The organism is Glutamicibacter sp. St.4D3 (genome assembly GCF_059728615.1).
In genome coordinates, this window is the sequence record NZ_AP039380.1 from 1,084,166 (window position 1) to 1,198,936 (window position 114,771).

Here is a 114,771-nt window from a genome sequence, read left to right on the forward strand (position 1 = left end):
CGCGGAGCTGACCCGGGCCCGCACCAAGGCCGCCAAGCTGCTGTCCAAGCGGGTCAGCCAGGAACTGACCGCGTTGGCAATGCCCGACGCGAAACTGGTCGTGCAGCTGGAGGCGCTGGAGGAGCCCGGGGCGTACGGGCAGGACTCCATCGCGATGCTGCTGGCCCCGCACGCCGGGGCCGCACCCCGCCCGCTGGGCAAGGGCGCCTCCGGCGGTGAGCTCTCCCGGGTGATGCTGGCGATCGAGGTGGTGCTCGCGGCCGTGGACCCGGTGCCGACCTTCGTGTTCGACGAGGTCGACCAGGGCGTGGGCGGCAAGGCCGCGGTGGCCATCGGCGAACGCCTGGCCATGCTGGCCCGCCACGTACAGGTCATCGTCGTCACCCACCTGCCCCAGGTGGCCGCCTATGCCGATCGCCACATCCGTGTGATCAAGAACTCCGATGCGACGGCGAACACCGGCAAGGGCTTCACCGCCTCGGACGTCGTGGCCCTGGATGAGGCCCAAAGGGTGCGGGAACTGGCGCGAATGCTGGCCGGGCAGGAGGAGTCGGACACCGCCCAGGCGCACGCGGAGGAGCTGTTGGGTGAGGCCCGGCAGCTGGTAGATTCGCTGTCGAAGGCGGCGGCCAAAGCCTAACCGCCGCCGCTGCGCCCCCGCCATCCGGGTGTGGCGATGGTGACAAGTGGATGGTCAGGTGCAGGATTGGTGATAGGATGAAATCCCGTGGTGCAGCGTAATACAACTCGTGATTCTCGGTCGTCTGAAACGACAAAGCATATCTTCGTCACCGGCGGTGTGGCCTCGTCCCTGGGTAAGGGACTGACGGCATCCAGCCTTGGACATCTCCTTCGGGCTCGTGGTCTTTCCGTGACCATGCAGAAGCTCGATCCGTACCTGAACGTCGATCCAGGTACCATGAACCCCTTCCAGCACGGCGAGGTCTTCGTGACCGACGACGGCGCCGAAACCGACCTGGACATCGGCCACTACGAGCGCTTCCTGGATGAGAACCTGCCCGGCAGCGCCAACGTGACCACCGGCCAGGTGTACTCCACCGTCCTGGAGCGTGAACGCCGCGGCGAATACCTGGGCGACACCGTACAGGTCATCCCGCACATCACCGATGAGATCAAGCGCCGCATGCGCCTTCCGGCCACCGAGCCGGGCGAGGGCAAGAGCGCGCCGGATGTGATCATCACCGAAATCGGCGGCACCGTGGGGGACATCGAATCCCAGCCGTTCCTGGAATCGGCCCGCCAGGTGCGCCAGGACATCGGACGCAAGAACGCGTTCTTCGTGCACGTTTCCCTGGTTCCGTACATCGGCCCCAGCCAGGAACTGAAGACCAAGCCGACCCAGCATTCGGTGGCGGCCCTGCGCTCCATCGGCATCCAGCCCGAGGCGCTGGTGATCCGCTCGGATCGCCAGATCCCGCAGGAGATGCGCGCCAAGCTGGGACGCACCTGCGACGTGGACACCGAGGCGGTCATCAACTGCCCTGACGCCCCGAGCATCTACGACATCCCCAAGGTCATCCACGCCCAGGGGCTGGACGCCTACATCGTGCAGACCCTGGACCTGAAGTTCCGTGACGTGGACTGGGATGACTGGGACCGCCTGCTGGATGTGGTGCACAACCCGGCCCACCACCTGGAGGTGGCGCTGGTGGGCAAGTACGTGGACCTGCCCGACGCCTACCTGTCGGTCACCGAGGCCCTGAAGGCCGGCGGCTTCGACAACAACGCCAAGGTCAACCTGCGTTGGGTCCCGGCCGATGACTGCGCCACCGAGGAAGGCGCCGCCAAGGCGCTGTCCGACGTCGACGCGATCTGCGTGCCCGGCGGCTTCGGCATCCGCGGCCTGGAAGGCAAGCTGGGCGCGTTGAAGTTCGCCCGCGAGAACCGCATCCCCACCCTGGGGCTGTGCCTGGGCCTGCAGTCGATGGTGATCGAGTACGCCCGCAACGTGGCCGGACTGGAGGACGCCTCCTCCACCGAGTTCGACCCGCAGACCACCATGCCGGTGATCGCCACCATGGCCGAGCAGAAGGACATCGTCGATGGCCGCGGCGACCTGGGCGGCACCATGCGCCTGGGCCTGTACCCGGCCAAGCTGGCCGAGGGCTCGGTGGTGGCCGCCACCTACGGCAAGAACGAGGTCTCCGAACGCCACCGCCACCGCTACGAGGTCAACAACGCCTACCGTGAGCAGCTGGAGGAAGCCGGCCTGGTCTTCTCCGGCACCTCCCCGGACGGCAAGCTGGTCGAGTATGTCGAGCTGCCGGCCGAGGTGCACCCGTACTACGTCTCCACTCAGGCGCACCCGGAGCTCTCCAGCCGCCCGACCCGCCCGCACGCACTGTTCAGCGGGCTGATCGCCGCCGCGCTGGCCCAGCGCGGGAACTAGCACCAACCCCGGCACCCCCGGGCAGAGCCAACCAAGGGCCGGTACCGCTGCATGAACTTGCCGCGGTACCGGCCCTTGGGCTTACACTGCGAACAACACCGCGGCCGCCGGCATCAGCAGCCCTGCCGGCCGGCATTGTCATCCAGATGGAAGGACCCTCTTCGTGCCCCACAACCAGCACCCCAGCGACGAATTCTCCCCGCGCACCGTGGTCTCCTCGCAGACCGTCTATGACGGGCTGATCTGGGATGTGCTGCACGATGAGGTGGATCTGGCCCCCGGCGGGCCGCGCATCACCCGCGACTACGTCTCCCACCCCGGGGCGGTGGCCGTGGTGGTCCTCGATGAGCAGGACCGGGTGCTGCTGATCAACCAGTACCGCCACCCGGTGGGCATGACCCTGTGGGAGCTTCCGGCCGGACTGCTGGACGTGGAGGGCGAAGCCCCGCTGCGCGCCGCCCAGCGTGAGCTGTGGGAGGAGGCCGATCGCACCGCCGCGCAATGGGCGGTGCTCACCGACGTGTTCCTCTCCCCGGGCTCCTCCTCCGAGGCGATGCGCATCTTCCTGGCCCGCCAGGCCAGCGAGGTGGCCACCGCGGAGCGTTTCGAGCGCACCGATGAGGAAGCGGAGATGCGTTCGGACTGGGTGCCGCTGGATGAGGCGCTGCAGGCGGTGCTGGGCGGGCGGATTCACAACCCCTCCGCGGTGGTCGGGATCCTGGCCGCCCACGCGGCCCGCGCCCAGGGCTACCGCCACCTTCGCCCGGCCGACGCCCCCTTTACGGCGCACCCGGGCCTGCGGGACAGCTAGCCGATGTCCCGCCCCCCGCTCAGCCCGGCCCCGGACGGTGCCGCTCCCGTAACCGGGCAGGACGTCCCCGCCCCACTGCAGCGCGCCCTGACCCGCTATCTGCAGCACCTGTCCCTGGAGCGCGGCCTGGCCGAGAACACGCTGGCGGCCTACCGCCGCGACCTGACCCGCTACGCCCAGGCGCTGAGCCGCCAGCGGATCGGCGATCCGGCGGGCATCACCCCGGAAGCGGTCAGCGGCTACCTGCAGCAGCTGGCCCAGGGCACCGGGGGCACGCCGGGGCTCAGCGCCCGCACGGTCGCCCGGCACACGGTGGCGATCCGCCAGCTGCACAAGTTCTGGGAACTGGAGGGGCTGTGCGTGCCCAACCCGGCCCGCGACATCCAGCCGCCCAGCTTCGGTTCCTCCCTGCCCAAGGCCATCTCCATTGCCGAGGTCAGCACGATCCTGGAATCGGTGGCGACCGACACCCCGGCGGGGCTGCGCGACCGGGCACTGCTGGAGTTCCTGTACTCCACCGGCGCGCGCATCTCCGAAGTGGTCGCATTGGACGTGGACGACGTGCACTTCGCCGCCGGCCTGCAGCCCGATGCCGACCTGCAACCCTCCACTGAGCTGCAGGCAGCCCCGAATCCCGGCAGCGCACCGGACTCCGCCGGGCAGAGCGTGGTGCGCCTGTTCGGCAAGGGCTCCAAGGAACGGGTGGTGCCGATCGGATCCTACGCGCGCAAGGCGCTCAGCGACTACCTGGTGCGTGCCCGCCCGGGGCTGGCGGCCAAGGGCAGGGGTAATCCGGCACTGTTCCTGAACCAGCGTGGTGGGCGGCTCTCCCGGCAGTCCGCGTGGATGATCCTGTCCAAGGCGGCCGAGCGGGCCGGGGTGCCCACCGAGGTTTCCCCGCATACGTTGCGCCACTCCTTCGCCACCCATCTGCTGGAGGGCGGGGCCGACGTGCGCGTGGTGCAGGAGCTGCTCGGCCACGCCTCGGTAACCACCACCCAGATCTACACCAAGGTCACCGTCGATGCGCTGCGCGAGGCGTACCTCTTCGCCCACCCCCGGGCGCGCTGAAGCCGTCCCGCCACCGCCCATCCAGAAACCCAGCCGTCCTCCAGGAGCCAGCCCATGACCAGCAGCGCCGACGCCAGCGTCAACCGGACCCAGCCGCAACCGGTGGTGCTGGTCCTGCTGCTGCGTGAGGGCCCCACCGGCCGCGAAGTGCTGCTGGGACGCAAGCTCACCGGGTTCGGGGCCGGCAACGTCGTCGCCCCGGGCGGGAAGATCGAGCCGGGGGAGAGCCCGGTGCAGGCGGCGGTGCGGGAACTGGCCGAGGAGACCGGCATGCGCGTGGCGGCGGGCGACCTGGCCCACCGGGCGAACATCGCCTTCCGCTTTCCCGCCAGTCCGCGCTCGGACATGGACTGCAGGGTGTTCGTGGCCACCGTGTTCGGCGGGCAGCCCGCGGCCAGCGGGGAGCTGGACGCCCGCTGGTACCCGGCCCAGGCGTTGCCGGTCCGGGACATGTGGCAGGACGCCGAGCGCTGGCTCCCGCTGCTGCTGGACGGGCAGCGGTTCACCGCCACCGTGCAGATGGCCCCGGACAACCTGGGCGTGGCCAACCTGCGGGTGCAGCAGTGGAACGGCGACGCCCCGGCCTGAACCGCGGCCGGACCCCGAAAGCCAGCGCCCAGAAGTCAGCGTCCGAAAGACCAGCGCGCCCACGGCCGGTTCGCGTGGCCGGTCCGCGCTGCGCTCCTGATCGGGTGTGGCCTACCGCCCGGGCGTGTTCCCTGCGCGCGCCGGCGCAAGGGACCGATCCGCGTCGCCCGGAGCATCCGGCTCCCACACCAGCAGGTCCCCGGGCTGGCAGTCCAGCTCCCGGCACAACGCCTCCAGCGTGCTAAAGCGCACCGCCTTGGCCCGTTCGTTCTTCAGCACGGCCAGGTTGGCCGGGGTGATGCCGATGCGTTCGGCCAGCTCACCGACCGCCATCTTGCGCCGGGCCAGCATCACGTCGATCTGCACGCGGATCGCCAATCAGATCACCCCGCCCAGCTCGGTGCGCAGCCGTTGCGCCTCCAGGTCGGTGCTGGTCGCCTGCGCGAGCAGCTGGCGCAGCACCAGCACGATCAGCGCGATCCCGGCCACCAGCACACCCAGCCCGCCGGTCAGCAGCACCAGTCCCGGGGCAACCGCCTCCCCGGGGGCCATCACCGCAGCCAGCGCGAAGGTGCCCAGCGCACCCACGCCGATGGTAGCGATGATCACGTCCACGTATTTGAAGGCCGCCGGGTTGAACACGGTACCGCGCCGCACCCGGGTCGCCAGCTTCCACACGCACACGATGCACAGCTCCACGACCAGCCCGACCAGCACCAGGTAGCCCAGGAACGCCGGGCGCAGATAGCCGAATTCACCGCTCGGCCCGCCCTCATCCCAGGCCGCCACCGGGACGATGAACCCCTGCAGGAACAGGGCCAGGCCCATCGCGCCGACCAGCACTATCCGCAGCGCGGCGATACTCATTCTGCCCATCGCGGGCTCCTTTCACCATCATTCACCGAGGTGCCGAACTCTGTCCGAAGCGGCGGCCCGGGAAGCGCGGTCCGCGCGACCGCCTCAGGCAACCATCCAGGCATCTATTGAGGTTCGGCTACTTCCTATCGAAAAACAATAGATCGTGGGCGGGCTTCGCGCAACCCGGTTCCGCCCGCACCCCTAAGAACCGGCGCAAAAAAGCCCGTGGGGTTGCACCTGGGTATCAGGTGCAACCCCACGGGCTGTGCTCGCGGCATTCCGGCGTTCCGGCATTTCGGCCGCCGCAGGCCGGAGGGCCAACTAGGGCACGGTGCTAGAGTTCGCGCTGTTCCGGCCCGTTGTAGGCCGACAGCGGGCGGATCAGCGAGTTCGCGGCGCGCTGCTCCATGATGTGGCTGGTCCAGCCCACAATGCGTGAGGCGATGAACAGCGGGGTGAACATCTCGGTGTCGAAGCCCATCAGGTGGTAGGTGGGTCCGGCCGGGTAGTCCAGGTTCGGCTTGATGCCCTTGGCCTCGTCCATCGCCGCTTCCAGCCCGTCGTACAGCCCGAGCATCTCCGCCCGGCCGTAGTGCTCGATCATCCGGTCCAGGGCCGCCTTCATGGTCGGCACCCGGCTGTCCCCGTTCTTGTAGACCCGGTGGCCGAAGCCCATGACCTTCTTCTTCTCGGCCAGCGCCTGCTCCATCCAGGCCTTGGCGCGCGCGGCGGCGGCCTCGCGCGACTCGTCCTTGTCGATGCCGATCTCGTCGAAGGTGTGCATGACCGCCTCATTGGCCCCGCCGTGAAGCGGGCCCTTCAGCGCGCCGATCGCCCCGGTGACCGCCGAGTGCAGGTCCGAGAGCGTGGAGGTGATCACCCGGGCGGTGAAGGTCGAGGCGTTGAAGGAGTGCTCGGCGTAGAGCACCATGGAGACCCGGAACGCGTCAACGACCTCGGGGGCCGCCTCCTCGCCGAAGGTCATCCACAAGAAGTTCTGCGAGTAGTCCAGGTCTTCGCGCGGCTCGATGGGCTCCAGCCCGCGGCGGCGGCGCTGGTCGTAGGCGACCACGGCGGGGAAGGCGGCGAACAGCTCCTTGGCCTTGCGCAGCTCCGCCTCGGGGGAGGAGTCCTCGGCCAGCGGGTTGTTCGCCCCCAGCACGGAAACCGCGGTGCGCCCCACGTCCATCGGGTGGCAGTCGGTGGGCAGCAGGTCGATCGCCGCCTTCACCCGCGGATCCAGCGAGCGGTTGGCCCGCTCGTAGGCGCAGAACTCGGTCAGCTCACTCTCGCTGGGCAGTTCCCCGCTCCACAGCAGCAGGGCGACCTCCTCGAAGGACTTGGTGGCCGCCAGATCCTGGACCGGGTAGCCGCGGTAGAGCAGCGAGTTGGTGTCCGGGTTGACCTTGGAAATCGCGGTGTAGTCCACCACGACCCCGGCCAGGCCCTTCTTAATTTCCTCGGTAGTGGTCATATTCAAACTCCTGTCGTTTTCGGTGCAGGTGCGCGGCGGCGGTGCTACAGGTCCGCGTTGTTCGATTCGATGTCCAGCCCCGGGACCTGGAAGTTGAAGATCCCGGTGTCGAATCGGTTGTACGCCTCGTAGTCGACCAGCTCGTACAGACGTGACCTGGTTAACATCCTATCCACTTCGCGCTGCTGGGTGCCCTCCTCGGCGATTGCGTTAAGCACCCGCTCGGCCGCACCCATCGCGCTGCGCAGCAAGGTGACCGGGTAGATCACCATGGCCACCCCGGCGTCGGCCAGCTGCTGGCGGGTGAACAGCTCGGACTTGCCGAACTCGGTCATGTTCGCCAGCACCGGCACCTGCACCGCGTTGCACACCGCCTCGAATTCGCCCAGGTCCTTCATCGCCTCGGGGAAGATGGCATCCGCCCCCGCGTCGACCATCGCCTTGGCCCGGTCGATCGCCGCATCCAGGCCCTCCACGGCGCGGATGTCGGTGCGCGCCATGATCAAGAAGTTCTCATCGATGCGCGCGTCGGCGGCCGCGGCGATGCGCTTGAGCATGGTGCCGGTGTCCACCACGTTCTTCCCGTCCAGGTGCCCGCAGCGCTTGGGGTTGAACTGGTCCTCGATGTGGCACCCGGCCAGCCCCGCGTACTCCAGCTCCTGGATGGTGCGGGCCACGTTCATCGGCTCCCCGAACCCGGTGTCCGCATCCACTATCGCCGGCAGGTCGCTCATTCGCGCGATCTGCCCGGCCCGGGTGGCCACCTCGCTCAGGCTGGTCAGCCCGATGTCCGGCAGGCCCAGCTCGTTGGCCAGCACCGCCCCGGAGATGTAGATCCCGTCGAACCCCTTCTCCGCGATCAGCCGCGCCGAGAGCGGGTTGAACGCGCCGGGGAACTGGCGGGCGGCCCCGGCGGTGAGCATTTCACGCAGCGCGATCCGCTTCTGGGCGGGGGTGCGGGTGGAGTACAGCATTAGAACAGGCCCTTCGGTGCGTTGGCGGCGTCGATGACCCCGGGGGCGGCCAGGATGTTCAGCTGGTCCAGCTCCCCGGTGCCCAGTTCGTCCAGGCGCTGCACGGCGGCCAGGAAGCGTTCGATCTCCGCCTCCTGGACCAGCCCCTGGGCCAGGGTGCGGAACTTGTGGATGTACTGTTCGCGGGCGAACGGGCGGGCGCCCAGCGGGTGGGCGTCGGCCACGGCGATCTCATCGGTGATCACGGTGCCGTCGGCCAGGGTGATCTCAACGGACCCGCCGAACGCCTTCTCGGCGATGTCCAGCGAGTGGTAGCGCCGGGTCCATTCGGGGTCCTCCTCGGTGGTGACCTTCTGCCACAGCTCCACCGTGTCCGGGCGCGCCGCGCGCTGCGGGGCGTAGGAGTCCACGTGGTGCCAGGCCCCGTCCTGCAGGGCAACGGCGAAGATGTACGGGATCGAGTGGTCCAGGGTTTCGCGCGAGGCGCTCGGGTCGTACTTCTGCGGGTCGTTCGCGCCCGAGCCGATCACGTAGTGGGTGTGGTGGCTGGTCTTGATCAGGATCGATGCCACGTTCTTCGGGTCGGTGGCCTCCGGGTGCTCGCGGTGCAGCTTGCGGGCCAGGTCGATCCACGCCTGGGCCTGGTACTCGGCCGAGTGCTCCTTGGTGTAGGTGTCCAGGATCGCGCGCTTGGCTTCGCCGGGCTGCGGCAGCGGCACCTCATAGGCGGCGTCGGGCCCGTCCAGCAGCCAGGCGATGACCCCGTCCTCGCCCTCGTAGATCGGCACCGGGGAGGTCTGTCCGCGCATGGCGCGGTCCGCGGCCTCCACCGCCATCTTCCCGGCGAAGGCCGGGGCGTGCGCCTTCCAGGTGGAGATTTCGCCCTTGCGGGACTGGCGGGTGGCGGTGGTGGTGTGCAGGCCCTGGCCCACGGCCTGGAAGATCGTCTCCACATTCAGGCCCAGCAGGGTGCCGATGCCGGCGGCGGCCGACGGGCCCAGGTGGGCGACGTGGTCGATCTTGTGCTTGTGCAGGCAGATCGCCTTGACCAGGTCCACCTGGATTTCATAGCCGGTGGCGATCGCGCGGATCAGGTCGTGCCCGGAGGCGCCGGTGTGCTGGGCTACGGCCAGGATCGGGGGGATGTTGTCACCCGGGTGCGAGTAGTCAGCGGCCAGGAAGGTGTCGTGGTAGTCCAGTTCACGCACCGCCACCCCGTTGGCCCAGGCGGCCCATTCGGGGGAGACCTTCTGCTCGATGCCGAACACGGTCGCCCCGGCCCCGCCGTTGGAGGGGGCGTGGGTCAGCGCCTGGGCGCGGGCGGCGATGATCGGGCCGCGGTTCAGCGAGGCGACGGCGACCGAGGCGTTGTCGATGATCCGGTTGATGATCATCTCCTTGACCTCGTCGGTGACCTCCACCGGGTCGGCGGCAACCACCGCGATCTTGTGGGCCAGCTGGTCCTCGCGGGCCAGGTTTTCCTCGGAACGGTACACACGCACGGGATGATTAATCATGGTTGCCTTTCAGCTCGGTTGCATGCTTGATGATGTGGTCAAAACTTTGGTGCAGATGCACGGTGGTGGCCGCCGCGGCCAGCTCCGCATTGCGGGCCGCGATCGCCCGGGCGATCTGGGCGTGCTCCGCGGCCGAGGCGCGCAGCCGGGCCGGGTGGTCCTTGGCCAGGCGCCGCACCCGCTGCAGGTGCACCCGCAGGTTGCGCAGCGCCGCGCCCAGGTAGCCGTTGTCCGCGGCCTCATCGCCCAGCTCATCCAGGCGCGCCACCAGCCGGTAGTACTCATCGGCGCCGATCCGCTCACCGTCGGGTGGTGGTCCGGAGGGGTCAAACCCGGCGGCGGCCCGCTCAAACTGGTCGGCCAGTTCGGCAAAGGCCGGGGCCAGCTCGCTGCGGCAGGCCAGGCGCGCGGCCTCGCACTCCAGCACCCGGCGCAGCGTGAACAGGTCATCGAGGTGCTCGACGGAGACCTCGGAAACCACGGTGCCGCGCCCGCGCTGCTGCACGGCCAGCCCGTCGGCGACCAGCCGGGCCAGGGCTTCGCGCACCGGGGTGCGCGAGACGCCCAGCCGGGCGGACTGCTCGACTTCGGCCAGCACAGTGCCCGGACTCATGCGCCATTCAACAATGTCCCGGCGCAGGATCTCGTAGGCTTTTTCGCTGGCTCGCATGCCCCCAGTGTATACACAGATCGGGAACAAGCGGCGAAAGTTCCGGCAATCTTCCGTAAATTTCGGACTTTATGTATACACGACCCTTGAATGTGGGTGAGCTGGATCATAGGCTGTAGCCCAAGCGGGGCAGGCGGATGCGGGATCGTCCACCGGGCCCTGCGCTTCAGCGCGGCGGGGAGGTCATCGCCCGGCCGCGCTGAACCAAAACCACTGGAAGCACGGGAACCACGGGAACCACCGGGCCCACCGGGCCCACCGGAACCGCCGGGCCCACCGGGCCCATTGGAAGGCAGCCCCCGGCACCGCCCCGCCCCGGCGGGAACCGGCGCCGGGAACACAACACACAAGGAGCACGCATGGCACAGGCATACCGGCAGGCATACGCCGCAGCGGTCCAGGACCCCGGGGCGTTCTGGCTCCAGCAGGCCGCGGCCATCGACTGGCGGCACGCCCCGCGCACGGCACTGGATGACTCCCGCGCCCCGCTGTACTCCTGGTTCCCGGACGGGATGCTGAACCTGACCGTCTCCGCGCTGGACCGGCACGTGGCGGCCGGGCGCGGGGAGGCCGCGGCACTGATCTACGACTCGGCGATGCTGGGCACCACCCGGACCTACAGCTACGCGCGGCTGCTGGAGGAGGTCGCCGGCTTCGCCGGGGTGCTCGCCGCCCGCGGGATCGGCGTGGGGGACCGGGTGCTGATCTACCTGCCGATGATCCCGCAGGCGGTGATCGCGATGCTGGCCTGCGCCCGGATCGGGGCGATCCACTCGGTGGTCTTTGGCGGGTTCGCGCCGCGGGAGCTGGCCTCGCGGATCCAGGACGCCACCCCGGTCGCGGTGATCACCGCCAGCGGAGGGATCGAACCCAGCCGCAAGGTGGAGTACCTGCCGGCGGTGGCCGAGGCGCTGGACCTGGCCCCGGGCAGCGTGCGCGATGTCATCGTCGCCCAGCGTGAGGGCTTCACCCACCAGCTGGCCGAGTACACCTGGCGCGGGGAAAACTGGCTGGACTGGGACACCCTGGCCGCCGACGCGTCGCCGGCCGAGGCGGTGCCGGTGCCCAGCACCCACCCGCTGTACGTGCTGTACACCTCGGGCACCACCGGGGCGCCGAAGGGCGTGGTGCGGGACACCGGCGGGTACGCGACCGCGCTGGCGTATTCGATGGGTGCGATCTTCGACGTGAAGCCCGGGGACGTGATGTTCACCGCCTCCGACGTGGGCTGGGTGGTGGGGCACTCCTACATCGTCTACGCCCCGCTGCTGGCCGGGGCGACCACGGTGCTCTACGAGGGCAAGCCGGTGGGCACCCCCGACGCGGGGGTGTTTGGCCGGATCATCGCCCAGCACCGGGTCACCACCATGTTCACCGCCCCCACCGCGCTGCGCGCGATCCGCCGGGCGGATCCGGAGGGCGGGCTGCTGACCAGGCACGACCTGTCCAGCCTGCGCGCCCTGTTCGTCGCCGGGGAGCGGCTGGACCCGGACACCTACCACTATGCGCAGCGGCTGCTGGGCATCCCGGTGGTGGACAACTGGTGGCAGACCGAATCGGGCTGGCCGATCGCCGCGAACCCGCTGGGGCTGGCGGCCATGGAACGCAAGCCCGGTTCGCCCTCCACCCCGGTGCCCGGGTTCAACGTGCAGATCCGCGACGGGCTGGGCGCGGCGCTGCAGGCCGGGCAGGAGGGCAACATCCTGATCAAGCTGCCGCTGCCGCCCGGGGCGCTGAGCACCCTGTGGGGCAACGACCAGCGCTTCATCGACACCTACCTGGCCCAGCAGCCCGGCTACTACCTGACCGGGGACTCGGGGTACATCGATCAGGACGGGTACCTGTTCGTGATGGGGCGCACCGATGACGTGATCAACGTGTCCGGGCACCGGCTGTCCACCGGGGCGATGGAGCAGGTGCTGGCCAGCCACCCGGCCGTGGCCGAATGCGCGGTCATCGGAGTCAACGACCCGCTCAAGGGCCAGCGCCCGGTCGGGTACGTGGTGCTCAAGTCCGGGGCGGGGATCGGCGCCGAGCAGCTGCGCGGGGAAGTGGTGGACATGGTGCGCCGGCAGATCGGGCCGGTCGCGGACTTCCGGGAGGTCAAGATCGTCGCGGCGCTGCCCAAGACCCGCTCGGGCAAGATCCTGCGCAAGACCATGCGCCAGATCGCCGACGGGCAGGACTACCAGGTGCCCTCCACGATCGAGGACCCGCAGGTCATCCAGGAGCTGATCCCGCTGCTGCGCCCCCAGGGCCCCGCCTGAGCGGCTAGGCCGAACGGTACTCGTATTCGGGCCGGCCGCGGCTGCCGTGGCGCGGCTGCTTGAGCAGCTGGCCGGTGTCGGCCAGGTGCTCCAGGTAGCGCCGGGCGGTCACCCGGGAAATGCCCAGCGCCGCGGCCAGCTCGGTGGCCGAATAGGCCCGGCCCCGCTGCCCGGCGAGGAACCCGCTGATCTGCTCCAGGGTCTGGCGGATCAGCCCCTTGGGCAGCTGCTGGGCGCGCTCGCTGGTGCGCAGCGCGGAGAACGCGTGGTCGATGTTCGCCTGGGTCGCCTCCGCCCCGGAGGAGTGCATGCTGGCCACGAACTGGCGGTGGTTGGCCAGCTTCTCCGCGAACGCCGCGAAGGAAAACGGCTTGATCAGGTACTGGGTGATCCCGCTGGCCACCGCCGAACGCACCACCTGCAGGTCGCGCACCGCGGTGATCGCGATGATCCCCACGGTCAGCCCCTGCCCGCGGATCCGGCGGGCGACGTCGATCCCGTGCAGATCCGGCAGCGTCATGTCCAGCAGCACCAGGTCGTAGGGTTCTGCCGCGTCCCGGGCCTGGGCCAGCAGCGCCAGGGCCTGCTGCCCGTTGCCGGCCACCGCCCCGGTCCAGTACCCGTCCACCCGGGCGATGAAGTCGCGGTGGGCTGCGGCGGTTTCCGGTTCATCGTCCACCACCAGGACCTTCAGGCCCCGTTCGGCCTGCGGTGCGCCAGGCGCGCGGTTCATTGCTCGTCCTTAGTACTCGGTTCGGTGCTCGTTTCGGTGCCCGCGGTGCCCGTGGCGCCGTGGGCGGCGGGCAGCGGCAGGGTGACGGTGAAGATCGCCCCGGCATCATTATCCACCGTGATGCTCCCGCCCAGGCGCAGCACCGCCTGCTGCACCAGCGCCAGCCCCAGACCGCGCGGCACCTGCCCGCCCTTGGTGCTGACCCCGAAGCGCATCAGGTCCTTGAGGAATTCCGGTTCGATGCCCGGCCCGGAGTCCGCGACCGAGATCAGCAGCTCATCGGGCAGCCCGACCACCTCCACCCAGACCGTGGCGGCGTCGCTGCCCACCGAGACATCCAGCGCGTTATCCAGCAGGTTGCCCACGATCGTGATCAGGTCGGTCGCCTTGAAGCAGTCCGGCGGCACGGTGCCGGAGGCGGAGATCTCCAAACGCACCCCGCGCTCGTGCGCCTGCGCGGCCTTGGCCACCAGCAGGCTGGAGAGGTAGGCGTCGTCGATGCTGCCCACCACCAGGTCGGTCAACGCCTGGGAGCCCTGCCGGTCGGCCAGCGCGAAGTCCAGCGCCCGCTGCTCCCGGCCGTTCTCGATCAGGGTGGCGATCGTGTGCAGCCGGTTGGCGTGTTCGTGGGTCTGGGCGCGCAGCGCGGTGGCGAAGGTCTTCAGCGACTGGATCTCCCCGGTCATCTCCTGCACCTCGGTCAGGTCCCGCAGCGTGACCACCACGCCGGTGAACGGGGTCGTGGCCAGCCAGCGCAGCGGCAGCATCCGGCGCCGGCGCAACAGCTCCGGCTGGGTGGCCCGGGCCGAAACCTTGGAGACCGCGACTACGCTGCTGGCGGTCACGTGGATCTCATCGCGCGCCGAGCGGGCGCTGGAGAGCAGCTCGCGCAGGCTTTCGGGCACCCCCAGCTGCTCGATCCCAAACCCGTCGGGCGGGGGAGTGGCGGGCAGGCCCAGCAGCCGGGCCGCCTCATCGTTGTACAGCACCACCCGTTGGGTGCGGTCCATCAGCAGCAGCCCCTCGCGCACCGAATGCAGCGCGGAGAAGTAGAACGCGTAGAGCCGGCGCATCCCGTGCGGGCCAAAGCCCAGGGTGGCGCGCTGGATGTACTTGGAGAACCACCAGGAGCTGGCCGCCCCCAGCGCCAGCACCACCGCGCTGGGCCCCAGCAGCTTGGGCAGCTGGCTGCGGTAGGTGTTCTCCAGGTTCGCCACCGTCACCCCGACCGCCACCCAGCCCAGGGTGCGGCCCTGCTCATCGTTCACCGGGGCGATCGCGCGCACCGAGGGGCCCAGCGTCCCGGTGAACTGTTCGACGTGGGAGCGCGCCTCGGTGGGGATGGTGCCCAGGTAGGTGCCGCCCAGCTGCCGGGGATCGGGGTGCGTCAGGCGCACCCCCTCGGGGGTCATGATCGTGATGAAGTCGATGGTGCTGGTCTCCTCCAGCACGCTGGTGGTGAACGGCTGCAGCCGCGTTGCCGGATCCTTTCCGGCCAGCTCGCTGCGCACGAACGGGTCCCCGGCCAGGGAGAGGGAGACCGTGGTGACCAGGTCACGGCGGTCCTGCAGGATCACCGTGCGCTGGTGGGCGATGCCGAACCAGGCCAGGGCCAGCACCGCGATGAGCACCAGCAGCATCTGCACCGCGAAGATGCGGGCGGCGAACGTCCACGCGTCGCGGTTGAGCCGGCGCAGGTCGCCGGCGGCGCGCGGCAGGCCAGGGACAGCGGGCATGGGCACCTCTTCGTGGGAAAACCGGTCTGTGAACAGATTGCGCCGTCCGACGGGGCGGATGCAAGACGCCGTGCGCACCGCCACCGCCTCAAGGCCCGCACCCGGGACCCGGTCCCCCGGGGCCGCAGGGTGGGCGGAAAACGCCGTGCCGCGCGCGCCGCGCGGACCCTGGCCGCCAGCGCCGCGCGGGTTCGCCGGCAAACGTGATGTGAACAATATGAACACAAGGGAGACGGACGTCACTGTACCGCGCACCATGGATGTGACGAACTTCCCTCCGCCGGCCACAGTGCCGTGGCGGTGGAGCAAACCCTTGCAGATCCTGGAGTGAACATGGCTGTCATCGACGAAACCCCGCAGGCGCACTCCGCGCCCCCGAAGAAGAAGGACCGCACCCACTGGCTGTACATCATGGTGATCGCCGCCGTGGTGCTGGGTGCCGCCGTCGGGCTCATCGCCCCGGAGCTGGGCAAGGCGCTCAAGCCGCTGGGCACCGGATTCGTGGCGCTGATCAAGATGATCATCGCCCCGGTGATCTTCTGCACCATCGTGCTGGGCATCGGTTCGATCGCCAAGGCCGCGACCGTGGGCAAGGTCGGCGGGCTGGCGATGATCTACTTCCTGGTGATGTCCACGTTCGCGCTGGCGATCGGGCTGGTGGTGGGCAACATCATCCACCCCGGTGAGGGCCTGGAGCTCAAGCCCTACGACCCGAGCACCGCGGCCGGGGAGAACCCGACCGTCGCCTTCCTGCTGGGCATGATCCCCGGGGACATCCCGGTGCTGCCCACCCTGGTGCTGGCCATCTTCGTGGGCTTCGCACTGCAGTCCATGGGCAAGAGCGGTGAGCCGGTGCTCACCGCGATCAAGAACATCCAGCTGGTGGTCTTCCGCATCATGATGATGATCATGTGGGCTGCCCCGATCGGCGCCTTTGGTGCGATCGCCGCGGTGGTCGGTGCCACCGGGTGGGCCGCGATCGGTTCGATGGCCATCCTGATGGGCGCGTTCTACCTGACCTGCGCGCTGTTCATCGTGGTGATCCTGGGCAGCATGCTGCGCCTGGTGACCGGGCTGAACATCTTCGCGCTGCTGAAGTACCTGGCCCGCGAGTACCTGCTGATCTTCTCCACCTCCTCCTCCGAATCGGCCCTGCCGCGGCTGATCGCCAAGATGGAGCATGCCGGGGTGTCCAAGCCGGTGGTGGGCATCACCGTGCCGACCGGATACTCCTTCAACCTGGACGGCACCGCCATCTACCTGACCATGTCGGCGTTGTTCATCTCCACCGCGATGGATATGCCGATGAGCCTGGGCCAGCAGATCGGCCTGCTGGTGTTCATGATCATCGCCTCCAAGGGCGCCGCCGGGGTCACCGGTGCCGGGCTGGCCACGCTGGCCGCCGGGCTGCAGGCGCACAAGCCCGAACTGCTGGGCGGCATGGGCGTGATCGTGGGCATCGACAAGTTCATGTCCGAGGCCCGCGCGCTGACCAACTTCACCGGCAACGCCGTGGCCACCTTGCTGATCGGCAAGTGGACCGGCGAGTTGGACGCGCAGCAGGCCCGCGCAGTGCTCTCGGGCCAGCGTCCGTTCGATGAGCTGAGCCTGAACCCCGACGCCCACTAGGGGCAGCGCTGGATGAAGCCTCCGGCGCCATGGGGACCGGCGCCATGCCGGTGCTCGACGTCACCCGGACAACGCCCCGCCACCCGGCGGGGCGTTGTTCCGTTTAACCGGTCCGGCCACCTGGGCCGGGGCGTTGTTCCGTTTAACCGGTCCGGCCACCTGGGCCGGGTCGTGCAGGGACCGGGGAGGCCGGGCGCGGGTTTGCGGCCGGACTCCCGCCGCGGCGCCGGGCAGCGCCGCTCTTTGGGATCTTCAGCGTATATACAGCATTTGAGTTAAGGTTCAAGGTCAAGGCTCGCCGTGCAAGAGGGGAAATTCCCCTAAATGCACCACGTCGGGCGATAACCTGTAGACAAGCAAATGACCGATCCGAATGGGAAGTGTGGTTCGCCAATCGTGAGCGAGGAACAGGGCAAGATCCGCGGGGCAGGAATGCTCAAGGAACCAAAGCCGGTGGGACCCACCGGCAAGCCGCTGACCGATTTTCCCGAACCCGAGCCGCTGCCGTCGCACGGTCCGGCCCGGGTCATCGCGATGGTCAACCAGAAGGGCGGGGTGGGCAAGACCACCTCGACCATTAACCTGGCCGCGGCGCTGGCCGAATACGGCCGCAAGGTGCTGCTGGTGGACTTCGACCCCCAGGGTGCGCTGTCGGCCGGCTTCGGGATGAACCCGCACGAGCTGGACGTGACCGTCTACAACGTGCTGATGGAGCGCAACACCGGGATCCGCGACGCGATCCGCACCACCGAGGTGGCGAACATCGACCTGCTGCCGGCGAACATCGACCTGTCCGCCGCCGAGGTGCAGCTGGTTAACGAGGTCGCCCGCGAGCAGGCCCTGGAACGGGCGCTGCGCGAGGTGATCGACGACTACGACGTGGTGCTCATCGACTGCCAGCCCTCCCTGGGGCTGCTGACCATCAACGCGCTGACCGCCGCGCACGGGGTGATCATCCCGCTGACCGCCGAGTTCTTTGCGCTGCGTGCGGTGGCGCTGCTGATGGAGACCATCGACAAGGTCAAGGACCGGCTGAACCAGATGCTGGAGGTCGACGGGGTGCTGGCCACCATGTACGACGCCCGCACGCTGCACAGCCGCGAGGTCATCGGCCGGCTGGACGAGGCGTTCGGGGAGAAGCTGTTTGAAACCGTGATCAAGCGCACCATCAAGTTCGCCGATGCGAACGTGGCCGCCGAACCGATCACCTCCTACGCCTCGAACCACCCCGGCGCCGAGTCCTACCGCAACCTGGCCAAGGAACTGATCTACCGCGGCGGCGCCCCGTAATGACCGCCACGCTCACGCATGCGCCAGCCGGCGACGAGCGGAGTCAGGAGCCCGCCGCCGGCGGCAGCGGGTTCCACCTGGAGCTGGCCAACTTCAACGGGCCGTTCGACGTGCTGCTGCACCTGATCACCAAGCGCGAGCTGGACATCACCGAGGTGGCGCTCGCCGAGGTCACCGACGAATTCATCGCCTACCTGCGCGCCCTGCAGGCCCAGCCCGGCGACGGGCTGAAGATGCTGGATGAGACCACCGAATTTCTGGTGGTCGCCTCCACGCTGCTGGACCTGAAGGCCGCCCGGCTGCTGCCGCGCGGGGAAATGGCCGACGACGAGGACTTCGAACTGCTTGAGGCCCGGGACCTGCTCTTCGCCCGGCTGCTGCAGTACAAGGCGTTCAAGGAGGCGGCCGCGGTGCTGGGCGACCACTACGACGCCGAATCCGCGCACATTCCGCGCGAGGTGCCCCTGGAGCCGCAATTCGCGGCGCTGCTGCCCGAGCTGATCTTCAACATCACCCCGCAGCAGTTCGCCCAGATCGCCCGCCAGGGCCTGGCCCCGAAACCCGAGCCGGAGACCGAAGTGGGGATCTCCCACCTGCACGGGGCGAATGTCACGATCGGCCAGGAAGCCGAGACCATGCACCGGATGCTCACCGAGCGCGGCTGCCTGGACTTCACCCAGCTGGTGGCCGACGCCGAAAGCCAGCTGGTGGTCGTGGTGCGCTTTCTGGCGCTGCTGGAAATGTTCCGGCAGAAGGCGATCAGCTTCCGGCAGCCGGCTCCGCTGGCGCCCCTGGTGGTGCAGCTGACCCAGGACGGTGAGCTGGACGCGGCGGCCATGGAGGATGACTACACCGGCACCGCAGCCGGGGACAACGCCAAACCCGGTGCCGCCAAGCCCGGAATCACCAAGCCGGCCCAGGGCGCGATGCCCGATGACGCCGCGTCCGCCGGTGGTGCCGGGCGCGCGCCGCAGGAGTCGCTGGAGCCGGTCCATGGATGAGCCGGCCGCGATCGACCAGCTGCCCGGGGGGCTGCCCGCGGGCCTGGAGGCGGTGCTGATGGTCGCCGATCAGCCCGTGTCAGAACAGCGTTTGGCGCAGATCTTCGAGGTTTCGGAGATCCGTATCACTCAGGCCCTTCGGGCGCTGGCAAGCGAGTATGATAGTAGGGATCGTCCGCGCGGATTCGAACTTCGACGCGTCGCCTCCGGGTGGCGCATCTATTCGCGTCGCGATTATGCCGATTTCGTCTCCAGCTATGTTCTCGATGGGCAAACAGCGCGCCTGAGTCAGGCGGCCCTGGAAACCCTGGCTGTCATCGCCTACCGACAGCCGGTCTCACGTGGACGGATATCGGCGATTCGAGGGGTCAACGTCGACTCGGTGGTGCGCACACTGCTGAACCGGGGGTTGATCGCGCACTATCCGGAAGTGGGCGACGGCGGAGCAGCGCTCTACCAGACCACGGAGTACTTCCTGGAGCGGCTGGGCCTGTCCAGCCTGGATGAGCTGCCGCCCCTGTCCCCGCACCTGCCCGGTGTCGCGGACCTCGAATCGCTGGATTCGGCAACCTTCGACGACTAGGTCAACGCCCCGGTGCCGTTGCCCCTGGTCGCGATGCGCCGCCACCTGGGCGGGGCAGCAGCACGTGCAACGCAAGAGCAAAGGGAAGATTCGACATGAACAAGGGTTCATCCACCCCCCGCAACCCGCGTGGGGGCCGGAACCGGTCCCAGTCCGGCGGCAAGCCGACCGGCGGCAACCAGTTTGGCGCCCGTTCCGGGGGCAAGTTCTCCGGCAAGCCCGGCGCCTCCGGCAAGCCCGGCGGCAAGCCGGCAGCCCGGCAGGGGGCCGGACGCAGCAAGAACGAGTCGGCCGCCCCGCGCAAGAACGCCGAACGCGCCTACGGCAAGGACCCGTACAACCGCACCATCAAGGGCGACTACGCCCGTCCCACCCAGCGTGCCCGGGCCGCCGCCCGCGCCGAGGCGCAGAACCGCCGCGCCGCCCAGGGTGAATCCACCGAGGGCGTGCGCCTGCAGAAGGTGATGGCCAACGCCGGGGTCGCCTCCCGCCGCGCCTGCGAGGAAATGATCACCGAGGGCCGCGTTGAGGTCAACGGGGAACTGGTGGTCGAACTCGGTGCCCGGGTGAACCCGGAACGCGACGTGATCCACGTCGACGGGATGCGCGTGCAGGTGAACACCGCCCACAAGTACTACGTCTTCAACAAGCCCAAGCACGTGGTCTCCACCATGGAGGACCCGGAGGGCCGCCGCACCATCAGCGACTACTTCAAGAACGAGCACACCAACCAGCGGCTCTACCATGTGGGCCGGCTGGACTACAAGACCGAGGGCCTGCTGATCCTGACCAACGACGGGGAGCTGGCCAACCGGCTGCAGCACCCGAAGTACGAGGTCCCCAAGACCTACCTGGTGCAGGTCGACGGCCCGCTGGCCAAGGGCGTGAGCAACAAGCTGCGCGAGGGCGTGAAGCTGGAGGACGGCTGGGCCTCGGTGGACGAGTTCCGCATCATCGACATGACCCCCACCCGGGTCATGGTCGAGGTCACCCTGCACTCCGGGCGCAACCGGATCGTGCGCCGGATGTTCGACGCGGTCGGCCACCCGGTGCAGCGCCTGGTGCGCGTGTCCATCGGCCCGATCCAGCTCGGGGACCAGAAGCAGGGCACCATCCGGCCGCTGGGCAAGCAGGAAGTTGGCCACCTGATGGCCATGGTCGGGCTCTAGGACGATTCGAGGCGTCCCACCGGCCGGCAGCGCCCGCCCGGCGGGATGCACAGGCAGGATTGGACAAGCGGAACTAGGAACATGAACACTTCGCATCTCGCCGGCCCGGTGCTGGTGATCGGAACCGGGCTGCTGGGCACCAGCGTCGGGTTGGGGCTGCGCGCCAAGGGCGTGGGCGTCTACCTGCGCGACATTTCCCCCTCGGCCGCCGGGGTCGCCCAGGACATCGGCGCGGGCACCATCCTGCAGGCCGGGCAGCGCATCGCCCCGGAACTGGTGGTTATCGGCGCGCCGCCGGATGTCACGGCGGACCTGGTGGCCCAGGCGCTGCTGGAGTTCCCGACGGCGGTCGTGGTGGACATCGCCAGCGTGAAGGGTTCGATCCTGCGCGCGCTGCAGGCCGATGCGCGCCTGGATGCGGCCGCCCGCTCCCGCTATGTGGGCACCCACCCGATGGCCGGGCGGGAAAAGTCCGGTCCGGCCGCCGCCCGCGGCGCGCTGTTCACCTCCATGCCGTGGGTGATCTGCGCGCACCCGGGCAGCTCGGCGCGCGCGGTGAAGACCGCCGAATCGCTGGCCATCGACCTGGGCGCGGTGATGCACCGCATGGGCACCACCGAGCACGACGAGTCGGTCGCGCTGATCAGCCACTTCCCGCAGGCCGCCAGCTCGATGATCGCCTCCCGGCTGCTCAACGCCCCGGCCCACCAGCTGGGGCTGGCCGGCAACGGGCTGCGCGACACCACCCGCATCGCCGCCAGCGACGAGAAGCTGTGGATCCAGATCTTCTCGCACAACGCCCAGGCGCTGATCCCGATCCTGGGGGCCATGAAGGATGACCTGGACCGGCTGATCACCACCCTGGAAAACCCGCAGGGCCCCGGCGCGCTGCTGGACCTGTCCCAGCTGATGACCGAGGGCAACGCCGGGCATGCGCGCATCCCCGGCAAGCACGGCGCCCCGCCGCAGGCCTTCGCGCTGGTCACCGTCGTGGTCGATGACCGGCCCGGGCAGATCGCCCAGCTGCTGAACGAGATCGGGGCGGCCGGGATCAACCTGGAGGACCTGCGCATGGAGCACTCCGCCGGACACCAGGTGGGCCTGGTGGACGTTTCGGTGCTGCCGGGACGGCGCGATGAACTGATCAACGTATTGACGCACAACGGATGGAAGGTAGTGCAGTGAGCAGCAACGAACACCTGGTGATCGCGATCGACGGGCCCAGCGGATCGGGCAAGTCCTCGGTCTCCAAGGCCGTGGCCCGCACCCTGAAGGCCGCCTACCTGGACACCGGGGCCATGTACCGGGCGGTGACCTACGCGGTGCTGGCCTCCGGGGCGGACCTTTCCGACGACGCCGCCGTCGCCCAGGCGGTGCGCGAGGCGGACCTGCAGATCTCCACCGACCCGGACGCCGAACTGGTGGTGATCGCCGGGCAGGATGTGACCACCGCGATCCGCGAACCGCGCATCACCGAAAACGTTTCGGCCGTGGCAACCAACCTGGACGCGCGCGCCGAACTGGTCCGCCGCCAGCGCGAGATCATCGCCGCCCACCCGCGCATCGTCGCCGAGGGCCGGGACATCACCACCGTGGTCGCCCCGCAGGCCCCGGCCAGGATCCTGCTCACCGCCTCCGAGGAGGCCCGGATGCGCCGGCGTGGGCTGGAGCTGGGCGGCACCCAGAGCCAGGAGCAGCTGGCCACCCAGGTGCTGGCCCGGGACAAGAAGGACTCCACCGTGGTGAACTTCACCCAGGCCGCCGACGGGGTGATCACCGTGGACTCCTCGGACCTGGATTTCGAGCAGACCGTCGCCGCGGTGCTTGACGCGGCCGGCTTCGGACGCGAAGACTAGCCACAACGGCGCCGCCGGCCCCACCGGCCGCACCCCCGCTGCGGGGCCCGGCATCCGGTGGCGGCGGGGCCGCCGCAGCAGACCGGCGCCCCGACACAGACTTAACCGACCTTCCGGCCGCTGTCGTGAGACAACCGGCTGGCCGTTCATTGCCTTGAAAGGGAAGATCATGAGCGAGAAACACCTGTCCGACGAAGACTACATCCCGGTCGGCGACGACGACATCGTCCAGCGGCTGGACGCGCTCAGCGACGAGGAAGCCGAACAGCGGGCCGAAGCGCTGCGCGCCGGGCTGGCCGAATACGACCTGGACGATGAGGACGCGGCCCTGCTGGCCGGGCTGGGCACGGAGGAAGACGAGGACGCCGAGATCGGCATCCCTCCGGTGCTGGCCGTCATCGGGCGCCCGAACGTGGGCAAATCGACCCTGGTCAACCGCATCCTGGGGCGCCGCGAGGCGGTCGTGGAGGACGTGCCGGGGGTGACCCGGGACCGGGTGGCCTACGACGCCGAATGGGAGGGGCGCGCCTTCTCCCTGGTGGACACCGGCGGCTGGGAGCACGACGCGAAGGGGATCCACGCCTCGGTCGCCGAGCAGGCCGAGATCGCCGCGGACGTCGCGGACGTGATCCTGTTCGTGGTCGACACCCATGTGGGGGCGACCGCCACCGACGAGGCCGTGGTCAAGATGCTGCGCCGCAAGGGCAAGCCGGTGTTCCTGGTGGCCAACAAGGTCGATGACTTCAACCAGGAGGCCGAGGCCGCGATGCTGTGGGGCCTGGGCTTCGGCCAGCCCTGGCCGGTCTCCGCCCTGCACGGACGCGGCACCGCGGACCTGCTGGACGCGGTGATGGAGAAGATGCCGCAGTACTCCGCCTTTGGCGGGGTGATCCCGCGCGGCGGACCGCGGCGCATCGCGCTGATCGGCCGGCCGAACGTAGGCAAGAGCTCGCTGCTGAACAAGCTCGCCGGCGCCGAGCGCGTCGTGGTGGACAACTACGCCGGCACCACCCGTGACCCGGTGGACGAACTGGTCGAGCTGGGCGGGGATGTGTGGCGGTTCGTGGACACCGCCGGCATTCGCCGCCGCCAGCACATGGCCGTCGGGTCGGACTACTACGCCTCACTGCGCACCCAGGCCGCCCTGGAAAAGGCGGAGGTCGCGGTGATCCTGCTGGCCGCCGACGAAGTGGTCTCCGAACAGGACGTGCGCATCATCCAGATGGCGATCGAGGCCGGGCGGGCCATGGTGGTGGTGTTCAACAAGTGGGACAACCTCGATGAGGACCGCCGTCACTACCTGGAGCAGGAAATCGAGCGTGACCTTGCGCATATCGACTGGGCACCGCGGGTGAACATTTCCGCGCTGACCGGCTGGCACAAGGACAAGCTGGTCCCGGCGCTGAACACCGCGCTGGAGTCCTGGGACAAGCGCATCCCCACCGGCAAGCTCAACGCCTTCCTGGGCGAGCTGGTGGCCGCCCACCCGCACCCGGTGCGCGGGGGCAAGCAGCCGCGCATCCTGTTCGGCACCCAGGCCTCCTCGCGTCCGCCGCGCTTCGTGCTGTTCACCACCGGTTTCCTGGATCCGGGCTACCGCCGGTTCATCGCCCGCCGGCTGCGGGAAACCTTCGGGTTCGAAGGTTCGCCGATCGAGGTCTCGATGCGCATCCGCGAACGCCGGGGGCGCAGGTCCTAGAGTCCTCGATTCGATCCCGCACCCGAATGTGGTGTAGGGTTATCTAGGAGCTTTTCGCAGGTGGCACCGCCGCTTTTCGAAGTGGGGGAGAACGGCTGCGAAAGCATTTCGGGCTATGGCGCAGCTTGGTAGCGCGCCTGACTGGGGGTCAGGAGGCCGTGGGTTCGAATCCCGCTAGCCCGACCAACGCTCGAGGGCGGAAACCATCTGGTTTCCGCCCTTGACTGGTTTTTGGGCCCCTTCCCGCGCGATTTTTTTCACCCCCCGCCAGGGGTATGGTTTTGTGAACTCCGGACGGTCATCGCATCCTGGCATGGCCCCCGCGGCGAGGCCACCGGCGTGTGGTGCGCCACATTAGGGCTATAGGCAATAAAGTGTGTCTGGCCCGGGCGTGTTCCAAGGCCAGACACCTTCAAGACCAGTGACTAGTAGCTGTTTCGAATCCAGCCTCTTCTGATGAACTGTCCATCTTCGGTACTAGCGCCGGTGCCATAAAGCTCCGGGCCGATTGGCTCGTCATCTGACACTTGCTCAGCTGCCTTCTTTGCTTCTGGAGAGAAGTGCTCCGGCCGTAAAAGCTCTCCCAACGCAGGGCGATTCGCCTCATCGGTGTGCGTCCAGCAGAACCACTCGCATGCTCGTCTTCGATGCTCGACCGGCATCCCGCGATGATGAAAGATCATGGCGCGGATCCCGGAGTTCACCGCGCCTTCAGTCATGTTCGTCGTCGCGTTGATCCCCAGACCTTTTAGGTCCTCGTTCAAGTACGTGAACAAGTGACCGCGCTGCATTGCTTTCCTCATGGACTCGTAGGCGCTTCGTAGCCGTTCATGGGTGTACCATCCCTTCCGGGTGCCATGAACACCTTGCGGTCTGGCACCGGGCCAGTCAGCAGCGTAGGTCTTCTCATTGATCAGGTCCTGGTTCTCTGCATGCCAGGCGGCGAAAGCGGCCATCCATTCTGTCGCGGCTTCCTGCGTTTGGATTTTCGTGAGTTTCAAGCTTAGACGCCGCAGCGATTTACCAGCCTGCAACCGAGGATTCATCGTCAGGTAGGTGCGAACGTTGCGCTGGATATGGACCAAGCAGCGTTGGATCTTCACATTAGGCCAGAGCTTTTTCAACGCTTTCATCAGTCCTGAACCGCCATCCGTCAGCACGACTTTCGGCTCGGGAAAATGCTGCAGCAAAGCGATCCATGCCACGGCTTTTTCACGGTCGCACCACTGCCATCTGATAACGCTTCCGTTAGCGATAGCGATCAGCAGGCACCAGCCTGGACGGATATAGATACCGTCGACTTGGACTTCATTGAAGACTTCACCAGTTCGCGGTAAATAGGGTTCGACGTTCCAGCACCAAGCGGTCTGGTAGCGGAAAGTCCGGCCAGTGCCTCCGCCGAATTCGGCTTGAGAAAGCCTGCTCATGAGCCAACCGACGAAGCCAGTGAGTTGGTTGCGAGCTGTGGTGTCAGCTCGCTGGAAAGTGGTGCTGGAATTGCAGTTCTTGCATCGCCAGCGTTGGGTTCCTTTGGATGTCGTGCCGTTCTTTTTCATGGGTGAATGGCAGATAATACAAGTATGGGATTGTCCAGTAAGCTTCACACTTATGGATTGAATACCCCTGTGAACCTTGATCCTGTCCCGGCTTTCCGGGGGCAGGATCAGGTTTTCAGACACACTTTATTGCCTATAGGCCCCACATTATTCCGGGCCGGGGTTTTCGTCGGCGGGTTGGCCCTGCCGGCGTTGCCCCTCACCGCGGACCGCCAGGGACTTCAGGTCCCGCACCGCGTAGCGCAGGTGTTCGTATTCCTCATCCAGGAGCACCCGCAGTGCCGCCCCAACGCTGAGCATGACGCTGTGCTCTGCGTCCCAGGGGTGGCGGCGTGCTGCCTGCAGCGACTGCGCGTCCTGGACCAGCAGGAAATCGCGCACCTGCTGCTGGCGTTCGGCGCGCACCTGCAGCACCCGCGAGAAGTCCGGATTCGATTCGCTGAACACCGACTCGTCGTAGCCATCCAGCGCGTACTCGTGGTTCGGCACCCCGATCGGATGGTAGGGATGCTCCTCACCGAAGATGCGGCCGCGCAACCAGGTGTTGGTGGCCATCACCAGGTGGCGCAGCGTCTGGGCGAAGGACCATTCCCCGTCCACGCTCAGATCCTGCGTCCCGGCGGGCAGCTCATCCAGGGTACGGCAGGCGGCCGCCCAATGGGCGCTGACCGCATCCCAGGACTGGAGCAGTTCTGCGCCGTGGTGCGAGCCGCGCAGCTCTCGCCCCGGGAACCGGCGGTTCAGTTGCTGCTCCACGAACCCGGTGACCCCACGTCGTTGAGGAACACGCCCTGACTCCCGGCACGGAACCAGGTGCCGTCGATGCGTGCGCCGCCCAGTTCAACGGCGCGCATCCGCACCTCGCCCAGGTCGCAGCGGGTGAACCTGGCCCGACGCAGGTCGGCATCGGTGAAGTGCGCCTGCGGCAGCTGCCCAAAGGGGCCCAAGCTCCTCGCGTCGTCCATTTCGCACCCCCACCGTCTGCTCTGCGCCGGTGGGGACATTCTGCCACCACGGTTTGACCGGCACCAGGAAAAACCGCGGACGGGCCGGTCGGCCAGCTACGTGCGCGCCGGGAATTTCTGCCGATCCGCCACGTGGCGGGGTGATTTGTTCTAGGCTGGGGCCAACGGCACGATGCGCCGCCGGGCAGTGAAGGAGTGATGCGCAATGACCACGTTGTTTCTCACTGGAGGCGGGCTGCCGGGATGGATTTGGGACCAGGTGCGCGCCTATGTGCGCGAAGGCACCGAGGTGGTGCAGTTTCCCGACGGCACCGGGACCCTAAAGGAGCATGCCCAGCTGGTCATCGAGGCCATGCCTCCGGGGGAGGAGCAGGTGACGTTGGTGGCCCACTCGGTGTCGGCGACCGTGGCCGCCCAGGTCGCGTCCATGGTGCCGCGGCGCCTGGACGGGGTGCTGCTGATTTCCTCGCTGCTGCCCCCGCGCGGAAAGTCCCTGGTCGATGTGCTGCCGCTGGTCGGACCCAAGCTCGTTGCGCCACAGCTGGTGAAGAGCGGGCTGAAACTCAGTGAGCGCAGAATTCGGGCGATGCTGCCCGGCGTGGCCGAGGTCGTGATCGACAAGCTGCTGCGTGAGATGGGCGCGTTCTCCGGGCAGGTGCTGGCCGACGCGACCGGCGAACCGCAGTGGCCCGCCCGCCGCGGCTACGTGCTCACCACCCAGGACACCGCGGTGCCGGCGGGAATGCAGTCGCGGGTGGCCAAGCGTTTTGATGCGACCATTTACCAGCTGGAGACCGGCCACCTGCCGATGCTCACCAAGGCCCGCGAGCTGGCGCGCATCATCGAGCGGTTCAACTCCTAGGCGGCGGGGTCGACAGCCGCTAGCGTCCGGCAGCCTCCAGCGGATTCCCCGGTAACGCGGCCCGGCTTTGGCGCGGCGCGTCCCGGCTGCGGCCGCGGGGCGCAAGGGGAGTGCCGGCACCGCCCTCAGTGGCCGTCCCGGTGGCTGCGCCTCCGGTTGCTATAGCGGCCATGACGGTACTGCGTCCCTTGTCTCCCTTCGGCAACCGTCCTTGACGGAGGGTGGCCAGAACCTACGGCGGAACCGGAGGGGGCTCCTGGCTTGGTCGAATGACCTGTTGCTGCGCGACGCATTGACCAACCATGTCTCACCGCGGCCCTGCCCAGTTCGCGCAGGCGCTCGCCGAGCACCGGGATGGTGATTGCCCCGCACCGCGAGGACTGTTCCACCGAATGCCGCGCGAACCTATCCGCAGCCCCGGAGGGCACGTTGGTGGCCTCCGGCGCGGTAGGGCTGGCAAGGCGAGAGTTTCGAAGAGGGTAACGAAACCTGTGGCGCACAGCAAAGCTTAAGGTGTTGTCTGCGCCTCCTGGGCTTGTGTCAGCACTCACAGGCACTTATAGTGGTTGTGCGATATGCGAATATGACGTTCGATAATCGAACAACTCTGATCTTAGGTTTTGCTTTCACAAAGCAGTGAGGAAGAACTGTGCAGTTTCACCACAACGGATACGTATCGACCGATCCGCGCGTCCAGCCGGCCGCCGGGCTGGGCCTGAACCGGCCCGAGGAGCTGCCGGACCAGATGGACGTGCTGATCGTCGGTTCCGGTCCCGCCGGCATGATCACCGCCGCGCAGCTGGCCCAGTTCCCGAACGTCAGCACCCGCATCATCGACCGCCGTCCCGGACGCCTGGCCATTGGGCAGGCCGACGGCATCCAGGCCCGCAGCGTGGAGACCTTCCAGGCCTTCGGCTTCGCGGAGCGGATCACCGCCGAGGCCTACTGGATTACGGAGATGAACTTCTGGTCCCCGGACCCGCAGAACCCGAAGAACATCGTGCGCACCGACCGCACCATGGATGACCCGCACGGCATCAGCGAGTTCAAGCACCTGATCGTGAACCAGGCGCGCGTGCTGGACTACTTCGCCGAGTACGCGAAGAACTCCCCGGGGCGCATCACCCCGGACTACGGCTACGACTTCAAGTCGCTGACCGTCGAGGAGGGCCAGGAGTACCCGGTGCGCGCCGTGCTGGAGTACACCGATGGGCCGAAGCAGGGCACCGAACGCGTGGTGCGCGCCAAGTACGTTGTCGGCTCCGACGGCGCCCGCTCGAAGGTGCGCCGCTCCATCGGCGCCAGCCTCTCCGGGGACCAGGCCTTCCACGCCTGGGGCGTGATGGACACCCTGGCCGTGACGGACTTCCCGGACATCCGCATCAAGTGCGCCATCCAGTCCAAGGCCGGCTCGATCCTGCTGATCCCGCGTGAGGGCGGAAACCTCTTCCGGCTCTACGTGGACCTGGGTGAGGTGCCGCACGATGACAACGGCAAGATCCGCCAGACCAGCCTTGAGGAGATCATCGACCACGCACAGCAGATCCTGCACCCCTACACCCTGGACGTGAAGGACGTGGCCTGGCACAGCGTGTACGAGGTTGGCCACCGGCTCACCGACCGCTTCGACGACGTGCTGGTCGATGAGATCGGCACCCGGGAGCCACGCGTGTTCATTACCGGCGATGCCTGCCACACCCACTCGGCCAAGGCCGGGCAGGGCATGAACGTGTCGATGCAGGACGGCTTCAACCTGGCCTGGAAGCTGGGGCACGTGCTCTCGGGGCTCGCCCCGGAGCAGCTGCTGCGCACCTACTCCGCCGAGCGCCAGGTGATCGCGAAGAACCTCATCGACTTCGACAAGGAATGGTCGACCCTGATGGCCAAGAAGCCCGAGGAGTTCGAGGACCCGAAGTTCCTCTCCGACTTCTACGTGCGCACCGCCGAGTTCCCGGCCGGCTTCATGACCGAATACCAGCCCTCAATCCTTACCGGAGAGGCCGACCACCAGCAGCTGGCCGCCGGCTACCCGATCGGCAAGCGCTTCAAGTCCGCGATGGTCATGCGCTGCGGGGACACCAACCCGGTGCACCTGGGACACCACCATCGGGCCGACGGGCGCTGGCGCATCTACGTGTTCGCCGACGCCGCCGCCCCGGGCGCCGACTCGCCGACCACCTCGCTGGCGCAGTGGCTGCGCGAGTCGCCCGACTCCCCGGTGGTGAAGTACACCCCGGCCGGCGCGGACATCGACTCGCTGTTCGACATCAAGGTCGTCTACCAGCAGTCCTACCGTGACTTCGAAATCACCGACGCCCCGAAGATCTTCCTGCCGAACAACGGCAAGTTCGGTTTGACCGACTACGAGAAGGTCTACGCCGCGAAGGCCGATGACGACATCTTCGAGACCCGGCAGATCAGCCGCGATGGCGCCATCGTGGTAGTCCGCCCGGACCAGTACGTCTCGCACGTGCTGCCGCTGACGGCCACCGATGAACTGGCCGCCTACTTTGAGCCGCTGCTGAAGGCGACCGACGCGGTCGCCACGGCGTAGCGCTCACCCGCGCACGGTCTCGGTGCGCTGCCCACGGGGCCGGAACCTGCCAGTTAGCGGCAAGGTCCGGCCCCGTTGGCCTTCCCCGACCATCCCCGGCTGTTGGGGCCCGGTCCGCGGGAATTCCGGGACGGGCCCGGGGGTTATGCCTAGGACGCAGGCAGTCTTTCGCGCCAGCGGCGCCCGGTGCCCATGGTGGGCGAAGGGACCTGGCGGAAGCTGGCCGGATAGAAGTACGAGGAGATGCGCGTGGAGAAGTTCGAATTCAATCTGCAGCAGGTCAGCCAGGGCGATGAGGTGTGCGTGGACGGGGTCTGTTTCGTGCAGCCGGCCCAACCCGCCGGTCAGGACGGCGACGGGCAAAAGCCGCAGTCCGGGAGCAGCGACTCCTAGTCCAGCTGGGAGGAGAGATAATCGCGCAGCACCAGCGCGTGGTTGGCCTCTTCATTCTTCGCCGCATACAGCAGCGTGACCTTCTCCTGGGCAGCGAAGGTCTCCAAGAACTCGTCAACCCGGGGGTTTTGATCCAATTCCTGCCGGTAGTGCTCGGCGAACTCGGCAAAATGCTGCGGGTCGTGGTTCCAGCCCTTGCGCAGGTCACTGGAGGGGGCCAGGGACTTCGCCCACTGGTCGATGTGCGCGTCGACCTTTGTCATCCCGCGCGGCCAGAGCCGGTCCACCAGCACCCGGTAGCCGTCGGAATCGGCCCGTGCCTCGTAAATCCTCTTAACCTGCAGTTCGCTCATGCCTGTGCTCCTTTCGTGCTGCGTGCCTATGGCCGCCCGTCGGCGGGATCCTCCGGCTCGGCAGTGCGTTCGCGGACACCGGTGGAATCAGAGTCCCCGGGCACCGGGTCCGGATCAATGCTCGTCGCACCGGACGGGTTCGCCGCGAGCTGGCCCTTGAGCTGCTTCAGCCGGCGGCCGCGGCCGCGGTACAGCGTCCAGCCGATCACCCCGGCCACAAAAATCACCGCCGCGGCGATCGCCCCGGTCAGCGACGCTCCGCCAAACCAGGTCGCCCCGGTATCCAGGATCCGGCGGGCCTTGAGCGCCGCGTCGGAGGAATTCAAAAAGATCCCCAGCGTCAGCCAGTTCGGGGCGGCCAGCAGGATCGCGACCACCAGGATCGCCAGGCGCCCCCTCCAATGCAGTTTGCGGATCCGCATCTGCCAGGCGACCACCAGCGGCACCAAGGTGAAGATGAAGCCCAGTGAAAGCCCGGCGATCCATCCGCCACTGGCGGTCCCGTCGTTTTGCGAAACGATGCGCGTCGCCCACCACACCGGCAGGAACAGGGTCGCGAACAGGTAGAGCAGGAACGCCACCGCGACCCCGACAGCAATCAGGATGGCGCGCCGCTTCCAGCCGTTGCCGCCGGCGCTGTCCGGGCCGGGGTGACGTTCAGGATTTGGTGCCGGTTCGGTGAGATCTGACATATTCGAATCATCGCACGGATCGGTGCCTCAGCGTAGGACAAATATCGCCTTGTTTGTTATCGATTGCATGTTGAGTAGGCTAATCTGTAAGGAGTTGGGGGAGTTGCCACCAGCTGACGTTGAACCACCTTGTCTTCGGCGTCCCAGCCGCAGGCGCACAGTATTCGGGAGGACATCTCATGTCTGACAAAGGGCCGACCCACTCGCACTCCGAGTCTGCCTCGGAGACCACGAGCATTGCGCTGCCCACCCAGAGCCGGCCTTCCGAACCCTCGGTGATCTACACGCTCAGCGAAGATGAACGTCGCGCCGTGGCGGCCCTGCCCGAGGGGTCGGCGCTGCTGATCGCCCACACCGGCCCGAACCAGGGGGCCCGCTTCCTGCTGGACAAGGACAAGAACGTGGCCGGGCGGCACCCGAACGCGGACATCTTCCTGGACGACGTCACCGTCTCCCGCCGCCACGCGGCCTTCGAGCGCGAGGGCACCGGCTACCGGCTGAACGACATCGGCTCGCTGAACGGCACCTACATCAACGGGGACCGGGTGGACAGCGTCCTGCTGGCCAATGGTGTGCAGGTGCAGATCGGAAAGTTCCGGCTGAACTTCTACCAGAGCGTTCCGGCGTAAAATCGAAACAGCAGTAAGACTTCACGGATCCGGCCGCGGCCGGAATCCAGCGACGTAACCGAGGTGTGGACCCTTTGCCGATGTTTGATGCAGCACGAAGCCAGCGGATCGAGGCGGTACGCCCCGAGTCACCCCGGGCTGCGGCGTTAAACATCGGCGAGGTGCTCGCCGAGCTGAAGCGGGAATTCCCGCAGGTCACCGCGTCCAAGATCCGCTTCCTGGAGGACAAGGGACTGATCATCCCGCAGCGCACCGCGGCCGGGTACCGCAAGTACACCGCGGCTGACGTGAACCGGCTGCGTTTCATCCTCTCCGTCCAGCGCGACCAGTACCTGCCGCTGAAGGTGATCAAGGACCACCTGGATGCGATGGACCGCGGGGAAACCCCGGACACCCTGCCCGGCGGCGCCCCGAACGCGCCGCAGCTGGTGAGCAACCAGATGGGCGAGCAGGTCGAGAACCGCACGCGCCCGGTGTCGATGGCCGAACTGCAGGGCATGACCGGGGCCAGCGCGGACCTGGTCAAGCAGCTGATCAGTTTTGGGCTGATCGAGGCCGAGGGCGGGCTGTTCGACGCGCACAGCGTGCAGGTCACCCAGTCCGCGGTCAACCTGGCCAGCCATGGGGTCGAGCCGCGCCACCTGCGCCAGTTCCGGCTCGCAGCCGAACGCGAATACTCGCTGATCGACACGATCGTGGGGGCCGACGCCAAGCGCCAGGAAGTCTCCGCCCGGGCCCGCGCCGCCGAGGAGGCGCGCAACATTGCCGAGCAGTGCCTGAAACTGCATGATGCCTTGGTGCAGCGTGCTATTTCCCATTTGGATCGCTAGTCTGGTCACAAGCGTTTCGCACCCAACATGCAAAGGGGGAACGTGAATGTTGGAACTAGAATTCGCCGGGATCCGGATCCAGTTGCCCTCCAACCAGCCCCTGCTGCTGTTGAAGCATCCCGAACGCAACCTCTATCTTCCGCTGTGGATCGGCGCACCCGAGGCCTCGGCCATCGCCATGTCCGAACAGGGGCTCACCCCGCCGCGGCCCATGACCCACGACCTGATGATCAACGTCTTCGAGGCGCTGAAGGTGCAGCTGGACCGGGTGGAAATCGTCTCGGTCGACAACGCCATCTTCACCGCGGATCTGGTGCTCTCCAACGGAGTGCGGGTCGACTCGCGTTCCTCCGATGCGGTGGCGCTGGCGGTGCGCGCCCAATGCCCGATCATGTGCACCGAGGAAGTGCTGCAGACCGCCGGCGTCGTGATCGAAACCTCCACCGAGGAGGAGCCCCCGGAGGAGCAGATGCGCGAGTTCCGGGAGTTCTTGGACAACATCGATCCCGAAGACTTCAGCTAGGGGCCGCCGGTGGGCAAATGTGCAGGGCGACACGCCCTCAAGTAATAGTTGAAGGTCTTTGACCTAACCCCGATATCGCCGTACCGTCAAATCATAGGGATTTGCCATTCGATTCTGGAAACGGGCTATCATCACTCGCGCGTTGCAACCAGCGATACCGTCCCTGCCGAATGTGAATGCGCTAGATGCAAGGAGTAATTGGATGGACTCTCGGGATACCGGCCCACAACAACGGGCTCCTGGTGAAGTGCAACGCTCCACGACCCAGGGATTGCTGTTCACCGACGACCTGCCGCAGCTGGATGAACACGCCGGCTACCGCGGCCCGATCGTCTGCAAGGCTGCGGGGATCACCTACCGCCAGCTCGACTACTGGGCCCGCACGGGCCTGGTTGAACCCGGCGTGCGCGGGGCCAAGGGCTCGGGCTCACAGCGGCTGTACTCCTTCCGCGACATCCTGGTGCTCAAGGTCGTCAAGCGCCTGCTGGACACCGGTGTATCGCTGCAGCAGATCCGCACCGCCGTCTCCCACCTGCGTGAACGCGGGGTGGAGGACCTGGCGCAGATCACCCTGATGAGTGATGGAGCCTCGGTGTACGAATGCACCAGCGCCGATGAGGTCATCGACCTGGTCCAGGCCGGGCAGGGAGTCTTCGGGATTGCCGTGGGCCGGGTGTGGCGCGAGGTCGAGGGATCGCTCGCCCAGCTGCCCAGCGAAAACTCCGCCGAAGCGCACCCGCACGATGAACTCGCCGCGCGGCGCGCAGCCAAGGCCGCCAAGCTCAACGCCGGCTAAACGGCCCAGGCGGCTCGGCCGGTTCCGGGCGTGCCGGGGCCCTGGGAAGCCGTCGCATCGTGCGCTGTGGGACTGGCGCTAAAAACCCCGCTGGATCGGGGCGAACAAAACTTCAGATACTGAAAAAGGACCACCCTTCGGTGGTCCTTTTTCAGTCTGCGCTGCCGGTGGCCTTCGGTGGCATGGCTGCCTGGGGCGTGGCTGCCTGTGGGTTGTTCCCTGGGCGTGCGCGTGGTGAGTCTAGGCGGGCTGGGCTGCCTTGTCGGTGGCCATGATTTCCTTCAGCAGCCCATCGAACTGGGACACGATCGGCCCGGTGGACTTGCTCGGCCACTGGTGCACCGAATAGGCCGCGCCCTGGATCTGCTGCCATTCGGGGTGCTCGGGAATCTCCGGGGTGAGCATTGAGTCGCCGAACATTTGGCGCATCTCGTTCAGCCGGAAGGTGTGCTCGGCCGAATCCTTGCGCACGCGGTTGGCCACGACCTTGATCGGTCCCAGGGTGGGGGCGAATTCCTTGCGGAACAGCTCCAGGGCACGCTGGGTGCGTTCGGTGCCGGCCACGGAGAACAGGCTGGGCTCGGCCACCAGCAGCAGCTGGTCCGAGGCGCTCCAGGCCATGCGGGTCAGTCCGTTGAGCGAGGGCGGGCAGTCGATGAGCACCAACTGGTAGCCCGAAGTGCGGCTGAGCAGCTGGGTCAGGCGGCGCAGGTCGCGGGTGCGCAGGTCTGGACGGTCGTAGATGCCGGTGTAGGCATCGCCCACGGCCACATCGAGTACGGGGATGCGGGTGCGTGACTTCTTTTCGGCGGCCTTGGACTGCCAGGAGCTGGCGGCGACATTGTCCTGCAGGCGGGCGCGGCGCACGTTCTTCAGCATCTGCCCGATGGTCTGCTTGTCCTCGGCCCGAACGCCCAAACCGGTGCTGGCATCAGCATGCGGGTCTAGGTCGATGACGAGGGTGGGGATGCCGGCGGCGAGTGCGGCCGAGGCAAGACCGAGGGTCACCGAGGTCTTTCCTACGCCACCCTTGAGGCTGCTGATGCTCACTACGTGCACGGAACAGACCACGCCTTTCACTGTTCGCCGATTGAAGGTACCGCGGGACTTAATCTCTAATTATCATAGTCGGCTCGAGTCGAAATCCCCGAGTTCGCAACGTCGGTTTTTGCTCTTTATCACGATACCCCGCTTTATAACCACTGATCGGAACATGACGCTGTGGTCAGACCACAGGACGAAATTTTTGGTCAACGTGCCTGCCGTCACTGTAGGGTGTGGAATTAGGTGCTCGACAACGAGCCACTTCCGACGCCCTGCGCCGACGACGATGCCGGGTAGGTCTTGCTGTACCCAGCTGCCTGCTCCCGTACCGTCTGCGACGCGACGAATCGATGTAGGAACACCATGTTTGAAAAAATCTTGGTTGCCAACCGCGGCGAGATCGCCATCCGCGCGTTCCGCGCCGCCAATGAACTCGAGGCAAAAACCGTTGCCGTCTACCCCTACGAGGACCGCAACTCGATCCACCGGCAGAAGGCCGATGAGTCCTACCGGATTGGCGAAGAAGGCCACCCGGTCCGTGCCTACCTGGATGTAGACGAGGTGATCCGCGTCGCCAAGGAAGCCGGTGCGGACGCGATCTACCCGGGTTACGGGTTCATGAGTGAAAATCCCGAGCTCTCCCGGGCTGCGAAGGAAAATGGCATCAAGTTCATCGGCCCCTCCGCCGACGTGCTGGAGCTGGCCGGCAACAAGGTCGCCGCGCTGAAGGCCGCCCGCGAGGCCGGCATCCCGGTGCTGGCCTCCACCGAGCCGAGCGACGACGTGGACTGGCTGACCGGTCAGGCGGAGAAGATCGGCTTCCCGCTGTTCGTCAAGGCCGTGGCCGGCGGCGGCGGACGCGGCATGCGCCGGGTAGACCAGCGCGAGGACCTGAACGACGCACTGAACGCCGCCATGCGCGAGGCCGGCACCGCATTCGGGGACCCGACCGTGTTCCTGGAACAGGCCGTGCTGCGCCCGCGGCACATCGAGGTGCAGATCCTGGCCGATGAGCACGGCAACGTCGTGCACCTGCACGAGCGGGACTGCTCGCTGCAGCGCCGCCACCAGAAGGTCGTGGAGATCGCCCCGGCCCCGAACCTGGACGATTCGATCCGCCAGGCGCTGTACCGCGACGCCGTCAAGTTCGCCACCGCCCTGGGCTACCAGAACGCCGGCACCGTCGAATTCCTGGTCGACACCGTGGGCGAGCGCGCCGGGCAGCACGTGTTCATCGAGATGAACCCGCGCATCCAGGTCGAGCACACGGTCACCGAGGAGGTCACCGACATCGACCTGGTGCAGGCGCAGATGCGCATCGCCGCCGGGGCCACCCTGGAGGAGCTGGGCATCCGTCAGGAGGAGATCAAGGTCCGCGGCTGGGCGCTGCAGTCGCGCATCACCACCGAGGACCCGGCCAACGGTTTCCGTCCGGATGTGGGCACCATCACCGTGTACCGTTCGGCCGGCGGCTCCGGGGTGCGCCTGGATGGCGGCACCGTCTACACCGGCGCGGAAATTTCCCCGCACTTCGACTCGATGCTGGTCAAGTTGACCTGCCGCGGCCGGGACTTCGCCACCGCGGTGGCCCGCGCCCGCCGCGCCCTGGCCGAGTTCCGCATCCGCGGGGTGGCCACCAACATCTCCTTCATCCAGAACGTGCTGGCCGATCCGCAGTTCCTGGCTGGCAACGTGGCCACCGACTTCATTGACAAGCGTCCCGAGCTGCTCACCGCGAACCAGTCGCAGGACCGCGGCACCAAGGCGCTGAACTACCTGGCCGCGGTGACCGTGAACCAGCCCAACGGCCCGCGCATCGAGGGCATCGACCCGCGCAAGAAGCTTCCGGCGTTCCCGGGGGACAAGGCCAGCGAGCCGGAGCGTTCACCCTTTGACGGGCCCTCGCAGACCGTGCAGCCGCCGGCCGGCTGGCGCCAGGTGCTGCTGGAGAAGGGCCCGCAGGGCTTTGCCAAGGCGCTGCGCGAGTCCACCGCGGTGGGGGTCACCGACACCACCTTCCGCGACGCGCACCAGTCGCTGCTGGCCACCCGGGTGCGCACCCGCGACCTGCTGCACGCCGCCCCGGCCTACGCCCACGTGGTCCCGCAGCTGTTCTCCATGGAGGTCTGGGGCGGGGCGACCTACGACGTCTCGCTGCGCTTCCTGGGCGAGGACCCGTGGAAGCGCCTGGAGCTGCTGCGCGCCGAGCTGCCCAACATCCCGCTGCAGATGCTGCTGCGTGGACGCAACACCGTGGGCTACACCCCGTACCCCACCCAGGTGACCGACGCATTCGTCGCCGAGGCCGCCAAGAGCGGGATCGACATCTTCCGCATCTTCGACGCGCTGAACGACATCGACCAGATGGCCCCGGCCATCAAGGCCGTGCGCGCCACCGGGACCGCGGTGGCCGAGGTGGCCCTGTGCTACACCGGCAACCTGCTGGACGCCAACGAGAAGCTCTACACGCTGGAGTACTACCTGGAGCTGGCGCAGAAGATCGTCGACGCCGGGGCCCACATCCTGGCGATCAAGGACATGGCCGGGCTGCTGCGCCCGGCCGCGGCGAAGCTGCTGGTCTCCGCGCTGCGTGAGCGCTTCGACCTGCCGGTGCACCTGCACACCCACGACACCTCCGGCGGGCAGCTGGCGACCTTGATGGCCGCGGTGGACGCCGGGGTGGACGCGGTCGACGTGGCCAGCGCCGCGATGGCCGGCACCACCTCCCAGCCCTCGGCCTCCGCCCTGGTCGCCGCGCTGGAGAACACCGAACGCGACACCGGCCTCTCGCTGGACGCGGTCGCCTCCCTGGAACCGTACTGGGAAGCGGTGCGCGCGATGTACAAGCCGTTCGAGTCCGGGCTGCCGGCGCCGACCGGGCGCGTCTACCAGCACGAGATCCCCGGCGGGCAGCTGTCCAACCTGCGCCAGCAGGCGATCGCCCTGGGCCTGGGGGAGCGCTTCGAGGCGATCGAGTCGATGTACGCCTCGGTCAACGCGATGCTCGGCAACCTGGTGAAGGTCACCCCCTCCTCCAAGGTGGTCGGCGACCTGGCCCTGCAGCTGGTTGGCTCCGGGGTGGCGGCCGACGAGTTCGAGGCCAACCCGCAGAACTACGACATCCCCGACTCGGTGATCCAGTTCCTCTCCGGGGAGCTGGGGGACCCTCCGGGCGGCTGGCCCGAACCGTTCCGCACCAAGGCCCTGCAGGGGCGCACCGTGCGCCCGCGCGTGGAGGACCTGGAACCGCAGGACGCCAAGGCGCTGCAGGGCGACTCGGACACCGTGCGCTCGACCCTGAACCGGCTGCTGTTCGCCGGGCCGACCCGCGACTTCGAGGCCAGCGTCGAGAACTACGGCGACCTGTCGGTGCTGCACACCCGCGACTACCTCTACGGGCTGAGCTCCGACGGGGAGCACGTGGTCTCGCTGGGCAAGGGGGTGCGCCTGCTGGTCAAGCTGGTCTCCGTCTCCGAGCCCGATGAGAAGGGCATGCGCACCGTGGTGGTCACCCTCAACGGCCAGCAGCGCCAGCTGCAGGCCCGCGACGAGTCCGTGGAATCCACGGTCAAGACCGCGCCGAAGGCCGACCCGAACAATCGCGCCCACGTCGCCGCCCCGTTCGCCGGCGCGGTCACCGTCGGGGTGCAGGAGGGCGACTGGGTGGAGGCCGGGCAGGCCGTGGCCACCATCGAGGCGATGAAGATGGAGGCGGGGATTACCGCCAACGTCTCGGGCACCGTCAACGAGATCACACTCAACGGCACGAGCCAGGTGCAGGGCGGGGACCTGCTGCTGGTGATCAAGCCGGAGTAGCACCCGCCGCGGGCCGGGACGTACCCCCTTCCCGCCGCGCACCGGGCCGGTCGGCGTTTCGCGCTGGCCGGCCCGCGCCATGTCACCGGCGCCCACCGCGCACAGCGGCTAGAGTGGATGGGGCCGCAGCGGCCCGCCGCCGTGCCCGGGCATTTTGGTTGCCGGAGCCGCGGTGCGCGTGCAGAGTTATCAGTGTGACGATCAGGAAGGCCCGTACATGCGCTGGATTCCCGGTTCTCGTTCCAACCCCGACCCCGCAGCCGGCACCGCGCCCGTCAAGGGCCCGGCCTCCGGTGCCGCGGCGGCCGAGGGCGTGCGGCCCCTGGCGCAGGTGGGTGCGCAGGTCGCGGCGAAGCACCCGAAGCTGCCGGTGGCGCTGTTCCGGCTTGAGCCCGAGGTTGCGCTGCAGCCGCTGCGGCTGAAGCTGGCCTCCGCCCTGGCCGAGGCCTCGGTGAGCACCAGCTTCACCCTGGGCGGCCCGGGCCGGGTGCAGGCGGTGCTCGATGGCCAGCTGCCGGCCCAGGCCGTGCTGGTCGTGGTGACCACCAGTGATGACGGGGCACAGGACCGGCTGATGGACCTGGTCGAATGGCTGCTGGCCAACGGGCGCCAGCAGCTGGCTGAGCACCTGATCTTCGCCCCGGTGGGCCAGCGCCGCCAGCTGGCCGGATCCTTCGCGTTCGCGCATGTGCCGCTGGGCGCCCAGGTGCTGGAACACGCCAGCGGCGGCACGCCGTTGCGAAGGCGTGCCGCCGCTGCGGGGATCGACCAGCTGCGTGATGCGGTGCTGGATCAGGCCTTGGGCTTGGAGTAGATCGCCTCCACCACGTCCTGGTAGTCGGTGAGCACCTTGGCGCGCTTGATCTTCAGCGACGGGGTCAGGTGCCCGGATTCCTCGGTGAAGTCCTCGGCCACCACGCGGAACTCCTTGATCTGCTCGGCGCGGGAGACCGACTCGTTGGCCTTGTCGATCACCTTCTGCAGGGCGGTGCGCACCTGCGGCTGCTGGACGACTTCGGCCATCGGCAGGTCGCGGGAGAGCTGGTGGCGTTCCAGCCAGCCGGGCAGCGCCTCCGGGTCCAGGGTGACCAGTGCGGCGATGAACGGGCGGTTGTCGCCCACCACCAGGCACTGGGAGACCAGCGCGTCGGCGCGGATCTGGTCCTCCAGCAGCGCCGGGACCACGTTCTTGCCGCTGGCGGTGACGATGATTTCCTTCTTGCGCCCGGTGATCTTCAAGAACCCGTCCTCATCCAGCTCCCCGATGTCCCCGGTGTGGAACCAGCCATCGGTGAAGGCCTCGCGCTGCAGGTCGGGGCGGTTGTAGTAGCGCGGCATCACGCAGATGCCGCGGGCCAAAATTTCCCCGTCCGCGGCGATCTTCACCGCGTTGCCCGGCAGCGGGCGGCCCACGGTGCCGATCTTGATTTGCTTGAGCGTGTTCACGGTGATCGGGGCGGTGGTCTCGGTCAGGCCGTAGCCCTCCAGCACGGTGACCCCCACGCCGTTGAAGAAGTGGCCCAGGCGCTCGCCCAGCGGGCCGCCGCCGGAGACGGCGTGGCGCACGTTCCCGCCCATGGCCTCGCGCAGCTTGGAGTAGACCAGCACGTCGAACAGCTTGTGCTTCAGCTTCAGGCCCAGCGGGATCTTGCCCTCCTGCTGGGCGCGGGAATAGGCCACCGCGGCGCGGGCGGCGGTGTGGAAGATCTTGCCCTTCCCGCCGTCCTCGGCCTTGAGCATCGCCGAGTTGTACACCTTTTCGAACACCCGCGGCACGGCCAGGATGAAGTTGGGCTTGAAGGACTGCAGGTCCTCCAGCAGGTGCTTGACGTCCGGGGTGTGCCCGACGCGGCAGCCGGCGGCGACCGCGACGATGGAGATGAAGCGGGCGAAGACGTGGGCCAGCGGCAGGAACATGATGGTGGCCGCGCCCGGGTAGACCGCCTCGGGTAGCTCGGCGACCGCGTTGTCGGCCAGCTCCACGAAGTTGCCGTGGGTTAGTTCGCAGCCCTTGGGCCGCCCGGTGGTGCCCGAGGTGTAGATCAGTGTGGCGGTGTCGCGCAGCCCCGGTGCGCTGCGGCGGGCCTCCAGCTCCTCGTCGGACACCTGTTGCCCGGCCTGGCGCAGCTCATCGAGCCCGCCCTCGTACTGCCAGACGTGTTCCAGCGCCTCCAGCTGCTCCTGGTGGGCGGCCTGGCGCACCACGTTCTCGTGGTTCGGGGTCTCCACCACGATCGCCACCGACCCGGAGTCGCCCAGGATCCAGGCGACCTGGGAGGGGGAGGAGGTTTCGTACACGGGCACGGTGATGCACCCGGCGAACCAGATGGCGAAGTCCACCAGAGTCCACTCGTACTTGGTGCGCGACATCAGCCCGATGCGGCTGCCCGGTTCGATGCCCTGGGCGATGAAGCCCTTGGCGATCGCGGCCGCGTCGGCGGCGAACTGCGAGGCGGTGATGTCCTGCCAGCTGCCGTCGGGGCGGGGTTTGGAGAACAGCGCCGGATTCGCCGCGGAATTCGCGTGCCGCAACAGCAGATCGGTGATGTTGGACTGTTCGGGGCTCTTGATGCGAATCGGGGTGCTGAACTCGATCATCGGTGTCTCACTCCTGACGTATGTGACCGGGGTAATCGCAGCGAGTAAGCTACGTCACAGGATATTACTTGATAGTAACCTAGCTGCGACCTGTGGCCAAGTTCGCTATACCCTAGCCCCATCATCTCCCGGATCGCGGTCGTTGGGTAGTCGGTAGAGCAGCAGGCCCACCCCGGCCAGGGTGATCAGCCCCAGCGCGATGAACAGGGCCGTGGGCGCGCCGCGGAAGAAGATCACGCCCAGCAGCAGCGCCAGCGGGCCGCCGGCCGCGGCCAGCCAGGCCAGGGTCAGCACCGGGTCGCCGGACCCGATCGCCACCGGGTCCTCCGGCACGAACTCCCCGTCCGGTTCCTCCTGAAGCGCGTAATCGCGCGGGCCGCTGGCCCCGGGGCCGGTGGTGAACAGCCGGCGCAGGCGCTCATCGTGGGATTCGGGCCCCGTGTTGCCCGCCTTGCCGGCAGGGCCCGGGGTGACGGAGTTGCCGGAGGTGCCGGGGGTGCCGGGATCGGGCTGGCCGCCGGACCCGGTGTCGGTGTCTGCGGGGTCGTGCTTCCCGGCCGTGTGTCGGTCCGCTTCCCGGGTGGGATCGTCGTTCGAACGCTTCGTCTCCGCCGCGCCGGGATCTGGGTTCCCGCTCGGCGCCGGGTCCCCGGGTTGATCCCCGGGTTGATCCGCGGGTTGGTCCCCGTCGGACCCGGTCCGGGGTCGACGCGGCAGCGGGCCGGCCGCCTGCAGCCGGGCGACCAGCTCATCCCACTGCGGGTCCGGGGTGCTGGAGGGTCGTTGGTCCTTTGGGTCCACCGCGCCGCTGCCTAGGTCCGGGCCGGGGTGTGGGCGGCGATGAACTGGGCGGAGCGCTCGAAGATCAACGGCGCGTCGTAGTCCAGGGTGGCCACGTGCAGGCTGTGCGGCAGGTCCACCCGTTGGATCTTCGAGTTCGGCGCCAGCCCGTCGAACAGGGCGCGCACCGAGGCATCGGAGACCACGTTGTCGCTGGCCGAGCGGAACAGGATGATCGGGCAAGTGATCAGCGGCAGGCGCCGGCGGGTCTGCTCGAACAACCGGTGCAGCTGGGCGACGGCGGCGACCGGGGTGCGCGGGTAGGCCTGCTCATTGGCCCCGGGCAGGGCGATGTCGTTGCTGATCGGGGAGGTGGATCGCACCACCCAGCGCAGGTACTTCGTGTACGGCGCCAGCGGGGAGTCCACGACCAGCCCCGGGTTGGTCAGCAGCAGCCCGGCCACCTCGCGTCGGGTTGCCAGGTGCAGCGCCAGCGCGCCGCCCATCGACAGCCCGGCGACGAACACCGTGCGGTACCTGGCCGCCAGTTCGTCAAACGCCTGCTCGGTGGCGTGGATCCAGTGCGCGTAGGGCACTTTGACCATGTCCTGCCAACGGGTCTCATGCCCGGGCAGCAGCACCATCTGGGTGTGGTAGCCGGCCTGCTCAAGGGCCTGGGCCCAGGGGCGCATGGCGGTGCGCGCGCCGGTGAACCCGTGGATCAGTAGCACCGCGACCTCGTCCTTGCGCGGAGCGGGTGCCTGCTGGGCGCCGTCGCGCTCATCGGGCCGGTCGGCCTGCGCGCCGCCGGAAGCCTGCGCGCCCGCGATGGCCTGGGCATCCGCGGACAGTTGCGCTTCCGCTGGGACGTGCCCTTCCGGGGTGGTGGCCGCGTCGCTGTTGTTGGGGCCTGGTTGGGGGTGCATCAGCCTGCCTTTCTGCCGCCTCACACCTCGAGACTAGTGCACAATTGGTTACAGGGAGCCACGCGGTCGGCGAACACCGCCCCGGCCCTGCGGTAACCTGCGATTCATCACCGACACCCGAAGGAACCCAAGAAACGTGCTGTATGACTTCCTCAAGCGGTTCGCGGTCCGCCCCCTGCTGAAGATCTTCTTCCGCATCGACCTGACCGGCACCGAGCACGTGCCGCCCACCGGCGCGGCGATCCTGGCCTCCAACCACCTGTCGGTCTCCGACTCGGTGTTCCTGCCCGCCAGCCTGGAACGGCCCGTGGTGTTCCTGGCCAAGGACGAGTACTTCAACGGCACCGGGTTGAAGGGGCGCTTCACCGCCTGGTTCTTCCGTTCGATCAACCAGCTGCCGATGGACCGCTCCGGGGGAGCGAAGTCGGCCCAGTCACTGGCCAGCGCCGCCGGGGCGTTGGCCGAGGGCAAGCTGCTGGGCATCTACCCGGAGGGCACCCGCTCCCCGGACGGCCGGCTGTACCGGGCCAAGCTCGGGGTGGCGAAGCTGGCCCTGGAAAGCGGGGCGCCGGTGATCCCGGTGGCGATGATCGACACCCACAAGGTCCAGCCCATCGGGCGGCGCATCCCGCGCCCGGGGCGGATCGGCATCCGCATCGGCCAGCCCCTGGACTTCTCCGACCGGCGCGGGCAGGCGCAGGATTCGCAGGTCTTGCGCCAGGTGGCCGACGAGATCCGCGAAGCGATCGGGCAGCTCTCCGGGCAGCAGTACGTCGACGTCTACGCCCCGCGCAAACGCTGAGCCGCCAGACCGCGGCCGGGTGCGCGGTCTGTCGGCTGCGTCCAGCGGCGGCGCGGCGGCGTGCGGCGGGCCCGGGGATGGCCAGTGTTACGGGCCGATGTTACATTCGCCGCAGTGCTTTTGGTGCCCGGCCCGTAGACTTGGAAGGGTGACTGAAGTATTCCGAACCCCACTGCCAGGCTCCTCCGTAGCCGGCCCCGCAACCGACCCAGACCTGGACCTTTGGCGCAACCTGCCGATCGCCCAGCAGCCGACCTGGAGCGAGCACGCGGACTATAGCGCCTCGATTGCCGAGCTGGGTTCGCGACCACCATTGGTCTTCGCCGGCGAGGTCGACATCCTGCGTGCCCGCCTGGCCGCCGCCGCCCAGGGCAAGGCGTTCCTGCTCCAGGGCGGGGACTGCGCCGAAACCTTCGACGGGGCCACGGCCGATAAGATCTCGGCCCGGGTGCGCACCATCTTGCAGATGGCCGTCGTGCTCACCTACGGCTCGTCGATGCCGGTCATCAAGATGGGCCGCATGGCCGGGCAGTTCGCCAAGCCGCGCTCCTCGAACGATGAAACCCGCGACGGGGTGACGCTGCCGGCTTTCCGCGGGGAGATCGTCAACGGGTTTGACTTCACCCCCGAATCCCGCGCCCACGACCCCAAGCGCATGGTCACCGCGTACAACACCTCCGCGGCGACGCTGAACCTGATCCGCGCGTTCACCCAGGGCGGGTTCGCGGACCTGCGCAGCGTGCACTCCTGGAACCAGGGGTTCATGGCCAACCCGGCGCACTCCGCCTACGAGCAGCTGGCCGGGGAGATCGATTCGGCGATCCGCTTCATGGACGCCTGCGGTGCGGACTTCGAGGCGCTCAAGCGCACCGAGTTCTTCGCCTCCCACGAGGCCCTGCTGCTGGACTACGAGCGGGCGCTGACCCGCACCGACTCGCGTACTGGCCTGCCGTACGACACCAGCGGGCACTTCCTGTGGATCGGGGAGCGCACCCGCCAGCTGGACCACGCCCACGTGGACTTCCTCTCCCGGGTGCGCAACCCGATCGGCGTGAAGCTGGGGCCGAACACCTCGGTGGAGGACACCCTGGCGCTGATCGAGAAGCTGGACCCGACCCGCGAGCCGGGCCGGTTGACGTTCATCACCCGGATGGGGGCGAAGAACATCCGCGAGAAGCTGCCGAACCTGGTGGAGAAGGTCACCGACTCCGGCGCCCAGGTGCTGTGGGTGACCGACCCGATGCACGGGAACACCGTGACCAGCCAGAACGGGTACAAGACCCGCAACTTCGACGACGTGATGGACGAGGTGCGCGGCTTCTTCGAGGTGCACGACGAACTGGGCACCTTCCCCGGCGGCCTGCACGTGGAGATGACCGGCGACGACGTCGCCGAATGCCTCGGCGGCGCGGACCCGATCCGCGAGGAGGACTTCGACAACCTCTACGAGTCGGTCTGCGACCCGCGGCTGAACCACCGCCAGTCCCTGGAGATGGCGTTCCTGGTCTCCGCGGCGCTGAAGAAGCGCGGACGCCGCCGCTAGGCGATCACCCCGTGTGCCCTCCCGGCCCACCGGGTTAAGCCAGAACATCCCCGAGCACCGCTCGGGGATGTTCTGCGTTAAGCCGGATCCACCGAAACAAGGAGAACGGATCGTCCGGAACCGGTTCGGGCCGGACGGAACCGAACCGGGCCAGGTGGAAGCGATCCGAACCGGACGGGAAGCCGGCCGGTTAGAACACGTACAGCGTGATCGTTGCGCCGCGCTCGGCCTGTTGGTTCAGCGGCGTCTGCAGGCGCACCGTGCTGGAGTGCCCGCCGAGCATGTCACGGGTCTCGACCTGGAACCCGGCCTGCTCCAGGGCGGACACCGCCTGCTCCACCTCCTGGCCGATCACCGAGGGGATCTGCACGTACTCCGGGCCCTGGGAAAGCTGTACGCTGATGCTGCCCCCGGCCGGAACCGTGCCCTCGGCCGGGTCCTGGACGGCCACCTGGCCGCGCGGGACGTCGCTGGAATACACCGGCTCGCCGACCTGCAGGCTCAGGCCCAGTTCCTCAACGGCCCCCCGGGCGGCCTGCTCATCCAGCCCCACCAGGGAGGGCACGTTCACCGGCGCCGGGCCGGCGGAAACCACCAGGGAGGTCGCGGTCTTGCGGGTCAGCTGCTCCCCGGCGGCCGGCTTGCTGGAGATCACCTGCCCCTCGTCCACGCTCTGTGAGTACTCCTGGCCCACGCTCGGGGCCGACAGCTGCATCTGCTGCAGCCGCTGGCGGGCGGCGGAGGTGTCCATCCCGGTCACATCGGGCATCTGGAACAGTTCCGGGCCCCGGGAGATCACCAGCTCCACCCCCTGGAAGCGCATGATGTTCTCACCCTCGGCGGGGTTCGAGTCGATCACCCGCCCGGGGGCGACCTCGTCGTCATAGGCGTTGTTCACCCGCACCGGCACCCCGGCGGATTCCAGGCGCTGCACCGCCTGGGCCTGCACCAGGCCGCTGAGCGAGGGGATGTTCACCACGCTGCCCGGCCCGCGCCCGAAGAACCACGCCCCGGCCGCGACCAGGGCCACCACGGCCAGCAGCAGCACCGAGACCAGCACCTTCTGCGCCGGGCTCCTGGGCTTGCCCAGCCGGTGGGTGGGCACCTGCGCCTGCCTGCGCCACTGGCGCTGCGCCCGCTTCAGCTCCCGCTTTGAGGGCGGCTCGTCGGCGGACTCCTCCGCCATGGCGGTGGCCCCGGAACGTTCCTCGCGGGGCATGGCCATGGTGGCCGGGGCGTGGTGCTGCCCGGAACGCTCGTGGGCGACGGTCGCCGGCTCGCTGGCCTGCCGGTAGGCGGTGGTGTGCGCTTCGCGCGGATCCCCGCCCGCGTCCGCAGCGGCATCCTCGGTACCGGTCCGCTGCTCCCGGTCCCCGGCCGCCTGCGGCTCGCTCCCGTGGGCCTCGGTGGCCGGCGTGTCGGCGCCCAGCGCCTGGGTCGGCTGGCCCGCGGCATCGAGCACCGTGGTCGGATCCTGCGCGGCCTGCGGCTCATCGTGCCCGTCCTGCCCGGCGCCGGCTGCGGCTGCGGCGGCGTTGGGCCGCACCCACCACGGGTCGCGCTGCGCCTCGCGTTCGCGCTGCCAATGATCCAGGCGCTGCTGCACGGTGGTGGGGTGCTGCACCGCCTCCGGGATGAGATCACCGATCCCGCCGTAGGTGTCCGCTCCCAGATCCAGCTGCTCGTCGCTGAGCGTGGTGCCGATCTGGATCACCTCGTCAAGCAGGAACCCGGCGTCCTGTGGCCGGTTCTCCGGGTCCTTCTCGGTGCAGAAGCGCACCAGCTCGTCCAGGTCCTGGGCCAGGCCCGGCACACGGGTGGAGGGCAGCGGGGTTTCGGATTCCAGGTGGTGGCGCATCAGCGCCGGCACGGTCGCATCCGGGTAGGGCAGCTGGCCGGTGAGCATCTGGAAGATCATCACGCCCACCGCATAGATGTCACTGCGCGAATCCGCCGGCTGGCCGGAGACCAGCTCCGGTGAGGCGTACTGCAGGGTTGCCAGCAGCGTGCTGGACTGGGTGTGCGCGGTGGCGACCCGGGCCAGGCCGAAGTCGGTGATCTTCACTTCGCCGTTGTCGGCCATCAGCACGTTGCCCGGCTTCATGTCCCGGTGCACGATGCCTTCGCGGTGCGCGGCGGCCAGCCCGCGGCAGATGCTCTCCAGCACGTTCAGCGTCTGGCGCGGGGTCAACCGCCCGCGCCGGCTGATCAGCTCGTGCAGGTTCTGGCCGCGCACGAACTCCATCACCAGGTAGACCAGGCTGCCCGAGGCGTTGTGGTCGCGGGTGGAGACCACGTTCGGGTGGTTGATGTTCGCCGCGATCACCGCCTCGGAGGCAAAACGCTCCCGCACCTGGGGATCACGCGCGTAGTTGTCGTTCAGGATCTTCACGGCCACCGGACGGTGCAGCCGCCCGTCAACGGCGCGGTAGATCCGCGACATGCCGCCGTACCCGATCAGCTCATCGAGCCGGTAGCGGTCATCGAGCAGCTGGCCGGTCAAATGGTCGTGCAATGGCGCGCTCATGGTCTGCCCGCACGCGCGATCATCGGGCGGGTACCGGTGCTGTGCGTCACGGGCGGCTCCTTTCATACGTTGGCACTAGGTTCAATCTACCTAGCGCAGCTGGGAATTTAGCTAGTTAACCACCCGGTGACGGCATCGATATGGCAACAATTGCCCGCTGCGCGCAACTGCCGGTTAACGAGCCGATCCGCCAGAACCGGTGCGGTTCTGGCGGATCGGGTGAAGGCTTGCGCGGGCGATGACCCAGGCACCGCCCCAGCGGCAGGTGCCTAGGAGGCGCGGCGGGCCCGGGCGGCGCGGCGCTTGAGGGCCCGACGCTCGTCCTCACTCATGCCGCCCCACACGCCGGCATCCTGGCCGGACTCGATGGCCCACTGCAGGCAGGTTTCCACGACTTCGCAACGGCGGCAGACGCTCTTGGCCTCTTCGATCTGCAACAAAGCCGGTCCTGTGTTCCCCACGGGGAAGAACAGCTCCGGGTCCTTGTCCAGACACGCCGCGCGGCTACGCCAATCCATGCTTATTGATGCTCCTTGAAATTGCCGGGAGGTCCATCCGGGTTCCACGTCCGCAGGGATCGGCTGGCAATGCTGCAACGGCCGGGGGAGTGGAACTCGTGTCGCTGTGTGCGAGACGAACCGAAATCTTCATAGTGTCCGGCAAGCACTGACTTCCGGAACCAACTTCATAAGGTTTTCATGTTACAGGTAAGTAAACAAGGGTCGTTTTAGGGAAATCAGCGGTAAACCCTGAGTGCTTAGTCACAAACCGCACTACGAATCATTGCGTACCGCAGCGGCCCGAATTTGACAATGGGTTCCTGAATCACATTTCGGTCCAAGCAGCGCTGTTTGGCCAGATCCCGCGCGGAAACGATAGATTTAAACCCGTGAGCAACAACGAACTTTCCGGTGCCCGTCCCGCCAGCGTGAAGACCGTGGCGGCACTGGTGCTGCTCGAAGCGGTGGCCGTGCTGGCCTATGGCATCAACTACCTGATGCACATCAACGACCCGGGCGTGCTGAACATGTCCGGGCGAATCTTCATGGTGGTCCTCTGCCTGGCCGCCGGCGTCTGGCAGGGTTGGGTGGCTTTCAGCTTCTTCAAGGGCCGGGCCTGGACCCGGGCTGCGATCGTGGCCTGGCAGCTGTTCCAGGTGATCCTGGCGACCACCTATTTCCAGACCGAGCTGATTGGCGCGGCCGTGGCCGCGTTCTTCGTGGCCGCCATCGCCCTGGTGCTGCTCTTCGCCCCGCAGACCACCGCGTTCCTCGGCGACCGCAAGACCCACTAGCCGCCCACCCCGCCACCGTCACCTCAAGATGATTGCGGCCGGTGTGGCGGCGTCGCGCCTCGACGAGTGGGCGTTTCAGGGGTGGGGGATCAGCACCTGCCGCGGCTGGCCGGCAATGCTGCATACCGCCCGCCACGATCCATCGGTTCGCTCCGCTTCCGCGGCCGCCAGCGGGCCCCAGGCCAGCGGCTGCAGGTCCAGGGGATGGCGCGGCTCAATCACCACCACCTCGCGTTCATCGATCTGCAGTCCGGGCAGCCCGAATTCGTAGGCCAGCCGCATCGAGGGGGCGTAGAACACCACCGGCGCGCAGCCCTGCTGTGCCAGCTCGTTGATCAGACCCAGCTGCCCGGGCCCGACCGCAGTTTCCAGCAGGAAGCCGGCCCGGCGGGGGCCCGGGTCTGCGGCGGGTGGCGGCGGGTGCTCCCCGTCCGCTGCGGTTTTCCGGTGCAGCGTCATTGCCCAGCGCGAGCACAGGACTTCGGCGACAGTGCGGCGCAACCCGGGGTCCGCAACCAGCACGAAGCCGATCCGCTGCGGGAAGAAGGTGACCGGCTCACCCAGCAGCCCGCCGACCCCCAGCGGATACCCCCGCGGATATTCCCGCGGATAGTCGCGCGCCGGCGCGGCGTTGACCGCACCAGATGATTGCAGCGTGGTGAAGCGCGGCCGGTTAGGCGGCGGTGCGGCGATCTGCGTCAGCTGGATGGTGCGGGTGCCGCCAGCGGCGTCCACCGCCACCCCGCGCCCCTCCAGCGCGGAGACGACCGGCAGCTTCGGCCACATCATCTGCAGCGACTGCGGGGCGCCCAGCGGGAAATACCACCGGGCGGCGCACAGCTGCGCGCACTTGAGCGCCGAGGTGTCCCGATCGCCGATGAGCACCACGTTCGCCCCGCTGCCCGCGGCCTGGCGAATCACCGTGCCCAACACGTCGTCAAGGCGGGCGAAGAGGGCCGGGGGCAGGGCGGCGGCCAGCGCGCCCATGTTGCGCACCACCACCAGCACGTCATCCAGTGCGCGGCCCGCGGCCAAAAAATCCAGGGCGTCGGCCACGCGATAGGCGTCCTGGCCGGTGAACAGCAGCAGGTGCGGTGCGTGCCCGGGCGGGGACGGGGCGGCCGCGGCCCGGATTTCGGGCAGCGGGGCAGCATCAAAGTACAGGATCCGCCGCGGAATCCGGGCCAGCTGCCCGGCCAGGTAGGCGGTGCCGGATTCGGGCAGCCCGTGCACCAGCAGGGCACCTGCCGCGGCCGTGGCGGGTAGCAGCGGACCCCACGTCCCCGCGGCGAGCTCATCCACCCAGCCGCACGCGCTCTGCCCGGGTTCCAGGGCGGCCGGTGCCATCCCAGGCGGCAGCGCTGGCGCACCGAGCCCGGTCGGCAGCGACGGGGCAAAGGGGCTGGGCACCGGGGCGCTGTCCGCCCAGCGTGTGGCCAGCGCGGTGACGTGGGCATCCAGCAATCCCATCGCCTCCGCCGCCGTGGGCGCCCGCCCGAAGGGCTTGGGGGAGGTGACGCCAAAACCCCGGCGGTGCCGTTCGACGAGCATCCCGTACGGCGCGGTCGGGGCGGCCAGCGCAAAGCGCAGCACCCGGCGCCCGATGGTGGGCGAGGTGAGCACCGCCTGGCCCGGCAGCGTGAAGTGGGCGGCCTGCGGGGTGCCGACCAGGTCGCTGGATTCGGCCGGATCCCTGACCCGCAGGGCGATCACCGTGTTGATGTTTGCCCGGGTCTGCCCGCTGAGGGTGCCGCCGGGTTTTTGCGTGGACAGCAGCAGGTGGATGCCCAGCGCCCGGCCCACCGTGGCGATCCGGTCGATGCGCTGCGCGGCGCCGGGCGCATCGTCCAGGAACACCCGGAACTCGTCGACGATGACCAGCAGCCGCGGCAGCGGCGGATCCTGGTGGCCGCGGTGTTGGCGGTAATGGGCGATGTCGCTGCATCCGTGCGCGTGCAGCAGCCGCTCGCGCCGCCCGATCTCCAGCTCCAGCTGCTGCAGCATCCGCAAGGCACCGGCCGTGTCCAGGTCGCTGGCGAACAGCTGGGTGTGGGCCAGCGCGGCGAAGACGGACAGGCTGGCCCCGCCCTTGAAATCCACCAGCGCCAGCGCCAGGTCCCCCGGAGCGTACCGGGCGCTCAGCTCGGTGATCATCCGGCGCAGCGCCTCGGACTTGCCCGACCCGGTGGTCCCGGCCAGCAGCAGGTGCGGCCCGTCGCGCAGCACGTCCAGCTGCACGGCGGCGCCCTGGTCATCCACGCCCAGCGTGCAGGTCAGGGTCTCCGCCGCGCCAGTGGTCTCCGCCGGGCCAGCGGCGTGCGCCGGGGCCCGATGAGGCCCGGGCAGCAGGGGTTGGGTTGCCCGGTGCTGCAGCAGCAGCGATTCGACCAGCCGGGCGAAATGTTCGGGCGCCAGCCGGTGCAGACTGTCCAAGCGTGCCTGTGGATCATCCAGCTGGCACGCCAGGGTGTGCACGTCGATCCACTGCACGTTCTCGCTCACCGGCCCCGGCCCCAGACCCAGCACCAGGGCGCCGGGCACCGCAGCGGCGGCTCCGGCGAGCACGTAGACCGGCGGATTCCGGCCCACCTCACCGCCTCGGGTAATCCCGGCACCGGTATTGGCCGGGGGCAACGGCCCGGCCAACGGCAGCGCTTGCGCCCCATGGCCCGGCGGCACCCCGAGGCGCACGCCGGGCAACAGCAGCAGCGTGCTGGGCAAATCCGGCAGGTGCGGATCGAGCACCAGCTGCCGGGTCCCGCACACCACCGAGGGCAGCAGCTGGGCGAGCAGCGCCAGCAATACCGGCACCGCCTGCGCGGGGCGGCTCGCCCGCAGCTGCCAGGCCCCGGTGGGACGCAGCGCGAACACCGGGCTGGCGGAGGCCAGGCTGCCGCGCCGGCCGGGCTCAAGGAACCGGTGCTCACCCGTGCTCCCGGCACCCCCACCCGGTGCCCCGCCCGGGGCGCCGGCCCCCGGATCCCACACCCCGTCGCCGAAGAGCAGCGGTGGTGGGCTGGTGGCGCCCAGCCACCGGTATTCGGGGCCGGCCCCGGCCGCAATCACGGCCCCCAGGGGCGGAGCCAGCTGGCGGCGCAGCCGCAGCAGGTCGGAGGTGTGCTGCCGGGCCTGGCCGATCCACCGCCGACGCTGGCGCAGCAGCCCCAGGGCGGGAATCAGTCCGAACCCGGCCGACACCCCGGAGATGAGCAGGAAGATTTTCGAGCCGGTCGCCGCCAGCAGCACCAGCCCGATCGCCAGCGGCACCAGTGCGGCGCCCAGCAGCGTCAGCAGCCGGCCCAGCTCCGGCCGGCCCGGCAGCACCGGCACCGTCCGCGGCCAGTCCAGCCCCGCGGCGGGCAGCTGCGCCAGCGGGTCATCAACCCGCAGCTCGGTGCCGCCCAGGCGCAGCCGCATCCCGCGGCGCAGCTGGATCCGGCGCACGGGGTGAAACGCGCCGTGCTCGAACACCTCCAGCCGCGCCCCGTTCTCAGCGTGCAGCATGATGCGCTGGGCATCGACCTGCACGCTGGCGTGGCGGCGTGAGACGGCCGGGTCATCGAGCCACAGCGGGGCGCAGCGCCCCACCTGATGCCGCCCGGGGCGCAGCACCAGCCGGGCCCCGGCGTTCGGCCCCTGCGGCACGTAGAGCTGCAACCCGCCGCCGGCCCGGCGCCCGGGATCCGCCAACGCATCACCGCCGGGCAGGTCGCTGAGCAGCAGCCGGGCATCGCGCGGCAGCGGTCCGAGCTCCTCCAGCGCCCGCGCCCCGCAGTACCAGCGCGGCACATCGAACTGGGTGTCCAGCACCTCCTGCACCCCCGCCCCGTCCAGGGCGCCCTCCGCCTGCAGCATGAACTGCCGCGGCCGGGCGAACGCCGCGGCGCACAACAACAGCTCCACCGGCCCACCGCCTTCCCCTAGTTCCCCTCGTCTTTCACCGCCGGGCGTGCCGCCGGCACGCCCATCAACCCACGCGCTGAGCTGTGCGCTTGGCGCGGCGCGCGCGAATGTGGACAGCGCGGGGCACCACGGGTTTGTCCACACTCTTTGGCGCACCCCTTGAAAGCCGTGCGCGGCGCCGATAGCATGCGTGATCAATGGATCACAGGTGGGGCTGTGCTGGGGCTGGCCGACACCTTGCTGCGTTGGCTGCAGCCCGGCATCGGTGCCAGGCGGCCGACGGTACCCCGGCCACGGGAGGCGCAAGAGTACCGTTGGGCGAAAGGACCCGGCCGTGGAAGCCCTGTCAGTCGTTGAGGACGAGGTCCGTGAGCTGGTGCGCCGCCAGGGCCTGGACCCGGCCACCGAGCCGCACCGCATCCGCGCCCTGATCGATGAGGTGGTGCGGGATTACGATGAGCGGGCCCTGCTCGGGGCGGTGCCGCAGCTGGGGGAGCTGGAGGCGGCCAAGCGCAGCGTTTTTGACAATGTGGCCGGGTTCGGCCCGCTGCAGCCGCTGCTGGATGACCCCGGCATCGAGGAAATCTGGGTCAACGCCCCGCACCAGGTGTTCTGCGCCCGCGGCGGGCGCAGCGAGCTGACCGGGATCCGGCTGGACGCCGGGCAGATCGCCGCACTGGTCGAACGGATGCTCAAGGCCTCCGGGCGGCGCCTGGACCTGTCGCAGCCGTTCGTCGACTGCCAGCTGCCGGACGGGTCGCGGCTGCACGTGGTGATCCCGGACATCACCCGGGAGCACTGGGCGGTGAACATCCGCAAGTTCATCGCCCGCGCCGCGCGGCTCGATGACCTGGTCGAACTGGGTTCACTGAGTGAAGACGCGGCGTTCTACCTTTCCTGCGCGATCGGGGCGGGCATGAACGTGATCGTCACCGGCCCCACCCAGGCCGGGAAGACCACCATGCTCAACTGCCTCTCCTCGGCGATCGGCCCGCGCGAGCGGGTCATCACCATTGAGGAGATCTTCGAACTGAACTTCGCGCTGCGTGATCAGGTGGCGATGCAGACCCGCCTTGCGAACCTGGAGGGCACCGGGGAGATCACGATGCGCCGACTGGTCAAGGAGGCGCTGCGCATGCGCCCCGAGCGCATCATCGTCGGGGAGGTGCGCGAGGCCGAGGCGCTGGATCTGCTGATCGCGCTGAACTCGGGCATCGCGGGCCTGTGCACCCTGCATGCCAATTCGGCGCGCGACGCGATCATCAAAATGTGCACGCTGCCGCTGCTGGCCGGGCCGAACATCACCAGCGACTTCGTGGTGAAAACCGTGGCGACCTGCGTGGACGTGGTGGTGCACTGCACCCGCGACGGGCAGGGCCAGCGCTTCGTGGAGGAGATCCTGGCGGTGCCCGGGCGGGTGGAGGACGGGCAGATCGAAACCTCCACGCTCTTTGAGCGCACCTCGGGCCAGCTGCGCGCGGCCGCCGGGGCGGACTGGGCGCACCAGAAGTTCCAGATCGCCGGGGTCAACATGGCCGAACTGATGGGGGAGCGGCTATGAGCCTGCTGCTGGGGGCGCTGCTGGGCGTGGGCGCGGCGCTGATTCTCGACTGGCTGCTCTACGAGCCGTGGGTGCGCCGGCGCAAACCGCGTGCCCGCATCCAGGGCGCGCTGCTGCAGGCCGGGATCGCCACCGTGCGCCCCTCCCGCTTCGTGCTCGTGTGCCTGTGCACCGGGTTCTGTGCCGGGCTGCTGATCCTGGCACTGACCGGCTCCTTCCTGTTCGGCGCGCTCTTTGGCGGGTTCGGGCTGCTGGCCCGGTGGGTGTACCTGCGCTACCAGGCGGCCAAACGGCGCGCGGCGCTGCGGGAGCAGTGGCCGGAGGTCGTCGATCACCTGCGCTCGGCGGTGCGGGCCGGGCTTTCGCTGCCCGAGTCGCTCAGCCAGCTGGCCGAGGTCGGCCCCGAGACGCTGCGCCCGGCCTTCCGCGACTTCGCCCTGGACTACCGGGCCACCGCCAGGTTCTCCACCGCGCTGGAGCACCTGGGCGAACGCCTGGCCGACCCGGTGGCCGACAAGATCCTGACCACCCTGAGCATCACCCGGGAGGTCGGCGGCACCGAACTGGGCCAGACCCTGGGCACGCTGGCCGCGTTCCTGCGCGACGATGTCAAGACCCGCGGCGAGCTGGCGGCCCGCCAGTCCTGGATCATCTCCGCGGCCCGGCTGGCGGCCGCCGCCCCGTGGGTGGTGCTGCTGGTGCTGGGCACCCAGCCGGCGGCGATCGCCGCGTACTCCACCCCGGCCGGGGTGGCGGTACTCGGCTGCGGCCTGGCCGTCTCCTTCATCTGCTACCGCATCATGCTGCGTTTGGGCACGCTGCCGGTGGAGGAACGGGTACTGATATGAGTATCTCGGTGGCGAACCTGGCCGTGCCGGGCCCCTGGGGGAGCAGCGGCGCGGTGCTGAGCATCGCGGCGGTGAACTCGCCGCTGCCCTGGGCGATCCTGCTTGGGGCGCTGCTGGGCGCCGGGCTGTGGGTGTTCGTCTGCGCGCTGCCCTACTTCCGCGCCCCCACCCTGGCCGAACGCATCGCACCCCACCTGCGGGTGGGCATGCGCTCCTCGCGCATGCTGCAGGACGCCTGGCGTTCCGAGGGCCAACGCAGCACCCTGGGCCAACTGGCCGCACCGCTGATGAACCAGATCCGCCGCCTGGCGATGCTGCACAGCCCCGGCTCGGACACGGTGCGCCGGCGGCTGGCCGCCGCGGGGCTGACAATGAGCGTTTTGGACTACCGCACCCAGGAGCTGAGCTGCGCCATCCTGGGGCTGCTCACCGGCACCACGCTGGCCGCCCTGCTCGCCTTCGGGCGGGGCACCGGTCCGGCCCTGGCGCTGATCGTGGTGCTGGGCGGCGGACTGCTGGGCTTCATGGCGCGCGGCTGGTGGCTGGGCGAACAGGTGCAGCAACGCTCGCGCAAGATCCTGACCCAATTCCCCACGGTCGCCGACATCCTGGCGCTGACCGTCGGCGCCGGGGAATCGACCACCGGGGCGCTGGAGCGGATCTCGCGGATCTGCCGCGGCGCCATCGGCGAGGAATTCACCACCACCATCCACGACATCCGCTCCGGCACGCCGATGACCCAGGCCATGGAGAACATGTCCGACCGCATCCAGATCGGGGCGATGACCCGGTTCGTCGACGCCATCGTGGTGGCCACCGAACGCGGCACGCCCCTGGCCCAGGTGCTGCGCGACCAGGCCCAGGACGTGCGCGACGCCTCGAAGCGGGAACTGATGGAACTGGCCGGAAAACGGGAGGTGGCCATGCTGGCGCCGATCGTCTTCGGCGTGCTGCCGCTGACCGTGATCTTCGCGGTCTTCCCCGGACTATCGCTATTGGAGATGAGCTATTGAACCGACGCTGCCACCTCCGCCCACGTCATCGGCCCGCCGGGCCCACCCGCCCGCCGCGCTGCCGACGACCCGCCGCACCACCTGCCAACCCACAGACCCGCTCCGACGGTAAGGAACACGAAAATGAAAACCCTCGAACACCACCTGAACACCCTGGTGCTGATGACACTTGACCTGCTGCGCCGGCTGGGCGAACGCCTCGGCCCGAAGCTGCGTGAGGAACGCGGCGACGTGCCCGGTTGGGTGATGATCACCCTCATGTCCGCCTTGCTGGTCGCGGCCCTGCTCGCCGTGGCCGGGCCGCGGCTGCAGGAACTCTTCAACCAGGCCATCGACCGGGTCTCCGGGATGGGGTAGGCGCGGCAGCCTCATGTCCACCCACCACAATCCGGCCCGGGCCCGCCCAGCGAGTTCGGCCACCTCCCAGCGCGGCTCGGCGGTGGCCGAATTCGTCATGGTCGCGACCCTGCTGATCGTGGTGGGACTGAGCATCGTGCAACTGGCCCTGGCGCTGCACGTGCGCAACACCCTGATCGACGCGGCCACCAACGGGGCCCGCTACGGGGCGCTGGCCAACCGCAGCGTCGAGGACGGGCGCCAGCGCACGGCGATGCTCATCAGCCAGAGCCTGAACCCCGGTTTCGCCCAGGACATCAGCGCCTCCACCAGCATGGTCGGGGACCACGAGCTGGTGGAGATCACGGTGCGCACCCGGGTGCCGCTGATCGGGCTGCTGCCCAACGGCTGGCAACTGGAAGTCAGCGGCCAGGCGGTGCGCTATGGCTAGGGCGCTCGCCGAGCCGGCCTGCCGCCGCCCGTATAGCCGCCGTGGCCTGTATAGCCGCCGCGCAGCCCGACCGGTTGCGCGGCGGCGGATAGCGCTTCCAGCCCCGCTGGCCGATGACCGGGGCAGTTCCATCGTCGAATTCATCTTCACCAGCACGCTGGTGCTGATCCCAATGATCTACCTGGTGCTGGCCGCCGGGCAGATTCAGGCGGCCAGCTACGCCGCGGTGGGCTCCGCCGACCACGCGGCCAAGGTCTTCGCCGCCAGTACCGAGGTCTCCGCGGCCGAGGCGTACGCCCACGACGTGGTGGGCCGCACGCTGCGCGACTTCGGGATCCCGGCGCAACAGGCCCAGACGACGATCAGCTGCAGCCCGGCCTGCCTGGAACCTGGCAGCACGGTCAGCGTCAGCGTCACGGTGCGTGTTCCGCTGCCGCTGCTGCCCGAGGGCTTCACCGCCTCGGTGCTGACGGTCGACTCGGCCGCGACCCAGCGAGTTGACCGCTTTGGGTAGCCGCGGCCCCTCCCTATCGGCCACCCCCGCCCGACGGCCCGGGACGGTGCGGGCACTGGCCCGTCGCCTGGGCGCCGAGGATTCGGGCCAAAGCCTGGTGCTGGTCATCGGGCTGGTGGCGATCACGCTGTTGACCATCAGCATCGTGCTCGCGGCCAGCGCCGTGAACCTCAAGGCCCGCCAGCTGCTGGCCGCCGCGGACGGGGCGGTCATTGCCGCGGTCGACGAGTTCGAGCTCGTCGGTGAGGGCCCCAAACCGGAGATCCGGCTCAACGAGCAGCAGGTGTCCCAGGCGGTGCGCCGCTACCTGGCCGATACCCAGGCCCACGGCCGCTTCGACGACCTGGGGGTGGGCGGGGTCGGCATCCTGCCCGACGGGCAGGGGGCCACCGTGCAGCTGACCGCCCGGGTGACCCCGCCGATCGTCGGCTGGCTGGTGCCGGCCGGGATCCCCATCCACGTGGACGCCACCGCCCGCACCGTGCTCAGCCGCTGAAAACCGGTGCGTTGGCGCAGGCGCCGAACGACTCCGGCGCCGGGCGTGATGACGTAGGCTAGTTAAATCATGGCTAAAACAGACTTTTCTGCTGAACTGCGCGCGCTTCGTTCCACTTTCCGGTCCATCGAGGCGGTCAGCGACGTCGAGCAAATCAAGGCGGACATCGCCCAGCTGTCTGAGGAAGCCGGCGCCCCGGACCTGTGGGACGACCCGGCCGTGGCGCAGAAGGTCACCTCCCGGCTCTCGCACCGCCAGTCCGAGCTGGAGCGGCTGCAGAAACTGCACACCCGGATCGATGACCTGGAGGTGCTGGTGGAGTTGGCCGAAATGGAGGACGACGCGGACACCCTGCAGGAGGCGGACCGGGAGCTGGAGGCGATCCGCGCCTCCCTGGCCGAACTGGAAGTGGTCACGCTGCTCAACGGCGAATTCGACTCCCGCGGCGCGGTCATCACCATCCGCGCCGGCGCCGGCGGCGTGGACGCGGCGGATTTCGCCGAGATGCTGCTGCGCATGTACACCCGCTGGGCGGAGAAGCGCGGCTACAGTGCGCGCATCATGGACACCTCCTACGCCGAAGAGGCCGGGCTGAAGTCCGCGACCTTTGAAATCGACGAGCCCTACGCCTTTGGCACCCTCTCGGTCGAGGCCGGCACCCACCGCCTGGTGCGCATTTCCCCGTTCGACAACCAGGGCCGGCGCCAGACCTCCTTCGCCGCGGTGGAAGTGGTGCCGCTGATCGAGTCCACCGACAGCATCGAGATCCCCGAATCCGAGATCAAGGTCGATGTCTTCCGTTCCTCGGGTCCGGGCGGGCAGAGCGTGAACACCACCGACTCCGCGGTGCGCATGACCCACCTGCCCACCGGCATCGTCGTGTCGATGCAGAACGAGAAGTCGCAGATCCAAAACCGTGCCGCCGCATTGCGCGTGCTGCAGTCCCGGCTGCTGCTGCTGAAGAAGGAGCAGGAGGACGCGAAGAAGAAGGAACTGGCGGGCGACGTGAAGGCGTCCTGGGGCGATCAGATGCGCTCCTACGTGCTCAACCCCTACCAGATGGTCAAGGACCTGCGCACCGAGCACGAGGTGGGCAACACCCAGGCCGTGCTCGACGGCGAGATCGACGACTTCATCGACGCCGGAATCCGCTGGCGCGCCGGTCAGCGCCACTCGGCGAACTAGCGGCGGGTACCCGCCGCACCAACCCGGCACGCTCCCGCCGCACGCGGCAGCGGCGGGCCCGACCCCCGCAGGCAGCGCCTGCGGGGGTATATTTATGCGTTCGCCCGTTCGCCGTGGGCGGCGGCACGTTGGGATTCGGGGTCCGATCCACTGCGCCCGAACAACGCCTGGACCCGATCCGCGCCACGGGTGGAAAGACGCGAACCACGGCGGCCCGGGTTGGTGGGATGGCCAGGAATTCGGTGTTGGATGGCGCGCCGGGGGAAGGGCCGGGCCTGGATTTTTTCCCGAAAATTCGGGCGTTTGTCACTCGCTGCACGGCTGCCGCCCCAACCATCGGCCGTGGCTGCGGCAGGCGGCGAACTCCTGCCCACCGGTTCCGGACCCCGCCGGTCACCCCGCCGGTGATCGTGCGGTCAGCGGCCCGTCGACGCACTGGCCGGCACGTGCGCGGGGTAGGCCCAGGAGACGCACACCACGATCCGAAGTCGCATATATTCGCGATCATGCTAAGATCTATCAGCAGAGATGGATGTCACCATCGGATTACGGGGAAGTAACAACGATCGGGAATCAGGATCGTTCCCCATGCCGCAGTGCCCTGGCCACCAGGTCCGCACCCGGCACAGCACTGCACACCGCTGCCGCCTTGCACATCGACAAGGTCTTGCCGCATGGCAAACGGCACCGGAAGACGACCAGGGCCCGGAGCACACCGGGACCGCGAGCCGGCAGAAGCCCGGCGGCGCGAGTCGTATCGCCACCTAAGCGCGACTGAACCAGCCAAGGGGCACCCCTGTCACGGGTACCCCTGGCCTTCCCATACCCGGGATGAACGCAACGAATGAGCACCGAACGAAAACTGGCAGAGGGGAAGTGGTTGATGGGCCCAGGGCTTGTGCGCGTCAGCTAGGACTATTTCCCGCGGCAAACGCCCCGCGGGACCAGACGTGCAGGACCATGTGCCGGCATTGTGAGGTCTTACGGCCGGCACCGTTTCTCATCATCGTCTATTGAGGAGGTGGCGCATGGATCATCCCGAAATGGTGCAGTTCAGCGCCGTTGTTGTTGTATTGCTCCTGCTGTTCTTCTACGGCGGGACGTTCTTGATTTCCACCCGAATCGGGAAAAAAGAAGAAAACGCCGACGGCTACATGACCGCCGGCAACAAGATCGGATTCGGAATTTCCGCGGCCAGCATGACCGCGACCTGGATTTGGGCGTCGTCGATGTATGCCTCGGCGACCTCGGGCTACACCTACGGAATCTCCGGCCCCATCCACTACGGCTTGTGGGGCGCGTTGATGATTCTGTTCATCTACCCCTTCGGCAAGCGGATTCGCAAGGTCGCGCCGCGGGCCCACACCCTGGCCGAGGTCATGTATGCCCGCCACGGCCGCTCCAGCCAGCTGATGCTGGCCGGTTCCAACGTCGTCGGCTCGCTGATCAGCCTGATGTCGAACTTCATCGCTGGCGGCGTGCTGATTTCGATGCTCTCGCCGTTCAACTTCATCCAGGGCGTGCTGTGCGTGGCCGCCGGGGTGCTGCTGTACACGCTGTGGTCCGGTTTCCGGGCCTCGGTGCTCACCGACTTCGTACAGGTCATGGCGATGCTCGGGGCGGTGGCGGTGCTGGTGCCGTTCATCTTCTTCGCCGCGGACTTCCCGGCGGCCTTTGAAACCGGTGCGGCGAACCTGAGCGCCGAGCAGTCCAACTTCTTCTCCTCCGAGGCGTTCCTGAACCAGGGCGCGCCGTACATTGCCGCGGTGCTGGCCTACGCGATCGGCAACCAGACCATCGCCCAGCGACTCTTCGCGGTGCGTGAGGACCTGATCAAGCCCACTTTCATCACCGCCACCATCGGCTATGGTGCGATGGTCATCGGCGTGGGCATGCTCGGTGTGCTGGCCCTGTACCTGGGCTTCGAACCCACCGGCGGGGACATGAACAACCTGATCCCGGAAATGGCAGCGAGTTACCTGCCCGGCGTGCTGCTGGCGGTGTTCTTCATCATGATCATCGGCGCGCTCTCCTCGACCGCCGACTCGGATCTGGCCGCGCTGTCCTCGATCATGATGGCCGACGTGTACGGCCAGAACGTGGCCGGCAAGGCGAAGGCCAACCCGAAGACCATGCTGCTGGTGGGGCGGATCACGATGGTTGCCGCCACCGCGCTGGCGGTCATCTTCGCCAGCCTGCAGCTGAACATCCTGGACCTGCTGGTCTTCGTCGGCGCACTGTGGGGCGCCCTGGTGTTCCCGGTGCTGGCCAGTTTCTACTGGGGCAAGGTCACCAACAAGGCGTTCACCACCGCGGTGCTGGTCGCCCTGGCCGTGTTCATCCCGGTGCGCTTCGAACTCATCCCGATCAACGGGTTCACCGGGCTGCTGGTGGAACTGCTTGCGGTGCTGGGCATCGGGGTGGTGCTGGGGCTGATGTGCTTCGGCTTCTTCGGGATCCGGGCCGCAAAAATCGTCGGCATCGCCTCCGCGGTGGTGGCCGCGCCGTTCTGCTTCGGCTTCCTGCGCGACTACACCACCCTCAGCGCCTCGCTGGTGGCCTACTCGGTGAGCACCATCGTGTGCTACCTGATGTCCTTCCGCTCCAAGATGGACTTCGACTTCTCGCTCATCGCCGAACGCACCGGCGACTTCGATGCGGAGGCGGAGATGGCGGCCGAGGCCAAGAAGGCGCGGCTGGCGCACAGCGCCAAGGGGGCCGCCCCGGCGGCCTCCCCATCCGCCGCGGGTGAGACCGCAACCACGAACACGAAGGAGAACTAGATGGGTACCCTCGCACTATCCCTGTACGTGCTGGTCTGGCCGGTGATCGTGGGCGCGGTGATGTTCTTCATCGCCCGCGGGTTCATCGCCGAATGGCTGGAGGCGCGCCGCAACGGCGAAGACCTGATTTAGCCGTCCGCCGCGGCCCGGCGCAGTACAGCCGCCCCCGGTTTCGCCTCTAGGGCGAGGCCGGGGGTTTCTTTCTGCCCGGGGCAGTCATACGATGAGCCTAAGCAGTCAGCCCAAGTGATCCGGGCCACAGCGTGTCCGGGCCGCCAGCCGAGGAGCTCTGAGACCATGCTCGACAAGAGCCTTGCCAATCCGGAAGTCGCCGTGGCCGATGTGCGCAACGGCGCCTCCATCGCCGTGGGCGGCTTCGGGCTGTCCGGCAACCCCACCGAACTGATCAACGCGGTGCTGGATTCAGGGGTCGAGGACCTGCACGTGGTCTCCAACAACTGCGGCGTGGACGGGCAGGGGCTGGGCGTGCTGCTCGCGGCCCACCGCATCCGCAAGATCACCGCCAGCTATGTGGGGGAGAACAAGGAGTTTGAACGCCAGTTCCTCAGCGGGGAGCTGGAGGTGGAACTCACCCCGCAGGGCACACTGGCCGAGAAGCTGCGGGCCGGAGGCGCGGGCATCCCGGCGTTCTTCACCCGCACCGGGGTCGGGACCCTGGTGGCCGACGGCGGGCTGCCCCAGCGCTACGACGCGCACGGCGCGGTGCTCAAGGCCAGCCAGCCTAAGGAAGTGCGCACCATCGACTTTGCCGGACGCGAGGAGCAGTACGTGCTGGAACCCTCCATCGTCACCGACTTTGCCCTGGTGCACGCCGCGCTGGGGGACACCCACGGCAACCTGATCTTCAACAAGGCCGCCCAGCAGTTCTCCGTGCCGGCGGCGATGGCCGGGCGGATCTGCGTGGCCCAGGTCGAACGGCTCGTGCAGCCCGGTGAACTGGACCCGGCCCAGGTGCACCTGCCCGGCGTGTTCGTCCACCGCATCGTGGAGGTCGGCGAGCAGCACCTGAAGCCCATCGAGCGGCGCACCACCCGCGCCAAGTGAAAGGTCGTGGTGAACATGGCATGGACTCGTGAGCAGATGGCGGCCCGCGCCGCCCGGGAGCTGCCCGACGGGGCGTACGTGAACCTGGGCATCGGGATGCCAACGCTGGTGCCCAACTACCTGCCCGACGACGTGGACGTGGTGCTGCAGTCGGAGAACGGGATCCTGGGGGTGGGGCCGTATCCCACCGAGGAGGAAGTGGACCCGGATCTGATCAACGCCGGCAAGGAGACCGTCACCGTACTGCCCGGGGCCAGCTTCTTCCATTCGGCGATGAGCTTCGCAATGATCCGCGGCGGGAAGATCGACGTGGCGATCCTCGGGGCCATGCAGGTTTCGGGGGCCGGGGACCTGGCGAACTGGATGATTCCGGGCAAGATGGTCAAGGGCATGGGCGGGGCGATGGACCTGGTGCACGGCGCCCAACGCGTCATCGTGCTGATGGAGCACAACGCCCGCGACGGCAGCGCCAAGCTGGTCAACCAGTGCAGCCTGCCGATCACCGGGCTCGGGGTGGTGCAGCGGGTCATCACCGATCTGGGGGTTTTCGACATCACCCCAAACGGTCTTGCGGTGCTCGAACTGGCCGAGGGCGTCAGCCGCGACGAAGTGCGCGAACGCACCGAGGCGCCGCTGGTCGCCTAGCGCCCAGCCCGGGGTTCGGACCCTGGCGACGGCTTAGCCACACCGGGTCGGCCCGGCCCCGCACCGCGCCGGTTCACGGCGCGGGGAACCGCATTAACGCCGCTCATGTCGTAGGCTGTGTAACGGCCAAGAAACCGGCAACACGCGCCCAAATTCGGGGAGAGGGCCGCGTACGCCGATAGGGTTTCAATTAAATGACGCATTCTGTGCCGTCGGTGGGTGGGGACCCGGGGCCTGCGTCGCGCCCGACGTTAGCAAGCGATTGAAGACATGATTAAATTCGAAAATGTCTCGATGATCTATGAACCGAAGCAGCAAAATGCGGCTTTGCGCGATGTGAACATCGAGATTAACCGAGGCGAGTTCGCGTTCCTTGTCGGTGAGTCCGGTTCCGGCAAGTCCACATTTCTGAGCCTGATCCTGCGCGAAAAGCGTTCAACCGAGGGCGCGGTCTACGTCGCCGGACAGAACCTGAACCGGATCCCCAGCTGGCGTGTGCCCAAGCTCCGGCGCGATATCGGATTCGTGTTCCAGGACTTCCGGCTGCTGCGCGAACGCAGTGTTTTTGACAATGTGGCCTTCGCGCTGGAGGTCATTGGCGCGCCGCGCGCCCAGATCCGTGAACGGGTGCCCGAGGCGCTGAAGCTGGTGGGCCTGGAGGACAAGGCCCGTCGCAAGCCCACCGAGCTGTCCGGCGGCGAGCAGCAGCGCGTGGGTATCGCCCGCGCCATCGTGAACAAGCCCTCGATCCTGCTGGCCGACGAACCGACCGGCAACCTGGACCGGAAGAACAGCCTCGATGTGATGAACGTGCTGGACCGGATCAACCAGAACGGCACCACGGTGCTGATGGCCACCCACGCCCACGAGCTGGTCAGCGACTACAAGCGCCGCGTGATCGAGCTGAGCAAGGGCAAGATCATCCGCGATGAAACCAGCGGCAGCTACATGCCGATGACCACCGTGATCAAGCAGGACGGCTCGCGCGAGCTGCACTTTGGCACCTCCGAGGACGTTGCCGCGAAGGAAACGGGCCAGGATGCGCCGGCACAGGATTCGAGCGAAACGAAAGATGGAGAGCAGTGAGGCCAGGATTCATCCTCCGCGAGGCGGGAAAGAGCCTCAAGCAGAACATCGTCATGGTCGTCTCGGTGGTGCTGGTGACCTTCGTGTCGCTGACCTTCGTGGGCGCCTCGGTGCTGCTGCAGCTGCAGATCAACCAGATGAAGGGCTACTGGTATGACCGCATGGAGGTTGCGGTCTTCCTGTGCGACGACAACTCCCAGGAGCTGAACTGCGCCGGTGAGCAGGTCACCGACGAGCAGCGCTCGCATATCGAAGAGCTGCTCAAGAGCGACGAGCTGTCCCCGTACATCAAGGAGTTCGCCTACGAGTCGAAGTCCGAGGCCTACAAGCACTTCCAGGAGCAGTTCGAGAATTCGCCGCTGCTGAACCAGGTCCAGGAAGGCCAGCTGCCCGAGTCCTTCCGCATCGCACTGAATGACCCGGAGAAGTACCCGGTCATCAATGAGACGTTCTCCACCATCCCCGGCGTTGAATCGGTGATCGACCAACGAGAGCTGCTGGAGAAGGTCTTCCAGTTGGTGCGCGTGGCCTCGGCGTCCGCCGCCGTGGTGGCCGGGGTGATGATCGTCTGTGCGGTGCTGCTGACCGGCACCACGATCCAGCTCTCGGCCATGCACCGGCGGCTGGAAACCACGATCATGCGTCTGGTTGGCGCCTCCAAGACCTCGATTCAGCTTCCGTTCATCATCGAGGGGGTGATCGCCGCGGTCATTGGCAGCCTGCTGGCATCGGGCACGCTCTGGCTGCTGGTGAAGTTCCTCGTGGAGGAGAAACTGGCCAATGACAACCTCGGGGTCGCGTTCATCTCGACGAACGAAGTTCTGCTGATTGCGCCCGGACTCTTGCTAATCGGTATCATTTTGGCAACAATTTCTTCAGTGGTAACGTTGAAGCGCTACCTGAAGGTTTAGCCAATTCTTTGCCGATCTTCACCGGAACTAGAAATCTCATTAAGGAGCACTATGCTGTCTCACGCGGTGCGAAGTAAGTTTCTCCGCGCGACTGTCGGTGGCGCTCTGGCGCTGACGATGCTGGTTCCGGCCACATTGGCAGGGGCAGACGAACTGGATGACCGCAAGAAGCAGGTCGAGCAGAACATTGACTCCATTCAGGAGGACATGGAAGTTCTGGATGCCGACATTGTGGAGACCGATCGCAAACTGCGTGAACAGCAGGGTCAGTTGCCCGGCGCCGAGCAGGCCCTGGCCGACGCCCGCAGCCGCGTCGCCAACGCCCAGGCCGCGGTGGCGGACCTGAATGACCGGTTGATTGCCGCACAGCAGACCCGCGATGAACTGGCCGCGGAGATCGAGAAGAATTCGGCCAAGCTGAAGGAAACCGAGTCCACGATCTCGCAGATCGCCTCGGAGGCCTACAAGCGTGGCGGCATGTCCGATGGCCTGGACATGATCCTGAACATCGAGTCCGCGACCGAGATCGCCGACGGCATCACCCTGGCCAGCAAGGCGCTGGAGTCGCAGAACAGCGTCTACAACGACCTGGCGCAGCAGCAGGCCACCGACGAGAACAACAAGGTGCGCCTGGCTGCGGTCGAACAGCAGATCCAGGGCCTGAAGGCTGAGGCCGAAAGTGCCCTGGCCCAGGAGGAATCCGCGCGCGATGAGGCCGAACAGCGCAAGAGCGAACTGGACCAGCTGATCGCCAGCACCGAGGCCCTAAGCAGCAAGCTGGAGGCCGAAAAGCCGCGGATTCAGGCCAAACTGCAGAAGCAGGAGCAGGAATACGCGGCCGTGAACGCGCAGATCAAGGAACGCCAGGAACGTCTGATCCGTGAAGCGGCCGAACGCAAGAAGCGTCAGGAAGAAGCCGAGCGCAAGCGCCAGGCCGAAGCCAAGGCGAAGTGGGAGGCCGAGCAGCGCGCCAAGGAAGAGGCGGCCAAGCGCCAGGCCAAGGCCGAGGGCCGCAAGGCCAGCTACAAGAAGCCCAAGTACGTGGCTCCGGCCCCCAAGACCGTGTCGGAGCCCAGCAGCTGGGGTCTGGTCAAGCCGGTCTCCAGTGGCCGGATCACCTCCAGCTTCGGCTGGCGGCCTACCCCTGCGGGCACCATCGACTACGGCGGACGCGGCGGCTACGTACACGCGGGCGTGGACTGGGGCTTCGGCGGACAGTGCGGAGCACCGGTGCATGCCGCGGCCGATGGCGAAGTGTGGATGGCCGGCTGGGGCGGCAGCTCCGGCAACAAGGTGACCATTTCCCACGGCGTGGTCAAGGGCAAGGCGTTGGCCACGAACTATCACCACATGTCGCAGGTGGTGGCCCGTGCCGGGCAACACGTCAAGCAGGGCCAGCTGATCGGCTACGTGGGGACCACCGGCAACTCCACCGGGTGCCACATGCACTTCGAAACCGTGATCAACGGGCAGGCCGTGAACCCATTGGGACTTCTCTAACGCTAGACTTGGTCCCTGTGTGCGATTCTTCGTACGTGCAAGACAAGGAGTGCCATGGCTAAGAAGAACCAGGAAAGCAAGGTCATCGCCAGCAACCGCAAGGCGCGGCATGACTATGAAATCCTCGATACCTATGAGGCCGGCATGGTGCTGACCGGAACCGAGGTCAAATCCCTGCGGGAAGGCAAGGCCTCGCTGGTTGACGGGTTTGGCCAGTTCTACCGGGGGGAGCTGTTCATCGAGAACATCTACATCCCCGAGTACCTTAACGGGTCGTGGACGAACCATGCGGCCCGTCGCCGGCGCAAGCTGCTGCTGCACCGGCAGGAGCTGAGCAAGATCGAACGCAGGATCGCCGAAACGGGGCTGACCGTGGTCCCGCTGAGCCTGTACTTCAAGGAGGGCCGGGCAAAGCTCGAAATCGGTGTGGCCCGCGGTAAGCGCGAGTACGACAAGCGCCAGACGTTGCGCGAAAAGCAGGATAACCGCGACGCGTTGCGGGCGATGCGTGAGCGCAACCGGCGCTCGGCGTGATTCGGCTCTCAGCCCCTTGGGCTTTGGCCGGGGCTGCGCTACTATGGATTAGCACCGAAAAGGTGGGCATCGGAAGATGTCGTTGGCTTTGAGAGATCAAAGGTTGACAACAAAATACGGGGATGATCGGTTTCGACGGTGTGAGTCGCGACAGATGAAGCGGGCCGAGGACGCAAAGTTATCTCGTTAACGCTCTTTGCAACCAAATAAGTGCCGAATCTAAGCGCACTGACTTCGCTCTCGCTGCCTAAGCAGCCAGACAGTCCGTTAGCCAGGGGATGCTATCGCCCCTGTTACTAACGTCATTTAGATAGCCACTGCGATCAATGAACGTTGCCGGCGTTGATCGCATAATTTAGGCAACTGTGCCCGGACCAGCCACTTGTTTGCGTGATGGCTGGGGCAGAGAAAATCCACAGCAAACTGCGCCCGGAGAAGACCTGGCAACACCACAGCGGACGGGAGTTCAATTCTCCCCATCTCCACATGCAAGCCCCGGATCCACCAGGATCCGGGGCTTTGTCATGCCCTCCAGCCGAAAAGCCGGGGACGGTCTATGATGATTGGGGGTTCATAAGGAGGGGCACATGAAAAAGGCTGGCGGTTCGGTACTGCTGATGCTGCTGTTCTTGGGGATTGCGATCATTGGCGCCGGTGCGCTGGCCATCGGCGGGGTGGAAGTGATCCAGCGTGCGGCCGGTGCCCACAGCACCGAGGCCCCCTCCGATCCGGTGCCGGCCACCGGCCCGGCTGAAGGTGCCCTCGTGGAGAGCACCGCGCCGGCCATGACCAGCGCGCAGCGCGGACGCTGGGCAGAGGAGAAGATCCGGCAGTGGCTGGGCAATTATGGTGTCACCGAAGTCTCCCAGCTCAACGCACCCTACCGTCAGGTGCAAGCCTGGTTCGCCCCCGAGGAAGGCCACCTGGAGTTGCTGGTCAACACCCAGCAGGCCGAGGACCGCGAGCAGCTGAAGAAAATCGCCACCGAGGTTCTGCAAAGCGTCCGTCAGGTCGACGCAAGCCTGCACCAGGTCACGGTTTCCACCAGTGACGGGAGCCAAAGCTACACGGCCGAGCGCTAGCGGAGGCACGGCGTTCCGCCGGCTCCGGCGGGCATGAGGCGAGGCGTCCAAGTCGCGGCACCCGGCGCGAAGGACATAGACTGTTGGACGAGCGAAGAAACGTAATAAGTGCCGAAGTGGAGTGGGATTAAGAGCGATGGGTATTGGCAAGACCTCGCGGGTGTCACCTGGTATTTCAGCGGCGTATGCGACGGTGTCCTTTATCCTCGAAGTCGGATTGCTGGTTGCCGCCGGCTTTACCGCCATGACTTTCCTGCCCTGGCCGCCGGTGCTTGCCATCCTCGTGGTGGTGATTCCGCTGCTGGCCATCTGGGCGCTGGCGCTCTCGCCGAAGGCCAAGGTCCGCTGGCGGCTGCGCACCCGGGTCATACTCATCCACCTGGCCTACCTCATCGGCAGCTACGCCCTGTGGCTGAGCATCGCCCATACCGGCGCCACCCAGTACCTGTTCTGGCCGGCGATCATGCTCGGGTTGAGCGCGGTGAGCATCGTACTGGTGCTGAGCACGCGGGGGCGCGTCGTGCCGCACCCGCGGCCGTTGCCCGGGGGTCCCGCCCCGGTGCAGGCCGAGGAACTGCGCGAGCGGCCGCGCGGGCGACGCGCCGCCCGGTAAACGCCCCGCCCGGTAAACGCCCCGCCCGTGCTGTCGCGCCGGCGCCGCTGACGCTACACCATAAATTTTTTGGCCATCGCCCGTGCCGGGGGTTTGCCGCCGGCAGGTGCGCGACCGCCGGGGGCCGGTGTTTGCCTGACGCGGCGGCTCACGCCTGCTCGGATCGGGGCGCGCGCACCCACACCATGGAGGCTTCGATAAGATCCAGCCGATGCGGCAGGCTGATGCGCGCCCCGGGCACCAGGCCCTGCTGCTGGCAGCGGCGCAGGAAGTGCGGGTCCTCGTCGCTGATGCGCACGATCAGCGCTTCGGTGCCGCTGAAGTGGTCCAGGCGCGTCGCCTGGCTGGGCCGGTGCTCGCCGTGGGCGTCGGGGATCGCGTCCCCGTGGGGATCGCTGCGCGGAAAGCCCAGCCGCTCGTCCAGGGCGTTGATGAAGCGTTCGGAGACCGTGTGCTCCAGACGTTCGGCCTCATCGTGCACCTCATCCCATCCGTAGCCCAGTTCGCGGCTCAGGAAGGTCTCCAGCAGCCGGTGGCGGCGCACCACGTTCAGCGCGGCCGCCCGCCCGGACTGGCTGAGACTGATCGCCCCGCGCGGGACAAAATCCACCAGGTGCTTCGCCGCGAGCTTGCGCACCATGGCGGTCACCGAGGCGGGGGACAGGCCCAGCTGGTCGGCCAGCTCACCGGTGCCGATCGGGTGCGAATCCCATTCGGACAGCGCGTAGAGCGCCTTGAGGTAGTCCTCCTCGCTGGTGGTCAGCCGGCCCGGATTGGAAGAATGGGGCACGTCAGCCGCGCAGGTAGGGCAGGATCTGATCGTGCAGCAGGCCGTTGGTGGCCAGCGCGTTGCCGCCGCCGCAGCCCTCCACCCCGGTGATCGAGGTGAAGCGTCCGCCGGCTTCACGCACCACCGGGACCAGGGCGGCCATGTCGTACAGCTCCAGCTCCGGCTCGAACGCGGCGTCCACCCCGCCCTCGGCCAGCAGCATGTAGCTGTAGAAGTCCCCGTAGGCGCGGGTGCGCCAGGCCGCGTCGAACAGTTCCATCAGCTTTTCGCGGCGGCCCAGTTCACGCCAGCCATCCAGCGAGGCGTAGGACACCGAAGCGTCGGCGAGGCTGGAGACCCGGGAGACGGCCAGGCGGCGCGGCTCGGGCAGGCCCGGCTCGCTCACCCAGGCGCCCAGCCCGTGCGCGGCGTGCCAGCGCCGGCCCAGCGCCGGGGCCGAAACAACCCCGAGCACCGGCTCATCGTCGATCAGCAGGGCGATCAGCGTGGCCCACACCGGGACCTTGCGCACAAAGTTCTTCGTCCCGTCGATCGGGTCGATCACCCAACGCCGGGCCGAGGAGCCGTGCACGCCAAATTCTTCCCCGTGCACCGCATCCCCGGGACGCTGGGCGGCCAGCTCGGCCAGGATCAGCCGTTCGGCGCCGCGGTCGGCGTCGGAGACCGGGGTCATGTCCGGCTTCGTCTCCACCTTCAGGTCATTGGAGTGGTAGCGCGCCAGGGTCAGCGCGTCGACCTTGTCGGCCAGCGCGAGGGCGAAGGACAGGTCCTCATCCAGGGTGTAGTTCATGGCGTGGTGGTGCTACTGGGCACCGAGCTCCTTTTCGTGGGTGGTTTCCCCGGTGGTGACCAGCCGGCGGTAGGATTCGAGCCGGGCGGCGGCCGAGGCCGGGGCATCGGGGGAGTACGCCCAGGCCTGCAGGGCGCAGCCGGGGGTCTGGGCCATGTGGTCGCAGCCGCGCGGGCACCGGGTGGCGATCTGGCTCAGCTCCTCGAAGGCGGCCAGCACGTGCTCCGGGTCGACCAGGCCCAGGCCGAACGAGCGGATGCCGGGGGTGTCGATCAGCCAGCTGCCCGGCGCGTCCGGCAGGCGCAGCGCCAGCGCGTTGGAGGAGGTGTGCCGGCCCCGCCCGGTCACCGCGTTCACGTGCCCGGTGGCGCGCTGGGCGCCGGTCAGCGCGTTGACCAGCGTGGACTTGCCGACCCCGGAGTGCCCCAGCACAACCGAGACCTTCCCGGCGAGCATGGTGCGCAGCGTGGCCAGCGCCTCGGGGTCCAGCCGGGCGCTGGAGCCGTCGGCGGCCTGCGAATCGATCCCGTCGGCCCCGGCGGTGGTCCGGGAAATCACCACCGGCAAATCCAGTCCGTCGTAGTAGGCCAGGAACCCGGCCGGGTCGGCCACATCGGCCTTGGTCACGCACAGGATCGGGGTGATGCCCGCATCATAGGCGGCCACCAGGGCCCGGTCCACGAACCCGGTGCGCGGTTCGGGGTTCGCCGCGGCCACCACGATCACCAGCTGGTCGACGTTGGCGACCACCACCCGCTCGGTGGCGTCGGTGTCATCCGCGCTGCGGCGCAGCAGGGTGCTGCGCTCCTCGATGCGCACCAGCCGGGCCAGGGTGTCCGGCTTGCCGCTGGTGTCCCCGACCAGCGCCACCATGTCCCCGGGCACGATCGCCTGGCGGCGCAGCTCGCGGGCGCGGGCGGCGACCACGACCCGTTCCCCGGCGGTGTCCTCCTCCAGGATGACGGTGTAGCGCCCGCGGTCCACGGTGATGACCCGCCCGATCTTCGCCCGTTCGTGCGCCGGACGGTCCTTGGTCCGTGGCCGGGAGCCGCGCTTGTTCGGGCGCACCCGCACATCGGATTCGTCCCAGTCCTGATAGCGGCTCATGCGCGGCCTCCTGCCGCGGCGTCCGCCGACCCGCCCGCAGCGGTGTGGTTGGACGGTGTCTCAGGGCCCGGTGTGTCAGGGGCTGGCGCGCCAGCGGCCGGTGCGTCAGCGGTACCGGCGGTCGCGGCCATCGCCTCCCACATTCGTGCGAAGTCCGGCATGGTCTTGGCGGTGGTCGCGATGTTCTCCACCCTCGTGCCGGGGGTCACCAGCCCGATCAGGGCGGCGGCGGTCGCCATCCGGTGATCCTCGTAGCTGAGCATGTCGGCGGCGCGGCGCGTGGCGGGCGGGATGATGCGCAACGTGTCCTCGGTGGCCTGCACGGTGGCGCCCACCCGGGTGAGTTCGCGTTCCAGGGCGGCGAGCCGGTCGGTTTCATGCCCCCGCAGGTGCCCGATCCCGGTCAGCCGGCTGGGGGAGTCGGCCAGCGTGCACAGCGCGGCCAGCGTGGGGGTCAGCTCGGCGGCGTCGGCGTAGTCGAGCCCACCGATGGTGCCGGTGCCGCGCACCGTGAGCACCGCATCCGCGCCCAACTCCACCCGGGCGCCCATGGCCGGCAGGATCTGCCGCCAGCGTCCGCCGATCTGGGTGGTGTGCTGCGGCCAGTGCGGGATGCGCACGGTGCCGGCGGTGGCCAGCGCGGCGGCCAGGAACGGGCCGGCGTTGGACAGGTCCGGTTCGACGCTGACGCTGAAGGCCGGCAGCCTGCCTTCGGCCACCTGCCAGCCGCGAGCGTCGGGGTCGGTGCTGACCGTTGTGCCCAGCTCATTCATGCTCTGCACGGTCATCTGGATATGCTCGGGGCTGGCGACGGCCCCGGCGGCGGCCCGCAGCCGCAGCCCGCCGGGCAGCGCCGGGCCGGCCAGCAGCATCGCGGAGATGAACTGGCTGGACCCCGACGCGTCGATGCGCACCTCGGGGCGTTGCCCCAGCTGCTGCGGGTGCACGGTGAACGGCAGGAAGCCGGGCTGCCCGGCGTACTCGATGCGCGCGCCGAGCTCGGCCAGGGCATCGAGCACCGGTCGCATGGGACGCACCCGGGCCCCGGCATCCCCGTCGAAGTGGGCACTGACACCCAGCGCGGCGGCCAGTGCCGGCACGAAGCGCATCACGGTGCCGGCCAGCCCGCAGTCAATGTGCACGATCCCCTGGCGCGGGCCGGCAGCGGCGGCGGGCGGGGTCAGGCGCACCGTGGTGGACCGGTCATCCTGCACCGTGCGCTCAACACCCACCCCCAGGGCGGCCAGCGCGTCCAGCATCAGCTCGCTGTCGCGGCTGATCAGCGTGTTGTGGATCGTGCACGGTCCGTCGGCCAGGGCGGCGAGCACCAGATAGCGGTTGGTCAGGGACTTGGAGGCGGGCACCAGCACGGTCGCGTTGATCGGTTCGGTTACGGACGGGGCATCCCACATCGGGTGGTCGCTGACATGAGCCGGCACGTGTTCTTCGCACTTCCTTCGCTTGGTTTCCAGGCCCGGTCCCCAGGTGACAGGCCCTAGCAGAATCCTACCGTGGGCACCGGGAATTATCCGGTCTGGGCGGGTGTTGGAATGAGTGTGACGAGACTGGAAGGAACCATGGGAACAACTGCAAGTGCCCCCTCGGCCGTCGCGGTCCTGCCCCGACCGGCCGGTGAGCGCGTAGACTGGGCGATGATGACGGAAAATACTTTGGGTTCCGGCGTGCCCGATCCCGCTCAGGAAACCGACGAGCAGCGCCGCGAGCGTTTTGAGCGCGACGCGATGCAATACGTCGACCAGTTGTATTCGGCGGCCCTGCGCATGGCGCGCAACCCGGCGGACGCCGAGGACCTGGTGCAGGAGGCCTACACGAAGGCGTTCTCCGCGTTCCACCAGTACAAACCGGGAACCAACCTCAAGGCCTGGCTCTACCGGATTCTGACCAACACGTACATCAACCTGTACCGCAAGCGCCAGCGCGAACCCCAGCGCACCAGCACGGACACCGTCGAGGACTGGCAGATGGCCCAGGCCGCGGACCACACGCCCACGGGGCTGCGTTCGGCGGAGGTCGAGGCGCTGGACCGGCTGCCGGATTCCGATGTGAAGGCCGCGCTGCAGGCGATCGGCGAGGATTTCCGCCTGGCCGTCTACTTCGTGGACGTGGAGGGCTTCAGCTACAAGGAAGCCGCCGAGATCCTCGGGGTGCCCATCGGCACGGTGATGTCACGATTGCATCGGGGACGGAAGAACTTGCGCGAGTTGTTGGCTGACTACGCCAAGGATCGGGGAGTGCCCGCGGCGGTATCCCACTCCAAGGCCAAGGGAGCGGAGAAGTAGAAATGGATTGCTATTCACTGGGCGACTGTGCCGATTCCCGGCTGGTGCGCATCTACAACTATCTCGATGGCGCGCTGACCCTGGAGGACATCAAAGAGGTCAAGCGGCACCTGGAGCACTGCCCGGAATGCACCGAGCAGTACGACCTGGAGTGCATCATCCGATCGGTGGTGCGCCGCAGCTGCCAGGAGCACGCCCCGAGCCAGCTGAAGGAAAAGATCATGGTGCGCATCTCGCAGATCCGGGTCGAATCCGGGCACTAGCCGCGGCCTTGCGCCCCCACGGGAACACCACAACTGCATACGGTTCGGTACCCACCGGTTTGCCCGGTGCCTACCACCACGACGCACCCAGCCGTCGACACCAGCACTCCGGCCGATCGGCCGGCACACCGGTGTCGGCGGCTGGTGCTATGCGGGGCGGAGATGATGCGCATCGCCCGGGCGGAGTTTGACCTGCCGGGGTTTGCTGCCCCGGTTCAGGGGGAGAACGCCGTCGGGCGAAGAGCGGGCAGGACGGCGGATGCGGGTTAAGTCCCAAAATGTGTGTACAGAAACCCTCAAAACCATCTAACCACTAGGGGCAACACCTCAATCACATGCTTTGAAAGCATGTACCGTGGCAAAAGTTGGAAACCGACCTACCTGTGGTGTATGCAAAAATAAGCTCGTCAAGAACGGGAAAACCAGCTCCGGGCGCACACGCTGGCGGTGTAAGATCTGCGGCGCGTCAAGTACCTTGGCCCGTCCAGACACCACCGCCAAAGCCCAATTCAGGGCCTTCCACCAATGGGCCACCGGTAAGCTCTCCGTGTCCGACACCGGCATTGCCCGTTCCACGTTCTACCGCAACACCTACTGGTGCTGGAAAGTTCACCCGACCTTGATCCCGACTGGGGAACAATACCGGTACCTCATGCTCGACGGCACCTACTTCAACGGCTTCTGCGCCCTTACCGCCTACAACGGCCAACACATCATCGGCTGGCAATACTGCGACCGCGAAAAAGTCGCTTCCTGGACCCTGCTGCTGCAACGTCTGCCAGCCCCGGACCTAGTGATCATTGACGGGCACGGCGCCCTGGAATCTGTCATCAAAGCGCTATGGCCCGAAACCCGCATCCAACGCTGCTACTTCCATATCCGACAAACCATCCACAAACACCTGACCCGCAACCCCCGCACCATCCCAGGTCAGCAACTCCTTTCACTGATCAAGGCGCTGAAAGACATCACCACACTTCAACTGGCCAACAAGTGGGAAGAACAATTCATGGCCTGGCGGGTCATGCACGAAACCACCCTCAAAGCCCGCACCTACGCCAAGGACCACGCCGGCAACAGGCCCTTGCACGTCAAGCCCAACCAGGTCTGGTGGTACACGCATCTGCGCCTACGTCGAGCTGATCGCCTCATTCACGGGTTGCTGAAGAATAAGCAACTGTTCACATGGTTAGAAATGGCCGCAGAAGATGAGACGCTTCCTCGGACCACCAGCCCCTTAGAAGGAGGCATCAACGCTGGCATCAAAGACCACCTGCGGGCCCACCGCGGCCTGAAAGCCAAACATGCCATGTCCTTGGTGAGCTGGCACCTGTACCAGCGGACGCAGAACCCGGTGGATCCATGGAGCTTCGTGACCCCCAAGCATTGGTCGGCCAAACCAGCCCCACGACCCGTAACCGAAGAAGACCCGGGCCCCGAACTATACGGCCGGCACTTCAGCTACGAAGACGGTAACGGCATCCAAAAAGGATGGGGCGGACGCCGATGACGCAAACATGACAACGACTCCATACACACATTTTGGGACTTAACCCGCGGATGCAGGGGCAGGTCGAGGATAAAGAAATCCCCGCAGGGCACCGGAAGAATCTGGTGCGCTGCGGGGATCATCCATATCAGCTTATGCGTTGGGGCGCTTGCCGTGGTTTGCTGAACGCTTACGGCGGTCCTTACGCTTACGTGCGCGCTTCGACATAGTGCCTCCTTAGATAGGGATTGCGATACCGCCGCCAGTAGGCGGTGGTCCGGCCACCATTGTTTCACATGCGGGAGGGCTTTGTCGTTTGTGGCGTGCCACACGCGCGTCGTGGCAGCGGGGCACAGCGCCGTGCTGCGCGGCGCGGGGATGTGGCCAAGCATGGGGTGTGACCAAGCGCGCCAAGAGATGCACGGCCGGATCCCGGGCGGGCGGCTTAGCCTTCGCTTGGCTCGGGAAGCTCCATCCAGTTGTACCAGCCGCGGTGCAGCACCAGCCACGCCATCAGCCCGTAGCCGGCCTGTCCGGGCACCCCGCCGTTGGCGGTGAGGTCCGCGCGCCACTGGGTGTGGGCGCGCAGCGGGGTGAACGTGTCAATGTAGTGGTGGTTGCGCCGCAGGGCCACATCCGAGTAGACCCGGTTCAGTTCGGCGACCCGTTCGTTGCGGGCGTCGTCCAGCCCGGGGGCGGGACCCACCAGCAGCGCCTTGATCGACATCTGGCTGGCGGAGTCCAGGATGTTGGCCAGGTTCAGCCGGCTGCGGGCGGTGGAGACCTCAAGGTCAACGTCCCGGTCGGACAGGGCGATCACCAGCCGGTTCTCGACCCGGTCGCCAAAGCGCCGGGTCGCCTCGCCCAGCCAGCGTTCGGCCAGCGCCTCGGACCCTTCGGCCGGGGCGGCCAGCACAAAGGACTGCAGGCGCAGCGCGGGATCCTGGGTGCGCGCCAGGACCCGGCCAAACCACCCCAGGGCCCGGGGGTCACCATGTCCGGCCAGCAGTTCGTCTCCGATTGCGGTGATGCGGATGGTGCGTAACTCCAACGGGGGACCTTTCGTGTGCCGATACCTAGTTCCCCACCTTAGCAGTGAACGCGGCGTGAACCCGGGCAATTGGGGAGGTGTTTAACGTGATGGTGCCGGCACCTGCCGGGCACCGCGACCCATTGCGGGGGAGCGGTGCCCGAAGGTGCCGGCACTATGCGCCGGTCAGGGCCGGTTTAGCGGGCGAACGCCTGCTGCAGCAGCACGGCCTGCTCGGCCTCGTGCCGCTTGGAGGTGCCGGCGCTGGTGGCGGCCGACGCCGGGCGGGAGACCAGGGTGACCTTCTGCTCCAGGCTCGGGGCCACGTACAGGCCGAAGAACGGCCACGGGCCCTGGTTGGCCGGCTCGTCCTGCACCCAGCTGACCTTCGCGTTCGGGTACTTGGCCAGTTCCGCGGCGATCTGCTCGGTCGGGGCCGGGTAGAGCTGCTCCACGCGGATGATCGCGGTCTTCTCGTCCTTGGCCTTGGTGCGGGTGGCCAGCAGGTCGTAGTACAACCGGCCGGAGACCAGCAGCACCTTGTCCACCGCGTTGTTATCGGAGATCGAGCTGTCCCCGATGACCTCGCGGAAGCCGCCGGTGGTGAAGTCCTCCACCGAGGTGGCCGCCGCCTTCAGGCGCAGCAGCTGCTTCGGGGTGAACACGATCAGCGGCTTGCGCGGACGGGCGTAGGCCTGGCGGCGCAGCAGGTGGAAGTGGTTGGCGCCGGTGGAGGGCTGGGCCACGACCATGTTGTTCTCCGCGCACAGCTGCAGGAAGCGCTCGATGCGGGCGGAGGAGTGGTCCGGGCCCTGGCCTTCGTAGCCGTGCGGCAGCAGCATCACCAGGGAGGAGGACTGCGACCACTTCTGCTCGGCCGAGGAGATGAACTCGTCGATCACCGTCTGGGCGCCGTTGACGAAGTCGCCGAACTGCGCCTCCCACATCACCAGCGCGTCCGGGCGCTCCACCGAGTAGCCGTACTCGAAGCCCAGGGCCGCGTATTCGCTGAGCAGCGAATCGTAGATCCAGATCGGGGCCTGGTCCTCGCTGAGGTGGTTCAGCGGGTACCATTCCTCGTCGTTGATCCGGTCGTGGAACATCGAGTGGCGCTGCACGAAGGTGCCGCGGCGCGAGTCCTGGCCGGCCAGGCGCACCGGCACACCCTCCATGGAGAGCGAGCCCAGGGCCAGCAGCTCGGCGAAGCCCCAGTCGATGCCGCCCTCGCGGCTCATCTTCTCGCGGCGCTCCAGCAGGGAACGCAGCTTGTTGTGCACGTTGAAGCCCTCGGGGATCGCCAGGTGCGCCTTGCCGATGGCGGCCACGGTCTGCGCGGAGATCGCGCTGGGGCGGGCCCCGTCGCGGGTCAGCTCATCCTCGGCCTGGGCGAACGGCTTCTCCAGGTCGTTGATGGTCGAACCCGGGGTGACGATCGGGATCGGGGAGGTCTGCGCGGCGTGGGTCTCGGAGAAGATCCGCTCCAGCGACTCGCGGTACTCGGCCAACGCGTTGTCGGCCTCCTCCTGGGTGATGTCGCCGCGGCCGACCAGCGCCTCGGTGTACAGCTTGCGGGTCGAGCGCTTGGCCTCGATCAGGTTGTACATCATCGGCTGGGTCATCGACGGGTCATCGCCCTCGTTGTGCCCGCGGCGGCGGTAGCACACCAGGTCGATCACGACGTCCTTGTTGAACTTCTGGCGGTACTCGAAGGCCAGCTGGCCCACGCGCACCACGTCCTCCGGGTCATCCCCGTTGACGTGGAAGACCGGGGCCTGCACGGCGCGGGCCACGTCGGTGGAGTACTCCGAGGAGCGCGAGGAGCTCGGGGCGGTGGTGAAGCCGATCTGGTTGTTCACGATCACGTGGATCGTGCCGCCGGTGCGGTAGCCCGGCAGCTGGCTCATGGCCAGGACCTCGGAGACCACACCCTGCCCGGCGAACGCGGCGTCGCCGTGCACCAGGATCGGCAGCACTTCGCTGCGCGAGCCCAGGCGGTCCAGCTTGGCGCGCACGATGCCCTCCAGCACCGGGTCCACGGCCTCCAGGTGCGAGGGGTTCGCCGCCAGGTAGACCTTGGTCTCGTTGCCGGCATCCGAGGTGTAGGAGCCCTCGGTGCCCAGGTGGTACTTCACGTCGCCCGAACCCTGCACGGACCCCGGGGTGGCGGTGCCCTCGAACTCGCGGAAGACCTGTGCGTAGGTCTTGCCGGCGATGTTGGTCAGCACGTTCAGCCGGCCGCGGTGGGCCATGCCGATGCCCACCTCGCTCAGGTGCTCGTCGGCGGCGTCGGAGATGATCGCATCCAGCAGCGGAATCAGCGACTCGCCGCCTTCCAGGCTGAAGCGCTTCTGCCCGACGAACTTGGTCTGCAGGAAGGTCTCAAACGCCTCGGCGGCGTTGAGCTTGGACAGGATCCGCTTCTGCTCCTCGGCGCTGGGCTTGCGGTACGGGCGCTCCAGCTTGGACTGGAACCAGTCGCGCTCCACCGGCTCCTGCAGGTGCATGTACTCGATGCCGGTGGTGCGGCAGTAGGCGTCGCGCAGCACCCCGAGGATGTCGCGCAGCAGCATCCGGTCCTTGCCGCCCAGCCCGCCGGTGACCCATTCGCGGTCCAGGTCCCACAGGGTCAGCCCGTAGGTCTTGATGTCCAGGTCCGGGTGCTTGCGCTGCACGTACTCCAGCGGGTTGATGTCCGCCATCAGGTGCCCGCGCACGCGGTAGGAGTGGATCAGCTGCTGGATCCGGGCGACCTTGTTGACCTGCAGGTCGATGTCGACCTGGTTGTCCACGGCCCAGCGCACCGGCTCGTACGGGATGCGCAGCTGCTCGAAGATCTCGTCGTAGAAGTCCTGCTCACCCAGCAGCAGCGACTCGACCAGCTTCAGGAATTCGCCAGAACCGGCGCCCTGGATGACGCGGTGGTCGTAGGTCGAGGTCAGGGTGATGTGCTTGCCGATGCCCAGGGCGGCGACGGTCTTCTCCGCCGCGCCGCGGTACTCGGCCGGGTACTCCAGGGCGCCGACGCCGATGATCGCGGCCTGGCCCTTGGACAGGCGCGGCACCGAGTGCACGGTGCCGATGCCGCCGGGGTTGGTCAGCGACACGGTGGTGCCGGCGTAGTCGTCCGCGGTGAGCTTGTTGCCCCGCGCGCGCTTGATCAGGTCCTCATAGGTGGCCCAGAACTCGTTGAAGCTCAGGGTCTCGGCGGCCTTGATGTTCGGCACGGCCAGCATGCGGGTGCCGTCGGGCTTGGGCATGTCGATGGCGATGCCGAAGTTCACGTGGGCCGGCTGCACGGCGGTGGGCTTCTTGTCCACCACGTCGTAGGTCACGTTCATCGACGGGAACTGCTTCAGCGCCCGCACCACGGCGAAGCCGATCAGGTGGGTGAAGGAGATCTTCCCGCCGCGGGTGCGCTTGAGGTGGTTGTTGATGACCACGCGGTTGTCGATCATCAGCTTCGCCGGCACGGCGCGCACGGTGGTGGCGGTCGGCACGGTGAGGCTGGCGTCCATGTTGTTGGCGATGGCCTTCATCGGCCCGCGCAGCACGGTGCGCTTCTCCTCGCCATAGGACTGGTTCGAAGTCTGGGGTTTGGGGGCCTGCGCCGGGATCGGGGCGGTTTTCGGCGCGGCGTTCTGCTTGCTCGGCTCCGGCTTGGCGGCCTGCGGCTTCTCCGCCGCCGGCTCGCTGGAGCGGGCGGCAGCGGCCGCGCGCGGGGCACCCTGGGTCTTGGCCGGGGCGCTCTGCGGCTTCGCGGCGGGCTGGGCCGGCTTGGCTTCCGCAGCCGGCTTCTTCGCCGGTTCTTCCTCGTCTGCGGTGAGGGACTCGAAGATGTCCCACCATTTCTTATCGACCGAGTTCTTGTCGACGAGGTACTGCTGGTACAGCTCGTCTACTAGCCACTCGTTTCCACCGAACTCTTCCGTTAGCCGATGGTGTGCTTGCTCTGGCACGTGCAACGCCTCTCCCTGATTTTCTACGCTGTTCTAGCTTGGGCGGGCGGTGGCCCGAGGACGCTATGAGTGGCCACCGTGCACACAAGATTTCTAGACCTCCCAACAGTCTAGTGACATTTTGCGCCAGTTGGCTAAGACGCGGCACGGATCACAGGATCGGATGCTCACATATCTCCCGCTCACCGGGGGATTTGTGCCGTTCATCTTTTTCATCTGCCGGTGATGCGAAGTTAAGCTTCGTTCGTTAGACTGATGCGCACTATGGACAGTCATTCTCCGTGCCGGCCGGTCGCCCAAGGGCGCAGCGCCGGCAGCCCCAGACATGAACAGGTGGGCTCCGCCTCCCGATTGGAGCCTTCTAGTTGCCGCTGGGCGGCAATTGGAATTACTTTCACCACACCGGCCCTAGGGGGAAGCTAGCCCCCAATGGAATGGTTATACATCCTGCTCGGCCTGCTGCTGATCCTGGGAACAGGGTTCTTCGTGGCCGTCGAGTTCGCGCTGGTGGCGCTGGACAAGTCCACCGTCGCCCAGGCCGTTGAGGCCGGCGAACGCGGTGCCAAGCCGCTCTACCAGTGCCTGACCTCGCTTTCCACCCAACTTTCCTCCTGCCAGCTGGGCATCACGCTGACCACGCTGCTGACCGGTTATGTGCTGGAGCCGGCGATGAGCCAGCTGCTCAGCCCGCTGCTGGTCCAGCTGGGGGTCACCGGCGCCAGCGCCACCGCAATCTCCGTGGTGATCTCGATGACCCTGGCCACCCTGCTCTCGATGCTGATCGGCGAGCTGATCCCCAAGAACCTGTCGATCGCCCGGGCCATGACCGTGGGCAAGGCGCTGGCCCGCCCGCAACTGGTGTTCACCGCAATCTTCAAGCCCGCCATCCTGGCGCTGAACGGGTTCTCCAACCAAGTGCTCAAGCGGTTCTTCGGCATCGAGGCCAAGGAGGAGATCTCCGCGGCCCGCAGCGCCCAGGAGCTGGCCTCGCTGGTGCGCCGTTCGGCCGAGCTGGGCACCTTGGACAACCAGACCGCCAAGTTCGTTGAATCCACCATTGAATTCTCCGAACGCACCGCGGCCGACGTGATGACCCCGCGCACCACCATGGCGACGATCGACTCCGAAGCCCCGCTATCGGAGCTGATCAGCCTCAGCGCCGAGACCGGGTTCTCCCGGTTCCCGGTGATCGAGGGCTCCAGCGACCGGATCCAGGGCGTGTGCCACATCAAGCGCGTGGTCTCGGTGCCGCGCGAACGCCGCGGCGCCCTGCAGGTTGGGGAGTTCGCGATGGACGCGCTGTACGTGCCCGAAACCATCCACCTGGACATCCTGCTCGAGCAGCTGCGTGCCGCCGAGTACCAGGTGGCGATCGTGATGGACGAATACGGCGGCACCGCCGGGTTCGTGACCCTGGAGGACCTGATCGAGGAAATCGTCGGGGAAGTCTCCGACGAGCACGACGAGGACGAGGAGGAAGTGATCGCCCAACCGGACGGCGCCTGGCTGTTCCCGGGCATGTTCCGCCCCGACCAGATCAACGACCACTTCGACGCGGACATCATCCCGGATGACGCCTCCTACGAAACCATCGGCGGCTTCATGCTCTCCGAGCTTGGCCGCCTGGCCCAGCTGGCCGACGTGGTCACCACCGAGGCCGGCAGCTTCACCGTGACCGAACTGGACGGCAAGCGCATCGCCCAGGTGCGCTTCGTGCCGGCCGCACCGATCCAGGAGGCCGAGAATGAGTGACTTCATGGGCCTGATCTGGCTGGTGGTGCTGCTGCTGGCCAACGCGTTCTTCGTGGGCGGCGAGTTCGCGGTGATGAGCGCGCGCCGCTCGCAGATCGAACCGCTGGCCGACGACGGGCACAAGCGCGCCAAGGTGGCGCTGTGGGCGATGGAGCACGTCTCGGTGATGCTGGCGGTCTGCCAGCTGGGCATCACCGTGTGCTCGCTGCTGATCCTGAACATCTCCGAACCGGCGATCCACCACCTGCTGGTGGTGCCGCTGCAGGCCATGGGCGTGCCGGTGGCCGTGGCGGACACCAGCGCGTTCCTGATCGCCCTGGTGGCGGTGACCTTCCTGCACGTGACCTTCGGTGAGATGGTGCCCAAGAACATCTCGGTGTCCGTCGCCGACAAGGCGGTGCTGCTGTTGGCCCCGCCGCTGGTGTGGCTCTCCAAGCCGCTGCACCCGGTGATCTCGCTGCTGAACGGTTCGGCGAACCTGGTGCTGAAGATGTTTGGCGTCGAACCGCAAAACGAGGTCAGCAGCGCCTACACGGCCGCGGAGGTGCGCTCGATCATCCAGTCCTCCTCCGAGGAGGGCACCTTGGAGAACGAGGACGCGCTCCGGCTGAGCAAGGCGTTGGAGTTCACCTCGGTGACCGCCAGCCAGTGCATGGTGCCGCTGGAGGACCTGTTCACCCTGGAATGGGGGCAGACCACCGCGCGGGAGTTCGAGTCCAAGGTCGCCAAGACAGGGTTTTCGCGCATGATGATCACCCGCGAGGGGATCCCGGTGGGCTACTGGCACGTGAAGGACGTGATGCTCATCGACGACGAGCATTCGACCCAGCCGCTGCTGAACCTGCCGCTGCACCCGCTGGGCCAGGTGGCGCACACCGATGAGATCGAGGTGGCGCTGGAGGCCATGCGCCAGCAGGGCAACCACCTGTCCACCGTCATCGACGCGGACGGGAAGGTGACCGGGGTGGTGTTCCTGGAGGACATCATCGAGGTGCTGGTCGGTGAGATTAGCGACACCACCCGGAAACGCCACGTTCCGCCGCGTGCGCCGCGCAACGGCCACGCCCCGGGAACGGCAACCACTTAATCCGCCGCGCACGGTGCGAAACCGCGCCGGGCGCAAATAGGAATCAGTCGCAATTAGGATAGAATGGCCGTGGTGCCGCGCAGGACGCGGGGCCACGGCCATTTGCCGTCCGCGCGCCGGCCCCCACCAACCACACGAAAGCCGCAGAATGCCAGCAGAACCGATTGTCTCCTTCCAGCACGCCCGCCTGGCCTTCGGCCCGCGCGTGCTGTGGCAGGACCTGGACCTGGACGTGCGCCCCGGTGAATTCCTGGCGGTGCTCGGCCCCAACGGCTCGGGCAAGACCAGCTTCATCAACACCATGCTGGGCACCACGGTGCTCGAATCCGGCACCGTGCGCATCGAGGGCAAGCCGGTGCGCCGCGGCTCGGAACTGGTCGGGCTGATCCCGCAGCAGCGGCCCATCGCCGATCACGTGCCGCTGCGCGCCCGGGACCTGGTGGCCCTGGGCGTGGACGGGCACCGCCCCGGGGTGCGCCTGGCCCGGCGCAAGGTGGCCGAGCGCGTCGATGAGCTGCTGGAGCTGGTCGGCGCCAGCGACTACGGGCAGCGCCCGGTCGCCGAACTCTCCGGAGGGGAGCAGCAGCGGCTGCGGGCCGCGCAGGCGTTGGCCTCCAACCCGCGGGTGCTGCTGTGCGACGAGCCGCTGCTGAGCCTGGACCTGCACCACCAGCAGGCGATCAGCGAGGTGATCCACCGCCAGGCCGTTCAGGCCGGCAGCGCGGTCATCTTCGTCACCCACGAGATCAACCCGATCCTGCCCTACGTGGACCGGGTGCTGTACCTGGCCGGCGGGCGGTTCCACATCGGGACCGTGGATGAGGTCATGCAAAGCGAGGTGCTCAGCGAGCTGTACGGATCGCGCGTTGAGGTGCTGCGGGTCAACGGGCGGATTGTGGTGGTCACCGGGGACGGGGAACGCCAGGTGCCCGATCCGGTGACACCGGAAGAGGGCGGGCCGGATGGCCAGGCGGCGGCGAAGGGTGAACCGGAAACGGGGGAACCGGAAACCCGTGAACCGGGTACGGCGGGACGATAGGCATGGGGTTGGATAATTTTCTTGAGCGCGTGATCAATTTCGAGGATTACGCCCAGCTGTTGCCGCTGGTGAGCAACTCCCTGATCGCCGGGGCCGTGCTCGGGGTGGTTGGCGGGCTGATCGGCATCTTCATCATGATGCGCGACATGGCCTTCGCGGTGCACGGCATCGCCGAACTGTCCTTCGCGGGGGCCTCCTTCGCGCTGCTGATCGGCGCGGACGTGGTCACCGGCTCGGTGTTCGGCTCGCTGATCGCCGCGCTGGTGCTGGGCGTGCTGGGCACCCGGGCGAAGGACCGCAATTCCATTACCGGGGTGCTGATGCCCTTCGGGCTGGGCCTGGGGATCTTGTTCCTCTCCCTCTACGAGGGGCGCAGCGCGAACAAGTTCGGGCTGCTGACCGGGCAGATCGTCGCCGTGGACGAGGCGCAGCTGGGCGGCACGCTGGTGATCAGCGCCGTGGTGATCCTCGCCCTGATCATCATGTGGCGCCCGTTGACCTATGCCAGCGTCGACCCGGTGCTGGCGCGCGCCCGCGGGGTGCGCACCTCCGGGCTGTCGATCGTGTTCATGGTGGTGCTGGCCCTGGCGGTGGCCATGTCGATCCAGGTGGTCGGCGCGCTGCTGGTGCTGGCGCTGCTGATCACCCCCAGCGCCGCCGCCCTGCGGGTGAGCAGCAACCCGGCAGTCACCGTGCTGCTCTCGGTGCTGTTCGCGCTGACCAGCGTGGTGGGCGGGATTCTGCTGGCGCTGGGCGGGGCGCTGCCGATCAGCCCGTACGTGACCACGATTTCGTTCGTGATCTACCTGGTGTGCCGGCTCATCGAGGCCGTGCGTTCACCCAGCCGCCACCAGGTCTAGCGGAACCGGGCGCTCCGGTCGCCGGATCCGCCGCCCCGGCGCGGCCGGCGTGGCGGGCGTGGGGGTTACTTGGCGTCGATGCGGGGCTGGTCGGCGCGGTTCTGCCGTCGGCATTCGGCGCACAGCCCATAGATCTCCACGGTGTGCTCCGGCTCGCTGAAGCCGTGCTCCTCGGCCACCCGGGCCGCCCAGCGCTCCACCGACGGGGCCAGCACCTCAACGGTCTTGGCGCACACCCGGCACACCAGGTGATGGTGGTGCACCTCGGTCACGCACTGGCGGTAGCGGGCCTCACCGTCGCCCGAATGCAGCACATCGACCAGCCCGTCGTCCGCCATCGACTGCAGCAGCCGGTACACGGTGGCCAGCGAGACCTTGTGGTTCTGCTCCTGCAGCCAGCGGTGCAGCTGCTGGGCGGTGGCGAAATCGTTGACCTGGACTAACGCCTCGTTCAATGCCACACGCTGCTTGGTAACCCGGGTTTCCCCGGCACGCGTGGTTGACGGCTGCGTCATATGCGGACACCACTCCTATTAGTTGCCACGGGCGCGCGAAACGGCGGCGCCGGTACACCCACAATTTTAGCCAACTTCGCCCGGCAATGCGCCCGATGACTGGCCTCGGGTGTGGCTGGACGCCTAGTGTGGGGGTATGCGCATCGTATCCCGTGGTCATTCATGTGTTGAGGTATCCACCATCGACGGGTCGATCCTGGTCGATCCGGGCGGCTTTTCGGACCTGGAGGGGGCGTTCGAGCAGCAGCAGGCCGTGCTGATCACCCACGAGCACCCCGACCATGTGCTGCCCGAGGTCGTCGCCGAGGCAGTCACCGCGAACCCCACCCTGCAGGTGTACGCCCCGCAGACGGTGGTCCAAACCCTGCACGAGCTGCTGCCGGCCGTCGCCCGCTCGCGGGTCGACCCGATCCAGCCCGGCGCCCAGGTCACCGTCGGCGGCATCCAGGTGCGCGCCTTTGGCGGCACCCACGCCACCATCCACCACTCCATCCCGGTGGTCGCGAACATCGGCTACCTGCTGGGGGAGCGGATCTTCCACCCCGGCGACAGCCTGCAGGTGCCCGTGGGGCTGCACCCCGACGTGCTGCTGGTGCCGGCCATGGCGCCCTGGTCGCGGGTGGGGCAGACCATCGACTTCGCCACCGAGGTCGACGCGCCGCTGTGGCTGCCGATCCACGACGGGCTGCTGAACGAAAACGGCCTGGGGCTGTTCGACCGGCTGCTGGGCAACGCCGCCACGGCCCAGGGGCGCAATTACCAGCGCTGGGAGCAGGGCACCAGCTACGACATCAACGACCTGATCTCCCGGGAGCCAAACGCATGAGCGCCTTAATCCGGGCCAGCGACCTGGCCGCGAAACTGCAAGACCCCAACCTGGTGCTGCTCGACGTGCGCTGGAAGCTGGGCGCCACCAACAACCGCGAGCAGTACCAGGCCGGGCACATCCCGGCCGCCCGTTTCGTGGATCTGGAAACCGAGCTGTCCGGCCCGGTCGGGGAGCACACCGGGCGCCACCCGCTGCCCACCGCCGACGCGTTCCAGCAGGCCGCCCGCGGCTGGGGCATCAACGACGAGAGCTGCGTGGTGGTGTACGACGACGCCGGGGCGATGGCCGCCGCCCGCGCCTGGTGGCTGCTGCGCCACGCCGGCTTCACGAAGGTCGCGGTGCTCGACGGGGGACTGCAGGCCTGGCGGGACGCGAAGTGCATCCTCTCCTCCGAGGTGCCCAAGGTGGAGCCGGGCACCGTGAGCCTGTCCTGGAATCAGATGCCGGTGCTGGAAATGCAGGAGCTGGCCGGGTTCGACGGCGTGCTGATCGATTCGCGCGCCACCGCCCGCTACCTGGGGGTGGAAGAACCCCTGGACCCGGTGGCCGGGCACATCCCCGGGGCGCTGAACCGTCCCACCACCGAGAACCTGGACGATGCCGCCCGCTTCCGCCAGCCCGAGCAGCTGCGCGCGGGCTTTGCCAAGCTCGGGCTGGAACCCTCCGGCCGGGCAGCGGCCGCCTACTGCGGTTCCGGGATCACCGCCGCGCACCAGATCCTGGCCCTGCACGAAGCCGGGATCGACGCGGCGCTCTACCCGGGGTCCTGGTCGCAGTACAGCTCCTACCCGCAAAACGACGTGGCCACCAGCGACGAAACCCACCGCCACTAGCGCGGCACGGCGCGCAGCTGACCCCGCCACACCGCACAACCCCGGCCGCTGCCGGTCGAACACTGAAAGGCGCACATGAGCACCCTGTTTACCAAGATCATCGAAGGCGAGATCCCCGGCCGCTTCATCTGGAAGGACGAGCAGTGCGTCGCCTTCCTGACCATTGGGCCGATCACCGACGGCCACACCCTGGTGGTTCCGCGCGAGGAGATCGACGAGTTCACCGACGCCTCCGACGAGCTGATGGCGCACCTGATGAAGGTCGCCGGGAACATCGGCCGGGCCCAGAAACGCGTCTTCAATTCCGCCCGCGCCGGGATCATGATCGCGGGGTTCGAGGTGCCGCACCTGCACGTTCACGTGTGGCCGACGAACTCGTTGGCTGACTTCGACCTGGGCCGGGTGAATGAGAACCCGGATCCGGCCAAGATGGACGCGAATGCGCAGAAGCTGCGCGCGGCACTGAAGGAAGACGGACACACCCACATTCCCGACGCCTGATTATTCGATCGCAGCGACCACGGCGCGCACCTGATTTCCGCGGCCCCGCCCGAGCCGGACGGAACCGGGTGCGCGCCGTTGCGCATTCGGTGCTGCGCCACTCTCTCCAGCACAGCAGGAGGTCGTGAGCGACGGTGAGTGATGCCGGCATCGCGTATTCGCCCTGGTCTTTCCAATCCGGGGGAGGGAAGACCTAGCGCCGAACGAGCTTTGCGGTGATGGCGGCATGCGGACGCACCCCGGGGTCGGTGCGCGTGCTCAGGTCTATTACCGAGAAACCGGCATCGGCCAGCACGTCGATCATGCAGTCCGCGGGCCAGCGGTAGGCCCGGATGACCTGATGGGGGAAGGCCTCAATGCGATCGCCGTCGAAGAACCCCAGCATGAGCGTTCCCTGCGGCCGCAGGACGCGCGCGAATTCCCGCAGTATCGCCGGTACAGTGTCAGGGGCGCAGTGGATCGTGGAATACCACGAGAGCAGCCCTGCCATCGAGCCATCCATGAAACCCAACGAGGCCAGATCCGCGTTCATGAAGCGTTGCTGAGGAAAACGCGATCGGGCGATGTCCAGGAACTCGTCGACGAAATCCACACCGATCACGTCGGCACCCCGATCCGACAGAAACTGCGTCCAATGACCCGGGCCGCAACCAACATCGGCGATCGGCCCCACAATGCTCCGTGCCCAGCCGGCGATGTCTTCCTGATCCTGCGGCGCCATCTGACTCATTGAGCCGAGCACCTCGGAGTATTCGGCTGCCCGTGCCGCATAGGCCCGCCGGACATCATTGATTTGCATGGCTTTCAAAATATCATCGCCGTGCACGGTGAGCGCGTCGTTTTGCAAGCGTTGCCGAATACTCTAGCTGTCGGCTGCTTTAGGTGGGGTGGCCGCTGGCGGGTCCTGCCCAGGGCCCGGCCCGGTCCTCGACCGCCGACGTCGACTGCGGCGTTTGGTGGCATCCGGTGGCGGGCCGTCTGGCTTTGGCGGGTTCGTCTGGCCCGGGGCCGGTTTTTGTTCCGGTGGCTTTTGCCGGGCTGCTTGCTGCCCTGGTTTGGAAGGGTCTTCCCAGCTGGCGAACCAGTACCGGTTACGCCGCGGGGTCTGGGAAGGATCCAGATGCTTGGGCAACACCACATGCGGCAACCCGTTCACATCAACGATCTTGAATTTCCCGGCATGATAGTCATCATGCTCCCTGGGACATAAGAGGCCACCTTCACCCACACTGGTGCCACATCCTCCGGCCCAGCCCCCGTTCTTCCAATGGTGGGCCTCGCACATTTCTGGAGGGTAGGTGCACCCGGGCATGATGCACCCCCGGTCCCTGGCCTGCAACCCGGTACACATCGGCACGTTGAAGTCCCGGCGGGCCCGGCCCACATCCAAGACCTGGCTATCCCCGCCCAGCACGACCGGGATGATCCGTGCCCGGCTCAACGCCTGACGCAGCTGGCCGGCGTCGAGCTCCACCCCGTGGGCGGTGACCCCGCGGCTGGTGATGCCATGACCTTCGGCCAGGTCCATCAGGTCCTGCAACTGCATGTACACCACGACCTGCGGGGTGATGGTCTTCAACGCCCCGGCCCCGGTGACCCGGGCCCGCATCAAATCCAGTAGGGCCTGCAGCCTGCGCCGCGGCACCGCAGCCTCCACCCCCTCAACACGATCCGGGCCAGGACCCTCAGCGCTGTCTTGCTGAGCCGCGCCTGTCCCGGTCGGGTCTGGGTCGGCTTCGTCCTGCTCGGCCAGGGGCTGGGTGAATCCCTGCGGGGCCGGGGTGCTGGCAGGACACGCCGTCCCACGACCAGCACCGGCACCCGGCCGATCGGCTGCGGCCCCTGCTCGCTCCGGCCCTGTCATAGGTGGCTGATCGGCAGCTGTGCCGGGGGCCAACCCACTGTCGTGCGGTGACACAGTCCCGGAACCGGCAGCCCCTGACCCGACGTCTGAATCGACAGCCGGGACGGCTTCAGCAGCATTCCCTGATTCCGTGTCGGCAACCCCTGGTTCCGTGTCGGGGTCGATCGCCCAGGGTGGTGGCGGCTGATCCGTGACCAGCCATGCCGGAACCTGCCCACTCTCTTCACCAGCACAGCCCTGGTCCCCACCACGGCCAGGACCGGTTGTTTCCCCAGAGAGGGTGCTGTCCTGGGGGCTGGCCTGGGTGTTGTCCTGGGGGCTGGCCTGGGTGTTGTCCTGGGGGCCGGGCCTGCCGGACCGGGACAGGCTCCGGGCCGCGGCCCCGGCCTGGGTACGTGGATTATCGGCCTGCGCGATCGCTGAACGCAGCAACTCCGCATCCACCCCCTCCACCCGGATCAAATACTGATCCACCCCCAACACGGTCGCCCGACGGAAAATCCCGACCTCCGGTTTAGCCACCGACTCGTTCGCCTTCCGATACCCGGTACACAACCCCGTCAACCGCTTCGCCGCGGTCACCGGGTCATGCTCCACCAGGATCTCGGTGGCGTGCTCCTCCAACAACCGCCCATCCCCGGCCCTGGCTGCGACTCCTGGCAGCACCCCGGATAGTTCCTGCCCCACCGTGGATGGTTCCAACGCCTCCAACCGGCGGGCCGCATCCCGCACCGGGCGCGGGTCCCGACCCGGATCCTTGAACAAACCAGCCAGCCGCTCAAACCGTGGGCCAGCGCCTTGCCCGGCACTGTTGCGTCGGGCCTGGACCCGGTGGGTGTCCTCCACCCGGGTGCGGGCCTCGAAATAGTTGATCCCGACCCAGGACTCCAGCAACGCGGTGGTGTCCTTGTACACCGGCCGCCCGGTCGCGTACAACACCGGGCCCTGGGTGCCGGCCGGGTCCTGCCGCAACCGGTCATACTCGCCCACTTCCAACCGGTGGGCCCCGGTGGCTTCCAACGCGGCGATCGCGGCCAGTTGAGCGCGGATCACCGCCCGGTAGTGCTCTTCCACCCAGCTGGCCCCACCCAACGCGACAGGTGCCCGGTGGGTGGCCCCCACCAGCCCGGCCAGGTCGGTGAACAGGCCGGTACACAGTTCCTGGATTTCACGCAGCACCGTGCCCTCTAGTGCCGCACCGTTGTGCCGCACCCGGTGGCGTACCACCTCAAGGGCCGTGGCCAGGGAAACCTGATTCATGCCACCTACCATCACCCACCAAACTTGGGCACCCCACCCAGGCCCGGCGGGATGGGGATAACCCACGAACCCCAAAATTCTTTCGGGGACCACCGGCGGGAAACACCCACCGGGAAACACCGGCCGGAAACACCAGTGGGCCAGCCACCACCGGTGGCTGGCCCACCACACCCCACCCCGGGACCCGCCCTGCGGGCCAAACCCGGATCGAGTGCGGGAATGCGGTTAGAGCGCGGCAAGTCCTTCGGCGATGGCCTTGCGGATGCGCTTTTCGCTGACCGAGTAGGCGGTGCCCAGTTCCTGGGCGAACAGCGAAATGCGCATTTCCTCCAGCATCCACTTCACCTGGCGCAGGGTGTGGGGGACCGCAGCACCGGCGGGGACCTTTTCCAGGGCCGCGTCGTACTCGTCCTCCAGTTTCTGGATCACCGTGATCGCCTGGGCGTCGCGCTGCACGGCGCCGGAGGTGAGCTTCTCCAGCCGGCGTTCGATGCCCTGCAGGTAGCGCGGCAGGCGCAGCAGGTTCATCGCCCCGGTCACCGCGATGAAGCCGGGGTAGATCAGCTGCTCCAGCTGGGAGCGGATGTCGCTGACGGCCTGGTAGAGCGCCAGTGAGTTGCTGGATTTGAGCTGCTTGGTGATCCGGGTGTAGCTGGTGAAGACCTTGGCGATGACCGCGGTGATCGAAAAGACGGTGTCGATCTGTTCGGCGCGCACACTGTGGAAGAGCGCTTCGAAGGCAGCGGCGTCCATCGGCAGCTGTTCGGGGACGAGCTTGTCCACGGCGGCCATGGTGCAGTCGGCGATCAGTTCCTCGATGGAGCCGTGCGGGCTTTGGGTGAACACCAGTTTCTCGGTGTTGTTCAGGTGCCCGAGCACGAATTTGGTGGCCGGGGGCAGGCGCAGCATCAGCAGCCGGATGACTCCGCCGCGGTGGGCGGCGTCGCGTTCGGCGGCGGTGCGGAACACGCCCAGGCGCACGGAGCTGCCCTCGTCGGCCAGTCCCGGGTAGGCGGTGATCTGCTGCCCCATCACGGTGGTGCTTACCTGCTGCGGCAGCGCGGTGTGCTCGCCGGGCAGGTTCGGCCAGGTCTTCAGCCCGGCCTGCTCCCAGCCGCCGCCCGCGGCGGACTGCTGGTCGGCCTTGGCCGGGCCCTTGCCCTTCTTCGCGCCGGAGCGCGGGCCGGCGGCCGGGGTGCCGGGCTTGCCCGGGGTCGGGGCCGGGGTGGGGGAGTTGACCTGGGCGGCCAGGGCCTGGCGGTTGGCGGCGGCCAGCCGGTGCTGCAGGGCGGGCAGGTCATCGCCCTGGCCCAGGACCTTGCCGTTGGCGTCCAGCACCTCAAAGCCGAAGCGCAGGTGCTCGGGCAGCGCGGCGAAGTCGAACACGGCCGGATCCACCACGACCCCGCGCAGCCGGCGCAGCACCAGGGCCAGGGAGGTGGCCAGGTCATCGTGTGCCGGATCGAACTCGGCATCCAGCCTTTCCAGCGCCTGGCCGGCGACGTCGGGGGCGGGCACGAAGTTCTTGCGCACGTTCTTGGGCATGGAGCGGATCAGCGCGGTGATCAGCTCGTGGCGCAGCCCCGGGATCAGCCACTGGAAGCGGGCCGGGTCCAGCTGGTTCAGGAACACCACCGGCACCTGCAGGCTCACCCCGTCGCCCTCGCCGGCCCGGGCGGCCGGGTTGTACTCGTACTTCAGCGGCAGCTCGATGGATCCGTGGCGCCAGGTGGTGGGGAAGGCGGCGTCATCCAGCTGCTCGGCGTCGGCCTCGATCAGCGCCTCGGGATCGAAGTCCAGCAGTGTCGGGTCGGTGGTGCGGGCCTTCTTCCACCAGCGGTCGAAGTGGCGCTCGGAGACGACCGAGGCGGGGATGCGCGCGTCGTAGAAGTCGAACAGGTCCTCGTCCGAGACCCGCAGGTCGCGCCGGCGCAGGCGGGTTTCCAGTTCGTCGATCTCCTGGAGCACCTGGCGGTTGCGGGCGAAGAACTTGTGGTGGGTGCGCCAGTCGCCCTCCACCAGGGCGTGGCGGATGAACAGGTCCCGGGCCAGCTCGGCGTCCACCCGCCAGTATTGGATGCGGCGCTGGGCGATGACCGGCAGCCCGAACAGGGTGACCTTCTCATAGCCGAGCACCGCGCCGTTGCGCTTGGACCAGTGCGGTTCGGAGTAGCTGTGCTTGAGCAGGTGCGGGGCGACCTGCTCCACCCATTCGGGGTTGATCGCCGCGTTGACCCGGGCCCAGAGCCGGGAGGTTTCCACCAGCTCGGCGGCCATCACCCAGCTGGGGGACTTCTTGAACAGCCCGGAGCCGGGGAAGATCGCAAAACGGGTGCCGCGCGCCCCGGTGTAGTCGCGCTTGCGTTCGTCGTACATCCCGATGTGGGAGAGCAGCCCGGCCAGCAGGCTCATGTGCACGGTGTTCTCGTTGGCGGCCGGGTTGATCGGTTCGGCGGCCACGCTGATCCCCAGCGGCTTGGCCAGCTGGCGTAGCTGGGTGAACAGGTCCTGCCATTCGCGCACCCGCAGGTAGTTGATGTGCTCGGCCTTGCACAGCCGGCGGAACGCGGAGGAGGAGAGCTCCTTCTGCTTTTCCTGCAGGTAGGCCCACAGGTTCAGCAGGGCGATGAAGTCGGACTTCTCGTCGGTGAAGCGCCGGTGCAGTTCCGCGGCGCGTTCGCGCTGCCCGGTTTCCTGGCTGGGCCGTTCGCGCGGGTCCTGGATGCTCAGCGCCGCGGTGAGCACCATCAGCTCCTTGGCGACCCCGCGCCGGGCCCCCTCCACGATCATCCGCCCCAGGCGCACATCCAGCGGCAGCTGGGCCAGCTGGCGCCCGACGTCGGTGACCTGGGCGGCCTTGTCGCTGGACAGGGCGCCCAGTTCGCGCAGCAGGTTCACCCCGTCGGTGATGGCACGCATTTCCGGGGGCTGGACGAACGGGAAGCTGGCCACCTGGCCGGCGGAGTCCACCACGCCCAGGGAGATCATCTGCAGGATCACGCTGGCCAGGTTGGTGCGCCGGATCTCCGGGTCGGTGAATTCGGGGCGTGCCTCGTAGTCCTGCTGGGAGTAGAGCCGGATGGCGATGCCCTCCGAGACGCGCCCGCAGCGCCCCGAGCGCTGGTTCGCGCTGGCCTGGGAGACCCGTTCGATGGGCAGGCGCTGGACCTTGGTGCGGTGCGAGTAGCGGGAGATGCGCGCGGTGCCGGTGTCGATCACGTACTTGATGCCCGGCACGGTCAGCGAGGTTTCGGCCACGTTCGTGGCCAGGATGAGGCGCGGGGCCGGGCCGGGGTGGAAGACCTTGTGCTGCTCGGCCAGGGACAGGCGGGCGAACAGCGGCAGGATCTCATAGCGCGGCAGGCGCCGGTTGCCGGCCACCAGGGTGCGCAGCGCGTCGGCGGCGTCGCGGATTTCGCGTTCGCCGGAGAAGAAGATCAGGATGTCCCCGGGTTCCTCCCGGGACAGTTCGCGCACCGCCTCGGTGACCGCGTCCAGCGGGTCGCGGTCATCTTCCAGCGAGTCGCCGTTGGCGTCCTCCTCCGCCTCGTCCCCGAGCGGCTCGTCCAGCGGCCGGTAGCGGATCTCCACGGGGTAGGTGCGTCCGGAGACCTCCAGGATCGGGGCCGGTTCGGTCTGCCCGTCGGGCAGGGTGCGCCCAAAGTGGGCGGCGAAGCGTTCGGGGTCGATGGTCGCCGAGGTGATGATGATCTTCAGATCCGGACGCCGGGGCATGATCTGCTTCAGGTACCCGAGCAGGAAGTCGATGTTCAGGCTGCGTTCGTGCGCCTCGTCGATGATGATCGCCGAGTATTTCTTCAGCAGCTTGTCGCGCTGGATCTCGGCCAGCAGGATGCCGTCGGTCATCACCTTCAGCTGGGTGCGCCGGGACACCTCGCCGGTGAAGCGCACGTGGAAGCCGACCTCGTCGCCGATCTTGGTGCCCAGCTCCTCGGCGATGCGTTCGGCCACGGTGCGTGCTGCCAGGCGGCGGGGCTGGGTGTGCCCGATCATCCCGCGTTCGGCCAGGCCCAGCTCCAGCAGCATCTTGGGCAGCTGGGTGGTTTTTCCCGAACCGGTTTCGCCGGCGATGATCACGACCTGGTTGTTGCGCACCGCGTCGAGGATGTCCTCGCGGCGGGCCGAGACGGGCAGTGCGTCGGGATATGAGATCTGTAGCGCCATGGTACTGCCAATTCTAGGGTGGCGGCCCGGTAAACCGCGAAGCCGCCGGTTTTGCGGGCTGCGCCTGCGGGATCGGTGCCGGGACCGGACCTGCGCGGTGTTGCGCCAAATCACAGTGCGGCAAAGTCAAGTATGCATTTCGTCCACGGGTGCCCCGTCCGCGCCCGGGGCGGATGTACGCATCGGCCAGCGGGAGCGGGAATGGACGGAAAAGTTCGACGAAATCCGGTGCATCGAATAAAAAGTGTCTACGACAGGCGTAAAGCCGTGGGCAAAGTGAGTTCTTTCACATGTAAGATCATGGGTAATCGTCATCACGTGGCAAGGACGCCGGCGGTAGCGGTCCCGGACCCCGGCGCCACCCGTGCCAGCTCGTGGTGGGGAGCACTCACTCGCATAGGGGACTTCGAAAGGAAGACGATGAAACGCTTCACGGCCATGAAATTCGCCGCGCTGGCGGCAACCGGTGCGCTCGCGCTGACCGCCTGCGGCAGCAATGGGGGAGGCAGCGGCGACGCGCCCGCCGAGGGCGAAACCGTCAAGATCGGCATCTCGCAGATTACCTCGCACCCGTCCCTGGACGCGGTGGTCAGCGGCTTCAAGAAGGGCATGGCCGACGCCGGCTACGAGGGCGATAAGGTCCAGTACGACGACAACAACGCGCAGGGCGACCAGGCCACCAACACCTCGATCGTGGGCAAGTTCGCCTCGGATTCGGACATGGACCTGGTGCTGGCCGTAGCCACCCCGACCGCGCAGGCCGCCGCCCAGGCGGTCACCAACATCCCGGTGGTCTTCTCCGCGGTCACCGACCCGGTGGATGCCAAGCTGGTGCAGTCCAATGAGGAACCGGGCGCGAACGTGACCGGCACCTCGGACAAGAACCCGGTCGACGAGCAGCTGGCGCTGCTGAAGGAACTGGCCCCGGACGCCAAGACCGTGGGCATCGTCTACTCCTCGGGTGAGGCGAACTCCGTGGTCCAGGTGAAGTGGGCGAAGGAAGCGGCGCAGAAGCTGGGCCTGGAGATCAAGGAGTCGGCGATCTCCGCCTCCAGCGAGGTGCAGCAGTCGGCGAACTCGCTGGACGTTGACGCCTTCTACGTGCCGACCGACAACGCGGTGGTTTCCGCGCTGGAGGGCCTGCTGCAGACCGCGAACAACAAGAAGGTCCCGGTCATCGCCGCAGACGGCGAATCGGTCAAGCGCGGCGCGACCGCCACCTACGGCATCAACTACGAGAAGCTGGGCGAGCAGACCGCGGCCATGGCCGTGAAGCTGCTCAAGGGTGAGGCCGAGGCCAAGACCCTGCCGGTGGAAACCCTGCAGGACGTGGACCTCTACCTGAACGAAGAGGCGGCGAAGAAGATCGACATGCAGTTCCCGCAGGAACTGGTCGACAAGGCCGCTGAAGTCTACTAAACCGGCAACCAACCAGGGCGAAGGCGAGGCGAGGGCAGGTGTTGCCTCGCCTTCGTCATGGGCACCAACTTCTCATAACTCAAGGATCCAAAAATGATCACAGCGGTTGAACTTGGCCTGATATATGCCGTGATGGCACTCGGGGTCTACCTCACCTTCCGCATCCTGGATTTCCCGGACCTGACGGTCGACGGGTCATTCACCACCGGGGCCGCGACGGCCTCGATCGGCATCGTCAACGGGATGAACCCGCTGCTGGCCACCGCGCTGGCGTTCCTGGCCGGGGCCGTGGCCGGGGTCATCACCGGCCTGCTGCACACCAAGGGCAAGATCGACGGGCTGCTGGCCGGTATCCTCACGATGATCGCCCTGTATTCGATCAACCTGCGCATCATGGGCAAGGCGAATGTGCCGCTGCTGGGGCAGGACACCCTGATCAGCCCGCTGCGCCAGGCCGGGATCCTGGGCACCTGGACCTCGGTGGCGCTGATGTTCGCCGGCTGCCTGGTCGCGGTCGCGATCGTGGTGTGGTTCCTGCACACCCAGATGGGCATGGCGATGCGCGCCACGGGTGACAACGAGGAAATGATCCGCTCCTTCGGGGTGAGCACCGACAACCAGAAGATCCTGGGCCTGGCGCTCTCCAACGGCATGGTCGGGCTCTCCGGTGCACTGATCGCCCAGTTCCAGGGCTTCGCCGACATCGGCATGGGCATCGGGTTGATCCTGATCGGCCTGGCCTCGGTGATCGTGGGCCAGGCGATCTTCTCCCAGCGCTGGATCTGGCTGGCGGCGCTGGCCGTCGTCTTCGGCGCGGTGATCTACCGCCTGGTGATCCAGCTGGCGCTCAGCGCCGGCATGGAGGTCAACGACATGAAGCTGATCTCCGCGGTGCTGGTGGTGGCCGCGCTGCTGCTGCCCAAGTGGAAGGGCTTCCAGAAGCTGGTCAAGGCCGTCAAGCGCCCCGAACGCGACCAGATGGTCGAATCCTCCAAGGAAGAAGAGGTCAGCGCCAATGCTTGAGATCACCAACCTGTCGCGCACGTTCTTCCCGGGTACCGTGAATGAACGCAAGGCGCTGCGCAACATCAACCTGAGCCTGGACGCCGGGGAGTTCGTGACCGTGATCGGCTCGAACGGCGCCGGCAAGTCCACGGTGCTGAACATGGTCGCCGGCAAGCTGCAGCCCGATGTGGGCACGGTGAGCATCGACGGGAAGAACGTCACCCGGATGGCCGACTTCGCCCGCGCCCGGTACATCGGGCGGGTCTTCCAGGACCCGATGGCCGGCACCGCCCCGACCATGACGATCGAGGAGAACATGTCCCTGGCCTGGGCGCGCGGGAAGTTCCGCGGGCTGGGCCTGGGGGTGACCCCGAAGAAGCGCGAACTGTTCGCCCGTGAGCTGGCGAGCCTGGAACTGGGGCTGGAGCACCGGCTGAAGGCGAAGGTGGGCCTGCTTTCCGGCGGGCAGCGCCAGGCGCTGAGCCTGCTGATGGCCACGTTCTCCGAACCGAAGATCCTGCTGCTCGATGAGCACACCGCGGCGCTGGATCCGCAGCGCGCGGCGCTGGTCTCCCGGCTGACCAACGACATCGTCCAGCGCCACCGGCTGACCACGCTGATGGTCACCCACAACATGGAGCAGGCGCTGCAGCTGGGCACCCGGCTGATCATGATGCACGACGGGCAGATCATCCTGGATTTGAACCAGCAGGAAAAGTCGGCGATGACCGTCAAGGACCTGCTCGGCGAGTTCGAGAAGATCAAGGGCGCCCAGCTCGATGACCGCACTATGCTGCAGTAGCCGGCGCGTGCTGCCCTAGCCGCACCAACCCCGTAGGCCGCGGTCCCACCCTTTCTTGGGCGGGGCCGCGGCCTGTGGTGGTTAAGCCGTGAGGCTAGGCATCCTCGTGCGGGTGGCGTACCACCCGGGCCGGGACCCCGGCCGCCACCGCGTTTTCCGGCACGTCGGCGGTGAGCACGGCCCCGGCGGCGATGACCGCGTTCTGCCCGATGCTCACCCTGCAGGTCCATGGGGGCAACCCTTCCGGTGCTGGTGCGGTGCCAGCTGGTATCCGGCCGGGGCTGTGCTGCCTTCGAATCTAGGGGCAGCATCGATCCAAAAGGCAGCGTCGATTCTCGGGTTAGCCTGCCGCCATTGGATGCTTCAGCCCGCGGCTGGGTGCGAAACCGGGGGCGGGAAGAAAAAACAAGACCCGCACCAGAACTGGTGCGGGTCTTGCCGTTGGTGCCCTCGAAAGGAATCGAACCTTCGGCCTTCTGTTCCGGAGACAGACGCTCTATCCACTGAGCTACGAGGGCGAATCGCGTTGGCGACAGGGTTGAGCTTATCAGGTTGGGGCACCGGTTGCGCAAATCGACACCCGCGGTGATCAACCGAACAGCCCCGGCACCGGTCTTCCGGTGTCCGGGCATGTCACGAGCGGGCGCCAAGCGTGGCCGAACCGTTATTGTTTAAGGGTGACTCCAGAAGAACTCTCCGCTGCCATATCCGCATGCCTGACCCAGGCCGTCGCCGATGGGGACATTTCGGTCGATATCCCCGACACCGTGCGTGTTGACCGACCCAAGAGCCGCGAGCACGGCGACTGGGCGACGAACATTGCCCTGCAGCTGGGCAAGAAGGCCGGCATGGCCCCGCGTGACTTCGCCACCATCCTGGCCGAGCGGCTGCGCCAGGTTCCCGGGATCGGGGCGGTGGACATCGCGGGCCCCGGCTTCTTGAACATCACCCTGGATGCGGCCGCCGCCGGGGAGCTGGCCCGCTCCATCGTGCAGGCGGGCGAAGCCTACGGGCAGAACCAGGCGCTGACCGGGCACGTGGTCAACATGGAGTTCGTCTCGGCGAACCCCACCGGCCCGCTGCACATCGGGCACACCCGCTGGGCGGCGCTGGGCGATGCGATCGCCCGCGTGCTGCGCGCCTCGGGGGCGCAGGTGACCAGCGAGTACTACATCAACGACGCCGGCAACCAGATGAACGTGTTCGCCACCAGCGTCTACAACCGGATGCACGGCCTGCCGGTGCCCGAGGGCGGCTACCCGGGGCAATACATCAAGGAGCTGGCCGACGTCGTGCTGGCCCAGGCCCCGGAACTGGCCGAGGCCGAACTGGGTGCGGCGCTGCCGCAGATCCGCGAACTGGCCTACGCCGCGCAGATGGCCGACATCAAGTCCACCCTGCAGGACTTCGGGGTCAGCTTCGACGTGTTCTTCTCCGAGGCGAAGCTGCATGAGGCCGGGGCGGTGGCCGACGCGGTGGCCCGGCTGCGCGAACAGGGGCACATCTTCGACCAGGACGGTGCGGTGTGGCTGCGCACCACCGACTTCGGGGACGACAAGGACCGCGTGCTGATCCGCGCGAACGGGGAGCCGACCTACTTCGCGGCCGACGCCGCCTACTACCTGTCCAAGAAGGACCGCGGGTTCATCGAGAAGATCTACCTGCTGGGCGCCGACCACCACGGGTACGTGAACCGCCTGAAGGCCATCGCCGCCTGCGCGGGCGACGACAAGGAGAAGAACATTGAGGTGCTGATCGGGCAGCTGATCAGCGTCAACGGGGCGAAGCTGTCCAAGCGCGCCGGGAACATCATCGAGCTGCGCGACCTGATCAACTGGCTGGGCGCCGACGCGCTGCGCTACTCGCTGGCCCGCTACCCGGCCGATTCGCCGATCGCGCTGGACCCGGAGCAGCTGAAGAAGAACACGAACGACAACCCGGTGTTCTACGTGCAGTACGCCCACGCCCGCTCCCGCGCCGCGGCGCGCACCGCCGCGGAAAAGGGCGTGGAGCGCACCGCGCAGGGCTTTGACGCCTCCCTGCTGACCCACCGAAGCGAAAACGAGCTGCTGGCGCTGCTGGGGCAGTTCCCCTCCGTGGTCGCCTCCGCCGCGCAGCTGCGCGAACCGCACCGCATCGCCCGCTACCTGGAGCAGGTGGCCGGGGCCTACCACTCCTGGTACGGCGCCTGCCGCGTCACCCCGATCGGCGACGGCGCGATCGAGCCGGTGCACACCACCCGCGTGTGGCTGAACGATGCGACCACCACGGTGCTGGCCAACGGCCTGCGCCTGCTGGGCGTGACCGCCCCCGAAAGGATGTAGCAATGAGCCAATCCCCACTGGCCCCCGAATGGCTGGGCTACCCCCAGGACGTCAACCAGCTGCGTGAGCGCGAATGGCCGCACGGGGTGGGCCGCGACTCGGACGGCGAGCTGACCGTGCAGGGGGTGAAGGTCACCGAGCTGGCCCGCGAGTTCGGCACCCCGCTGTTCGTGCTGGACGAGGAGGACTTCCGCGCCCGTGCGGCCGAGTTCAAGCGCGCCTTTGACAACGCGTTTGACCGGCTGTGCGGCGGGGTGGACGTCTACTACGCCGGCAAGGCGTTCCTGTGCACCGAGGTGGCCCGCTGGGTGACCGAGGAGGGCCTGCGCCTGGACACCTGCTCCGGCGGGGAACTGCTGGTCGCCCAGCACGCCGGGGTGCCGGCGCAGAACCTGTCGCTGCACGGGAACAACAAGTCGGTGGGGGAGATCGCCCGGGCCATCGAACTGGGCGTGGGGCGCATCGTGGTGGATTCGCTCGACGAGCTGGAGCGGGTGGCCGCGCTGGCGCTGAACTCGGGCACCAGGGCCAACGTGATGCTGCGCCTGACCCCCGGGGTGCACGCCTCCACCCACGAATACATTGCCACCGCCCACGAGGACCAGAAGTTCGGCCTGTCGATCCAGCCCGGCGCCTCGGGCACCTCCGCGGCGCTGACCGCGATCGGGTACGCGGCCAAGCACGAGTGGATCAACCTGCTGGGCCTGCACGCCCACATCGGGTCGCAGATCTTCGAGGCCGAGGGCTTCGCGGTGGCCGCGCGCACGATGCTGGCGGTGATCGCCGAGGCGAAGGCGCGCTACGACGTGGTGCTGCCGGAACTGGATTTGGGCGGCGGCTACGGGATCGCCTACACCCAGGCCGATGACCCCTCCACCCCGCAGCAGATCGCCGATGAGCTGGCCGTGGTGGTCGGCCAGGCGGCGGAGGAACTGGGGCTCCAGGTGCCGCGGATCTCCATCGAGCCGGGCCGGGCGATCGCCGGGCCCTCGACCTTCACGCTGTACGAGACCGGGGTGCGCAAGGACGTGAGCGTGGACCTGCCCGAGGGCGGCACCGCCACCCGGCGCTACATCTCGGTCAACGGGGGGATGAGCGACAACGCCCGCCCGGTGCTCTACGACGCGGACTACACCGCGGCGCTGGCCAACCGTGTGACGCAAAGCGACGCAATTATTTCTCGCGTAGTTGGGAAACACTGCGAGTCAGGTGACATAGTCGTACGAGACGTCTACCTGCCCGAGGATGTGTCCTACGGTGATCTGCTGGCCGTGCCGGCCACCGGGGCGTACTGCTGGGCGCTGTCGAGCAACTACAACTACCTCACCCGCCCGGCCGTGGTGGCGATCAAGGACGGCACGCCGCGCCTGATCATCCGCAGGGAGACCGAATCCGATTTGTTGGCCCGTGACATGGGAGTGTAATTGAGCGCTAAGGACAGCCCGAGCGACAAGCCCAGCCCGAACGCTGCACACAGCGGCGCCGGCCCCCGGCGCCTGAAGGTCGCCCTGCTGGGGTGCGGCACCGTCGGCGCCCAGGTGGCGCGGATTCTGCTTCAGGACGCGGCCGAGCTGGCCGCACGCAGCGGTGCGCAGCTGGAACTGATCGGCATCGCGGTGCGCAACACCGCGACCCGGCGCGACGTGCAGCTGCCGGCCGAGCTGTTCACCACCGACGCGGCTTCGCTGATCGACCAGGCCGATGTGGTCATCGAGCTGCTGGGCGGGCTGGACCCGGCCGGGACCTACATCCAGCGGGCGCTGCGCCGCGGGGCGTCGGTGATCACCGGGAACAAGGCGCTGATCGCCGCCGAGGGGGCCGGGCTGGGCGCGCTGGCCGCCGAGAACGGCGCGCAGCTGCGCTACGAGGCCGCGGTGGCCGGGGCGATCCCGATCCTGCGCCCGATCGCCGACTCGCTGGCCGGGGACCACATCACCAAGGTGCTGGGCATCGTGAACGGCACCACGAACTTCATCCTGGACGCCATGGATTCCACCGGCGCCGCGTTTGGCGACGTGCTCGCCGAGGCGCAGCAGCTGGGCTACGCGGAGGCGGACCCGACCGCGGACGTGGAGGGGCACGATGCGGCGGCCAAGGCCGCGATCCTGGCCTCCCTGGCCTTCCACACCGAGGTGGCCATGGACCAGGTGCACTGCCAGGGCATCACCCAGATCACCGCGCAGGACGTGGCCGACGCGAAGGCCTCGGGCTACGTGATCAAGTTGCTGGCGATTGCCGAACGCACCGCAGCGGGCATCTCCGCCCGCGTGCATCCGGCCCTGCTGGAGCGCAGCCACCCGCTGGCCAGCGTGCGCGGGGCGTTCAACGCGGTGTTCGTCGAGGCCGAGAACGCCGGGGACCTGATGTTCTACGGCGCCGGGGCCGGGGGAGCGCCCACCGCCAGCGCCGTCATGGGCGACGTGGTCTCCGTGGCCCGGCGCCTGGCCGCCGGCGGGCCGCTGCCGCTGAGCTCGCACACCAGCCCCGCCACGCTGGTGGACTTCGCGCACATCGACACCCGCTACTGGATTGGCCTGTCGGTCAGCGACCAGCCCGGGATGCTGGCCAGGATCGCCACCGTGTTCGCCGAGCACGGGGTCTCGATCGAGGCGATGAACCAGTCCGCCGCCGACGACGGCAGCGCGCACCTGCGCATCCTCACCCACCGGGGCGCCGAGGCGGCGCTGAGCTCCACCGTCCAGGCCCTGGGGGCGCTGGACACCGTGGCATCCGTAACATCCGTTTTGAGAGTTGAAGGAAACTAACGTGGCCCATCAGTGGCGCGGAGTGATCCGCGAATACGCCGACCGCCTGCCGGTGACCGAAGCGACCCGGGTGATCACCCTGGGCGAGGGCGGCACCCCGCTGGTGCACGCCCCGGCCCTGAGCGAGCACACCGGCAACCAGGTGTACCTGAAGGTGGAGGGGATGAACCCCACCGGCTCCTTCAAGGACCGCGGGATGACCATGGCGATCACCGCCGCCGTTGCCGCCGGGGCGAAGGCCGTGGTGTGCGCCTCCACCGGCAACACCTCGGCCTCCGCCGCCGCCTACGCCACCCAGGCCGGGCTGAAGTGCGCGGTGCTGGTGCCCGACGGGAAGATCGCCATGGGCAAGCTCTCCCAGGCCGTCGCCCACGGGGCGCAGATCCTGCAGGTGAACGGCAACTTCGACAACTGCCTGGACGTGGCCCGCAAGCTGAGCGAAAACTACCCGGTGTTCCTGGTCAATTCGGTGAACCCGGCGCGCATCGAGGGGCAGAAGACCGGCGCCTTTGAGGTCGTGGACTTCCTGGGCGACGCCCCGGACTACCACCTGCTGCCGGTGGGCAACGCCGGAAACATCACCGCGTACTGGAAGGGCTACACCGAATACGCGGCCGAGTACACCAACCCGGCCGGTCAGGTGCTGCCGGCGGTGGCCACCAAGCGCCCAATCATGTGGGGCTTCCAGGCCGAGGGCGCGGCACCGATCGTCAAGGGCCACCCGGTGACCGAACCGGACACCATCGCCACCGCGATCCGCATCGGCAACCCCGCCTCCTGGCAGCAGGCCGAGGCGGCCCGCGACGAATCCGGCGGGCTGATCGACTCGGTGAGCGATGAACAGATCCTGGCCGCGCACCGCTGGCTCTCCTCCCGGGAGGGCGTGTTCGTCGAACCGGCCTCCGCCGCCGGGGTGGCCGGGCTGCTCAAGCACCACGCGGCCGGCAACGCCCCGACCGGCAAGAGCATCGTGATCACGGTGACCGGGCACGGGCTGAAGGACCCGGACTGGGCACTGAAGAACCAGGACGGCTCCGGCGTGGCCCCCACCAAGGTCGGCTACGACGTGGTCGAGGTCGCCGCGACCCTGGGCCTGGCCTAGCCCGGCACGCCGCCCGCGGGCACCGCGCCCCGCGCCAACCCCTGCGGGCACCACCCGCACCCACCCATCTGCAGTCCCGCAGGCCGTCGGCCCCCCGGCGGCCTGTGGTGCTCATTGACCTGGCAGGACACATGACAGCACCGATCGCCCTGGGCCAGCACCTGCGCGTGGCCCCACCGGCCACCTCCGCGAACCTCGGCCCCGGCTTCGACTCCTTTGGCCTGGCCCTGGAGTTCCGTGACGAACTGCGGGTGCGCACCGCCAAGCACACCCGGGTCACCCTGGCCGGGGAGGGCGCCGGGCAGCTGCCGCGCGACGAATCCCACCTGATCGTGCGCAAGATCCGCGAATATTGGGAGGCGCGCGGCGCGCAACCGGTGGGAATCGAACTGGAGGCGGTCAACCGGATCCCGCACGCCCGCGGGATGGGGTCCTCCGCCGCGGCGATCGTCGCCGCCTACGCCGCCGCCGACGCCCTGCTGCCGGTCGAGCTGCGCGGGGGCACCGAGGCGGTGTTCCAGGCCGCGGCCGCGTGGGAGGGGCACCCGGACAACGTGGCCCCGGCCGTCTACGGCGGGCTGTCGATCTCGCTGACCAACCCCGAGGGCAGCTTCACCGCGCACCGGGTGCCGGTGCACTGCTCGGTGCGCGCGGTCCTGGCGGTGCCCGACGCCGGGCTGTCCACCGAGGTGGCCCGCGGGGTGCTGCCCCAGGCCGTCCCGCACGCGGTGGCCGCCGCGAACTCGGCGCGCGCCGCCCTGCTGGTGCACGCCCTGGCCACCGACCCGGCCCAGCTGCTGGCCGGCACCGAGGACTTCCTGCACCAGCACTACCGGGCCGAGGCGATGCCCGAAAGCAGCGCGCTGCTGGCCCGGCTGCGCGGGGAGGGGCTCGCCGCGGTGATCTCCGGGGCCGGTCCGACCGTGCTGGTGCTGGTGGCCGACAACACCCAGCTGGGGCAGGCCGCACAGCTGATCGAGGCGTTTAATGCCACATCCACCGGCTCCTGGCGTTGCGAAATTCCCGCCATTGCGTCAACGGGTGTTACAGTAGAGGTGCTGTAGCACTCATAGCAGGCCGGGAGTTTAGACACCTTCACCAAGGGAAGACCCTGTGGCCACCGTGTTGCGGAGGACGCCAGAAGCACGATCTGGCGGTTTTCGCGCAAACATTCCGGTTTCTTTACTGCTGTCTTACGGCAACCGAGTTTGATATCCCCCAGCGCGCCCGCATTTGGTGCCGAGGTGATATCTCTCTTTCCATATCAATCGCGCCCCACCTTAAAAGTTTCATCGCCAAGGTGACGCGACTGACAGGTGCAGCAGATGGCCCCGTCTGGGGCGCTGCACCGGATTTAGGCACAGTGGGTCGGTGAGACCGACCCGCCCTACCAGTCAGAAGGAACATTCGTGACCGAAACCACGAGCCTCACCGAAGGCGTGGACAACCAGACTTCCACCAAGAGCGCCGGACTGGCATCCCTGAAGATGGTTCAGCTGCAGCAGCTGGCCTCCCAGTTGGGCATTACCGGCGGTTCGCGCATGCGCAAGGCCGAACTTGTTGCCGCGATCAGCTCGCACCAGCGCGGCGGCGCGGTCGCCGACCGCGAAGCCAAGGAGTCGGCGAAGTCGGCCCCCGAGACCGGGACCGATGAGGCCGCGCAGCAGCTGGCAAAGGCCACCCGCGCCCGCCGTAGCACCAAGCCCGCCGCCGATGCCGAGGCCGCCGCCGAGAGCGCCGAGGCCCCGGCCGAGAAGAAGCCGGCCACCCGCCGCGGCTCCCGCCGGGTCACCGACTCGGGCAAGGTCTCCGAGACCGCCGACGCCCCGGCACAGGACACCGCGGCCCAGCCCGAGCCGCAGGGCGAGGCCAAGGCCGAGGAAGGCGAGCCGCGCAAGAAGAACACCCGCCGCGCCTCATCCAAGGCCCAGGCTCCGGCCGAGACCTCCGAAACCCCGGCCAAGGCCGAGGGCGGGGAGAAGGGCGAAACCCAGGACGCCGAGAAGGACTCGACCCAGCGCGAGGAGCGCGGCCGCGGACGCAACACCCGTTCGCGCAACCGCCGCGATGCCAGCCAGGACGCCGAGCAGGGCAGCGAGGCCAGCGACGAGGGCCAGGAGCGCGGTGAGCGCCAGGACCGTTCCGAGCGCGCGGACCGCAATGACCGCAACGACCGCAATGGCCGGGGCCGAAACCGCCGCGACCAGCAGGACTCCTCCCAGGACGATAGCTCCGAGGGCGAGGAAGGCCAGGAGCGCGGTGAGCGCCAGGACCGTTCGGAGCGCAATGAGCGCAATGAACGTAATGACCGCAATGGCCGGGGCCGCAACCGCCGCGACCAGCAGGACTCCTCCCAGGACGATAGCTCCGAGGGCGAGGAAGGCCAGGAGCGCGGTGAGCGCCAGGACCGTTCGGAGCGCAATGAACGTAATGATCGCAACGAGCGGGGCCGCAACCGCCGCGACCAGCAGGACTCCTCCCAGGACGATAGCTCCGAGGGCGAGGAAGGCCAGGAGCGCGGTGAGCGCCACGAGCGTTCGGACCGAAACGATCGCAACGACCGCGGGGACCGCAACGACCGCAATGATCGCAACGAGCGGGGCCGCAACCGCCGCGAACGCAACCGCGACCGCAATGAGCGCAACCGGGACCGCAATGAGCGCAACCAGGACCGCAACCGCCGCAACCGCCGCGGGGACAACGACGAGCCGCAGCTGAGCGAGGACGACGTCCTGCTGCCGATCGCCGGCATCCTGGACGTGCTGGAGAACTACGCGTTCGTGCGCACCTCGGGCTACCTGCCCGGCCCGAACGACGTGTACGTCACCCTGGGCCAGGTCAAGAAGTACAACCTGCGCAAGGGCGACGCGATTGTTGGCGCGATCCGCCAGCCGCGCGAGGGCGAGACCCCCAACCCGCGCCAGAAGTTCAACGCCCTGGTGCAGCTGACGTCCGTGAACGGCAAGAAGCCGGAAGACAACAAGGAGCGCGTCGAGTTCAACAAGCTCGTGCCGCTGTACCCGACCGAGCGCCTGCGCCTGGAAACCGGGGCCAAGCAGATCGGTCCGCGCGTGATCGACCTGGTCGCCCCGATCGGCAAGGGCCAGCGTGGCCTGATCGTCTCCCCGCCCAAGGCCGGCAAGACCCTGATCCTGCAGTCCATCGCGCAGGCGATCACCACCAACAACCCGGAAGTGCACCTGATGATGGTGCTCGTGGACGAACGTCCCGAGGAAGTCACCGACATGCAGCGCACGGTGAAGGGCGAGGTCATCGCCTCGACCTTCGATCGCCCGGCCGATGACCACACCACCGTGGCCGAACTGGCCATCGAGCGCGCCAAGCGCCTGGTGGAGATGGGCATGGACGTGGTCGTGCTGCTGGACTCGATGACCCGCCTGGGCCGCGCCTACAACCTGGCCGCCCCGGCCTCGGGCCGCATCCTCTCCGGTGGTGTGGACTCCGCCGCCCTCTACCCGCCCAAGCGCTTCTTCGGCGCCGCGCGCAACATCGAAAACGGCGGCTCGCTGACCATCCTGGCCACTGCCCTGGTGGAAACCGGGTCGAAGATGGATGAAGTGATCTTCGAGGAGTTCAAGGGCACCGGCAACATGGAGCTGCGCCTTTCACGCCAGCTGGCCGAGAAGCGCATCTTCCCGGCGGTGGACGTCAACGCGTCCTCCACCCGCCGCGAGGAGTCGCTGCTCTCCGGCGACGAGGTGCGCATCATGTGGCGCCTGCGCCGCATGCTGGCCGGGCTGGACACCCAGCAGGCGCTGGAGCTGCTGACCAAGAAGATCCGGGACACCGAATCCAACGCGGAGTTCCTGATGCTGGTCAACAAGACCACGCCGCAGCACAACTAGCGCGCTTTTCCCCGGTGGCGTCCAGGGCGCACGGTCAACCCGTCGCCCGGACGCCACCGGTGCTTTGCCCCTACAATCTCTTGTGAAGGCCCGCTGCCCGCCAGCGCGCCACCGATCCACGCATCGAAAGAAGTTCTGCCACCATGTTCGAATCCGTCAAGACCCTGCTGGAGGAGCACGCCGAGATCCAGGCGCAGCTGTCCGATCCCGCCGTGTACGCCGACCAGGCCCGGGCCCGCAAGCTCGGGCGCCGTTCCGCACAGCTCAATGGCATCGTGGAGGCCTACAACCGCTGGAAGCAGGCGAGCGAGGACCTGGAGGCAGCCAAGGAAATGGCCGATGAGGACCCGGACTTCGCCGCCGAGGTCGAGGAGCTGACCGCCGCGCTGCCCGAACTGGAGGAGAAGCTGCGCCGGCTGCTGATCCCGCGCGACGAAAACGACTCGCGCAACGTGATCCTTGAGGTCAAGGGCGGGGAAGGCGGGGACGAGGCGGCCCTGTTCGCCGCCGACCTGCTGCGCATGTACACCCGCTTTGCCGAGCACAAGGGCTGGAAGGTCGAAATGATCTCCTACAACGAGTCCGACCTGGGCGGCTACAAGGACGCCCAGGTGGCGATCAAGGGCAGCTCGAACGACCCGGCCGAGGGCGTGTACGCGCACCTGAAGTTCGAGGGCGGGGTGCACCGCGTGCAGCGCGTGCCGGTCACCGAATCCCAGGGCCGCATCCACACCTCCGCCGCCGGCGTGCTGGTGTTCCCGGAAGTCGATGAGCCCGAGGAAATCGACATCCACCAGAACGACCTGAAGATCGACGTGTACCGTTCCTCCGGCCCCGGCGGGCAGAGCGTGAACACCACCGACTCGGCCGTGCGCATCACCCACCTGCCCACCGGCATCGTGGTGGCCATGCAGAACGAGAAGTCCCAGATCCAGAACCGTGAGGCGGCCATGCGCGTGCTGCGCTCGCGCCTGCTGGCCCACCAGCAGGAGCAGCTGGACGCGGAGAACTCCGCCCAGCGCGCCTCCCAGGTGCGCACCATGGACCGCTCCGAGCGCATCCGCACCTACAACTTCCCGGAAAACCGGATCGCCGACCACCGCACCGGCTACAAGGCCTACAACCTGGACGCGGTCATGGACGGGGACCTGGGGCCGGTGATCGATTCGTGCATCACCATGGACGAGGAAGAGCGCCTGGCCCACCTGGGCGAGCAGTAGCCGGATGCTGTTCAGCGCCGCCCGCAACCAGGCCGAGGCGGACCTGGCGGCCGCCGCGGTGCCCAGCCCCAAGGTGGACGCCGAGCTGCTGCTGGCCCACGTGATCGGGGCCAGCCGCTCGGACGTGCAGCTGGGGGTGCTGCTGGGCCGTGAACTGCAGCCCGCGCAGCACCAGGCCTACCAGGAGCTGGTCGCCCGGCGCGCCCGGCGCATCCCGCTGCAGCACCTGACCGGCACCGCCTACTTCCGCCACCTGCAGCTGAAGGTCGGGCCCGGGGTGTTCATCCCGCGCCCGGAAACCGAGTCCGTGGTGCAGCTGGCCCTGGACTTCATCGGCGAGCAACAAGGCGCCCGCCTTGTGGATCTGTGTTCCGGTTCCGGGGCGATCGCCGCGGCGCTGGCCACCGAACTGTCCGCACCCCGGGTCTGGGCCGTGGAGCTCTCCGACCAGGCGATCGGCTACACCCGGCAGAACTGCGAACCGCTGGGCATCAGCGTGCTGCACGCGGATGCCGGAAACCTGCCGGCCGGGCTGCTCCCGGAAGGTGGCATCGACGCCGTGGTCAGCAACCCGCCCTACATCCCACCCAGCGCCGTGCCGCGCGAGCAGGAAGTGCGCGAACACGACCCGCAGATGGCCCTGTACGGGCTGGGGGAGGACGGGTTGCAGGTGCCGCGGGCGGTCAGCGCCCAGGCGCTGACGCTGCTGCGCCCGGGCGGATTGTTCGTGATGGAACACGCCGAGGTGCAGGCCGCCACCGCCGCCAGCATGCTGCGCGCCACCGGGTTCACCGAGGTCACCGGGCACCGTGACCTGAACGGACGGCCGCGCGCCACCAGTGGCGTGGCACCGGAAAAATAACCAACCATGAAAGAATGGGCACCGTGAGTTCACGATTCGACATCAGCGAGGACACGCAGCGCGAGGAGGGCCTGGCCGCCGCCCGCCAGGCCCTGCAGGCCCAGCGCTGCATCGTACTGCCCACCGACACCGTCTACGGGATCGGCGCGGACGCGTTCAGCGCCCAGGGCGTGGCGATGCTGCTGGCCGCCAAGGGGCGGGCCCGCACCATGCCGCCTCCGGTGCTGATCTCCCAGATCGGAACCATGGACGGGCTGGCCATCGACGTGCCGCCCGCCGCCCGGGCGTTGGCCGAGGCATTCTGGCCCGGCGCCCTCACCCTGATCCTCCAAGCCCAGCCGTCACTGACCTGGGACCTGGGGGAGACCAAGGGCACCGTGGGGCTGCGGGTGCCCGACGACGCGGACGCCCTGGAACTGCTGGGGCACACCGGGCCGCTGGCGGTCTCCTCCGCCAACCGCACCGGACAGCCGGCCGCCACCACCTGTGATGAGGCCGAAGCGCAGCTGGGCGCCAGCGTGGACGTGTACCTCGACGGCGGCCAGCGCGGCCTGCTCGGCGAGGCACAACCCTCCACCATTGTGGATGCCACCGGGGAGCACCTCTTCGTGGTGCGCCAGGGCGCGATTTCCCTGCAGGCGCTGCGCGAGGTGGTCCCGGAGGTCCTCGGCCTGGGTGAGAGCGCACCGAGCCAGGACGCATGAGACAGTACGTCCTGCTGATCGCCTTCAGCTTCGTCACCTCCTACCTGCTCACCCCCGTGGTGCGCAGCTTCGGGGCACGCTTCGTCTCCTCCCAGAAGCTGCGCGACCGCGACCAGCACAGCAACCCGATCGTAAAGTTCGGGGGACTGGCGATGATCGGGGCGCTGCTGGCCGGGCTCTGGGTGGCCAGCCGGCTGGAGTTCTTCGACGCAATCTTCCGCAACGATTCACCGATCATGGGCATCGTCTTCGCCCTGGTGGTGATCGTGGTGCTGGGGATCGCCGATGACCTCTACGACCTGAAGTGGTACGTGAAGTTCATCGGGCAGCTGGGGATCGGGGCGATCATCGCCCAAAGCGGGATCGTGATCAAGGCGCTGCCGGTGGGCACCTGGTCCATTGATTCCCCGGTCATGCAGTACCTGGTGACCATCGGGCTGATCGTGTTGACGATGAACGCCATCAACTTCTCCGACGGGCTGGACGGGCTCGCCGCGGGGCTGACCGCGATCGGCGCGGCGACCTTCTTCCTCTACTCCTACGTGCTGGCCACCCACGTGAGCGCCGCGGACTACGCGAACCTGGCGGCGCTGCTGTGCGCCATCCTGCTCGGGGCGTGCCTGGGCTTTTTGCCGCACAACTTCAACCCGGCGAACATCTTCATGGGGGAGACCGGGGTGCTGGCGCTGGGGCTGATCCTGTCGGTGTCCACCGTGGTGGTCACCGGCGACGTGCAGGGCCTTGAGGCCTACCGCTTCCGCAACGTGCCGGCCTACATGCCCATGGCACTGCCGCTGGTGATCATCTTCTTCCCGGCCCTGGACCTGCTGCTCTCGGTGATCCGGCGCCTGTCCAAGCGGCGCTCTCCCTTCGCCCCGGACTCGATGCACATCCACCACCGGATGCTGGCCCAGGGCCACTCGGTGCGCAAGAGCGTGCTGCTGCTCTACCTGTGGGCGCTGCTGGTGGCCGCCGGTGTGGTGCTGATCGCCTTCATCCCGCTGCAGGTGATGATCCCGCTGTTCGCCCTGCTGCTGATCGGCGCCGGGTTGCTGACCTGGTGGCCGCTGGTCTCCAAGCGTTACGCTTCGCTAACTGAAAGACTTCGTCATCGGTGACGGAGAAGCATTCTATCTCGTGTAGAATTTACTCTGGATCGTTCGCGGTCGGCCTTCGGGTCAGCGGCGAATAGACAGTTTTGCACGGCACGTTCTTCGGCGGAAGCAATCCCGCGGAAGTCCACGCTCAAGACTTTGCAAGCTAAGGACTTTGAATGCCCCAGACTCCAGGCTCCGGCCGCGTCCCGGCATCCAAGGCCCCCGACTCCATCTGGATGCCGGTGTTGGTCAGTTCCCTGGTGTATGCGCTGATCGGCACCGCGGCCTTTTTCCTGATTTCATGGCTCGTGGCCGACTGGTGGTATGCGCTCTCGGGGATGCTGGCTGCCGCGCTGGTGATCGGTTTCTTCGCCACGGGTCTGCTCGTGGCCGAGCTGGCCGGGCGGATCCGCAGGAACTGGGCCATGCCCGCATTCCTGGCGGTCTTCGCGATCAAGGTCTTCGGGTTGGCGTTCGTGCTGTTGAACCTGGGGTTGCCCGGCTGGGCCAACCGACAGGGATTCGTGCTTGCCGCGGCCATCGTTTTGGTGGCCTGGCAGGTCGGGGAAATCCGGGCCTTCTCCAAGGCCCGGATGCCGATTTACAACGAGTCCTAACGCAGTGATCAGTGGCCGCAAATGTCATTGAAAAGCTGTGAGTTTGATAGGCTGTCTTCGGGTCATTTTCGAGGTGGCCGCAGCAACTGCGGTAGCCGACAAAATTTTGCGCTTCCGGGTGACCGGGAGGCATGATCGCGTCAGCGTCGATGCGCGAGTGTTTTCGATGCCGACCTGCGTACCCGATCGATCT

Annotated in this window: 99 protein-coding genes, 2 tRNA genes, 1 other RNA gene and 1 pseudogene (1 of these 103 running past the window's edge); 70 read left to right on the forward strand and 33 right to left on the reverse strand. The window is 68.0% G+C overall.

Features of this window, described 5'->3' with window-relative positions:
• From recN to AC6I21_RS05000, 5 genes and pseudogenes are all read left to right on the forward strand, one after another.
• Positions 1–640 carry the 3' portion of a DNA repair protein RecN gene (gene recN / locus AC6I21_RS04980; protein WP_138925929.1) on the forward strand. It extends 1,121 nt beyond the left edge of the window, so only the last 640 of its 1,761 coding nucleotides appear in the window; the start codon falls outside the window, past its left edge; its stop codon occupies positions 638–640.
• A gap of 87 nt (positions 641–727) precedes the next feature.
• Entirely contained in the window at positions 728–2,410 is a 1,683-nt protein-coding gene (gene pyrG / locus AC6I21_RS04985; protein WP_138925930.1) for a CTP synthase, read from the forward strand.
• A gap of 163 nt (positions 2,411–2,573) precedes the next feature.
• Positions 2,574–3,221 (forward strand): NUDIX domain-containing protein, encoded by a 648-nt coding sequence (locus AC6I21_RS04990; protein ID WP_138925931.1) that lies wholly within the window; start codon positions 2,574–2,576, stop codon positions 3,219–3,221.
• Between the two features lie 3 nt (positions 3,222–3,224).
• Positions 3,225–4,292 carry a site-specific tyrosine recombinase XerD gene (locus tag AC6I21_RS04995; RefSeq protein ID WP_138925932.1) on the forward strand — a complete coding sequence of 356 codons (1,068 nt, stop codon included), beginning with the start codon at positions 3,225–3,227 and terminating at the stop codon, positions 4,290–4,292.
• 54 nt (positions 4,293–4,346) lie between these two features.
• Positions 4,347–4,715 (forward strand): annotated as a pseudogene (locus AC6I21_RS05000) (8-oxo-dGTP diphosphatase); the annotation flags it as partial.
• A gap of 276 nt (positions 4,716–4,991) precedes the next feature.
• Here AC6I21_RS05000 and AC6I21_RS05005 read toward each other — a convergent pair.
• The 6 genes from AC6I21_RS05005 to AC6I21_RS05030 form a co-directional block, all read right to left on the reverse strand.
• The gene (locus tag AC6I21_RS05005; RefSeq protein WP_138178445.1) at positions 4,992–5,258 is read right to left on the reverse strand and encodes a helix-turn-helix domain-containing protein; all 267 of its coding nucleotides are present in this window, start codon (positions 5,256–5,258) and stop codon (positions 4,992–4,994) included.
• Positions 5,259–5,756 carry a DUF2975 domain-containing protein gene (locus AC6I21_RS05010; protein WP_138178446.1) on the reverse strand — a complete coding sequence of 166 codons (498 nt, stop codon included), beginning with the start codon at positions 5,754–5,756 and terminating at the stop codon, positions 5,259–5,261.
• 316 nt (positions 5,757–6,072) lie between these two features.
• Positions 6,073–7,212 carry a bifunctional 2-methylcitrate synthase/citrate synthase gene (locus AC6I21_RS05015; protein WP_138178447.1) on the reverse strand — a complete coding sequence of 380 codons (1,140 nt, stop codon included), beginning with the start codon at positions 7,210–7,212 and terminating at the stop codon, positions 6,073–6,075.
• A 44-nt stretch (positions 7,213–7,256) separates the two neighbouring features.
• The gene (gene prpB, locus AC6I21_RS05020; RefSeq protein WP_054821374.1) at positions 7,257–8,186 is read right to left on the reverse strand and encodes a methylisocitrate lyase; all 930 of its coding nucleotides are present in this window, start codon (positions 8,184–8,186) and stop codon (positions 7,257–7,259) included.
• On the reverse strand, positions 8,186–9,703 hold the full coding sequence (locus AC6I21_RS05025; protein ID WP_138925934.1) for an MmgE/PrpD family protein: 1,518 nt from the start codon (positions 9,701–9,703) through the stop codon (positions 8,186–8,188). Before AC6I21_RS05025 ends, prpB begins: the two co-directional genes overlap by 1 nt.
• Positions 9,696–10,373: a GntR family transcriptional regulator gene (locus AC6I21_RS05030; RefSeq protein ID WP_138925935.1), complete on the reverse strand. Its 678-nt coding sequence runs from the start codon at positions 10,371–10,373 to the stop codon at positions 9,696–9,698. Before AC6I21_RS05030 ends, AC6I21_RS05025 begins: the two co-directional genes overlap by 8 nt.
• A gap of 359 nt (positions 10,374–10,732) precedes the next feature.
• Between AC6I21_RS05030 and AC6I21_RS05035 the strand changes: the two genes are divergently transcribed.
• Positions 10,733–12,640, forward strand: coding sequence for an AMP-binding protein (locus tag AC6I21_RS05035; protein WP_138178450.1), 1,908 nt, complete (start codon positions 10,733–10,735; stop codon positions 12,638–12,640).
• 4 nt (positions 12,641–12,644) lie between these two features.
• On the opposite strand, the gene AC6I21_RS05040 is transcribed toward AC6I21_RS05035, so the two are convergent.
• Entirely contained in the window at positions 12,645–13,373 is a 729-nt protein-coding gene (locus AC6I21_RS05040; RefSeq protein ID WP_138178451.1) for a response regulator, read from the reverse strand.
• Complete coding sequence (locus tag AC6I21_RS05045; RefSeq protein ID WP_138178452.1) at positions 13,370–15,109, reverse strand: sensor histidine kinase; 1,740 nt, start codon at positions 15,107–15,109, stop codon at positions 13,370–13,372. Before AC6I21_RS05045 ends, AC6I21_RS05040 begins: the two co-directional genes overlap by 4 nt.
• Before the next feature lie 333 nt (positions 15,110–15,442).
• Between AC6I21_RS05045 and AC6I21_RS05050 the strand changes: the two genes are divergently transcribed.
• The 9 genes from AC6I21_RS05050 to AC6I21_RS05090 all read left to right on the forward strand — a co-directional run bounded on the left by AC6I21_RS05050 (position 15,443) and on the right by AC6I21_RS05090 (position 24,522).
• On the forward strand, positions 15,443–16,738 hold the full coding sequence (locus AC6I21_RS05050) for a cation:dicarboxylate symporter family transporter (protein WP_171021281.1): 1,296 nt from the start codon (positions 15,443–15,445) through the stop codon (positions 16,736–16,738).
• A 396-nt stretch (positions 16,739–17,134) separates the two neighbouring features.
• Positions 17,135–18,028, forward strand: a complete 894-nt coding sequence (locus AC6I21_RS05055; RefSeq protein WP_138178453.1) for a ParA family protein — start codon at positions 17,135–17,137, stop codon at positions 18,026–18,028.
• Entirely contained in the window at positions 18,028–19,029 is a 1,002-nt protein-coding gene (locus AC6I21_RS05060) for a segregation and condensation protein A (RefSeq protein WP_138178454.1), read from the forward strand. The genes AC6I21_RS05055 and AC6I21_RS05060 overlap by 1 nt, the downstream gene beginning before the upstream one ends.
• Entirely contained in the window at positions 19,022–19,612 is a 591-nt protein-coding gene (gene scpB, locus AC6I21_RS05065) for an SMC-Scp complex subunit ScpB (protein ID WP_138178455.1), read from the forward strand. Before AC6I21_RS05060 ends, scpB begins: the two co-directional genes overlap by 8 nt.
• A 95-nt stretch (positions 19,613–19,707) precedes the next feature.
• Entirely contained in the window at positions 19,708–20,781 is a 1,074-nt protein-coding gene (locus tag AC6I21_RS05070) for a pseudouridine synthase (protein ID WP_138178456.1), read from the forward strand.
• 81 nt (positions 20,782–20,862) lie between these two features.
• On the forward strand, positions 20,863–21,966 hold the full coding sequence (locus AC6I21_RS05075; RefSeq protein ID WP_138178457.1) for a prephenate dehydrogenase: 1,104 nt from the start codon (positions 20,863–20,865) through the stop codon (positions 21,964–21,966).
• The gene (gene cmk, locus AC6I21_RS05080) at positions 21,948–22,637 is read left to right on the forward strand and encodes a (d)CMP kinase (RefSeq protein ID WP_138178458.1); all 690 of its coding nucleotides are present in this window, start codon (positions 21,948–21,950) and stop codon (positions 22,635–22,637) included. The genes AC6I21_RS05075 and cmk overlap by 19 nt, the downstream gene beginning before the upstream one ends.
• A 169-nt stretch (positions 22,638–22,806) precedes the next feature.
• Positions 22,807–24,336 (forward strand): ribosome biogenesis GTPase Der, encoded by a 1,530-nt coding sequence (gene der, locus AC6I21_RS05085; protein WP_138178459.1) that lies wholly within the window; start codon positions 22,807–22,809, stop codon positions 24,334–24,336.
• Positions 24,337–24,445: 109 nt separating this feature from the next.
• Positions 24,446–24,522, forward strand: a tRNA-Pro gene (locus AC6I21_RS05090).
• A gap of 239 nt (positions 24,523–24,761) precedes the next feature.
• Here the strand turns inward: AC6I21_RS05090 and AC6I21_RS05095 are convergent.
• The 3 genes from AC6I21_RS05095 to AC6I21_RS05105 form a co-directional block, all read right to left on the reverse strand.
• Positions 24,762–25,973 carry an IS1249 family transposase gene (locus AC6I21_RS05095; RefSeq protein ID WP_497763401.1) on the reverse strand — a complete coding sequence of 404 codons (1,212 nt, stop codon included), beginning with the start codon at positions 25,971–25,973 and terminating at the stop codon, positions 24,762–24,764.
• 66 nt (positions 25,974–26,039) lie between these two features.
• Positions 26,040–26,648 carry a DinB family protein gene (locus AC6I21_RS05100; RefSeq protein WP_171021068.1) on the reverse strand — a complete coding sequence of 203 codons (609 nt, stop codon included), beginning with the start codon at positions 26,646–26,648 and terminating at the stop codon, positions 26,040–26,042.
• Positions 26,633–26,857, reverse strand: a complete 225-nt coding sequence (locus AC6I21_RS05105) for a pentapeptide repeat-containing protein (protein WP_217496554.1) — start codon at positions 26,855–26,857, stop codon at positions 26,633–26,635. The genes AC6I21_RS05100 and AC6I21_RS05105 overlap by 16 nt, the downstream gene beginning before the upstream one ends.
• A gap of 205 nt (positions 26,858–27,062) precedes the next feature.
• Between AC6I21_RS05105 and AC6I21_RS05110 the strand changes: the two genes are divergently transcribed.
• From AC6I21_RS05110 to AC6I21_RS05120, 3 genes are all read left to right on the forward strand, one after another.
• Positions 27,063–27,719 (forward strand): alpha/beta fold hydrolase, encoded by a 657-nt coding sequence (locus AC6I21_RS05110; protein ID WP_138925937.1) that lies wholly within the window; start codon positions 27,063–27,065, stop codon positions 27,717–27,719.
• A 649-nt stretch (positions 27,720–28,368) separates the two neighbouring features.
• Positions 28,369–30,273: an FAD-binding monooxygenase gene (locus AC6I21_RS05115; RefSeq protein WP_138925938.1), complete on the forward strand. Its 1,905-nt coding sequence runs from the start codon at positions 28,369–28,371 to the stop codon at positions 30,271–30,273.
• Positions 30,274–30,522: 249 nt separating this feature from the next.
• On the forward strand, positions 30,523–30,666 hold the full coding sequence (locus tag AC6I21_RS05120) for a hypothetical protein (RefSeq protein ID WP_175419330.1): 144 nt from the start codon (positions 30,523–30,525) through the stop codon (positions 30,664–30,666).
• On the opposite strand, the gene AC6I21_RS05125 is transcribed toward AC6I21_RS05120, so the two are convergent.
• Together AC6I21_RS05125 and AC6I21_RS05130 are read right to left on the reverse strand one after the other, a co-directional pair.
• On the reverse strand, positions 30,663–31,019 hold the full coding sequence (locus AC6I21_RS05125; RefSeq protein ID WP_497763146.1) for a DUF488 domain-containing protein: 357 nt from the start codon (positions 31,017–31,019) through the stop codon (positions 30,663–30,665). The genes AC6I21_RS05120 and AC6I21_RS05125 overlap by 4 nt on opposite strands.
• A gap of 26 nt (positions 31,020–31,045) precedes the next feature.
• Positions 31,046–31,711 (reverse strand): hypothetical protein, encoded by a 666-nt coding sequence (locus AC6I21_RS05130; protein ID WP_138925939.1) that lies wholly within the window; start codon positions 31,709–31,711, stop codon positions 31,046–31,048.
• Positions 31,712–31,890: 179 nt separating this feature from the next.
• Between AC6I21_RS05130 and AC6I21_RS05135 the strand changes: the two genes are divergently transcribed.
• The 4 genes from AC6I21_RS05135 (at position 31,891) to AC6I21_RS05150 (ending at position 34,489) form a co-directional block, all read left to right on the forward strand.
• A complete protein-coding gene (locus tag AC6I21_RS05135) occupies positions 31,891–32,340 on the forward strand; it encodes an FHA domain-containing protein (RefSeq protein ID WP_054821366.1) in 450 nt (149 codons plus the stop codon).
• Between the two features lie 80 nt (positions 32,341–32,420).
• Positions 32,421–33,170 carry a transcriptional regulator FtsR gene (ftsR, locus tag AC6I21_RS05140; protein WP_138925940.1) on the forward strand — a complete coding sequence of 250 codons (750 nt, stop codon included), beginning with the start codon at positions 32,421–32,423 and terminating at the stop codon, positions 33,168–33,170.
• Positions 33,171–33,216: 46 nt separating this feature from the next.
• Positions 33,217–33,693: a bifunctional nuclease family protein gene (locus tag AC6I21_RS05145; RefSeq protein WP_054821365.1), complete on the forward strand. Its 477-nt coding sequence runs from the start codon at positions 33,217–33,219 to the stop codon at positions 33,691–33,693.
• A gap of 202 nt (positions 33,694–33,895) precedes the next feature.
• Positions 33,896–34,489 (forward strand): MerR family transcriptional regulator, encoded by a 594-nt coding sequence (locus AC6I21_RS05150; RefSeq protein ID WP_138172909.1) that lies wholly within the window; start codon positions 33,896–33,898, stop codon positions 34,487–34,489.
• Between the two features lie 240 nt (positions 34,490–34,729).
• Here AC6I21_RS05150 and AC6I21_RS05155 read toward each other — a convergent pair whose 3' ends face one another.
• Entirely contained in the window at positions 34,730–35,548 is an 819-nt protein-coding gene (locus tag AC6I21_RS05155) for a ParA family protein (RefSeq protein ID WP_138172911.1), read from the reverse strand.
• Positions 35,549–35,896: 348 nt separating this feature from the next.
• Between AC6I21_RS05155 and AC6I21_RS05160 the strand changes: the two genes are divergently transcribed.
• Together AC6I21_RS05160 and AC6I21_RS05165 are read left to right on the forward strand one after the other, a co-directional pair.
• Positions 35,897–39,349, forward strand: coding sequence for a pyruvate carboxylase (locus AC6I21_RS05160; protein ID WP_138925941.1), 3,453 nt, complete (start codon positions 35,897–35,899; stop codon positions 39,347–39,349).
• 217 nt (positions 39,350–39,566) lie between these two features.
• Positions 39,567–40,163 (forward strand): hypothetical protein, encoded by a 597-nt coding sequence (locus AC6I21_RS05165; RefSeq protein WP_138925942.1) that lies wholly within the window; start codon positions 39,567–39,569, stop codon positions 40,161–40,163.
• Here the strand turns inward: AC6I21_RS05165 and AC6I21_RS05170 are convergent.
• The 3 genes from AC6I21_RS05170 to AC6I21_RS05180 all read right to left on the reverse strand — a co-directional run bounded on the left by AC6I21_RS05170 (position 40,142) and on the right by AC6I21_RS05180 (position 43,653).
• Positions 40,142–41,947, reverse strand: coding sequence for an AMP-dependent synthetase/ligase (locus tag AC6I21_RS05170; protein WP_138925943.1), 1,806 nt, complete (start codon positions 41,945–41,947; stop codon positions 40,142–40,144). The two genes, AC6I21_RS05165 and AC6I21_RS05170, sit on opposite strands and share 22 nt — an antisense overlap.
• A gap of 105 nt (positions 41,948–42,052) precedes the next feature.
• Complete coding sequence (locus AC6I21_RS05175; RefSeq protein WP_138925944.1) at positions 42,053–42,748, reverse strand: hypothetical protein; 696 nt, start codon at positions 42,746–42,748, stop codon at positions 42,053–42,055.
• 11 nt (positions 42,749–42,759) lie between these two features.
• Complete coding sequence (locus AC6I21_RS05180; RefSeq protein ID WP_138925945.1) at positions 42,760–43,653, reverse strand: alpha/beta fold hydrolase; 894 nt, start codon at positions 43,651–43,653, stop codon at positions 42,760–42,762.
• A 136-nt stretch (positions 43,654–43,789) separates the two neighbouring features.
• Here AC6I21_RS05180 and AC6I21_RS05185 point away from each other — a divergent pair, with 136 nt between their 5' ends.
• Positions 43,790–44,455, forward strand: coding sequence for a lysophospholipid acyltransferase family protein (locus tag AC6I21_RS05185; RefSeq protein WP_138925946.1), 666 nt, complete (start codon positions 43,790–43,792; stop codon positions 44,453–44,455).
• Between the two features lie 148 nt (positions 44,456–44,603).
• Positions 44,604–45,998 carry a class II 3-deoxy-7-phosphoheptulonate synthase gene (locus tag AC6I21_RS05190; protein ID WP_138172924.1) on the forward strand — a complete coding sequence of 465 codons (1,395 nt, stop codon included), beginning with the start codon at positions 44,604–44,606 and terminating at the stop codon, positions 45,996–45,998.
• Positions 45,999–46,188: 190 nt separating this feature from the next.
• Here the strand turns inward: AC6I21_RS05190 and AC6I21_RS05195 are convergent, their stop codons facing one another.
• On the reverse strand, positions 46,189–48,525 hold the full coding sequence (locus tag AC6I21_RS05195) for a Stk1 family PASTA domain-containing Ser/Thr kinase (RefSeq protein ID WP_171021071.1): 2,337 nt from the start codon (positions 48,523–48,525) through the stop codon (positions 46,189–46,191).
• Positions 48,526–48,794: 269 nt separating this feature from the next.
• Positions 48,795–49,043, reverse strand: a complete 249-nt coding sequence (locus AC6I21_RS05200) for a WhiB family transcriptional regulator (protein ID WP_138172928.1) — start codon at positions 49,041–49,043, stop codon at positions 48,795–48,797.
• A gap of 371 nt (positions 49,044–49,414) precedes the next feature.
• Here AC6I21_RS05200 and AC6I21_RS05205 point away from each other — a divergent pair, with 371 nt between their 5' ends.
• Positions 49,415–49,819 carry a hypothetical protein gene (locus tag AC6I21_RS05205; protein WP_138172930.1) on the forward strand — a complete coding sequence of 135 codons (405 nt, stop codon included), beginning with the start codon at positions 49,415–49,417 and terminating at the stop codon, positions 49,817–49,819.
• Between the two features lie 75 nt (positions 49,820–49,894).
• Here AC6I21_RS05205 and AC6I21_RS05210 read toward each other — a convergent pair whose 3' ends face one another.
• Complete coding sequence (locus AC6I21_RS05210; protein ID WP_497763147.1) at positions 49,895–53,722, reverse strand: FtsK/SpoIIIE domain-containing protein; 3,828 nt, start codon at positions 53,720–53,722, stop codon at positions 49,895–49,897.
• Between the two features lie 334 nt (positions 53,723–54,056).
• Between AC6I21_RS05210 and AC6I21_RS05215 the strand changes: the two genes are divergently transcribed.
• From AC6I21_RS05215 to AC6I21_RS05305, 19 genes are all read left to right on the forward strand, one after another.
• Complete coding sequence (locus AC6I21_RS05215) at positions 54,057–55,283, forward strand: TadA family conjugal transfer-associated ATPase (protein ID WP_446755074.1); 1,227 nt, start codon at positions 54,057–54,059, stop codon at positions 55,281–55,283.
• Positions 55,280–56,131, forward strand: coding sequence for a type II secretion system F family protein (locus tag AC6I21_RS05220; protein ID WP_497763148.1), 852 nt, complete (start codon positions 55,280–55,282; stop codon positions 56,129–56,131). Before AC6I21_RS05215 ends, AC6I21_RS05220 begins: the two co-directional genes overlap by 4 nt.
• A complete protein-coding gene (locus AC6I21_RS05225; RefSeq protein ID WP_497763149.1) occupies positions 56,128–57,144 on the forward strand; it encodes a type II secretion system F family protein in 1,017 nt (338 codons plus the stop codon). The genes AC6I21_RS05220 and AC6I21_RS05225 overlap by 4 nt, the downstream gene beginning before the upstream one ends.
• Positions 57,145–57,306: 162 nt before the next feature.
• Positions 57,307–57,501 carry a hypothetical protein gene (locus tag AC6I21_RS05230; RefSeq protein WP_138173078.1) on the forward strand — a complete coding sequence of 65 codons (195 nt, stop codon included), beginning with the start codon at positions 57,307–57,309 and terminating at the stop codon, positions 57,499–57,501.
• 13 nt (positions 57,502–57,514) lie between these two features.
• Complete coding sequence (locus AC6I21_RS05235) at positions 57,515–57,931, forward strand: TadE family protein (RefSeq protein WP_343834099.1); 417 nt, start codon at positions 57,515–57,517, stop codon at positions 57,929–57,931.
• Positions 57,924–58,445 (forward strand): hypothetical protein, encoded by a 522-nt coding sequence (locus AC6I21_RS05240; protein WP_497763150.1) that lies wholly within the window; start codon positions 57,924–57,926, stop codon positions 58,443–58,445. Before AC6I21_RS05235 ends, AC6I21_RS05240 begins: the two co-directional genes overlap by 8 nt.
• The gene (locus AC6I21_RS05245; RefSeq protein WP_497763151.1) at positions 58,438–58,941 is read left to right on the forward strand and encodes a hypothetical protein; all 504 of its coding nucleotides are present in this window, start codon (positions 58,438–58,440) and stop codon (positions 58,939–58,941) included. Before AC6I21_RS05240 ends, AC6I21_RS05245 begins: the two co-directional genes overlap by 8 nt.
• Positions 58,942–59,010: 69 nt before the next feature.
• Entirely contained in the window at positions 59,011–60,126 is a 1,116-nt protein-coding gene (gene prfB / locus AC6I21_RS05250; RefSeq protein ID WP_138172944.1) for a peptide chain release factor 2, read from the forward strand.
• A 1,028-nt stretch (positions 60,127–61,154) separates the two neighbouring features.
• A complete protein-coding gene (locus tag AC6I21_RS05255; RefSeq protein ID WP_346922571.1) occupies positions 61,155–62,909 on the forward strand; it encodes a sodium:solute symporter family protein in 1,755 nt (584 codons plus the stop codon).
• Positions 62,910–63,041, forward strand: coding sequence for a putative transporter small subunit (locus AC6I21_RS05260; protein WP_212743845.1), 132 nt, complete (start codon positions 62,910–62,912; stop codon positions 63,039–63,041).
• A 165-nt stretch (positions 63,042–63,206) separates the two neighbouring features.
• Complete coding sequence (locus tag AC6I21_RS05265) at positions 63,207–63,974, forward strand: CoA transferase subunit A (protein ID WP_343834091.1); 768 nt, start codon at positions 63,207–63,209, stop codon at positions 63,972–63,974.
• 15 nt (positions 63,975–63,989) lie between these two features.
• Complete coding sequence (locus AC6I21_RS05270) at positions 63,990–64,619, forward strand: CoA transferase subunit B (protein ID WP_138172950.1); 630 nt, start codon at positions 63,990–63,992, stop codon at positions 64,617–64,619.
• Positions 64,620–64,889: 270 nt separating this feature from the next.
• Entirely contained in the window at positions 64,890–65,705 is an 816-nt protein-coding gene (gene ftsE, locus AC6I21_RS05275) for a cell division ATP-binding protein FtsE (RefSeq protein WP_138172952.1), read from the forward strand.
• Positions 65,702–66,616 carry a permease-like cell division protein FtsX gene (gene ftsX / locus AC6I21_RS05280; RefSeq protein ID WP_054821112.1) on the forward strand — a complete coding sequence of 305 codons (915 nt, stop codon included), beginning with the start codon at positions 65,702–65,704 and terminating at the stop codon, positions 66,614–66,616. Before ftsE ends, ftsX begins: the two co-directional genes overlap by 4 nt.
• Positions 66,617–66,751: 135 nt before the next feature.
• On the forward strand, positions 66,752–68,116 hold the full coding sequence (locus AC6I21_RS05285; protein ID WP_246049784.1) for a M23 family metallopeptidase: 1,365 nt from the start codon (positions 66,752–66,754) through the stop codon (positions 68,114–68,116).
• Positions 68,117–68,170: 54 nt separating this feature from the next.
• Positions 68,171–68,650, forward strand: a complete 480-nt coding sequence (smpB, locus tag AC6I21_RS05290) for an SsrA-binding protein SmpB (RefSeq protein ID WP_054821108.1) — start codon at positions 68,171–68,173, stop codon at positions 68,648–68,650.
• Between the two features lie 118 nt (positions 68,651–68,768).
• Positions 68,769–69,138, forward strand: a transfer-messenger RNA (tmRNA) gene (gene ssrA, locus AC6I21_RS05295).
• 99 nt (positions 69,139–69,237) lie between these two features.
• A complete protein-coding gene (locus tag AC6I21_RS05300; RefSeq protein ID WP_497763152.1) occupies positions 69,238–69,732 on the forward strand; it encodes a hypothetical protein in 495 nt (164 codons plus the stop codon).
• A 136-nt stretch (positions 69,733–69,868) separates the two neighbouring features.
• Positions 69,869–70,345, forward strand: a complete 477-nt coding sequence (locus AC6I21_RS05305) for a DUF2568 domain-containing protein (RefSeq protein ID WP_497763153.1) — start codon at positions 69,869–69,871, stop codon at positions 70,343–70,345.
• A gap of 148 nt (positions 70,346–70,493) precedes the next feature.
• On the opposite strand, the gene AC6I21_RS05310 is transcribed toward AC6I21_RS05305, so the two are convergent.
• The 4 genes from AC6I21_RS05310 to aroA are packed head-to-tail and all read right to left on the reverse strand — an operon-like array spanning position 70,494 to position 74,471.
• Positions 70,494–71,135: a metal-dependent transcriptional regulator gene (locus AC6I21_RS05310; protein WP_497763154.1), complete on the reverse strand. Its 642-nt coding sequence runs from the start codon at positions 71,133–71,135 to the stop codon at positions 70,494–70,496.
• A gap of 1 nt (position 71,136) precedes the next feature.
• The gene (locus tag AC6I21_RS05315; RefSeq protein WP_138172962.1) at positions 71,137–71,925 is read right to left on the reverse strand and encodes an inositol monophosphatase family protein; all 789 of its coding nucleotides are present in this window, start codon (positions 71,923–71,925) and stop codon (positions 71,137–71,139) included.
• A gap of 12 nt (positions 71,926–71,937) precedes the next feature.
• Complete coding sequence (gene rsgA, locus AC6I21_RS05320) at positions 71,938–73,032, reverse strand: ribosome small subunit-dependent GTPase A (RefSeq protein ID WP_497763155.1); 1,095 nt, start codon at positions 73,030–73,032, stop codon at positions 71,938–71,940.
• Complete coding sequence (gene aroA, locus AC6I21_RS05325) at positions 73,029–74,471, reverse strand: 3-phosphoshikimate 1-carboxyvinyltransferase (RefSeq protein WP_497763156.1); 1,443 nt, start codon at positions 74,469–74,471, stop codon at positions 73,029–73,031. Before aroA ends, rsgA begins: the two co-directional genes overlap by 4 nt.
• Positions 74,472–74,684: 213 nt before the next feature.
• On the opposite strand from aroA, the gene AC6I21_RS05330 reads away from it, so the two are divergent.
• From AC6I21_RS05330 to AC6I21_RS05340, 3 genes are all read left to right on the forward strand, one after another.
• The gene (locus AC6I21_RS05330; RefSeq protein WP_175419477.1) at positions 74,685–75,332 is read left to right on the forward strand and encodes a sigma-70 family RNA polymerase sigma factor; all 648 of its coding nucleotides are present in this window, start codon (positions 74,685–74,687) and stop codon (positions 75,330–75,332) included.
• Positions 75,333–75,334: 2 nt separating this feature from the next.
• Positions 75,335–75,595: a mycothiol system anti-sigma-R factor gene (rsrA, locus tag AC6I21_RS05335; protein WP_054821692.1), complete on the forward strand. Its 261-nt coding sequence runs from the start codon at positions 75,335–75,337 to the stop codon at positions 75,593–75,595.
• A gap of 355 nt (positions 75,596–75,950) precedes the next feature.
• A complete protein-coding gene (locus AC6I21_RS05340; protein WP_171021216.1) occupies positions 75,951–77,105 on the forward strand; it encodes an IS1249 family transposase in 1,155 nt (384 codons plus the stop codon).
• Positions 77,106–77,237: 132 nt separating this feature from the next.
• On the opposite strand, the gene AC6I21_RS05345 is transcribed toward AC6I21_RS05340, so the two are convergent.
• The 3 genes from AC6I21_RS05345 to AC6I21_RS05355 all read right to left on the reverse strand — a co-directional run bounded on the left by AC6I21_RS05345 (position 77,238) and on the right by AC6I21_RS05355 (position 82,070).
• Positions 77,238–77,312, reverse strand: a complete 75-nt coding sequence (locus AC6I21_RS05345; RefSeq protein WP_374700303.1) for a 50S ribosomal protein bL37 — start codon at positions 77,310–77,312, stop codon at positions 77,238–77,240.
• A gap of 217 nt (positions 77,313–77,529) precedes the next feature.
• Positions 77,530–78,135, reverse strand: coding sequence for a GDSL-type esterase/lipase family protein (locus tag AC6I21_RS05350; RefSeq protein ID WP_138172968.1), 606 nt, complete (start codon positions 78,133–78,135; stop codon positions 77,530–77,532).
• Between the two features lie 176 nt (positions 78,136–78,311).
• Positions 78,312–82,070 (reverse strand): multifunctional oxoglutarate decarboxylase/oxoglutarate dehydrogenase thiamine pyrophosphate-binding subunit/dihydrolipoyllysine-residue succinyltransferase subunit, encoded by a 3,759-nt coding sequence (locus AC6I21_RS05355; protein ID WP_138172970.1) that lies wholly within the window; start codon positions 82,068–82,070, stop codon positions 78,312–78,314.
• Positions 82,071–82,499: 429 nt separating this feature from the next.
• Here AC6I21_RS05355 and AC6I21_RS05360 point away from each other — a divergent pair, with 429 nt between their 5' ends.
• The 4 genes from AC6I21_RS05360 to AC6I21_RS05375 all read left to right on the forward strand — a co-directional run bounded on the left by AC6I21_RS05360 (position 82,500) and on the right by AC6I21_RS05375 (position 86,808).
• Entirely contained in the window at positions 82,500–83,822 is a 1,323-nt protein-coding gene (locus AC6I21_RS05360; RefSeq protein WP_138172972.1) for a hemolysin family protein, read from the forward strand.
• Entirely contained in the window at positions 83,815–84,909 is a 1,095-nt protein-coding gene (locus AC6I21_RS05365; protein WP_054821503.1) for a hemolysin family protein, read from the forward strand. The genes AC6I21_RS05360 and AC6I21_RS05365 overlap by 8 nt, the downstream gene beginning before the upstream one ends.
• A 148-nt stretch (positions 84,910–85,057) precedes the next feature.
• On the forward strand, positions 85,058–85,948 hold the full coding sequence (locus AC6I21_RS05370) for a metal ABC transporter ATP-binding protein (protein ID WP_497763157.1): 891 nt from the start codon (positions 85,058–85,060) through the stop codon (positions 85,946–85,948).
• A 2-nt stretch (positions 85,949–85,950) separates the two neighbouring features.
• A complete protein-coding gene (locus tag AC6I21_RS05375) occupies positions 85,951–86,808 on the forward strand; it encodes a metal ABC transporter permease (protein WP_138172976.1) in 858 nt (285 codons plus the stop codon).
• Positions 86,809–86,873: 65 nt separating this feature from the next.
• Here AC6I21_RS05375 and AC6I21_RS05380 read toward each other — a convergent pair whose 3' ends face one another.
• Positions 86,874–87,323 carry a Fur family transcriptional regulator gene (locus AC6I21_RS05380; protein ID WP_138172978.1) on the reverse strand — a complete coding sequence of 150 codons (450 nt, stop codon included), beginning with the start codon at positions 87,321–87,323 and terminating at the stop codon, positions 86,874–86,876.
• A gap of 136 nt (positions 87,324–87,459) precedes the next feature.
• On the opposite strand from AC6I21_RS05380, the gene AC6I21_RS05385 reads away from it, so the two are divergent.
• The 3 genes from AC6I21_RS05385 (at position 87,460) to AC6I21_RS05395 (ending at position 89,486) form a co-directional block, all read left to right on the forward strand.
• Positions 87,460–88,149 carry an MBL fold metallo-hydrolase gene (locus AC6I21_RS05385; RefSeq protein ID WP_138172980.1) on the forward strand — a complete coding sequence of 230 codons (690 nt, stop codon included), beginning with the start codon at positions 87,460–87,462 and terminating at the stop codon, positions 88,147–88,149.
• Positions 88,146–88,985: a sulfurtransferase gene (locus AC6I21_RS05390; protein WP_138172982.1), complete on the forward strand. Its 840-nt coding sequence runs from the start codon at positions 88,146–88,148 to the stop codon at positions 88,983–88,985. The genes AC6I21_RS05385 and AC6I21_RS05390 overlap by 4 nt, the downstream gene beginning before the upstream one ends.
• A gap of 75 nt (positions 88,986–89,060) precedes the next feature.
• Positions 89,061–89,486, forward strand: a complete 426-nt coding sequence (locus tag AC6I21_RS05395) for an HIT family protein (RefSeq protein WP_138172984.1) — start codon at positions 89,061–89,063, stop codon at positions 89,484–89,486.
• A 193-nt stretch (positions 89,487–89,679) separates the two neighbouring features.
• Here the strand turns inward: AC6I21_RS05395 and AC6I21_RS05400 are convergent, their stop codons facing one another.
• The 3 genes from AC6I21_RS05400 to hrpA form a co-directional block, all read right to left on the reverse strand.
• Entirely contained in the window at positions 89,680–90,333 is a 654-nt protein-coding gene (locus AC6I21_RS05400; RefSeq protein WP_246049786.1) for a class I SAM-dependent methyltransferase, read from the reverse strand.
• A gap of 15 nt (positions 90,334–90,348) precedes the next feature.
• Entirely contained in the window at positions 90,349–92,610 is a 2,262-nt protein-coding gene (locus AC6I21_RS05405; RefSeq protein WP_138172986.1) for an HNH endonuclease signature motif containing protein, read from the reverse strand.
• 225 nt (positions 92,611–92,835) lie between these two features.
• Positions 92,836–96,795 carry an ATP-dependent RNA helicase HrpA gene (hrpA, locus tag AC6I21_RS05410; protein ID WP_138172988.1) on the reverse strand — a complete coding sequence of 1,320 codons (3,960 nt, stop codon included), beginning with the start codon at positions 96,793–96,795 and terminating at the stop codon, positions 92,836–92,838.
• Between the two features lie 420 nt (positions 96,796–97,215).
• Here hrpA and AC6I21_RS05415 point away from each other — a divergent pair, with 420 nt between their 5' ends.
• From AC6I21_RS05415 to AC6I21_RS05425, 3 genes are all read left to right on the forward strand, one after another.
• Positions 97,216–98,214, forward strand: coding sequence for an ABC transporter substrate-binding protein (locus AC6I21_RS05415; RefSeq protein WP_138172990.1), 999 nt, complete (start codon positions 97,216–97,218; stop codon positions 98,212–98,214).
• 93 nt (positions 98,215–98,307) lie between these two features.
• Entirely contained in the window at positions 98,308–99,237 is a 930-nt protein-coding gene (locus AC6I21_RS05420) for an ABC transporter permease (RefSeq protein WP_138172992.1), read from the forward strand.
• On the forward strand, positions 99,230–100,021 hold the full coding sequence (locus AC6I21_RS05425; RefSeq protein WP_138172994.1) for an ABC transporter ATP-binding protein: 792 nt from the start codon (positions 99,230–99,232) through the stop codon (positions 100,019–100,021). Before AC6I21_RS05420 ends, AC6I21_RS05425 begins: the two co-directional genes overlap by 8 nt.
• Before the next feature lie 94 nt (positions 100,022–100,115).
• Here the strand turns inward: AC6I21_RS05425 and AC6I21_RS05430 are convergent, their stop codons facing one another.
• Both AC6I21_RS05430 and AC6I21_RS05435 read right to left on the reverse strand, forming a co-directional pair.
• Positions 100,116–100,238: a hypothetical protein gene (locus tag AC6I21_RS05430; RefSeq protein ID WP_497763158.1), complete on the reverse strand. Its 123-nt coding sequence runs from the start codon at positions 100,236–100,238 to the stop codon at positions 100,116–100,118.
• 225 nt (positions 100,239–100,463) lie between these two features.
• A tRNA-Arg gene (locus AC6I21_RS05435) sits at positions 100,464–100,539 on the reverse strand.
• A gap of 159 nt (positions 100,540–100,698) precedes the next feature.
• Here AC6I21_RS05435 and argS point away from each other — a divergent pair.
• The 11 genes from argS to AC6I21_RS05490 all read left to right on the forward strand — a co-directional run bounded on the left by argS (position 100,699) and on the right by AC6I21_RS05490 (position 114,578).
• On the forward strand, positions 100,699–102,345 hold the full coding sequence (gene argS / locus AC6I21_RS05440) for an arginine--tRNA ligase (protein ID WP_138172996.1): 1,647 nt from the start codon (positions 100,699–100,701) through the stop codon (positions 102,343–102,345).
• A gap of 2 nt (positions 102,346–102,347) precedes the next feature.
• On the forward strand, positions 102,348–103,769 hold the full coding sequence (gene lysA, locus AC6I21_RS05445) for a diaminopimelate decarboxylase (protein ID WP_138172998.1): 1,422 nt from the start codon (positions 102,348–102,350) through the stop codon (positions 103,767–103,769).
• A gap of 72 nt (positions 103,770–103,841) precedes the next feature.
• Complete coding sequence (locus AC6I21_RS05450; protein WP_246049866.1) at positions 103,842–105,110, forward strand: homoserine dehydrogenase; 1,269 nt, start codon at positions 103,842–103,844, stop codon at positions 105,108–105,110.
• Between the two features lies 1 nt (position 105,111).
• The gene (gene thrC, locus AC6I21_RS05455) at positions 105,112–106,212 is read left to right on the forward strand and encodes a threonine synthase (RefSeq protein ID WP_138173002.1); all 1,101 of its coding nucleotides are present in this window, start codon (positions 105,112–105,114) and stop codon (positions 106,210–106,212) included.
• Positions 106,213–106,343: 131 nt separating this feature from the next.
• A complete protein-coding gene (thrB, locus tag AC6I21_RS05460) occupies positions 106,344–107,276 on the forward strand; it encodes a homoserine kinase (RefSeq protein WP_138173004.1) in 933 nt (310 codons plus the stop codon).
• Positions 107,277–107,621: 345 nt separating this feature from the next.
• A complete protein-coding gene (gene rho / locus AC6I21_RS05465) occupies positions 107,622–110,078 on the forward strand; it encodes a transcription termination factor Rho (RefSeq protein WP_138173006.1) in 2,457 nt (818 codons plus the stop codon).
• A gap of 143 nt (positions 110,079–110,221) precedes the next feature.
• Complete coding sequence (prfA, locus tag AC6I21_RS05470; protein ID WP_138173008.1) at positions 110,222–111,298, forward strand: peptide chain release factor 1; 1,077 nt, start codon at positions 110,222–110,224, stop codon at positions 111,296–111,298.
• A 4-nt stretch (positions 111,299–111,302) separates the two neighbouring features.
• Positions 111,303–112,160, forward strand: coding sequence for a peptide chain release factor N(5)-glutamine methyltransferase (gene prmC / locus AC6I21_RS05475; RefSeq protein WP_138173010.1), 858 nt, complete (start codon positions 111,303–111,305; stop codon positions 112,158–112,160).
• Between the two features lie 23 nt (positions 112,161–112,183).
• The gene (locus tag AC6I21_RS05480; protein ID WP_138173012.1) at positions 112,184–112,864 is read left to right on the forward strand and encodes an L-threonylcarbamoyladenylate synthase; all 681 of its coding nucleotides are present in this window, start codon (positions 112,184–112,186) and stop codon (positions 112,862–112,864) included.
• Positions 112,861–113,982, forward strand: coding sequence for an MraY family glycosyltransferase (locus AC6I21_RS05485; RefSeq protein ID WP_054821304.1), 1,122 nt, complete (start codon positions 112,861–112,863; stop codon positions 113,980–113,982). The genes AC6I21_RS05480 and AC6I21_RS05485 overlap by 4 nt, the downstream gene beginning before the upstream one ends.
• 155 nt (positions 113,983–114,137) lie before the next feature.
• Complete coding sequence (locus tag AC6I21_RS05490; protein WP_138173014.1) at positions 114,138–114,578, forward strand: hypothetical protein; 441 nt, start codon at positions 114,138–114,140, stop codon at positions 114,576–114,578.
• The last annotated feature ends 193 nt before the right edge of the window (positions 114,579–114,771 follow it).

What these genes read in the sequence shown, in the direction of transcription:
- AC6I21_RS04995 (WP_138925932.1), top strand. Translation starts at nt 3,225, where the DNA reads ATGTCCCGCCCCCCGCTCAGCCCGGCCCCGGACGGTGCCGCTCCCGTA.
- AC6I21_RS05010 (WP_138178446.1), bottom strand. Translation starts at nt 5,756, where the DNA reads ATGGGCAGAATGAGTATCGCCGCGCTGCGGATAGTGCTGGTCGGCGCG.
- AC6I21_RS05015 (WP_138178447.1), bottom strand. Translation starts at nt 7,212, where the DNA reads ATGACCACTACCGAGGAAATTAAGAAGGGCCTGGCCGGGGTCGTGGTG.
- prpB (WP_054821374.1), bottom strand. Translation starts at nt 8,186, where the DNA reads ATGCTGTACTCCACCCGCACCCCCGCCCAGAAGCGGATCGCGCTGCGT.
- AC6I21_RS05025 (WP_138925934.1), bottom strand. Translation starts at nt 9,703, where the DNA reads ATGATTAATCATCCCGTGCGTGTGTACCGTTCCGAGGAAAACCTGGCC.
- AC6I21_RS05030 (WP_138925935.1), bottom strand. Translation starts at nt 10,373, where the DNA reads ATGCGAGCCAGCGAAAAAGCCTACGAGATCCTGCGCCGGGACATTGTT.
- AC6I21_RS05035 (WP_138178450.1), top strand. Translation starts at nt 10,733, where the DNA reads ATGGCACAGGCATACCGGCAGGCATACGCCGCAGCGGTCCAGGACCCC.
- AC6I21_RS05040 (WP_138178451.1), bottom strand. Translation starts at nt 13,373, where the DNA reads ATGAACCGCGCGCCTGGCGCACCGCAGGCCGAACGGGGCCTGAAGGTC.
- AC6I21_RS05045 (WP_138178452.1), bottom strand. Translation starts at nt 15,109, where the DNA reads ATGCCCGCTGTCCCTGGCCTGCCGCGCGCCGCCGGCGACCTGCGCCGG.
- AC6I21_RS05050 (WP_171021281.1), top strand. Translation starts at nt 15,443, where the DNA reads ATGGCTGTCATCGACGAAACCCCGCAGGCGCACTCCGCGCCCCCGAAG.
- AC6I21_RS05060 (WP_138178454.1), top strand. Translation starts at nt 18,028, where the DNA reads ATGACCGCCACGCTCACGCATGCGCCAGCCGGCGACGAGCGGAGTCAG.
- scpB (WP_138178455.1), top strand. Translation starts at nt 19,022, where the DNA reads ATGGATGAGCCGGCCGCGATCGACCAGCTGCCCGGGGGGCTGCCCGCG.
- AC6I21_RS05070 (WP_138178456.1), top strand. Translation starts at nt 19,708, where the DNA reads ATGAACAAGGGTTCATCCACCCCCCGCAACCCGCGTGGGGGCCGGAAC.
- AC6I21_RS05075 (WP_138178457.1), top strand. Translation starts at nt 20,863, where the DNA reads ATGAACACTTCGCATCTCGCCGGCCCGGTGCTGGTGATCGGAACCGGG.
- cmk (WP_138178458.1), top strand. Translation starts at nt 21,948, where the DNA reads ATGGAAGGTAGTGCAGTGAGCAGCAACGAACACCTGGTGATCGCGATC.
- der (WP_138178459.1), top strand. Translation starts at nt 22,807, where the DNA reads ATGAGCGAGAAACACCTGTCCGACGAAGACTACATCCCGGTCGGCGAC.
- AC6I21_RS05105 (WP_217496554.1), bottom strand. Translation starts at nt 26,857, where the DNA reads ATGGACGACGCGAGGAGCTTGGGCCCCTTTGGGCAGCTGCCGCAGGCG.
- AC6I21_RS05110 (WP_138925937.1), top strand. Translation starts at nt 27,063, where the DNA reads ATGACCACGTTGTTTCTCACTGGAGGCGGGCTGCCGGGATGGATTTGG.
- AC6I21_RS05125 (WP_497763146.1), bottom strand. Translation starts at nt 31,019, where the DNA reads ATGAGCGAACTGCAGGTTAAGAGGATTTACGAGGCACGGGCCGATTCC.
- AC6I21_RS05130 (WP_138925939.1), bottom strand. Translation starts at nt 31,711, where the DNA reads ATGTCAGATCTCACCGAACCGGCACCAAATCCTGAACGTCACCCCGGC.
- AC6I21_RS05135 (WP_054821366.1), top strand. Translation starts at nt 31,891, where the DNA reads ATGTCTGACAAAGGGCCGACCCACTCGCACTCCGAGTCTGCCTCGGAG.
- ftsR (WP_138925940.1), top strand. Translation starts at nt 32,421, where the DNA reads ATGTTTGATGCAGCACGAAGCCAGCGGATCGAGGCGGTACGCCCCGAG.
- AC6I21_RS05145 (WP_054821365.1), top strand. Translation starts at nt 33,217, where the DNA reads ATGTTGGAACTAGAATTCGCCGGGATCCGGATCCAGTTGCCCTCCAAC.
- AC6I21_RS05150 (WP_138172909.1), top strand. Translation starts at nt 33,896, where the DNA reads ATGGACTCTCGGGATACCGGCCCACAACAACGGGCTCCTGGTGAAGTG.
- AC6I21_RS05160 (WP_138925941.1), top strand. Translation starts at nt 35,897, where the DNA reads ATGTTTGAAAAAATCTTGGTTGCCAACCGCGGCGAGATCGCCATCCGC.
- AC6I21_RS05165 (WP_138925942.1), top strand. Translation starts at nt 39,567, where the DNA reads ATGCGCTGGATTCCCGGTTCTCGTTCCAACCCCGACCCCGCAGCCGGC.
- AC6I21_RS05170 (WP_138925943.1), bottom strand. Translation starts at nt 41,947, where the DNA reads ATGATCGAGTTCAGCACCCCGATTCGCATCAAGAGCCCCGAACAGTCC.
- AC6I21_RS05180 (WP_138925945.1), bottom strand. Translation starts at nt 43,653, where the DNA reads ATGCACCCCCAACCAGGCCCCAACAACAGCGACGCGGCCACCACCCCG.
- AC6I21_RS05195 (WP_171021071.1), bottom strand. Translation starts at nt 48,525, where the DNA reads ATGAGCGCGCCATTGCACGACCATTTGACCGGCCAGCTGCTCGATGAC.
- AC6I21_RS05200 (WP_138172928.1), bottom strand. Translation starts at nt 49,043, where the DNA reads ATGGATTGGCGTAGCCGCGCGGCGTGTCTGGACAAGGACCCGGAGCTG.
- AC6I21_RS05220 (WP_497763148.1), top strand. Translation starts at nt 55,280, where the DNA reads ATGAGCCTGCTGCTGGGGGCGCTGCTGGGCGTGGGCGCGGCGCTGATT.
- AC6I21_RS05225 (WP_497763149.1), top strand. Translation starts at nt 56,128, where the DNA reads ATGAGTATCTCGGTGGCGAACCTGGCCGTGCCGGGCCCCTGGGGGAGC.
- AC6I21_RS05230 (WP_138173078.1), top strand. Translation starts at nt 57,307, where the DNA reads ATGACACTTGACCTGCTGCGCCGGCTGGGCGAACGCCTCGGCCCGAAG.
- AC6I21_RS05235 (WP_343834099.1), top strand. Translation starts at nt 57,515, where the DNA reads ATGTCCACCCACCACAATCCGGCCCGGGCCCGCCCAGCGAGTTCGGCC.
- AC6I21_RS05240 (WP_497763150.1), top strand. Translation starts at nt 57,924, where the DNA reads ATGGCTAGGGCGCTCGCCGAGCCGGCCTGCCGCCGCCCGTATAGCCGC.
- prfB (WP_138172944.1), top strand. Translation starts at nt 59,011, where the DNA reads ATGGCTAAAACAGACTTTTCTGCTGAACTGCGCGCGCTTCGTTCCACT.
- AC6I21_RS05255 (WP_346922571.1), top strand. Translation starts at nt 61,155, where the DNA reads ATGGATCATCCCGAAATGGTGCAGTTCAGCGCCGTTGTTGTTGTATTG.
- AC6I21_RS05260 (WP_212743845.1), top strand. Translation starts at nt 62,910, where the DNA reads ATGGGTACCCTCGCACTATCCCTGTACGTGCTGGTCTGGCCGGTGATC.
- AC6I21_RS05265 (WP_343834091.1), top strand. Translation starts at nt 63,207, where the DNA reads ATGCTCGACAAGAGCCTTGCCAATCCGGAAGTCGCCGTGGCCGATGTG.
- AC6I21_RS05270 (WP_138172950.1), top strand. Translation starts at nt 63,990, where the DNA reads ATGGCATGGACTCGTGAGCAGATGGCGGCCCGCGCCGCCCGGGAGCTG.
- ftsE (WP_138172952.1), top strand. Translation starts at nt 64,890, where the DNA reads ATGATTAAATTCGAAAATGTCTCGATGATCTATGAACCGAAGCAGCAA.
- smpB (WP_054821108.1), top strand. Translation starts at nt 68,171, where the DNA reads ATGGCTAAGAAGAACCAGGAAAGCAAGGTCATCGCCAGCAACCGCAAG.
- AC6I21_RS05300 (WP_497763152.1), top strand. Translation starts at nt 69,238, where the DNA reads ATGAAAAAGGCTGGCGGTTCGGTACTGCTGATGCTGCTGTTCTTGGGG.
- AC6I21_RS05305 (WP_497763153.1), top strand. Translation starts at nt 69,869, where the DNA reads ATGGGTATTGGCAAGACCTCGCGGGTGTCACCTGGTATTTCAGCGGCG.
- AC6I21_RS05315 (WP_138172962.1), bottom strand. Translation starts at nt 71,925, where the DNA reads ATGAACTACACCCTGGATGAGGACCTGTCCTTCGCCCTCGCGCTGGCC.
- rsgA (WP_497763155.1), bottom strand. Translation starts at nt 73,032, where the DNA reads ATGAGCCGCTATCAGGACTGGGACGAATCCGATGTGCGGGTGCGCCCG.
- AC6I21_RS05330 (WP_175419477.1), top strand. Translation starts at nt 74,685, where the DNA reads ATGATGACGGAAAATACTTTGGGTTCCGGCGTGCCCGATCCCGCTCAG.
- rsrA (WP_054821692.1), top strand. Translation starts at nt 75,335, where the DNA reads ATGGATTGCTATTCACTGGGCGACTGTGCCGATTCCCGGCTGGTGCGC.
- AC6I21_RS05360 (WP_138172972.1), top strand. Translation starts at nt 82,500, where the DNA reads ATGGAATGGTTATACATCCTGCTCGGCCTGCTGCTGATCCTGGGAACA.
- AC6I21_RS05365 (WP_054821503.1), top strand. Translation starts at nt 83,815, where the DNA reads ATGAGTGACTTCATGGGCCTGATCTGGCTGGTGGTGCTGCTGCTGGCC.
- AC6I21_RS05370 (WP_497763157.1), top strand. Translation starts at nt 85,058, where the DNA reads ATGCCAGCAGAACCGATTGTCTCCTTCCAGCACGCCCGCCTGGCCTTC.
- AC6I21_RS05375 (WP_138172976.1), top strand. Translation starts at nt 85,951, where the DNA reads ATGGGGTTGGATAATTTTCTTGAGCGCGTGATCAATTTCGAGGATTAC.
- AC6I21_RS05380 (WP_138172978.1), bottom strand. Translation starts at nt 87,323, where the DNA reads ATGACGCAGCCGTCAACCACGCGTGCCGGGGAAACCCGGGTTACCAAG.
- AC6I21_RS05385 (WP_138172980.1), top strand. Translation starts at nt 87,460, where the DNA reads ATGCGCATCGTATCCCGTGGTCATTCATGTGTTGAGGTATCCACCATC.
- AC6I21_RS05390 (WP_138172982.1), top strand. Translation starts at nt 88,146, where the DNA reads ATGAGCGCCTTAATCCGGGCCAGCGACCTGGCCGCGAAACTGCAAGAC.
- AC6I21_RS05395 (WP_138172984.1), top strand. Translation starts at nt 89,061, where the DNA reads ATGAGCACCCTGTTTACCAAGATCATCGAAGGCGAGATCCCCGGCCGC.
- AC6I21_RS05405 (WP_138172986.1), bottom strand. Translation starts at nt 92,610, where the DNA reads ATGAATCAGGTTTCCCTGGCCACGGCCCTTGAGGTGGTACGCCACCGG.
- hrpA (WP_138172988.1), bottom strand. Translation starts at nt 96,795, where the DNA reads ATGGCGCTACAGATCTCATATCCCGACGCACTGCCCGTCTCGGCCCGC.
- AC6I21_RS05415 (WP_138172990.1), top strand. Translation starts at nt 97,216, where the DNA reads ATGAAACGCTTCACGGCCATGAAATTCGCCGCGCTGGCGGCAACCGGT.
- AC6I21_RS05420 (WP_138172992.1), top strand. Translation starts at nt 98,308, where the DNA reads ATGATCACAGCGGTTGAACTTGGCCTGATATATGCCGTGATGGCACTC.
- AC6I21_RS05425 (WP_138172994.1), top strand. Translation starts at nt 99,230, where the DNA reads ATGCTTGAGATCACCAACCTGTCGCGCACGTTCTTCCCGGGTACCGTG.
- lysA (WP_138172998.1), top strand. Translation starts at nt 102,348, where the DNA reads ATGAGCCAATCCCCACTGGCCCCCGAATGGCTGGGCTACCCCCAGGAC.
- thrB (WP_138173004.1), top strand. Translation starts at nt 106,344, where the DNA reads ATGACAGCACCGATCGCCCTGGGCCAGCACCTGCGCGTGGCCCCACCG.
- prfA (WP_138173008.1), top strand. Translation starts at nt 110,222, where the DNA reads ATGTTCGAATCCGTCAAGACCCTGCTGGAGGAGCACGCCGAGATCCAG.
- prmC (WP_138173010.1), top strand. Translation starts at nt 111,303, where the DNA reads ATGCTGTTCAGCGCCGCCCGCAACCAGGCCGAGGCGGACCTGGCGGCC.
- AC6I21_RS05485 (WP_054821304.1), top strand. Translation starts at nt 112,861, where the DNA reads ATGAGACAGTACGTCCTGCTGATCGCCTTCAGCTTCGTCACCTCCTAC.
- AC6I21_RS05490 (WP_138173014.1), top strand. Translation starts at nt 114,138, where the DNA reads ATGCCCCAGACTCCAGGCTCCGGCCGCGTCCCGGCATCCAAGGCCCCC.